The organism is Corynebacterium ciconiae DSM 44920 (genome assembly GCF_030440575.1).
GTDB classification, from domain to species: domain Bacteria; phylum Actinomycetota; class Actinomycetes; order Mycobacteriales; family Mycobacteriaceae; genus Corynebacterium; species Corynebacterium ciconiae.
On sequence record NZ_CP047189.1, the window covers coordinates 1,840,014 to 1,955,356 of the forward strand.

Below are 115,343 nucleotides of genomic sequence, written 5' to 3' on the forward strand. Positions count from 1 at the left end.
AGGTGCCCGAAGGCATAATCCACCCCGAGCGCGCAGGCGGCAGTGGCAATGCCCCGGCCGGTGTAGTCGCTATCTACCCAGTAGCCGATCCAGCATTCGCTGGCAGCGCCACGCTGAATATTGCCCAGGGTCACTTGCCCCATAAAGCACCCATCGAGCTCGATCACTAGGGGCACGATCTCGCCGTTGAGGCTGGCTTGGTCCAAAAGCCGGAAGGTATCTTTCCATGCCCGCACCGAATGGGCCTGCTCCCAAGTGCCGTCCACCGTGGGTTCGACCGGTTCGAGAAACTCGCGGTCTTTGATCCGCAGTGTCCGCCAGTCGGGGCCATCACTGAAATCCACCGGCCGCAGGCGCAGCCGATCCCCGTCGGGCAGCTCTACCGCGATGGTCGACCGCGGCTGGAGCTCGCTGGGAAGCATGTGCGAACGCATGCTGCGCCGTACGCGAGTGAACAAACCGAGCATAGTGACAAAGGTACAAGGTGGGTGTAGTCGGTGCGGGCAGCGCCAAGGGGTGGAGACTGGCTAGCGGCCTTGGGCGAGGAAGATCACGTCCACGATATCGCCGGGGCGAATCTCAGTAACATCCTCTGGAATGCGGATGATGGCGTTTGCTTCGCTGAGTCCTGCCAGCAGGTGGGCGGGTGCACCGCCAGCGCCGGCGAGGCCTTCCACCAGATAATCCTGGGTGTGGGCATCGCGCATCAGTCGGGCGCGCACGAAACCGCGGCGGCCTGGCCGCGAGTCCACGTGGTTGAGGGCACGGGCACGTACGAAGCGGCGCTGGGTGCTACTCTTACCGAGGCTGCGGCGAATCCACGGGCGCATGAAGGTTTCGAAAATAACCAGCGAGCTCACCGGATTCGAGGGAGTGAGGAACACTGGGATGCGCTCCTCCCCCAGTACCCCGAAACCTTGAACCGAGCCAGGGTGCATGGCCACGCGGGTGGTATCGATATCACCGAGTTCGCGCAGTACATCTTGAATGGTGCGCGAGCTTGCACCACCCACGGCACCGGAGATCACGATCGCCTCCGATCGCAGCATCTGGCCTTCGATGATCTCCCGCAATCGGCGCGGTTCACCAGCGGCGATACCCACTCGGTGCACCTCGGCACCGGCTTCTTTCACCGCGGCAGCGAGGGCATAAGAGTTGATGTCATAGACCTGCCCCAATCCTGGTTCGCGGTCGATGTCCACCAATTCGGCGCCGACGGAGATCACGGACACTCGCGGTCGCGGATACACCAGCACCTTCGATCGCCCCACCGCGGCCAAGAGACCAATCTGGGCGGGTGCGAGCGTGACCCCAGGGGCTACGGCCACGTCACCGGGCTGGATGTCTTGGCCCACCCCGCGCACAAATTCCCCCGATCGCACGGGTCTGGTGGCCACGACGCGCTTGGATCCCCGATCGGACCATTCGAGCGGCAAGACGGCGTCGGCAAGCGTGGGCAGCGGTGCACCGGTGTGCACGCGCACCGCCTGCTTCGGCTGCAGCCGCAACGGGCGCTGTGATCCTGCGGGCACCTCGCCCACCACGGGCATGGAAGTTTCCACCACGGGTTCCGGGCCGAGTTCCGGCTCATCCTCCGCGGCGCTGCGGGCGGGCCGGTTGGACAGTCCTCGCTCCCCACCCACGTCCACTGCACGCACCGCGTAGCCGTCGATGGCGGCCTGCGGAAAACCGGGCAGCGGCTTGGTGGCTTTGATCTCCTCTGCGCACATCATGCCGAGGGCTTCCGCGATGGCGATACGCACCGGCTCTGGGGTGGCCGCAAGCGTGGTTATTAGCTCGAGCTGTTTCTCAACGGATCTCACAAGCTCACTAACTCCTTCAACATCGCGTGTGCGGCCGGGGCGGGCGGACACACTCGGCCCGCTGTGTAAAGAATTATTCTAGCCGCGTCGCTTCTTAGATTCCCGCTCCGCCAGCATCTCCTTGATTGCGCGCTTCAAACCCGGCCCGTACTCGGGGTGATCCAGACCGAAGTCCACGCAGGCACGAATGAAGCCACCCGGGTTGCCGAGATCGTGGCGCTTGCCATCGTGGATCACGATGTGGACAGGGTGGCCCTCCTCGATGAGCAGCTCGATGGCGTCGGTGAGCTGCAATTCCCCACCCTTACCGGGGGTGATGCGGCGCAGCGCATCAAAGATGGAGCGATCGAGCAGGTAGCGGCCAGTGGCCACGAAGTTCGACGGGGCCTCATCCGCGTCGGGCTTTTCCACCATGCCCACCACCTTGCGCACGGTGTCCTCGCCGCATTCTTCCACATCGAAGACGCCATAGTTCGACACCTCATCGTGGGGCACCTCGAAGGCGCACAGCACCGAGCCGCCCTTCTCGGCGCGGAGGCGAGCCATCTCGTCCATCACGCCCATCGGCATCACGATGTCATCGGGCAGCATCACTGCCACCACGTCTTCATCATCATCAAGCACTGCCTCGGCCAAGCCCACCGCGTGGCCCAAGCCCAGTGGCTGGTCCTGTTTCACGGGGACGGCGTCGATAAGCTTCTCGGCGCGCTCAACCTTGCGCAACTGATCCAGCTTGCCGCGCTCGCGCAGCGTGTTCACCAATTCTGGATAGGCCTCGAAGTGGGCGAGCACATCGGACTTCTGCGGCGCAGTGATAATGGCCAATCGGGAAGCACCAAGCTGGGCTGCCTCCTCGGCGATCAATTCGATACCGGGAGTGTCCACCACCGGCAGCAATTCCTTCGGCACTCGTTTCGTGGCGGGCAGGAAGCGGGTACCTAAACCTGCGGCCGGCACAACCACCGTTTTAACAGAGTTTTTGTGATTCTCGATTGGCTCGGTCATAGCTGTTAAGCCTACCTACCTCCCACCCATTTCCGTGCTACGACTCTCGCTAAGCTGCCCGCTTCCCTATGCTCTAGGTCATGACAGCAGAGCCCCGTGCAGACGATGCAGTTGTGCACAAATCCCGTATTCGTCGCGAAATGACCTCCCGCCGTCAGGCGCTCAGCGCAAGCCAACGGGCCGAGGCCAATGACGCCATCGGTGCCCATGTGGCCAATCTCATGGCCTCTATCGGGGCCCGGCGCGCCGCCGCTTATGTTCCGCTCGCCAACGAACCTGGCGGCGAGGCACTGATCCCTCTTCTGGACTCCTGGCTCGACGAGCTCTACCTCCCGATCTCTGGCCCCCAGGGGCAGCTCGGCTGGGCGCAGTTCACCGGTTTCGACAACACCGAGCCCGGCCCTTACTCCATTCCCGAGCCGACCGGGCCGCGCACAGATAACAGCCTGCTGCAGCAGCTTGACCTCATCGTGGTGCCGGCGCTGGCCGCCACTCCGTGCGGGTTCCGTTTGGGCAAAGGCGGCGGCTACTACGATCGCGCTCTCGCCCAGCGCCAACCGGGGCGCCCACTCGCCGCTGTTGTGCTTTTCGACGACAACCTGGTAGACCACCTGCCCATCGAGGATCACGACGCCCCAGTGGACATCATCATCACCCCCTCGGCAGTGCGCAGCGTGGAATAAGCCTTCACCTCCTCAGCCGGCTGCTTAGACGGGCTGCCGCATGGGCGGGTCGCTGCTTGTGCAGGGAACCGCATGGGCCGTAGCGCCGTCTAAACAGGGTATGAGCCCCTCTGCAGACTCTCGCTTGCGATCTTTAAGACACGTCCTTCTCACGCCCAGCTATCACCGGGCACGCCTCGTGCGCTGGTGTATCGCCGGGCTGTGCCTGGTGATTGCGGCCATCTCCGCACTCTCGCCGCTGCGCACCAGCGATCCCACGGCCGTCATCCTCAGCCGTGATGTGGCTGCGGGTGCAGAGATCTCCGCCGCTGATCTGAGCGTGGTGAGGGTTCCTGAGCGGCTGCGCCCCACCGAGGCCTTCGGCAGCATCGATGACGCAGCTGGCCGCGTGGCGGCCTCGGCTCTGCGATCGGGAGAGATCCTGCATTCTGGGCGCGTGCTCGGACCGGAGCTGACCGCGCAGCTCGCCGGTGATGCACCCGCCATCCCCGAGGCCACGATGGTGCCGATCACAGTGGCCGATCCCGCGGTGTCGGGGCTTCTCCAGCATGGGGATGCCATCAGCATTCTCACCTGGGCGGACAATCGCGAGGAAGCAGTGACTATCGTCCCACACGCACGGGTGGCTTTAGCCCAGCACCCAGCAGACAGTGATGTGCAGCCCGGTACGATTTTGGTGGTGCTCCCCCAACCAGAGGCGCACACCGTGGCCGCAGCTGCGCTGCACGGCCCGCTCACCGTGGTCATCACCGGCGCCCGCGCAGGTGGGAACCACATCACGGGGCAAGGAGAACTCCACTAGCACCCCGTGCGAGAAGACGGATGAGAGCGATCACTTCTCAGTGCCGTGCACACTGAGTACCCAGCCTGCCCACTGTGCCTGCTCCCACGCATTAGCGCCTAGGAGATGGGATCTAAATCCGTCATAGCTGCCATCGAATATATGCCTTAGACTCATCGAATGGGCGCTTTTATGCTGACATTCATGCGCCTTCCCCATCACTCCACGCCAGCACCCGCCATAGCTATTCCCGATTACGCCCAGCCGTGGCGCGGAGGAAACGGGCACATCGGAGTATTGCTGATCCATGGCTTCACTGGCTCTCCGTGGCCGATGAAACCCTGGGCGCACTACCTGGCAGACGCAGGATATCGGGTGTCTGTTCCCCTTCTTCCCGGCCACGGAAGAACCTGGACACACCTGAACCACACCACGTGGCAGCAGTGGTACGCGCAAGCGGAAGAGGAGTTTCTTTGGCTCCGTTCCCGCTGCGACACCGTCTTTGTTGCCGGCTTGTCCATGGGCGGTGCCCTCGCTGTGCGGCTCGCCGAAACTTATGGTGAAGACGTTGCGGGACTCATGCTGGTCAACCCCGCACTAACAGCGCCGCGCCGGCGTGCTTTCACAATCCGGGCGGCAGCACTGGTGGCTCACTCCGCCCCAGCGCTAGGCGACGATATCCGCCTGCCAGGCCAGACCGACCACTCCTATCCGCGAACCCCACTGCATGCCGCAGTGTCCATGCTCGAGCTCTGGAAGATAGTTACCGCCGATCTGCCGCGAGTGCACCAGCCCCTCCTTATCTTTCACTCAGCCCACGACCGTGTCATCGACAACAGCTCACTGATACTGCTCACCGAACGCACACATAGCTGCCATTCGCGCACAGTGCAGCTGCCGCACTCCGGCCACGTAGCAACGCTCGATTATGATGCGCAGCGTATTCACACAGAGTCAGTCCGGTTCATCAAACAGCTCTGCTCCTAGCCACTCTCAGCCCACCGACACACTCTGCTCGCACCGCTGAAACGACCCTGCACCGGCGCGTTTACTGAAACCCTTGTACGCTCCTAGCCAGTCGTTATACCGGCTACTCCCCTTGTGCGAGGGCTCGATTCCACGAGGGTTTATCGAAGCGGCGTATGCCTTCGGGGGCGTGTCCTGCCACTGCCGCAGTGTGGCCGCCTACGCTTAAGTAGGATCTCCGGTTTTAACCAAATACCTATCGATTGAGGTAGGATGAGAGTTTCACCATCGCGGCATGATCGATCTCAAGGCCAGTTTCTTTCTACTACGGCCGGTCGATTCTCACTTTTCGCCGAGATTTTCTTCCCAGTGCCGCCACAGGCTCTAAGCAGCATCGCCCTCGGGCGCTCAGGCGGTTGCCTCGATCTTCACTTCAATTTTTAGGACACTTTTTATGCTCAAGGGTTTTCGCGACTTCATCGTGCGCGGCAATGTTATCGACCTAGCTGTAGCCGTGGTGATTGGCTCTGCCTTCACCGCAGTGGTCACCGCTTTTTCCAGTAACATCATCGAACCAGTACTGGCTTTGTTCGGTTCCACCGAGGTGGAAGGCCTAGCGTTCCAGCTTGCCGCCGACAAGCCCGGCTCAGTTGTGAACGTGGGCGCGCTTATCACCGCCGCACTGAACTTCGTCATCATGGCCGCAGTGGTCTACTTCCTCTTCGTGGCGCCGATGAACAAGTTCCGCGCCCTGCAGGCAGCCCGCAAGGGTGTGGAGGAGGACGAGGAAACCCCGGCCTCCGTCGAAGCAGAGCTGCTCAGCGAAATCCGGGACCTGCTCAAGGCCCAAGCCGCTGGCACCTCCACCGCACAGTCGCCTGAGATTAACGAGGCGCTGAGTTCGCTCGAGCAGTCGAACACTCAGCACAAGAGCTAAGGTGCTCTCAACCCGCCTGGCATAGCCGAGGTGTGGCCATACGTACGCCGCCGCAGCAACCACCATGATGGTGTGTGCTGCGGCGGCGTTAGTATGCGGTCTGTCAGTGGTGGGCAGGCACTAGGCGCCTAGTCGCCATAGTGTGGAGGGCGGTTATGCGTCCAATACTCGGCGCTGAGCTGCCCGTGGTCATCGATGGGGGCAACCTCTTCCACCGCGCCATCGCTGTCGAGATCCACGGTGCGATTGCGATCATCGCGGGGGTTGGTGGCGCCGGTAATGCGCCGATAGAAATCGAGCGAATCCACACTGCGATCAATATTGACAGCGTCGGAGGGGCGATGTGCCCGGCGGCGCCGGCGCGGACGAGGGGTGGGTTCGGCTGTCACTAGTCTTCCAAGCTCCAGCGCTGCAGCTGCTCGATCACGTGATCCACCAGCGGAAGAAGGGTGGCCATGCCATCGCGGATCGCCGCCCGCGAGGGGGCAATGTTGACCACCACGGTCGAGCCTGACACCCCGGCCACGCCGCGGGAGACACACGCATCCACCGCACCGCAAGCCAGCCCTGAAGAACGAAGGGCTTGGGTGACGCCGTTGAGTTTGAGATCCAGAACCGCCTCGGTGGCCTCCGGGGCTTTATCGCGCGGGCCCACCCCGGTGCCACCGATGGTGATGACGAGGTCGGCGCCGCCCACCACAGCCGTTTCGATAGCGGTGCGGATCTCGGATTCATCCGAGCGCACCGACACCACCGCGTCCACCGCGTAGTTGCCCTCTTCGAGCAGCTCGGTCACGAGACGATCGGTGTCTTTGCCGCTGGCAATCACGTGATCGGTCACCAGCACCACAAGTGCATGGTGCACGGTGTGCAGGCCGGCCTCCTCCTCCAGCTCGGAAGCCTGCAAAAATTCTGCCGATGGTTCCTCGATGTCGGCGAGGCGTTGCGCAGCCCGGTCAGCTGCGGAGTTGAAATTATCGTCAACCATGTCGACCTTTTCTGATCGCGGAATCTACGAGTGCTGGATATCAATCTACTCGTTCGGCAGCGTAACCTCGACCGTTCGCGGATTCTCGCCATTGTCGTCGACAATCTCCAAGGAGATCGTCGCACCAAACTCCTGCGAGCGCACCGCCGTGATCAGCGCATCGGCACTGTCGATGGAACGGTCATTGACCCGCGAAATGATATCGCCGGCCTTCACTCCAGCCTGCTCGGCGGGGCTGCCCGGCTCCACGGAGGCCACCACGGCACCATAGGGCGAGCCATTCGCAGCAACCCTTGCACCAATAATCGGCTGCTTCACCTCGCCGGTCTTGACCAGCTGATCGGCCAAACGACGGGCCTGGTTGGACGGGATAGCGAAGCCGACACCAATGGATCCCGCTGTGTCGCTTCCGCCCGCAGAAGTCGTTGCGATCACGGAGTTCATGCCCACTAGGTTGCCTTGCATATCCACCAAGGGCCCACCCGAGTTACCGGGGTTGATGGCCGCATCGGTTTGGATGGCGTCGATCAGCGATGACTCGTTGGCGCTATGGCCAGCCGCACGGATCGGGCGATTGAGCGCGGAGACAATACCGCTGGTCACCGTCGCCTCGAGGCCGAGCGGCGAGCCAACGGCCACCACGTTCTGCCCCACCTTGAGATCGTCCGAGTTACCAAAGGTCATTACAGTCAGGTCGTGGGCGTCGCGCAGCTTGATTACTGCAACATCGGTGTCGGAGTCGCCGGCCACAAAATCCGCCCGGTAGTGCTTGCCATCGTGCATCGTCACCACAATCGGTGATTTCTCGCTGCCGGCAACAACATGGTTGTTGGTCAGAATCAGGCCATCATCTGAAATCACGGAGCCGGAGCCTTCGGCCCGTTCGGTGGCGATGGAGACCACAGCCGGCAGCACCCGGCTGGCCACGTCTTCCACGCTGCCTTCCTCGGCATCGCCCGTGCGATCCACAGGCTGCTCGGCTAGGGCGTTCACGTGATCCGAGCGTGGGCTGCTCGCCGAACCGGAGTTAGCGACCACAAGGCCGGTGATACTTCCGGCGGCAACAGCGCCCACCAGCATCATCGCCATGGCGGTAACGAATCCGACTTGGCGTTTCGGCTTCTCATGCTGCGGGGCGTGCCCAGCCACGGAGCCCGCCTCGGCTGCACCGGGCTGCGGCTGCGGAGGTTGCTGCTGGTTGCCGGCCGCAGGATTATTCCACATCGCACCGGATGCCTGCTGCGGCTGCGGTTGCTGCGGACCGAGGTGGGGTTGCGGCTGCGGCTGCGATTGTGGTTGCTGCGGACCGGGCTGCGGCTGAGCAGGCTGCTGGCTGGGCCCAACGTTAGGGCCGAACTCCTGGGTGGGCTGGTTCTGCCAGCGGTCATAAGGATTAGCGCTGGGGGTGTGCCAGCCAGATTGAGCACCGCTCTGAGCGGCGCTGGAATCGCCGGTTGGCTGCCCGTTATTCTGGCCCCAGGAGGGGTTCTCGGAGGGGCGGTAGGTGTTGTTATCGTCGTTCATGAGTCCTCATTATTCACCACGATTGTTCAGAATGACTGGCGAGGAATATCGCACTCACTGGCAGTTTTCTGTCAATTTCCTTGGAGCCTAGGTTCCTAGTTCTCACGGTTACGTTCCCACAGCGCGCCAAAGATCTCCTCGCGGGATCCCTGCTGCGGAAATTCCTTCACAGGCTTCTCGCGCTTTTCGACGTCGCCCTCAGCCACCTCAACCTCTTCTTCTTCGGCCTCCGGATTGCTGGGCTCGCCCGGAAGTACCACGCGCATCAATGCGCCACCGTCGTCCGATTCTTCGGCCACAATGGTGCCGGCGTGGCGTTCGATCACCTGCTTCACGATCGCCAATCCCAGCCCAGAGCCTGGCATGGAGCGCGACTGCACGGAGCGGTAGAAGCGTTGGAATACCTTCTCGCGATCCTCCACCGGGATACCGGGGCCGGAATCGGCGAAGGTGAGCTCCACTAGCCCGTCACGTACCGGCGTCATGGCGATGCGCACCACCCCATCGGATGGCGACCACTTGGCCGCATTGTCCATGAGGTTCAAAGTGGCGCGCCCTAAGGCGAAGGGATCACCATAGAGGTACCAGTCGGTGGTCTGCATATCGAATTCCACATCGGGGCGGCGGCGTTCCACCCTGGCTAAGGATTCCTCCATCACCTCGGCAAGATCCACTAGCTCCACCACCTGCTGCGGGCCGTCCTCGCGGGCGAGATCCACGAGATCGCCGATGAGGGTAGACATCTCTTCGATCTGGGCCACCACGTCGCGCTCGAGGTCATTGCGATCCTCCTCGCTAATGGCGGCACCATTGCTGCGGGTAACCATCATCAGCAGCTCGATATTGGTCCGAAGGGAGGTCAACGGGGTCTTCAACTCGTGGCCGGCATCGGCCACGAGTTCTGCTTGGCGTACGCGCGAGGCCTGCAAGGCCGCGAGCATGTCATTGAAGGAACGGGTCAGCTGCGCCAGCTCATCATCACCGACCACCGGAATAGGCCGCAGATCATCAGTGCGGGTCACATAGTCCACCGCCTGCTGCAGCCTTCCTACGGGGCGAAGCCCCGTGCGGGCGATCACCATGCCGGTGGCAATCGCGATGAGTACGCCCACCCCGCCGATGGTTAAAAGCATCAGCCCGAGGCTGGTGATTATGCGGTGGGTGTTTTCCAGATCCTGGGCCAGAATCACCGTGGCGCCATAGTCATTGCGTACTGCCACCACGCGCTCATCGCCGTTATTGCGTCGACTCAACTGCTGGGTGCCATTGACCACCCGAATCTCGTCGAATAGCTGGATTTGATCGCCCACCCCTGAGTGTGAGCCGGGCGGAAAATAGGCCACCCGCATCGAGGGGTTGTAGTTTTTAAACCGCGCGATTTCCGCCTCAGGGTTGTAGATAAATACCGGATCGAGGCTTTTCGAAAGCAGCGTTTCCGCTTTACTTTCAAGCTCGCGATCCACCGAATTCGTCATCGCGGTAGAGACCGTCCAGTAGGCGGCGATGGTCATGATTCCTACAGCGACGGCCACCATGAAGGCCGCCACCATAGACAAACGCCACCGCAGCGGGGAGCGATTCCACCCGCCGAGGCGCCTATCCATTTCAGCATGAGTGCCCGAGTCGGCGATGTCACCGTCCTCGGGCACGCACGTCGACTGCCGCAAAATCACGGTGCAGTCTCACGCAGCACGTAGCCGACACCCCTCACCGTGTGGATCAGGCGCGGCTCGCCATCGGCCTCAGTCTTTCGACGCAGATAGCCGATATAGACTTCCAGCGCGTTGCCGGAGGTGGGGAAATCATAGCCCCACACCTCTTCGAAGATTGCGGAGCGGCTGAGCACATGCGTCGCACGCGACAGCAGCAGCTCCAGCAGCGCAAACTCGGTGCGGGTCAGGCTGATCTGGCGCTGGCCGCGGAAGACGTCACGGGTTTCGGGGTTGAGGCGCAGGTCGGAGTAGACCAAGTCTGCGGTGGTTTCCGGACCGATGGCCTCAGCTGCGGCACGACGCAGCAGCGAACGCACACGCGCCAGAAGTTCCTCCAGAGCGAAAGGCTTGGGCAGGTAGTCGTCAGCGCCGGCATCCAGCCCGGCTACGCGATCCGACACCCCGTCGCGGGCGGTGAGCACCAAGATGGGGCGATCATCGCCGCGGCTACGCAACGTGCGGCAGACCTCGAGGCCGTCGACGCGCGGCATCATCACATCCAAGATCAGCAAGTCCGGCTGCTCCTGCTCGGTGAGGTCCAGAGCATCTTGGCCGTCCTCACCCATGACTACGTCATAGCCATTGAAAGTCAGGGAGCGGCGCAGTGACTCGCGTACCGCTTGTTCGTCATCAACTACCAGAATTTTCATGAACTCTATTGTGCCCTATGTGGCCTCAAAGATACCCACTAAAGCGCCAAACTTATCCTCTTTACAGAAAGCTTTGTAGCCGCTGCCAGAAAACCCACAGCTTCGCTGTGACCTGCCTCGCGGGCAGGCTGAAAGATAGGGCTAAGACACCTAGGCCGAACGCCATCCAGCGCCGCCGATGCAGCGGATTCTACAACAAGAAAACCCACCGCCGATGCTGCCATGAGGCGGCTAATCGGCGGTGGATACAACAACACTCCCCTCGCTCCCGCCACATGCGGCGGGATCGAGAGGAGTGGAGTAACGCTTATGGTGTTATGCGCGCTTAGAACTGCTCGAGGTCCACCAAGCCGAGCTTGGCAGCCTTCACCAGACGCTTCGGAATGCGGTAGGTCTGACCGTCGATCTTGACTTCCTGGAGTGCCACGTTGTTGGCCTTCCACTGAGAGCGACGGGAATGAGTGTTGGCACGCGACATACGACGCTTCGGTACTGCCATGATGTATTCCCTCCTTTAGGCCTTCTTGTTGCGGCGAACTCGGTTGCCGTAACGACGTTGGAACTTTTCGACTCGACCAGCGGTGTCCATGACACGCTGTGCGCCGGTCCAGAACGGGTGCGACTCGCTGGTGACGTCGACGACGATGAGCGGGTACTCGTTGCCGTCCTCCCACTCGACGGTGCGGGAGCTACCGGCGGTGGAGCGGGTCAGGAACTTGTGGCCCGTACCAGCATCCTGGAAAACTACCCAGTGGTAGTCAGGGTGGATGTCCTTCTTCATATACTTTCGATTCCCTCAGGGTTGAACTTCAGGTCGGTCGCGCGCAACGTGGCGGCCACTCGAGGCCGCAGGTGGCACCTTCCGATCAGCTCGAAAAACGGTTACCACCCTTATGGCGCGCGTCGTGCCTGAGTTGGGTTTCTTTAGGTGTGCAGTTCTGCGCCTCAGCACCCATCCCCACAGCAAGCGGGGTGAGCACCTATAGAAGAGAGCGCGGCTTGGCTCATCACTGGCCCCGATGTCGCGCGCAGCAGACATGGGTGTGCGCGATGGCACTCGAAATATCCTACACACTGGCATTGTTCCTGCAAAACTCCCCCGAGCACCTCCTTTCCACCCCTGCCCCACTGCGGGCGGGGAAAATGTGGCTGCAGGTGGCGTCGACAAGCATCGAGCGGGGCTGTAAATATAGGAGCTAGCTGCACGCGGGACGTGCCACATCCACCACACCCACCACAGCTGTGGGTAGCACGCGGGCAAATGAGCAAGCGATTAGGGATTTCACGCGAAAACATGTATTGTTATCGCTTGCTGTTGTCGAAGTATTCGTTTACGCCCCGTCGACGTGGCTGCGAGCCGCGCCCCGATGCCTTTTTTATTTTTAAGGCTTTGTGCGAGCAGCGGCTCCAGGAGAGTCAGACGTGGGCGGCTAGGAGAAGGAAACCCATGTCGGCTATTTGCCAGGTAACGGGACGCAAGCCGAGTTTCGGCAAGTCCGTCTCGCACTCGCACCGACGCACTAACCGCCGTTGGAGCCCCAACGTGCAGCGTCGTCGTTTCTACGCCCCTTCTTTGGGTCGTAGCGTAACTCTGAACGTGTCCGCCAAGGGCCTTAAGGTCATCGACCGCGATGGAATCGACGCTGTTGTTGCTCGTCTCATCGCACGTGGGGAGAAGATCTAACTATGGCACGTAATGACATCCGTCCGATCATCAAGCTGAAGTCCACCGCGGGCACCGGCTACACCTACGTGACTCGGAAGAACAAGCGCAACAACCCCGATCGCATCACGCTGAAGAAGTACGATCCGATCGCCCGCAAGCACGTCGAATTCCGCGAGGAGCGATAATCTATGGCTAAGAAGTCTAAGATCGCCAAGAACGAGCAGCGCAAGGAAATCGTCGCCCGCTATGCGGAGCGCCGCGCTGAGCTCAAGGCCATCATCAAGAACCCGAACACCTCTGACGAGGACCGCATGGAGGCACAGTACGAGCTGAACCGTCAGCCCCGCGACGCCTCCCCGGTCCGCGTGCGTAACCGCGACGCCCACGATGGTCGTCCCCGCGGCTACCTCCGCAAGTTCGGCCTGTCCCGTGTCCGCGTTCGCGGCATGGCTCACCGCGGTGAGCTGCCGGGCGTCCGTAAGTCCAGCTGGTAATTAGGGAGTTTCAATGAAGCGTAATTTTAAGAAGGCGCGGATGGAACAGTCCCGCCGCCCCAAGAAGAACCCTCTGAAGGCTCTGGGTATCGAGAAGGTTGACTACAAGGAAGTTAACACTCTCCGTACCTTCATCTCTGACCGCGGCAAGATCCGTTCCCGCCGCGTCACCGGGCTCACCCCGCAGCAGCAGCGCCAGGTCGCTACTGCTGTGAAGAACGCCCGCGAGATGGCCCTCCTGCCGTTCACCAGCCGCTAAGTCGACTGGGACGCACTCTAATCGCTTACGCGATGACAGCGCACTGTTGCCGCTGGCATTCGTGACACGGCAAGAGTTCAAGCAGTACAAGGCGCATATCCCCCAGCTCGGGAGGTATGCGCCTTTCGCTTGCGCTTAAGCTTGGTAGTCTTTTGCTAACCACCCCAGATTTGCTCACCGTCCGCCTCGCGCAAGAAAGCCCACCTGTGCCCACTTCACTGCATCCCTCTCTCCGCCAACTGCTGGAGCAAGCACCCCAATGCCCGAGCCTCGCTATGGCTCGCGACATTCTCGAGGAATCACATATTCTGTTGCGTAATGCCATCTCCCACGAGGACAAGGTGGATGCTTGGTCGTTGACCCGCTGGTTTTCTGATGTGGTCCAGGCCGTGCTGCACTCCCCCGCCGTCTCTGATCTGTGCGGCGGCGCCACCATTGTGGTTACCGGCGCCTTCGGCCGCGGCCATGGCCTGCCCACCTCTGGCGTGCAGTGGCTCAGCGTGCTCCGCGAGGGGCGCAGCAGTGACGACGCCGCGCTGAAGCAATTCTGCGAATCGGCAGGGCTTACCGTGCACCCCACCCCAGACTGGTTCACTCCCGCCGATAAGCAGCAGTGGCGCCGCCGCATCCACCAGTCCGTGGAACAAGGCGATGGCGAAGCTATGGGGCTTTTTGCCGACGCCGGCACCTGGGTGGCCGCTGAGCTGGCTGCTGCCGTCTCTAGTGACGCGGAGCTCAGCACCCCGCTGCTCACCCACGCCGCTGAGGTGCGACCCCCCGCGATTGAGGTAATCGATGGTCTGCCTAAGCGGGACCGGGTGGTGGATATGCACGCCGAATTGGTGGTGCCGCTCGCTAAGCTCGCCCGCTGGGCCTCTATCCGCGCCGGAAATACCGTGACTGAAACCGATCGGCGTATCGCGGCCGGCGAGGTGGCGGGCGTGCTCAGCCACCACGAGGCGGCCTATGCCCGCGAGGCGTGGACGGCGGCGATCACCCTGCAATTGCACCGTTGGGCCGATCGCGCCGGGGGGCATGTGATGCGTTGGGATCTGCTACCGCAGCTGGATCGCTCCGCTTTTGGGGCGGCATCACGGTTGCTATCGGATGTCTTCGCGGCCGTGGAGGCTCGCTATAATCAGGCGAAAAGCGTCGAGGAGGGAAAATAATGGCCGGAGCAGTGGGACGCCCCCGCAAAAATAGCGATCGTCGGCGCGGCAAGAACGCCCGGGAGGAGATCCTCGACGCCGCCGCTGAGTTGTTCACCACCAAAGGTTTCGCCACCACCTCCACCCACGAGATTGCGGATGCGGTGGGGATGCGCCAGGCAAGCTTGTATTACCACTTCCCTTCGAAGTCGGACATCTTTCTCACCCTGCTGAAGTCCACGGTGGAGCCCTCGATGGTGGTGGCCGCCGAACTCGGGGCCTCCGATATCACCCCCGAGATGCGGCTGTGGGCCCAGGTGGCTGCCGAGACGCGGCACTTGCTCTCCACCCGCTGGAATGTGGGCAAGCTGTACCAGCTGCCGATGGCCGCCTCGGAAGAGTTCGCGGAGTTCCACCGCCAGCGCGGGGACCTCTCCCACATCTTCCGAGACTTGGCCGCAGAGATTGTGGGCCCCGATGATCCCCGCACCTTCCTGCCGCGGCATATCGCCCAGTCGGTGGTGGACATGCGACCCAATGACGGCACGATCCCCTTCCCTCTTGCGATCGACAGTCTGCCCGAGCCTACGGTGATACTGGCCGATGCGGCTCTCGCGGTGCTCAACGCCGAGCTCCCCGAGCGGCGGGAAGAAACCGCCCTCGAGCTGATCACTAAGGTACAGACCAGCTAGAAGGCGCTAGCCGCGGCGGCCGGCTTCCGCCCGTTCGAGCAGCCGGTGGGCGAGGGCGATCAGCGGGGTATCCACCATTTCTCCATCGAGCCGGAACGCTCCTGGGTGTTGCTGGCTTTCTGCGGCGATGCGCCGCGCCCACTCCAGTTGCTCCTCGCTGGGATTAAACGCCCGGCGCACGGTGTCTACTTGACTGGGGTGAATGCAGGGATAGGCGGCAAAGCCCATGCGCGCCGAATCGAGGGCCTCTAGATACAACCCGTCGAGATCGGTGAAGTCCTGATATACCGCATCGATGGCAAACTTTCCGGCAGCCGCGGCGTGGATCAGCGTCTGGGTGCGTAGGAACTCCACCGGCGCCCGGTAGCGGCCAGGCTGAGGCTCATCGGCCTGCTGGCGAGAGCTCGCCCCGTTGAGGGCGAGGGTGAAATCATCCGCTCCCCAATACAGGCCCACTACCCGCTCATCGCGGGCAATCTCGGCGATATGCGACACCGCCTGCGGATGCTCGATAATCGGCACAATATCGAGCCCCTCGAGCAGTGGGGTGTCCGGAAGCGGCTCGGTGAGTTTCGGGATGATCACCGAGCGGTACTCGGTCTCGGCGACGAGGCGTAGATCCTCCTCGTGGTGCTCATCGTGCGGGCCGACGACGCGGACAAAGGTGCGGGCGGGATCCAGTCGCGCTTCCCGGATGGTGGCATAGGCGGTGTCCCTGTCCACTGATCCTGCGCCATCCTCCAAATCTAGGATCACCATGTCCGCCCGGGCGGCGGCCTTGGGGATGATCTCTGGGCGATTGACGGGGGCAAATAGCAGCGCAGGCCCTGCAAGGTGGAAAGTGCTCATGCCAGATAAGTCTAGCCGTGACTGTCCACCCCGCAGGGCCTTAAAGCCGCACGCACCGCGCGGTGCGCGAGGATGTTAATGCGCGAAGTGGCGGGCACCGGAGAAGTACATCGTCACCCCAGCCTTGGTGGCGGCCTCGATCACTTCATCATCGCGAATGGAGCCACCGGGCTGCACCACGGCGCGCACCCCGGCCTTGGCCAGAACCTCGAAGCCATCGGCGAAGGGGAAGAACGCATCAGAGGCGGCAACTGCACCGCGGGCGCGCTCCTCATCGCCGGCCAGAGTATTGGCGCGCTCGACGGCGAGCTTGGCCGCATCCACGCGGTTGACCTGCCCCATACCGACACCCACGGTGGCCCCGCCCTGGGCGAGCAGGATGGCATTGGACTTGGTGGCGCGCACCGAGCGCCACGCAAACTCGAGATCCGCCAAGGTGTCCTGGTCCACTGCCTCGCCGGCGGCGAGGGTCCACCCGCTGGCGGTATCGCCCTCGGCGTGGAGGCGATCACGCTCTTGCACCAGCAGCCCGCCGGAGATCTCGCGGGTTTCATAGCGCTGCTGCTCAGGTGCCGGGCAGAGCAGAATGCGGATGTTCTTCTTCTGCTGCAGGACCTCTACGGCGCCGTCCTCATAGCCCGGCGCGATGATCGCCTCGGTGAAAATCCCAGAGACTGTCTCAGCCATCTCCTTCGACACCGGGCGGTTGGCGGCGATGATGCCTCCGAAGGCAGACATCGGATCGCAGGCGTGGGCCCGGCGATGCGCCTCAGCGATAGACTCCTCCGACACGGCGATGCCGCAGGGATTCGCGTGCTTGATGATGGCCACGCAGGGACGCTCGTGGTCCCAGGCGGCACGCCAGGCGGCGTCGCCATCGGTGTAGTTGTTGTAGCTCATCTGCTTGCCGTGCAGCTGGGTGGCCCGGGCCAGCCCGTCCTGCTCGGCGTCATTGAGATAAAGCGCCGCTGCCTGATGCGGGTTTTCGCCGTAGCGCAGGGTCTCCTGCAGCGAGTAGCTGGCACCGCGCCAGGCGGGGAATGCGTTCTCGGCACCATTGTGCTCCTGCAGCTGCTCGCCCATCCAGGTCGCCACGGCCACGTCGTAGGCGGCAGTGTGCCTAAAGGCCTCGGCGGCGAGCTCGGTGCGCTCGGCCCGGCTGAACCCGCCGTTGTTCAGTGCCTGGGAGATGGCGTCGTAATGCGCAGGCGAGGTCACAACCGCCACGGAGGGGTGGTTCTTGGCTGCCGCGCGCACCATCGAGGGGCCGCCGATGTCGATCTGCTCCACGCAGGCGTCGAAATCCGCCCCGGATGCCAAGGTCTCGCGGAAGGGGTACAGGTTCACCACAACCAGCTGGAAAGCCTCCACGCCCAGCTCCTCGAGCTGGCTGAGGTGGTCGTCCTTGCGGGTATCGGCGAGGATGCCTGCGTGCACCTTCGGGTGCAGAGTCTTCACTCGGCCCTCGAGGCACTCGGGGAATCCGGTGATGGCCTCCACGGGGGTCACGGGCACCCCGGCATCTTCGATGCGGGCAGCGGTGGAACCGGTGGAGACGATGTCCACGCCGGCCTCGTGCAGATCACGCGCGAGAGACTCCAACCCAGTCTTGTCGTACACGCTGATCAAAGCGCGCTTAATGGTCTTGCGATCCTCGCTCATATGAGCTCGTTCCTCACCTTTCGCAGTATGTCTTTCGCAAACAATGGTCTAAGAAGTTCAGCGGCGGCAACCACGGCCCAAGCAGTTAGCTTCGGGCGAACTGGCGCAGCACATCAACGATGGCCTGCCGCTCCACTACTTTGATGCGCTCATGCAGGCTGGCTTCGGTATCATCGGCGCGCACCTCAACGGCCCGCTGCTCGATGATCTCGCCAGTGTCCACGCCTTCGTCAACGTAATGAACCGTCGATCCGGTGACCTTCACCCCGTAGTTCAGCGCATCCCGCACGGCGTGCGCGCCCGGAAACGCGGGCAGCAGCGCGGGGTGGGTATTGATCACCCTGCGCGGGAATCGCTCCAAAAACTCCGGGCTGAGAATGCGCATAAAGCCCGCTGAAACAACAAAATCTGGCTGCAGGTCTGCTACGGCCTGCGCCAGATCTTGATTCCATGAAGTGCGTTCCGCACCGGGACGAAACGCCACGAGCTGTGCGGACACTCCCGCACTCTGGGCCCGTTCAAGGGCTTGGCAGTCACAATCCGCCACTAGCCCGCACACGCGATAGGACTCATCTTGGGCGTCCATGATCGCCTGCGCGAGAGTGCCGGAGCCCGACGCCAAAATGGCGATGCGCAACGGCCGCGGATTGCTGCTCGGGGTGGTGCTATGGGGTGAAGTCACGAACACATACTAACGCCAACCCGGTGCACTACCGCTTATCTCCCCCTTCCGATGGCGGTGTTTGCGGTTCACCTACCCCCGTTTGGTCGGTCTGCTCCGGCGGCTCATCCGCACTTTCTGCGCCATCGCTTATCGACGCCACCTCCCCGGCATCCTCTCCCTGCTCGGCAGCGGCGGAATCCTCCTCGGTGTCGCTGTCCTGCTCGGGATCTTCTGCCTCGGGCTCTGCCTCCTCGGTATCGATCGCCTCAGGTTCTGCTTCCACGGACTCTGGCTGCTCGGGCTGGTCCTCTAGTTCTGCCTGATCGGGCTCTGTGTCCTCGTCGTCGGCGTCCTCCGCGGTGGGCTCCCCAATGGCGGGGATGTGAGTCAGCTGCTCCTCGTATTCCTCGTTATGGTCCACATCATCGAAGCCGCCGACAAAGCCCTCTGGGTCGGCTTCGGTTGTCTCGGGCTCATCCTCGTAGCCCTCGGTCTCGCGGAATTCCTCCGGCACAGCGGCTGCGGCACGGTAAGCCAGCACCTTATCCAAGGCCACCATAGCGATACCGAGCACTCCCACCCAGGTAGCACTCAGGCCGGCAAAAAGCGGAACATGAACGCCCATCGAGCCGTACAGCCCCACCTCGCCGCTGAGCAACCACGCCAGTATCCCAGCGATCGCTGCCGACCAGAACGCAGCGAGGGCCACGCCCAGCCAGGGGCGCTCGGCTCGGGCTAGGATCCGCCAGCCGATCTCGAGGGCGATCACCACTGGCACAAGAAGAAGCACCCAGGCGTAGTTCCAGATCGAGGCGGGCCAGGCGGTCAGCAGTGGCAACGGCGGCATGGGCACGAGGGTGGCGTCGAAAAGGCTTACAAAGCCCTCGCCGAAGCGTGCCTCACTGCCGCTCAGTACGGCCATCGCCGCGACGATGCCGTTAACCAGGTAGAGCACGGAGACCCCCACCACGCCGATAAAGCCGGAGCTGCCCTCGAAGGCGCTGCGGATCTCTCCCAGCGCGGCGTGGTGCGCGGCAATGCTCACACCGACTGCCACGAGCCCGGCAGCTGCCATGGCCGTGTGGAAACGCACCGCAGCATCGAAACCGCTGAGCACCTCGGCGGGCACCCCGTATTTTTTGCACAACGCCCGCCACAGGTGCGGCCCCATGCCAAAGATCAGCGCGAGGAGATGGATCACCAGAACGCGACCCAGTAGGGACGGCAGCTGAAGGTGGAACTGTGCGTCTTTGAGCACTGCCCAATCCGCCACCGCCACCAGCAGCGGCACAATCAACGTTGCTGCCGCGAGATACGCGATATCAACAACACTGACCTTCTTATTCACGTTATGCCTTATTAATGCAGCCATTCCCGCGATCAGCACCACGGGCCCAAGCAGCGGCATCGCGGAGAAAGTCACGGCCCCAGCGCTGAGTGCTGCGGTGTGCGCACCTGCCCACACATAGGCGGTGGCGTGCAGCAGGTAGCCGAGCGGCTCGTTGCTAAAGAGGATCGTCGCAAACGCAACAACCAAACAGAGTGCGAGCACAATCACGTTGGCGATTACCGAGGCGCCACCGAAGCGGAGCACACGTGACTTCCATGTCACTGGGGCGGGCGCCTGATCGGCTGCGCGCTGCCGGCGCTCGGCGGTTGTGGCCGTGACCTTGACACGCCTCGATTGTCGCGTTTTCCTCGAGGAATGGCTCTGGGGCGACGTCGTTTTACTCACACGCCTACTCTGCCACGAATCACTCAACGATAGGTCAAGCGACACTAGGGTGACGCCCACCCCCTCACGGGTGATGAGGGCAGCCTCACAGCTGTAACGCTCGCACCCGTTGTCACGTATAGAAACATTTTTCACAACACTGATGATTGTGCTTGACCGATTCGTTATAAAAGGCTAGCGTTACTACCTGTTGATAACGGGATGGTTACATTTTTCGAAAGCTTCCAAGGATCTAACGGTTCCGTAACGTCTGGGTGCTCGCAGCATCTGTGAGCGCCCAGTAGGCGTGTAGAAGAACCAGATCCGTAAGTTTCTCGAAACTCCAGTTAGGCACAGAAAGAGGGCTCATGCAGACTCAGACTCGGGCACATGCCAAGCACCGCTCCACTGCGATGAGCGCGACCGCTAAGGGCCGCGTTGCTGCAGTGGCGTTTGCTACTGGCGCTGTTTCCGTTGCGGGAGCTGGCGGCGCTGCCGTCGCTGCCACCACCGCTGATTCTCAGCCTGAGTCCGCTAATTTCGAGCTGGCCGCTGATCCGGCCACCGCTCTGCCTGACGCTCAGCCGCAGATCCTCGCCATCGCCGAGTACAAGCCGGTAGAGGATCTGAGCAACCAGGTGCAGACCGCCCTGAAGTTCACCAAGGATCGTCTCGCCGCCGATGCCGCGGCCCGCGCTCCGAAGGCAGCCAAGCCCGCCGAAGGCGCTTTCACCTCCCCCTTCGGCCCCCGCTGGGGCACGATGCACAACGGCATCGATATTGCCAACGCCGTGGGCACCTCCATCGTCTCCGTGCTGGATGGCACCGTGATCGATGCCGGTCCGGCCTCCGGCTTCGGTAACTGGGTGCGCGTGCTGCACGACGATGGCACCATCACCGTCTACGGCCACATGGAGACCGTTGAGGTCGCCGTGGGTCAGAAGGTCACCGCCGGCCAGCGTATCGCCGGCATGGGCTCGCGTGGTTTCTCCACCGGCTCCCACCTGCACTTCGAAGTTCACCCGGGCGGCGGCGGACCCATCGATCCCGTGCCGTGGCTGTCCAACTTGGGCATCAACGTCTAAGCAGGCCCCACCCCGAGCGCATAAGCTCAGCCATATTCACAACCCGCAGCGTGTCACCACACCGCCGCGGGTTTTCTTGTATGCACCACTTCCCTGGAGAGTCTGCCCAGTGCGCCCTACACTGCAGAGAGCCAAGAAATAGAGGGCAGCAGGCAAGCTAGAGGCCCACTGCCCTTCAGAAGCCGCAGTAGCGGCCTAGAGCTTCTCCATGGGCACCCCGCCGAGCAGCATCAGGCGCACGGTGCCGCTAGAGCCGAAGTCAATAGTGGCGGTTGCCCGCACCCCCACTCCTTCCACGGCAACCACGGTGCCAAGGCCATACTTGTCGTGATTCACTCGGTCACCGGCGCTCAGAGACAGGTTCTTATTCAGGTGCCGCTTCGGGGTGGGAGTACTCGGGCGCGATTGAGACTGCTGCGGCGCGCCATACCTGGTGCTCGAAGCGCGGCCAGGCCCAGAGCTATAAGAGGCCCCATAGCCGGAATCCGACCATCCGCCGGATCCCATGCCCGAGCCCGCACCCCACGCCGATTGTGGCTGAGGCTCTTCTCTCTCCCAGTGGATCAACTCGGAGGGGATCTCGTTGAGAAAGCGCGAAGGCGGGTTATTCATTGGCTTGCCCCACGCCGAACGCACCATGGCGCGGGTGATAAACAGCTGCCGCCGCGCTCGGGTGATTCCCACATAGGCTAGGCGCCGCTCCTCGGCGAGCTCCGCCGGATCGCCGAGACTACGCATATGCGGGAATTGCCCATCCTCCCAACCGATAAGGAACACGGTGGGAAACTCCAGTCCCTTCGCGGTGTGGAGGGTCATGAGCGTGACCACACCCTCATCCTCATCGGGCAGCTGATCTGCATCGGCCACCAGGGACACCCGCTCGAGGAAGGCTTGGAGGCTGCCCGGCGCGGGCTCGCCTTGCTCTACCTCGAGGGATCCGCCATCCATTTCTGCATAGGCTTTCTGGTTCATCACCTCAGAGGTGAACTCGCGGGCCACAGAGACCAGCTCATTGAGGTTGTCCAGCCTGGTGGCATCCTGGGGATCGTTGGACTTTTCTAGTTGGTGCTTATAGCCCGTGGCGTCGAGAACATCGGAAATGATGTCTCCGATTGCCGGGATCTCGTCCTCGGCCGTGATTTCTGCCATGCGGGCGCGCAGCCCGTCCATCATCTCGTTATAGCGGGCGATAGCATTGCGGCCGCGCCCGCCGAGGAGATCTACTGTGCCCTCGCCGGCGTCGATAAGCGCCTGCGAAAAGGGAATCTGGTTATTGGACGCGTGAAGATCCACAAAAGCCACGGCCCGATCGCCGATGCCACGGCGCGGGGTATTGATGATGCGGCGAATGGAGACATCATCATCGGGGTTATCCAATACTCGCAGATAAGCCACAATATCGCGGATCTCTTTGCGCTCGTAGAAGCGAGTACCGCCCACCACTCGGTAGGTGATGCCGCAGCGCATGAACGCATCCTCCAGTGCGCGGGAGGAGTTATTGGTGCGATACATTACCGCCACCTCATCGGCGCTGTGGCCTTCATCGAGCAGCCGGTTGATTTCGGAGGCGATATAGGAGGCCTCGTCGTGCTCATTATCCGCCACATAGCCGGTGATCTTCGGCCCACTGCCCTCTGAGGTCCAGAGTTTTTTCTCGCGGCGGCCCTCATTCTGCGCGATCACCGCATTAGCTGCACTGAGAATGTTTTGGGTGGAGCGATAGTTTTGCTCCAGCACAACGGTACGGGCCTGGGGGAAGTCGCGCTCGAACTCCTCGATATTGCGAATGGTGGCGCCGCGGAACGCATAGATCGACTGATCGGCATCACCGACCACACACAGCTCGGAAGGATGCTCGGTGTCTGCCCCTACCAGCTGCGCCACCAACACGTACTGGGCGTGGTTCGTATCCTGATACTCGTCTACCAAGACGTGGCGGAAACGGGAACGATAGTGCTGCGCCACCTCGGGATGGTTACGCAAAATAGCCACCATCTCGAAAATGAGGTCATCGAAATCTACCGCGTTGGCCTGGCGCAGCCGGCGGTTGTATTCCCGATACACCGCGGAATGGGTTTCTTCATAAGGGTTGTGCGTGCGCTCTGCATCGGCTGCCGCTTGATCAGGGCGCACCAGCTCGTTTTTCCACTGCGAGATCGCATTAGCCACCTGCCTCGGCGGGAAACGCTTCGCGTCGAGCTGCATATCCTTCGCCACCAAGCCGATGAGCCGGCGAGAATCATCAGCATCATAAATAGTGAAATTGGAATTCAGCCCGGGTACCAGATGCGCATTCTGGCGCAGCATGCGCACGCAGGTGGAGTGGAAAGTAGACACCCACATTTGCTGCGCGGCTGGGCCCACCAGATCCAATACTCGCTCGCGCATCTCGGCGGCGGCCTTATTAGTAAAGGTAATAGCCAGCACCTGCCACGGAGCAACACCGCGCTCGGCCAACAAATAAGCGATGCGGCGGGTGAGCACGGCGGTCTTGCCAGAGCCCGCACCGGCCACAATCAACAGTGGCGATCCGCTGTGCAGCACTGCCTCACGCTGCTGCGGATTCAGCCCCTGAACAATCGCCTCCGACCGCGCCTGCGGCGCATCAGATGCGGCCCGCCCAGCGGCTGGGCTCATGGATGCCAGCCGGGCAGAGGGGGAAAAAGAAGAGGACTGAGAGCTACGCGGACTAAAGGGAGAATTCGACATAGTGTCTTCTAACCTACTCGTTGCCTCGGACACCGCTATGCGAACATCCCCACCGCCTCTAGCCGCCGAGTGTTTATGCCGCATTGTCCCAGCACATACCGGCTAGTGCTGGGCGCTGTGGCACAATACTGCTATGAGTTCTGCTGAAGATTTTGAAATCCGTATGCCCTCGGGCACTGATGATCCGCTCTCCGATGCCGAGATCCAGCAGTATCGCAAGGAAATCGACCGCCTCGACAAGGTCATTATCGAATCCATCCAGCGCCGCACCGCCATCTCCCAAGCCATCGGCAAGACACGGATGGGATCCGGCGGCACCCGGTTGGTGCACACCCGCGAAGTGGCCATCATCAACCAGTTCCGCGAGCAGCTCGGCGAAGAAGGACCCCAACTCGCCGGCATTCTGCTGCGCCTCGGCCGCGGCAAACTCTAGCGCGACGCACTCAAACGCGGCACACTCGAACTCGGCCAAATCAAAGGCGGCGGCGCAGGCGCTAAGCCCCGCTGGGATACAAGACGAAAGGCGGGCATCCACACCACCAGTGCGTGATGTGGATGCCCGCCCCTATTTAGCCCCTCAGCTCTGGCTCTACAGGCGCGCCTCCGGCAGTGCCATGAGCTTGGTTTCGAGATATTCATTGATTCCTTCGAAACCGCCTTCGCGGCCCACACCGGACTGCTTGACTCCGCCGAAGGGGGCGGAAGGATCAGAGATCGCGCCCTTGTTAATGGCCACCATGCCCACCTGCATTGCCTCGCCCGCGCCGAGGGCACGCTCGAGGTTCTCAGAGAAGACATAGCCGGCGAGTCCGAAGATGGTGTCGTTGCCAAAATCGATGGCGTCCTGATCCGAGCTCGCCTTGTAGATCGCCACCACAGGGCCGAAGATTTCCTCGGTGGCCATGCGCGCCGAACGCGGCACATCGGCCAGCACCGTGGGCGGGAAGTAGGAGCCCTTCTCTTGCAGCTCCTCCTCGAGCTCATAGACGCTGCCCCCGGCCAGTACACGCGCGCCTTGGGCGATGGCGTCATTGACCAGCTCCGAAACGGTCTCCACCTGATCGTCTCCAGACAGCGGGCCCACGGTCACACCCTCATCGGTGCCGCGTCCCACGGTGTAGGTGCCCATCAGCTCGGTTACGCGCTCGCAGAAGGCGTCGTAAAGCTTCTCGTGCACAATGAAACGGTTGGCGGCGATGCACACCTGGCCGGCACCGCGCATCTTCGCTACCTTCACGGCCTCGACGGCCTTGTCGAGGTCGGCGTCCTCCAAGACGATAAACGGCGCGTTGCCGCCCAGCTCGAGGCTGGTGCCCAGGGAGTGCTCAGCGGCGGTGGCGTGCAGCGATTGGCCCACCTCGGTCGAGCCAGTAAAGGTGAACTTGCGCAGGCGCGAATCCTCCAGCAGCGAGGACGCCGCAGAACCCGAGCCGGGGATAATGTTGACCACGCCATCCGGCAGGCCCGCCTCCTTGAGCACGCGGGCTAGATACAGCATGGTCAACGGCGTCTTCGAGGCCGGCTTGAGCACCATCGTGCACCCGGAGGCCAGCGCAGGCCCCATCTTGCGGGTGCCCATCGACAGCGGGAAATTCCACGGGGTGATCGCCAGTACCGGCCCCACGGGCTGTTGGGTAGTTACTACTCGCCCACCGCCGGCGGGAGTGATGCGGTAATCGCCGGTGATGCGCACCGCTTCCTCGGCGAACCAGCGGAAGAACTCGGCACCGTAGGTGACCTCGCCGCGCGAATCCGGCAGGGCACGCCCCAGCTCGGCGGACATGATGTAGGCCAGCTCTTCGCCCCGCTCGCTAAGCAACTCGAAGGCGCGGCGCAGAATCTCGGCGCGCTCGCGCGGGGCGGTAGCCGCCCACTCCTGCTGCACGGCGCAGGCAGCATCCAAGGCCTTGGTGGCATCTTCTGTGCCCGCCTTCGCCACGGTGGCCAACACGCTTCCATCGGAGGGGTTTTCTACCTCAAAGGTCTCGCCAGAGACGGCATCAACAAACTCGCCATTAATAAACAGCTGGGTGGGACAATCGGAGATGACTGCATCTAGATCAATACTCATAGGCACCACTATGCCCCCGCACCGATACAAGCGCCACCACCTTTCACGCCGGCCGGCTGTGTAAGAAGCATCCCACCCACAGCTCGCCGCAGACTGATTGCCAGTGAACGCGGCTGAACGAAGCGCCGCCCAAGCCGAGCAGGCCAGCGAGTAGCCAAGTGAATCCGCACGTGCCGGCAACCCCCGTTGAGAGGCGATCCCGCCTGCTCAGCCCAGCACAGCGCGGTGTTATCCTACGTCCTATGAGAGATGCACGCGACATGGACGCACCACGAGTGCTAGCCATCACAGCCTGCCCCACCGGAATCGCCCACACCTACATGGCCGCCGAGAATCTCGAGGCAGCCGCAAAGGACATGGGCATCGAGCTGCGTGTGGAAACACACGGCTCAGTCGGGGTCGAGGACACCTTCACCACCGAAGAGATCGCCGCCGCCGATGCGGTCCTCATCTCGGCAGACACCGTCATTGACAAGGGCCGCTTCGAAGGAAAGAAACTCCTCAGCACCTCTGTCGATGCCGCCATCAAAGATCCCGCCGGGGTACTCGAGCGCGCCCAGTCTGCCAGTGTCTTTACCGGTAGTGGCCAGCACGAGCACAGTGATAGCACCCCGAACAATGAACCGCTTCGACGCCAGCTGTATCAGGCACTGATGAACGGCGTATCGCACATGGTGCCCTTCGTGGTCACCGGTGGTCTGCTCATCGCGGTCTCGCTGTCGCTTGGCGGCGAGCCCACGCCCGAAGGTCTCGCCATCCCCGAGGATTCCTTCTGGTTCATGCTCAGCTCAATCGGCGCCCTCGCCTTCAGCCTGATGGTGCCGGTGCTCTCCGCCTATATTGCCTCCGGTATCGCTGGACGGCCCGGGTTGGCTCCAGGTTTTGTCACCGGCATGATCGCCGTCACCGGCTCGCTGTATAACTCCGACGCGGGTGCCGGATTCATCGGCGGCATCATCACCGGCTTCCTCTCCGGATATGTGGCCTTGGCGATCAAGAAGATCCCCGTGGGTAAATACTTGGCTGCCATCATGCCGGTGATCGTGATCCCGATCTTCACCACCCTGATCGTCGGCATGTTGTTCGTCTACGTTCTTGGCGGACCCATCTCGGCGCTCTTCGAGGCCCTCTCCCACTGGTTGTCTTCCCTTGATGGCGCCTCTGTCATTGTGCTCGGCGCCATCTTGGGTGCCATGATCGCCTTCGATATGGGCGGGCCCTTTAATAAAACAGCTTTCCTCTTCGGCGGTGGCATGATCGCCAGCGGTAACGCCGCCCCCATGGGGATGGTGGCTGCGGCGATCGCCGTGCCGCCTCTGGCCGTAGGTGTGGCCACTCTGATTCGCCGCAGCTGGTTCACCGGCACCGAACGCGACTCGGGTATTGCCGCGCTATTCATGGGCTTTTTCGGCATCACCGAAGGCGCGATCCCGCTGGCGGCGGCACGCCCCTTGCAGGTGATCCCCGCCAACGTGGCCGGTGGTGCTGTGGCCGGCGCCGTAGCCGGGTTGTTCAAGGTGGAAGACAACGTAATGCACGGTGGCCCGATCGTGGCCCTGCTCGGCGCGGTCGATAACACCCTCGGATTCTTCATCGCTCTTACCGCCGGCATCGCCGTCACCGCCGGGCTGTTGCTGGTGCTGGTGCGCATTTCTCGACGCCACCAGCCGGACACTTCCACCACCGGCGACGGCTCCCCTACTGCCGATGCACCCGCCACCCAGCCCGCCACGGTCGGCGCAGCCGCAACCACCGCAGCCGCAGCCACCGCAGCGCGCGCAGACGCCCCCAGTTCGGCTCCCGCAGCCGCACCGGCGCCCACCTCGCAGCGCCAGGACAATGACACCGCCGAGGCCGCTGAACTCATCACCACCGAGATGATTAGCCTTGATGATCTTTCCAGCGAAAGCACCCCGCGCGAGATCATTGGCGCCTTGGTGCATGCGGCCGCGGCCCAGGACCGAATCACCGATGAACAGCAGGTGGTTCAGGCGGCATTAGCCCGCGAGGCGCAGTCCACCACTGCTGTGGGACATCACGTGGCCATTCCCCACGCCCGCTGCACTGGTGTGGCTACAGCCAGCCTGGCGTTTGCCCGCCTGCCCGAGCCGGGTGTGGCATGGGATGAGGATCCGGACCACCGAAGCCGTCTCGTGTTTCTCATCGCCGCCCCGGATGATGCGGGCCAGCAACATCTGCGGATTTTGTCCAAGCTGGCGCGCGCCACGATGCGCGAGGATTTCCGCGCCCAGCTGCTTCACACCGACAGCTCAGAGGATGCAGTAGACATCATTCGCAGCGCCATGCAGTAGAGCACACGGTAGAGCACGCAGTAGCCCCATCACCGGCGGATTAACGAGGATCCCTCTCGCCCGCCGGTGATGCGTGTTTCAAGATGGCGTCGATAAGCCACCAGCCAACGATGGCCACCGGTATGCCGCAATTTCTGGGCACGTGTGCTTTAGACTCAGACTATGACTCACGCCACTCCGTCTGATGGTCAACCGCCACGGCTTCGCGCCAGTGACCACGATCGATCTCGCGTCCTCGACCACCTTGCCCAAGCCTATGCGGATGGGCGGCTGGACTATTCCGAGTTCGACGAGCGCTCCACACAAGCCTCAACCAGTCGTTTTATTGATGAGCTCGGCCCGCTCATCGCGGATTTAGGCGGCTACCACCAGCACGGCCTAGGCCCGCATCCTTCGCTCCAGCCGGCATCCAGCCCCGCTCACGAGGGTGCACCGGCCCGCCCGGCCGAGTCGGGAGATGCCGCACGGGCCGCGATGGACCGAGTGAATCAGCGCGTGATCGGCGGCACTGGGGCTGCACAGTCCTTTAGTTTGTGTGGCGCGAACTCCTTTTCCGGCGGGAGCACTCTCGCCTCCCAGCACGATACGGTGGTGGTGTTCAGCGGCAGCACCTTCGATCTGCGCTCTACCCCCTTGGTGTCTGCGCACACCACCATCACAGTAAATGTGATGTTCGGCGGCTGCGAGATCATCGTCCCCGAAGGCATGCGCGTGATTATGAACCCCACCACCGTGCTCGGGGACTGTTCGCTGAAGGTCAAGAATAAGGTCCAGATCAACCCTGCCACGCTTCCAGCCCATGCCCCCTCTGTGACCATCAACGGTTTCGTTCTCTGCGGCAGCTGCGAGGTAGTAGTCGCCCCAGATCGGCACTAGGCCAGGGCCCGCGGCGCGTCGAGCATCCCACGCCACACAGGCATTCAATGTCCGATTATGTGGGATTTTCACCACAGCCTCGCCGCGCCACCTGCACCCTTGCTCCCACCGGCGTTTCAGGGGCCAGCAGAACGGGCAGCGTCTCGCTAGCATTACACCTAGAGTGGCGAGCTCAGCTGCCGCGGCAAGCGGGCCCTACCCGCGCCGCACACTCACGCAGCGGCTCGCCCCACAATCGCAGAGATCCCATATATCAAGGAGCGTTAGAGAAAAAGTGTCGATGGATATCACCAAGACCGAAACGTGGAACACGCTGTCCGTTCACCGCAATGAGCTGAGCGAGACCAGCCTGCGCGAGCTATTCGCCCGCGACGATGAGCGCGTCTCGAAGCTCACCTTCTCTGCCGCCGACCTGCACGTGGATCTGTCTAAGAACCTCGTAGACGATGAGGCCCTGCAGCTGCTGGTGCAGCTGGCCCGCGAGGCCGGTCTGCCGGAGAAAATCGAGCAGATGTTTAGCGGCGCCCACATCAACAACACCGAGGACCGCGCCGTGCTGCATACCGCGCTGCGCATGCCGGTGGAGGATTCCCTCGAGGTCGACGGCCAGGATGTTGCCGCCGATGTGCACGAGGTGCTGGGGCGCATGCGCGACTTCGCTCAGGCCCTGCGTTCGGGATCGTGGCTAGGCCACACCGGTCACACCATTAAGACCGTGGTGAATATCGGTATCGGCGGATCCGACTTAGGCCCGGCGATGGCCACTAAGGCGCTGCGCACCTACGCGACCGCCGGCATCAACGCCCACTTTGTCTCCAATGTGGACCCCGCCGATATGAGCGCGGTTCTCGAGCAGGTGGATCCGGAATCCACGCTGTTCATTGTGGCTTCTAAGACCTTCACCACCCAGGAGACCCTGGCCAATGCCCATGCCGCGAAGCGCTGGCTGCTGGAGAAGTTCGATGGCGATGAGTCTGCGGTGGCCAAGCACTTCGTGGCGGTGTCCACCAATGCGGAGAAGGTGGCCGAGTTCGGCATCGATACCGATAACATGTTCGGGTTCTGGGACTGGGTCGGCGGCCGCTATTCGGTGGATTCCGCCATTGGCCTGTCGCTGATGGCTGTGATCGGCCCCATGGACTTCATGCGCTTCCTCGAGGGTTTCCACGCCATGGACACCCACTTCCGCACTACCCCGCTGGAGAGCAATGTTCCGGCACTCATGGGCCTGTTGGGCGTGTGGTACGCGGACTTCTTCGGCGCGGAAACCCACGCGGTGCTGCCCTACTCGGAGGATCTGTCCCGCTTCCCCGCCTATCTGCAGCAGCTGACCATGGAGTCCAATGGTAAGTCTGTGCGCCACGATGGCACCTCGGTGACCACCAATACCGGTGAGATCTACTGGGGCGAGCCGGGCACCAATGGCCAGCACGCCTTCTACCAGCTGATGCACCAGGGCACCCGCATGGTGCCGGCGGACTTCATCGGCTTCGCCCGCCCCAAGGAGGATCTGCCGACCGCCACCGGCGAGGGCTCGATGCACGATCTGCTCATGGGCAACTTCTTTGCCCAAACCAAGGTGCTGGCCTTCGGCAAGACCTACGAGGAGCTGCTCGAGGAGGGCGTGCCCACCGAGCTGGTCACCCACAAGCTCATGCCGGGCAATCGCCCCACCACCACCATCCTCGCCGAGGAGCTCACCCCCTTCGCGCTCGGCGCTCTCATCGCGCTGTACGAGCACATCGTGTTCACCCAGGGCGTGATTTGGGATATCAACTCCTTCGACCAGTGGGGTGTGGAGCTGGGCAAACAGCAGGCTAATGATCTGGCCCCGGCTGTCTCCGGCGAGCAGGAGCCCAACTCGGGCGATGCCTCCACGGATGCGCTGATCAGCTTCTACCGCTCGAAGCGTTAACGCCGCCCGCGCAGCATTGCGGCTGCGCCCTCTCCCGCCCACCGACTGCCACCTTCGGGCTGGCCGCGGTGGGCGTCGGTGCCTCTGCACCAACAGCACGCTGCAGAAATACCACCAGGTGGGAAGTTTTGTGTGCCCAACTTCTCACTAGGTGATGCTCTGGCGTAGTGTGGCTGCTGTGACTGCCACCACTGCACCCCAGCCGAACCGCCGTATCGCGTTGATCGCTGCGAGCGCGATTGTGTTGAGCGCACTCAACCTGCGCGCTCTTGTCACCGCCCTGCCCCCGCTGCTGCCGCGCATCGACGCCAGCCTGGGGCTCAGTGGCGTCATCCTCGGTGTCATCGGCATGGCCCCCACCGTGACGTTCGCTCTGGCCGCCTTGTCCAGCCCGTGGATGCTCCGCAGATTCACCTCGGCGCAAACGCTGTGCATGGCGATGCTCGCCACCGCCACCGGCCAACTGCTGCGCGTCCTAGGCCCGTCTACCCTGCTGTTGCTGGCCGGCACCTTCTTCGGGTTGTTTGCCATCGGCATCACCAATGCCGTCATTCCGGTGGCCTTGCGGGCCTTCTTCCCTCGCCGAGTGCCACAACTATCGATCGTCTACATGGTCTGCATGCAGATCGGCATGATGAGCGCCCCGCTGTTTTCTGAACCGCTGGCGGAGTCGCTCGATGGCCGCGGCGGAATCGCCGGCTGGCAGTTCGCGCTCGGGGTGTGGCTCATCCCCGCGCTGATCGCGGCCGCCGCGTGGTCGCCCCTTCTGGGTTTGGCGCGGAGCAAGGCGGCCGCCGAGGCCGCGAAGCGACGCAGCAGCTTGCCGGTGCACCGCACCTCGATCGGCCGAGGCCTGGTGGTGATGTTCGGCATGACGAGCTTTTCCACCTTCTCCTTCATGCTGTTTATCCCGCAGATGTACATCGATGGCGGCGCCAGCGTGCATTTCGCTGCGCTCATGCTTTCCTATTGGTCCGGGTTGGGGCTGCTGCTCTCGATCGTCGGGCCCTGGATTGCCGCGCGCCTGCGCGATCCTTTCCCCGTGGTGGCGCTGTGTCTGCTGTGTTTCATCGTGGGCAATGTGGGGATGGCCCTGCATCCAATGTCCGCGCCGTGGCTGTGGATCACTCTCTCAGGAGTAGGCCCGCTATCCTTCCCCACCGCGCTCACCCTGGTGAATCTGCGTGCCCGCACCACCGCCGGCGCCACCGCCCTATCCAGCTTTGGGCAAGGCGGCGGCTATACCATCGCCGCCGTGGGGCCGCTGCTATTCGGCACGCTTCACGACGCCACCTCGAGCTGGATCGTCCCCGTGGGCATGACGGTGATCGCGACGGTGCTGGTCGGTATCGGTACCTTCTTCGCTACCCGCAATACCGATGTTGAAACACAGCTGGGTGGCGTCGATTAGCCAGCGTGTGAAATCGGCTGGCAGGTTGGGCAGAACCAGATGACCCGCTCTAGCTCGCCTTCGTCCCCGCCGCGATCCACACCGCCGAGAAAGTCCTTCTCGATGCGGCTGCCACAGCGGCGGCAGGGGCGGGCGTAGCGGCCGAAGACATAGGCGGTCTCGCCGATGCGGTTGATGCCGGTGCTCACCCTCTTGGTCGCTAAACGATTGGCCCACATTAACCGTCGAGTAATCCGCACCACCTTGGCCACATCCACCTCTGATACCGGGGTGGCTGGATGCAGCCCGGCGAGAAAGCAGATCTCGGCGCGGTATTCGTTTCCCACCCCGGCGAGGTTGCGTTGATCCAGCAGTGCCGCGCCGATGGCGCGCTCCGGGCGGCGAGCAATGCGCTCGCACGCTTCCTGTTCATCCCAGTTCTCGCCCAACACGTCCGGCCCGAGATGCGCGATGGCCGCCGCGTAGTCGGCGCTGGGCAGCACCTTCACCATGCCAAGCTCAAAGCCCACCACCTCGATGGGGCGGGGATATTCAGGCGCGCCCTCCAGCTCCAGCACCACCCTGGCCTTCCACCCGGGTGTGGACCAGCGATCTCCTTTCAGCCCCACCCGCCAAGTGCCTTCCATTTTTAGGTGGGTCTGCAGGATCTGCTCCCCGAAATCCATGAAGAGGTACTTGCCATAGGGCCACACGCCCGCCACGGTGGAACCGCTGACATCCGTGGTGGCCCAGCGCGGCACCCGCAGGGAGCAGCCCAGCACTCGCCGACCAGTCATAAACTGCAGCCGGCGGCTGAGCTGAAATACAGAATCGCCCTCAGGCATTGTTGCTCCTCTCTCCCCTCGTGGTCTGCGTGGCAGTGTAGCAACAGTGCCGGATGCTGTTAGCGGCGCGGACCTCCAGCGCCGAAGGGGCCACGGCGGCTGGGAGAAGAAGGTGAGGAGGGGCGGCGAAACGCATTGCGCTCCACTGCCTCCACCGCATCGGCGAGATCCCTGCCGCGCCGCTTGCTCTCTTCGGCGCTGCCGCGGCTAAAGCCGATGCGCACCCCCTTGGGCGTGATGGTCAGCCCCGCGGCCCGCACGGCCGGCAGCAACGGCGAGTCCCATACGCTCGCGCCGTTGATCTTTTCCACCACCACCGGCTTCACCGAGGTGAGCTGGGTGGCGTGCAGCAAGGCGGCGTCGATATCGCTCAGCGCGGCCTCCACATCCTCAATGTCTTCGGGGATGCGCAGCGTCTTGCCGCCGCGGCTGAGATGGCCCAGCAGCTGCCCGCCGCGCAGCACCACCATCGCGCCCGCGGTGCGGCTAAAGCCGGTGCCCGGCCAGTCGAGCGCCGCGCCATAGGGGTTGGCGGGATCCGCCGCGGCCATGAGGTACAGGGCATCCTCGCGGGTGGCGCGCACCCGATCCACCACCGCAGAGGTGGAAAACTGGGCGCCGCCGAGGCCGTCGATGATGTAGCCGCGGGTGGCTTTGCCGGTTTCTTCAAAAGAGCGCAGCACCTTATAGGCCAGTGCGAAACCGCCGAGCACCTCCTCCGACTGGATCGAGCCGCGGGTGACCACCCCATAGCGATCAAGCCAGGCCTCGCCGTGGGCCACCGCGCGGGCAGTGGCCTCGGTGGCGGGATCAGCCGGCTCGATGGCGCGAATGAACCGGCCTGGTACATCCGTCGGTTGGGTGCTCGCCCCGGCGCGCTGGCTATTGACACTGTGAGCAAAGCTAGTGCGCCCCATGCGTAGCCGGGAGCGGTTGGGCCGGCGTGTCGCCCGGTGCGCGGTGGAGCCCTTGGAGGCGGTGCCGGCGAGCCGCGCCCGCAGGGGCGCGAAACCCTCAGGGCTGACTAGGGATTTCTCCATGAGAGACCAGAGGCTATCGCGCACCACCTCTGGGGTGCGTTCGGCTGCGGGCAACTCCACCCCCAGCTCGTCGGTGTAGTCCGCGAGATAGCTCAATAGCTCGGTGAAGAGGAAGGCGCCGCCGGAGTCGAGCGCTGTAAGCAGCGCGGTCTCGGTGGTGCTGAGGGTGTGCTCGGCGGGTTCTTCTATCAGCTGCGCGGCATAATCGGCGGGGATGAGGCTCACCCACGGGTCGCGGGCGCCTGCGAGGCCGCGGCACAGCACCAGCACCTCGCCGTTTTGGGTGAGTTCATCGAGGTCGGTGGGTGAATATCGGCTTACACGCAGCGGAAACGCCAGCGACTCCCAGGCGCTGGCGGGCAAGAATACCCCGGCCAGCTGCTCGCACACGGCAAACACCCCATCGGCACCGCGCAGCTTGGGATAGCCGCCGGTTTCGGCGATGCTGTGCCACTCGGGCAAGAAGGCGGCATAGGCGCGTTGGCTCACCGGTTCGATCTGGCTGTGGACCTTCGCCAACGTGCGGGTGCGCAGCTTCTTCAGCACCCCGCGATCCACATACTCCTGCTCCTCGACTCCAACTCGGTAGTGTCCTTCGACTGCCCCATTGCGGCTGGCTGCGGTGGCGGCCACACTGATGCCGATGCCGAAAGCACTGGCCAGCTCTGCGGCGGTAAAGGGGCCGCGGCTGCGGGCGAAGCGGCGCACCAGCTGATCCACGGCATCGTCGATGGTGGCTGGGTCCGCGCCCACCCCCGGTGGCACTGGCACCCCGAGCCCGTCGCGCAGCAACGCGGCATCGGTGGCCAGCGCGGCATGCGGGGTTCCTTGGATGCGCACCTCCATAACCTGCTGGGCTGAGGCTAGCTGCTCCCATGCGGCAGGAAAATCAGCGTGACGATCCAGCTGCGCTAAGGGGATCGGCCCGATTTCGCGGAGGATATCGATCAGTGCCTCAGGAGTGCGCGCCCGCCATCTATCGGCGGTGTGCTGCAGCTGGGCGTGTACCTCGGCGATGATGTCCTGATCCAACAGCTCCCGCAGTTCCACCTTGCCTAAGAGCTTGGCCAGCAGATCGGGATCCAGTGACAGCGCAGCGGCACGTTTTTCCGCCAGCGGGGTATCGCCTTCGTACATGAACGCGCCGGTGTAGTTGAACATCAGCGAGGAGGCGAAGGGGCTGGGCTGCTCCACGGTGATCTCGGCGATGCGCACGCGATGCTGCTCGATGTCCCCCATCAAGGCGGTGAGCGCCTCGAGGTCGTAGACATCCTGCAGACATTCGCGCACTGTCTCCAAAATGATGGGGAAAGACGGATATTTGCGCGCCACGTCCAGCAGCTGGGCGGCGCGCTGCCGCTGCTGCCACAATGGCGCCCGCTTGCCGGGGTTGCGCCGCGGCAGGAGCAGCCCGCGGGCGGCACACTCGCGGAAACGGGAGGCAAATAGTGCCGAGTTACCCACCTGCTCGGCCACGAGATCGCTGATCTCATCCTTATCGAAGCTAAACAACTCCGGCCCGGGCTCGGTGTCCATGGCTGGCAGGCGCAGCACGATGCCGTTATCGCCGGCCACGGCCTGGGCATCAATGCCGCTCTGCTCGGCGATGCGCGCCCCCACCGCCAGCGCCCACGCGGCATTCACGCCGCGGCCATAGGGTGAGTGCAACACCACCCGCCAATCGCCGAGCTCATCACTAAAGCGCTCCACCAAGAGGGTGCGCTCGTCCGGAACCATGCCCGTGGCCTGCTGTTGCTCGCGGATAAATGCTGTGAGATTGTCTTTGGCCCACTGATCTAAATCCGTGTTCTCGAGCACCTGCGGATCATCGGCCACACGTCGCAGAAACTCGCCGATCATCACCCCCAGCTCCGCTGGACGGCCCGGGCTATCGCCGCCCCAAAAAGGCAACCGTCCAGTATGCCCCGGGGCGGGAGTCACCAGCACCTGGTCCCTGGTGATCTCCTCGATCCGCCAACTCGATGCGCCGAGAGTAAACACATCCCCCACCCGGGATTCGTAGACCATCTCCTCGTCCAGCTCGCCCACACGCCGCGGCCCGGACTCACCACCGCCGGCCAAAAACACCCCGAACATGCCCCGATCGGGAATGGTGCCACCGCTGGTCACAGCCACCCGCTGGGCGCCGGGCCGGGCGGAGAGCATGCCGCTGACACGATCGAAGTTCACCCGTGGTTTGAGCTCGGCGAAATCGGTGGAGGGATACACCCCGCTGGCGAGATCAATCACCGAATCGAAGACCGAGCGATCGAGACTGCGATAGGGATAGGCTCGGCGGACTGTGTCGAACCAGTCGTCGACGTGAATATCCCCGCTCACCGTGGCGGCGATAGTCTGCTGCACCAGCACATCAAGGGGGTTGGTTGGCACGCTGAGGGCCTCGATAAACCCGGCGCGCATCTTCTCCACCACCACGGCGGAGTCCACCAGATCGCTGCGGTGTTTGGGATAGAAGGTGGCCCGCGATACCGCCCCCACGCGGTGCCCGGCGCGGCCCACACGCTGCAGGCCGGAGGCCACCGAGGGCGGGGATTCCACCTGGATCACCAGATCCACCGCGCCCATGTCGATGCCGAGTTCGAGGGAGGAGGTGGCCACGACGCAGCGCAGTTCACCGCTTTTCAGCGCCGCCTCGGTGTGGGCGCGTTCGTCTTTGCTCACCGAGCCGTGATGGGCGCGGGCGATGATCGCCTCGGCCTCACCGGCGATATCGGTGGATTTCATCAGCTGGGCGGGATCGCGCCGGCGCGCCGCGCTGAGCGCCTCGGGCTGGTGTTCGGCGGCGTAGAGCTCGTTGATGCGGGAGGTGAGCCGCTCCGCGCTGCGCCTGGAGTTCACAAACACCAAGGTGGACCTAGCCGCCATGACTTGCTCGTAGAGCTGCTGTTCGATGAAGGGCCAAATGCTGGCTTGCTGCGGCAGCGCCGATTCTATGGCGGCATCGTCAAAGCTCGGTAGCTCGGGGGTGTCCGTAGAGTCCTCGGCAGCGGCGGTGTGCGGGCTGGGATCGTCGACAAGCGGAGACGTAATCCCTAGGGGGTCATCAATGGTGGCCTCCCCGATGCTCGAGCCGCGCTCCGGTACGGGCAGATCCGACATATCGGGCACGGGCACCCGCACGCTGAGATCCCACTGCTTACTGGCCTGTGGTGCCACGATATCGACATCGCGGTCGCCGCCGAGAAAGCGCGCCACCGTCTCGATGGGACGCACCGTGGCCGACAGCCCAATGCGTTGTACCTCATGCTCAGTGATGCGCTCGAGCCGCTCCAGCGAAAGCGCCAGGTGGCTGCCGCGTTTAGTGCCGGCGAGCGCGTGGATCTCATCGATGATCACGGTGTCCACGTCGCTTAAGATCGACGCCGCCTTCGAGGTGAGCATGAGATAGAGGCTCTCTGGGGTGGTGATCAACACATCGGGGGCGTTGCGCACTTGGCGTGCCCGCTCTGCTTGTGGGGTATCGCCGGAGCGCACACCCACGCTCACCCCGTGCAGCCGCACCCCCTCGCGCGCGGCGGCTGTCTCAATCCCCTTCAAGGGCGCGCGCAGATTGTTCTGCACATCCACCCCCAGCGCCTTCAGCGGTGAGATATAGAGCACGCGCACGCCGTCCTCGCTCACCTCCACGCGCCCTGGCGCCTCCACCCCGCGCAAAGGCAGCGGCTGCTCATCGGGCTTAGGAGCGTGCTCTTCCCGGCTCACCAGCGTGTTCAGCGCCCACAAGAAGGCCGATAGCGTCTTGCCCGAGCCGGTAGGCGCCACCACGAGAGCGTTGTGTCCTGCGGAAATAGACTCCCACGCGGCGGCCTGCACCGCCGTGGGAGCGGCGAAGACATCGGCAAACCAGCGTGCCACCACGGGGTGGAATTTCTGCAGGATCTGAGCGGTCATGTAACCATCAAACCAAACCATTAAGCTAAGGGGCATGACTGCGCACATTGATGATGCCATTTTGACCCACCGCCTCGCCCAGGGAACCGGAGAGATCCTCAAGGGCGTCCGTAATGTTGGCGTCCTGCGAGGCCGCAACCTCGGCGACGCCGGCGATGAGCTTGCCCAAAACTGGATCGCGCGCGTGCTCGAGCAGCACCGCCCCGAGGATGGTTTCCTCTCCGAGGAGGCCGCCGATAACCCTGCGCGCCTCGGCAAGGATCGCGTGTGGATCATCGACCCGCTCGACGGCACCAAGGAATTCGCCACCGGGCGCCAAGACTGGGCGGTGCACATCGCGCTGGTAGAAAACGGCCGCCCCATCCACGCCGCCGTGGGCCTGCCCGATCTGGGCGTGGTGTTCGACTCCTCCGACGCCAAGGCCGTGATGGGCCCGCGCCCCTACAAGATTGTGTTGTCCAAGAACCGCCCGCCGAAGGTGGGCACCTTCATCGCCGAGAAGATGGGCTGCGAGATCACCCCCATGGGCTCGGCCGGGGCGAAGGCCATGTCTGTGCTCCTCGGCGATGCCGATGCCTACATCCACGCCGGCGGCCAGTACGAGTGGGACTCCGCCGCACCGGTGGGCGTGGCCCAGGCTGCTGGCCTACACTGCTCCCGCCTCGACGGCTCCGAGCCGACCTACAACAACCGTGACACCTACATGCCGGACATGGTGATCTGCCGCCCCGACATCAAGGATGAGATCCTGCAGCTTGCCGCGCAGTATCTCGAGGAAAACGGCTCCTACTAAACGCCCGTCTGCTTTCAGCGCGTTTTTCTGCCCCGCACCGCCTACAGGCCTGTGCGGGGCTTCGCCGTGGGAGCAGACGGCAAACACGCGTCTCCAGGGTGCTCTAAGTATGCTTGGCGTCTATGAGTATCGAGACGCCTTATGAAGATCTTCTCCGCACCATTCTCGAGCAGGGCACCGTCAAGGATGACCGTACCGGCACCGGAACCATCAGCCTGTTTGCCCAGCAGATGCGGTTTAATCTCGCGGAGTCTTTCCCGCTGATCACCACCAAAAAGGTGCACATGAAATCGATCATTGGTGAGCTGTTGTGGTTTTTGCGCGGCGATTCCAATGTGGGTTTCTTGCACGAGCACGGCGTGAGCATTTGGGACGAGTGGGCGGATGAAAATGGCGATCTCGGCCCGATCTACGGTGTGCAGTGGCGCAGCTGGCCCACACCCCACGGCGGGCACATTGATCAGATTGCCCAAGCCGTAGACACCTTGCGTACCAACCCGGATTCCCGCCGCACCATTGTGAGCGCTTGGAATGTCTCCGAATTAGAAGCCATGGCCCTTCCGCCCTGCCATTTGCTTTTCCAGCTCTATGTTGCAGATGGTCGGCTCTCCTGCCAGCTTTATCAGCGCAGCGCCGATATGTTCCTCGGTGTGCCCTTCAACATCGCTTCCTACTCCCTGCTCACCCACATGTTCGCGCAGCAGGCAGGCCTCGAAGTGGGCGAGTTTGTGTGGACCGGCGGCGATTGCCATATCTATTCCAACCACGTCGAGCAGGTTCGCACCCAGCTTGAGCGCGAGCCCCGCCCCTACCCGCAGCTTCAGCTGCGCAAGGCAGAGTCCATGTTTGACTACGACTTCTCCGATATCGAGATCATCGGCTACGACCCGCACCCAGCCATTCGTGGCCAGGTGGCGGTATAGCCGGCGCGGAAAGGAGTAGGTGGATGATCGGCGCTATCTGGGCGCAGTCCCTTGACGGGGTCATCGGCGACGGCCGCGATATGCCCTGGCATATTCCCGAGGATCTCGCCCATTTCAAAGAGATCACCTCTGGCCATCCTGTGCTCATGGGGCGCGCAACCTGGGAGTCCCTGCCGCCCGCGGTGCGCCCCCTGCCGGGCCGGCGCAACCTAGTGGTTTCCACCCGCGCGCCCGGACAGTGGTCCACTGGCGCCGAGGTGCTGCCCGATCTACACACCCTGCCCGAGTGCGACACCCTGTGGGTAATGGGCGGCGGCAGCATCTATCAGGCTGTGCTCGATCGCTGTGAGCGGGTTGAGATCACGCTTATCGACGCCACCCTCGCCCCCACACTCGGCGCTGCCGCGGTGTACGCCCCCGCGCTGCCCGAGGACTTCGAGTTGTGCTCGGACAGCGGCTGGCGTGACTCCTCTGGCGGCTGGCGCTACTGCTTCCGCAGCTATCAGCGGACTGCAGCCGCAATAGATGCCCCATGAGTGCGGGTGAACGCGCAGATGTGGCACAGTAGAGACTATGGCTAATGTAACTTTGTACACCACCTCGTGGTGCCCTTTTTGTCAGCGCCTGAAGAAGGCTTTGAACCGTACTAATACTCCCTTCGACGAGATCGACGTGGAGCAGGACTCCGAGGCTGCCGCCTGGGTGGAGTCTGTTAATGACGGCAACCGTGTCGTGCCCACCGTGAAGTACTCCGATGGTTCGACCGCCACCAACCCAGCTGCCTCCGAGGTGCGTGCCAAGCTCGAGGAGCTCGGCTAAACACCCCGTTTATACACCGCAAGGGCGGGGATCTCACCACATTCGACTGTGGGGATCCCCGCCCTTGTGTTGTGCTTATTGCTGGGGCGAGGGATTTTCCTCGCGCAGCAGGTAGATATCCATTATCCAGCCGTGCTCGGCGCGCAGCTGCTGTTTCAGCTCGGCGATCTCGGCACCGATCTCACTGACTCTACCGCGGCGCAGTACCTGCCAGTCCGTGGAGAGATAGGCGCCCCAATAGATCACGGTGTTTTCTGTGTAGTGTTCCATCCACCCTGCTCCCCCATCGAGCATCACCACGCAGTTCGCCCGATCATCAGCACTAGTGGCTGCCAGTCTGCGGGCGGTGGTGACATGAATGGCCTCACCGATCCGATTAAGCAGGATTCCGTGCGCTGCAGTGAGCGCCTGGATTGCCGTGATACCCGGATATATCGAGCGGCTGTGTGGCGTCTCCAACGAATCCAAGATACGCAGCGTGGAATCGTAAAGGGAAGGATCGCCCCACACGAGGAATGCGGCGGTGCCGCCTGCGGGTAGGTGCTCGCTTAAGGCGGCATCGATACGCTGCGCGCGGGCGCGGTGCCAGCGTTTGACTTCCTCGCGGTAGTTCTCGGGGTGGCGGTCGCGGGGCGGATCGGGGATGCTCACAAGCCGTACATGCGGGGCATGAGCCGCGATAATGCGCTCACGCACCGCCATCAGCTCGGCTTTGTCTTCTCCCTTATCAAGACTCAAGACGCAATCTGCGCTAGCCAGCGCGGCGATTGCGTCTTGGGTGATATGCCCGGGGCTTCCGGCGCCAATCCCGATCACACTAATGTGCATCTCGTTCATGGTGGCGGTAATGGTTTACTCGCCCTCTTCGTCGTGAGCGCCGAAGAGCTCCGCCATCTCCTGCGGATCGAGGCCGTGGTGCAGATCGGAGAACGCTGCGGAGAAAATCTGCTGCAGGTAGAGCTCACAAGCAGCAGCCAGCTGCTTAGAGTCAAACTTATTCAGCAGCATCAGACGCTTAGTGGAGCCATCCTCCAGAATCTGATCCACGGCGAGAACCGGAACTTCGTGGTCAATGACAGTGTGCACGCGGATATCGCGGCGCTGAACGTCAGTAAACGTTGGTCGTGCAGACATGGGGAACCTACCTATACAGTCACGAAAATCTGAATACCTACAACAGTAGGCGTTTGCTGCCACTTATGCGCGGCTTTAGTGCAATACACCCCCGCTGTGGGCCACGCCGGGCACGAAGTTACGTTCTTTCCACCCCCACACGCGCACACCTCAACCGTCCATCCACCGCTAAGCGCAGCCCCGATTCACATTTCATAGCGCCGTTGAGGTGCACAAATGCCCCGCCGCCCGTCTCTTGCAATCCCGCGGACCTTTGGCGGCAGTGGCTAGATCAATCACGCATTCTCACTGTGGATCACCCGCACCTTAGCTAGACTTGGGCCCCATATATCCAGTACACGCTGGATCATTGCCCGCCTCTACGAAGGGAGCTCGTGTGCGCCTGACACCCCGACCCACCACGAGAGCACTCACCACCGCCGTCCTCGGCACCACCGCTGTACTGCTTGCCGGCTGTGGCGGTTCGAATGATTCCGCCCCAGATGCAGCTGGCAGTACAGCCACCGTCACCGCCACAGAAACAGAGGTTGTGGACGCCGATACGTCTACATCCACCAAGCCGGCGAAGGACGAACCTCGCAGCGAGGAGGACTACCTGCGCTACACCCCAGTCGCGAGCACCAGCGAGCTGTTTGCCAAGAACGTGCGCGACGCCTTCGCCACCCAGTGGGTAGAGACCGGCAACACGGAAGTCAGTATTGAGGCAATGTCTCCCGTGACCATGGAGAGCTACACCCTAAAGTGCAGCGGCGATCACGTTGTGCGCTGCACCGGTGGTAACGACGCAGAGGTGATGTTGTATGACAGCACCGTGAAGCCGGGTGAGGATGGGGCCGCTGATTTTCCCCAACTGGGCGATGATGAGCCTCAGACCATCAGCGGCGTTGTCCACTATCTGGACGGCGATGAGTTCCTCGACACCTACGGTGAGATCTTCCCCTTTGGCACGCCAGTCACCTCGAAAGTGCTTTTCATCGAGCTCGATGAACCCAGCGTGGTTCGCGGCATGAACATCATGAACGGCACCCAAGTAATCCTCGACCAGACCTACCGAGTTGGCATCGGCAACAACGCCGAGGATGCTGCACGCACGAACTTGGCAGGCAAGGATGGCGAGCACGTCACCTTGAAGGTTTCTCCGAGCCAATGCTGGTGGCCCAACGATCCCGTGCCGCCAGGGTGGGCATTGCGCTGCGACGCCGACGTCTAGTCCGCCGACTCGGACCACTGCGTCGCTAGCGAGAGCGCCGCGCGAAGTTCGCGGAGGTTGCCTACCCGCACCACCGCCGGCCCAGTAGGGTCAGCCTCCCACGCGCGCATGTGGCCTCTTTTCCGGCTGAAAGTCTGCAGATGCCACACAAGGATGGACTGGCGGCTGAAGAACGACTGCCGCCACGATTCTTGATTCCCGTTACACACCGTGGTGCGGTGGCATGCTCGCCTCACGGTGCGCCGTAGTAGCTGAGCGAAGGTGCGGGCCCGAGAATAATCCAGGCACACCACAATCTCTGCCCTGTCTAGGGCATGCTCGCGCCAGGCGCCCCACGCGCTATCAAGCACCCAGCGATCTCCAGCAAGAAGACTGCGGGCGATTTCCTTTTGATCCTGCTCATCTCTGGTAGTCCACGGCGCATCGGCAGCGGGCACAAAACCGATTTCGCTATCGCCATCGATCAACGGCACGCCCCGCGCCTGAGCTAGCTGCCGCGCCGTGGTGGATTTTCCCGCACCGCTAACACCGAAGAAAAGGATGCGTTGCGCATGACGTATCTGCTCCTTTGTGGCCTGCACTCACTTCCTCCTCTCTATCTCTAATTCGGACAACGCTCCAGCCAACCGCAGAATCTACCTCATCGTTGTGGCAGGTTCTGCCCACCTCACCGCCCTCGGCGCTTAAGCGCTTGCGCTTGCGCAATTCGGAGGCATCCGTTTGTTGGGCTCCACTAAACTAGCCCAGTACCCCATGTCTTCCTATACGCTCCACCAAGAAGGCTCACCTTGCCCCCACTGAACGTTAAAACCATCGAAGAGCGCGTCAAGGCCCTCGCCGGCCAAGAGCTCAACGATGAGCTGCGGTAGAAAGGCAAGATCGCAGTCCTCGCTTGTGGTTACTAAGGCGGGGTCGGCGCGCTGAAAGCCATAGGCACACTCCATATGGGACTGGCTGAGTCCGAACTTCGACCGCTGGTGGACGCAAGGCGGGAAGCCAACCCGGACGTAGTTCAACTGCGATCTGACATCAACACCGCTGCGATCGAAACGACCTCTATCCGCCACCCCATCTAGGTCGAACCGCTGACCTCCACGATCGAATGCGAGATCAGGTTCATCGCCCTACCATCTGGGCGTCGGCTTGCCTATATGAAGCTACAGCTGGGCGAGAACGAGTTCGGAGGCACCAACATCCTCCACGAAGGCATCACCACCGGACATTAATGGGCCAGCTCGAGACCTACAGCGGGAAAATCACCGAGAACATCGTCCAGTCCGTCGCCCGCGACCTACTGACCTACGGTATGCACCGAGTCAGTGATGCTGAGCATCGGATCGTCATGAACGTCCATGACGAGATCGCCTTCGAAACCAACACCGCCACCTTCGAGGAGATCTGTGCACTCATGGCCACCGCCCTAGATTAGGCTCAGTGCGAGCCGTTGTCGGCAAATGAATATGCGTGTGACTCCTATTTGAAGGACTGAGCGTTGTTCGCAAGGATCTTGGACAGCTGTGCCGTCCGCTCGGTATCGGCCCTAGAGGCGGAAGCATGGTTAATCTTCGCAATGCGTGGTTCCTCACCAGCGAACAGGCTCCTCACCACCTGTTCAATGGGCCCGCTCCCACGCTTTTTGCCCGTCAGCCAGTCATAAGCGTGGCCGCCGAGGGCAACAAGGAGCGGGGCGGTGTCGTTGTTGCCTCGCATGCAGATTTCGAGTTCGACTTCCAGAAGCTCAGCACATCGCACTACATGGTCATGGGACGCCTTGTCTGCCTTGATCCGTTTCTGGAGCGCCGTTCCGTCGCGAGTGGGAACGAGTTTGAACACGTCCGTCATGTACGGAGCTGGAGTGAGCTCACCATGCTCGCGCGGGATTGTTTCGAGCGCAGCTGGCAGGGATCTCGATAGACGCAGGTCACCTGCGTGTTTAGCGGTGTGGAAGTTCCTCCAATCCTCGATGTCGCAAGCCACGTCACTGCCACCCCAGTTCACACCGAAAAGGACAAGGGCCGTTGTTAACGGTGCAAGTCCACTGAACTCCTTCTCGCTGCTCGCAGTAATCGGTGCAAGGTCATCACGGGTAGTTCCCCAGCGTGCCCATGAAGCTGCCTGCCCGAGTCGAAACTTCCGGCCCGCTATATCGGCGTCGGGGATTGAGGCGTCGCTGATATCGAGGGCCCGCAGTTCTTCATAGATCTCCCAGCTCACGCTCGTAGCCGACATACTTCACCTCATTGTCGTGAATTGCTGAAAAGCCTGACAACCTCGCGCCGATGCCAAGGTGATTGCTTCCAACCACTTTACCGACGGCGTCTCCGCACCATACTCATGACATGCATAAACGCGCGGGTCTGCTTAACACTTTCTGATTGCTCGGCAGTGGGGTGATAGCTCCGATTGTGCAGCACCATCCGGTGCGTTTGCCTACGTGGGGTTCTCGGAAAGGAGTGCCCTGCGATGGCACACACCACAGATCCCAGAGCCGAGCTGTTCCTCGAGCACGCTCGCACCGAGCCCGAGGCGGCACTGATCGCTACTCTCGGGATGATCGTCTACCACCCCAGATCGCCACGCTACGTGCAGTCAACCGAGCGCAGTCTGCGACTATCACCGCGCTCAACGACGTCGTCGCTGCCCAGGGAGGTGATGAAGCATGAACACACTCCTGTTGGATCCCGAACTTGATTTTTCACCCCGCAACACTGAGGGCTCCCCAGCCCCCACCGCATATGAGGCGCTGACGAGTCTGCAGCGCGCCCAGTACGGCTACCGCCCCTTGGTCTACGTCTATCCACCGTACTCCGATGGCATTGCGGCCAACGTGGAACTCGCCCGAGCCTTCTGTGCGCATGCGGTAACGCGTCGCAATATTCCGCTCGCTCCGCACCTGTACTACTCGCTATTCATGGATGACAACGACCCCGCAGACCGTAAGCTGGTGGTGTTCACGGGCCGGATCCTGCTCTCTAGGCCCGAAGCTACTTGGGTTTATACGGATCGTGCGGCGGTGGGGATGCGTGCCGAAATTAGCTGGGCACACCACCTCGACCTTCCTATCAAATACTTCGACGTCGACTTCGAAGAGTTCACCCCATGAACTCGATGACCATTGACACCGCGCAGGTGGCCGGTCAGCAGAACAACGCCCACTACCCGAACCACCACGTCGTCATCAACGCAGCCAACCTCGAAGCCGTCGCTCAGCTCGATCACGTCGTCGCTGAATACCAAGGCGGGCGGTGCTCCGACGCAGATTCGTGACCTCGAACTGTCTGGGCATGGACGTAGGCAATTACCACACGGTCGAGCCCGCCGACTGGATCACCCCATCGCCCCTTTTGCCTAGCCAGTGCCGGGGTGGCGTTCATGACCGCTACCAGCAAGAATCATCTGAGGGGGAAGGACGCAATCGGGGCTAGGCCGCGCTTCCACGCCTAGTCCCAATCGAAAGTATCTCGGAAGGGGCCACGTACGCAGGACTCAAGAAATGCCTCGCTAAGAGGCTCATGTCCTTTGACCCGAGGGCGGTGGACGCGGGCCGCTTGATCTACGGCCAAGACGCACCCGAGGTCATCATCCGCGACGTCGAGGTGGAGCTCGCGATTCCTGACCAGCTCGCCGCCCATGGCACGCCCCTGCACTCATTAACGAATGACGAAGTCTCCACCGCACTCGAGACGGCTACAGGCGAGGTGCTCGAAACCTTCTAGCCGCGTGGCGAACTGGCTAAGGCCTCGGGGAAGAAATACGCTGCAATGCAGCATGTGACAGGTCATGATGGGCGCGTGCTGGGCCCCTCCGGTTCCACAGGGCAGTGCACACAGGGCATTTCACTGACTTCCTCATCCAAGTCCAGAGCCAACCCGCAGTAGCGAGCGCGACAACGTGGTGTGGGCGTATGAAGCAACCCTGGTGACCCAGGCATTCCCCGAGCATCCGAACGGTGTTCCATCCCTCGTAGTCGGCATTAGCGACGATAAGCCTAGACACCGTATCTTCGAAAACACGATGGCGGCCATGGAGCACTTCATCGCCACCCCTGTAGTTCCGAAGGGATACTTCAAGGCAGACTGTGCGTATCAGCCCGACGCGCGCCCAGAGAAACGGCACAACCTTTGCGTGAGGCTGGTTACCGCATAATCTCCGACCAGAGTAAGACCTCCCGCAGCGTGCAGGGTGCGGAACTCATATACGGCACTTGGTTCCTCCCCAGCATGCCTGCAAAGTGAGAGAACACTTCTGTTGGTCACTACGAAGATTAGACGATCACACTGGCACAGCTCGAGGAGTACTTGGATAAGTGCCACGTGCTCACATCGCGCGAAAAGACCCGTCGTGCAGATGGAACGTTCGTGTTCCGCTCACCTGCACGTAACGACTACGCCACGCTGAAGGTATGCGGAATTAATGTCCCTGTGGGTGCGCGTAGCCGCAAGCTGCTCAAGATCCCCAAGAGGGATTTGTCAAAGGGTATTCAGGACACCCCTGTATTCAAGCAGAAGCAGCTCGCAATCCCCGTTGATGTCTTGTGACTAAGACTGCTGAACAAGGCCCTGTCTGGGGTACGCAAGACAGAGCTGATTGATTACCGTCGTGGCCGAAACACGATCGAGTCCCGCAACCACCTTCTTCAGAACAAGATCGCAGGACTCGATGACTATACCCCTCGCTTGATGTGTGGTTTCGCTAACGCCGCCCTAGCTGTAGCTATGGGTGTCGTTTGCGTAAAGGCGCGTCTCGTGAACGCTTCCGCGTGTTCCTTGAATCTACCGAAGGGGGCCACACAGCTTCGCCCGAAGTCTACTCGATGTGAGCGTTTCACCTCCCTTGAAACCCTTCACAAAATGTCTGGCGTCTCAGTTCCCGCCAAGACCGCCTGAGCGATAATCCCGCCTCTGAACACCGGCTCGGGCTATAGATCGTTCACCCCCTCAAAATCCGTCCCAAAACTGCAGCCTAGATCACGATCTCCCATCCTGGCTAGGCCTCAAATCAACACAATATCCCCGTTTCGTACTTGAAACGGGGATATTGTGTTTGCTGGACTAGCTTCGTAAATAATTGCAGGCCACTTGCGTAAATCCCTATGGCGCCCCAGAGAGGAATCGAACCTCCGACACCGGCTTTAGGAGAGCCGTGCTCTATCCACTGAGCTACTAGGGCTGGAACTGCCACACTCGCGCACGCTTGGCGGGGTGTGGCATGTGGTGATTAGGCTACCGCAGCCGCGCGGCGGCGGTGAAATTAGGGGTTGGGTGGTGTGAGGTGAGCGTCGATAAGCGATCCGAGTGCAGGACTAGTCGGTGTCGATGGTCACTTCTTCCTCGCCGACTGTGCTGGATTGGGGCTTGCGGGCGGCGGGTGCCGCCTGGCGGGCCTTCTCTTCCTGCTGCTTTTTGGATTCGAGGTATTCGCGGTGCTCATCCTCGGCGGCGGCTCGCTTGTTCTTGTGCTCCTTGGGCTCCTTCGGAGAGTCCTTCTCCGGCCAGTACTGGTGCACCAGGTGCGCGGCGAGGGGGAAGGCGAGCACCGTGATCGCCCCGGCACAGACCAGGATGGAAGCGAGTTCCTCGTCGATGAGATCGCGGTGGGCGGCCACCTCGGTCACGGCCACGATGATCGGCAGGCCCGTGGCGGCGTAGAGCCCCAGCTCCACCTTGTCGCGGGTGTCCTTCAGTCCGGACTCGGTGTCGGTGAACATCTCGGTGAGGATCACTGGGATGCCGCGGGCAACGAGGATCACGCCCACGAAGAGGAAGATAAGCCACCAGCGCCCGGCCACGGCCGAGATGTTGATGGCCATGCCGGAGGTAATAAAGAACACGGGGATGAAGAAGCCGTAGCCCATCACGTTGAGCCGGGCCTCCACGGTTTTGTGGAATTTCTCCGGCACGAGCGAACGCAGGATGATGCCGGCGGAAAACGCACCCAGCACCACGTCGAGTTCGAAGACCGCGGCGGCCGCCATGAGCATGGTCAGTAGCGCCATCACCGAGCGCATTACGGTCTGCGAGGTGTTGCCGGCGCTTTCGTGGATCAGCGAGCCCACCCGCGGCACCAGGGTTTTCACGGTGCGCGGAATGAAGGCGGTCACCAGCGCGATCGTCATGAAGATGATGAGGATGATCAGCGTCAGCCCCATCGAGCGGGCAGATAGCAGCAGCGACATCGCGAAGATCGGCGCCATCTCACCCACCGCGCCGTGCACGAACACCGTTTTGCCCACCTTGGAGGTATCCATGCCCACCGCTTTGAGGATCGGCAGCAGCGTGCCGAGCGCCGTGGAGGAGACCGCAATCGCGATCGTCACCGCCCACAGCGGGTTTTCCGGCCGGGCAATAAAGTAGACCACCACGAAAGCCACCGTGATGCTGATGAGCCACGTGCGCAGCGCCCACCGACCAGTGCGGCCCTTCATTGTCTTCGGATCGATCTCCCAGCCGGCAAGCAGGAAGAGCAACCCGAGCCCCAGCTCGCGGAGCATGCTCACCCCGCCGTCATCGACGGCGAACTCCAGCACCTCGGGTCCAATAATCACACCCAGCCCCAGCATGAACACCACGGCGGGAATGTGGTTCTTCGTCATAAACGCCAGGAACTGCGACGCCAGCGCGGCGAGCGTGATCCACATCGTCGACACAATGACAGTGGTCATGGGCTTAACTCCAAGATTCGTTCTTCAACGGTGATCTGCGGACGTGCTAATAACTATAAGGCTATAGGCTGCGATGTCCGAGGGTGAATGTCACAGGATATACAACGTGCACACTTTTTCGCTTATCGACGCCATCCCCTGCCTCTCCCCCCGCCTGAGACGGCTCCCACACCTGTGCGGCTCACTGCCGAACCAATCCAGCCAATTGCTTATCAACAAGCGCGGTGAGATCAGCGGCATCGCCGCTCACCGCTGCGGCGGCCACAAAGTCCTTGCCGAAACTCACCGAGGAGTGCAGGGTGCGGCTATTGGACCATCCCCACTTTGAGCCCTCCACCCCAGGCAGGGTGCTGGTGCCAAAGTTTTGCTTATAGCCATCGGCTGCCACCGGCTCAGCGGTGCGCATAGCGCGCAGCAGCGGCGAGTCGGGGTCTTCTTCCAATTTCTGGGCGATGAAGAAGCACACGTCATAGGTGGAGGTAACACTGTGGCCCCACTTGGAGTTCGCGCGGGTGGACTGCAGGTTGTAGCGGGTGGCGGTGGCATCAATGGCCTCTGGGTAGGCCTCATAGAGTGTCGCGGCAATGCTATCGCTGGAATCGCGCACCATCTTCAGTGCCTGCTGGCGCTGCTGCGCGGTGCCTTTATCGAGGACATAGTCCGCAATATAGAGCTTGATGAGGCTGAGCGCGGGGCGGGCGAAGCGCTCATTGGCGGTGCCGTGATGCTCGCCGTCAGAAAGCCGTACGAAGCTTAACTGCGAGCCGGCGGCGTGCGTGCCAAAGACATCGCTACCTCGCGGCAGCGGGGCCGGCTCCACCGGGTAGCGGTAGTGCGGCCCCTGCGGGGGCTGCTGCCGCGCGGTCGAGGTGGCCTGCGGGCTTGGCGGTGATGTCGGCTCAGGGCCGCTGGCGGCATGCACCGAAGGGAGCATAAAAACCGCGCCGACAAGAAAAAACGCCGGCGCGATCAACAAAGCACGAGACCACGATGCAGGTCGCGAGCCGCGGGAGGTCGACGACATGGGAGATATTCTAGAAACGGCCTGCACAAACCTACAAATACTGCTGATATGCCCGCAGCCCCGCACCGGGCACCTACGGGGTGCTCAGCACGGGGCTGCGAAGTGTACCTAAGAAGGCGGAGCCCATGGCGCCAGGTTTATCTCTGACGCCTTCAGGCGAGGGGATCTTAGTGATCCACCGGTGCTTCCACGCCCACACCGGTAAGGGAACGCACTTCCATTTCTGCCTGGAGGTCTTCCATGTTGTCCGGCTTGCCCACGTAGGTGCCGATGATGCCGGCAAGGAAGGCAGCGGGGATGGAGACAATACCCGGGCTGGTGAGCGGGAACCAGGACCAGTCGGCGTTCGGGAACATTGCGGTCGGAGCGCCAGAGACTGCCGGGGAGAAGAAGATCAGCACCAGCGCGGCAATCAGACCGGTGTAGATGGAGGCGCAGGCACCGACGGTGTTGAAGCGCTTCCAGTACAGCGAGTACAGGATGGTCGGCAGGTTAGCCGAGGCAGCCACCGCGAAGGCCAGGGAGACCAGGAAGGCCACGTTCTGGTTCATCGCGAGGATACCCAGGATGATCGCCACAGCACCGATAACCACCACGGTGATACGGGAGACGCGGACCTGCTCGGCCTCGGTGGACTCGCCGTTGCGGATGATGGAGTGGTAGATATCGTGCGCCACCGATGCGGAGGCGGTAATCGCCAGGCCGGCAACCACGGCCAGCACGGTAGCGAAGGCCACAGCGGCGATACCGGCCATGAAGAACGGGCCAGCCAGCTCGAGTGCCAAAAGCGGTGCGGCGGCGTTCGCGCCACCCGGGGCGTTGAGGATGCGGTCCGGGCCCACCAGTGCAGCGGCAGCGTAGCCAAGCACCAGAGTCATCAGGTAGAAGGAACCGATGAGGATGATGGCCCACGTCACGGACTTACGGGCTTCCTTCGCGGTGGGCACGGTGTAGAAGCGCATGAGCACGTGCGGCAGGCCAGCAGTACCCAGCACCAAAGCCAGACCCAGGGAGAGGAAGTCCAGCTTAGAGGTGGCGGTGCCACCGTACTTCAGGCCCGGCTCCAGGATTGCGGAAGCCTCATAGCCCTTTTCTGCCAGCACCTCGGATCCGGCGTGGGAGGTCACGGCCGCATCGAAGAGATCGGACATGCCGCCCTTGATCTTGATGAAGATGAGCAGCGTCATGATGCACACGCCGCCGACGAGCAGCACGGCCTTGATCATCTGCACATAGGTGGTGCCCTTCATACCGCCGATGAGCACGTAAGCGATCATGATCACGCCCACCACGGCCACCACCACTGCCTGAGCGGTGGAATCGTGAATGTCCAGCAGCACGGACACCAGCGAACCGGCGCCGGCCATCTGGGCGATCAGGTAGAACAGCGACACGAACATGGTGCCGAAGGCTGCGGCCAGGCGCACCGGGCGCTGCCGCAAACGGAAGGAGAGCACATCGGCCATGGTGAAGCGGCCGGTGTTACGCAGCGGCTCGGCCACGAGCAGCAGGGCGATCAGCCACGCCACGAAGAAGCCGATGGAATAGAGGAATCCGTCATAGCCGGACAGCGCGATCGCGCCGACAATACCCAGGAAGGAGGCGGCGGAGAGGTAGTCGCCGGCAATAGCCAAGCCGTTTTGGGTACCGGAGAAGCTGGCGCCACCGGTGTAGAAGTCACTGGCCTCCTTGGTGGTACGGCCGGCGCGGATCACCACAGTCATGGTGACAACGATGAAGATGCCGAAGATGGCGATGTTCAGCAGCGGGTTACCGGTGCTGGTTGCCTCAGCTGCGAGAATGGACTCGCTCGCTAGATGATTGATGGTCATTGCGTGTCGCCTCCTTTAGCCTTCCATGAGTTCGCGGATATGAGCGGACTTCGGTTCGATGTTCTTGTTCGCGTAGCGCACATAGATCCACGTGATCAAGAAGGTGGTGACGAACTGGAGGACACCAAGCACAATGCCCAGGTTCACGGAGCCGTAGACCTTCGTGGCCATCAGGCCCGGGTTGTAGGTGGCTAGCAGCACGAAGGCGATGTACCACACGAGGAAGGCCACGGTCATCGGGAAGGTGAAGGACCGGAAGGTGGAGCGGAGATCGCGGAACTCCTCGCTCTGCTGCATCTCACGGAACTCCTGTGCGGTGGGTTCGCGCCTAGTCGGCGGCTGATGAGCCTCCGGCGGTGGTGCGGTATTGGTCATGCTTCTTCCTATCTAGCGCCTAGCGCAAGCGGTGATAAAACTCAGTGCTTTTCTTTCAGCGCCCTCTCAGGTTGGAACGCCATAGCAAACAAGTTACCCAGCTCACATTGCAATGTGTGACCTAAGAGTCAGATTTCGCCCACAAAGCATTCGGCTACCACCCCCAAAACCAGATCACCTGCACCAAAGAAGGTCCTACCACCACCCCCGAACGGACAGAATGCGGGCGTTTGCTAATTTTGCAAATTCGCATTCTTGGCACTTCGCTAGCTTTTCACTCCCGCGAAGATGAGCTACCGCCCCCGCAACAATCTCAGCTGCGGGGGCGGTTTCTTCTGGTTTACCCAGCTTTCTAGCGCTTAGCCTGCCTACGCTTGGCTACCTGATTGGCCCGCCAGAGAAGCTCCACCACCACTGCCCCAGCAACGCCGACTGCTAGGGATTGCAGGAACATCGGCGAAAGGTGGGCGTCGAGAAGCAAAATCTTCGCACTCCACGGAACGGCAAACAGCACCACATAGGCCAACCCGGACACCCCGATGAGCAGACTTTTCCACCAATTCACCGGCCGCGATACCACCGCCAAGACCCACCACGCCATAATGAGCAAGCTGGCCAAAGCCGCAGAGGATTCGTGCTGATCCACACCCGTGCCATGAGGCGAAGAAGAGATCACGATCCACCACAGCGACACCCCTACCCCGATCACCACACCCGAGGGTATCGCCAGGTGCAACACACGGGACACAAACCCCGGACGGGCACGCTCGTGATTCGGCGCCAAGGAAAGAATGAAGGCAGGAATACCGATGGTGAACCATCCGATCATGGTCACGTGAATCGGCTGGAAAGGATAGACAATCCCGAAAATGCCGGTGACCAGCGCCAAGATAACGGAATACACCGTCTTAGTGAGGAAGAGATTGGCCACCCGCTCAATATTGCCGATCACCCGCCGCCCCTCGGCCACCACGTGTGGCAGCGTGGAGAAGCGATTATCCAGCAGCACCAGCTGCGCCACCGATCTCGCCGCCGGCGAACCAGAACCCATGGCAATGCCGATAGACGCCTCCTTCAGCGCCAACACATCATTAACACCATCGCCCGTCATGGCCACGGTGTGCCCGGACTCCTTCAGAGCCAGCACCATCTGCTTTTTCATCTCTGGGGTGACACGGCCAAAGACTCGGTCACGGGCCACCGCAGCCCGAAACTCCTCCGGATCCTGCGGAAGCTCCCGGGCATCCACCGCTTGGGTATCGATCCCCAAAGACCTAGCCACCGCGCCGACCGAGACGGCATTATCGCCGGAGATGATCTTGACCTCCACCTTCTCCTCGGCGAAATAATCTAGGGTCGCGCGGGCCTCGGGGCGGATCACCTGCTCGAGGATCACAAGCGCATGCGGCTGAAACTCCTCACCAGCCTTCATCCCTAGCAGCAGCACGCGCTCGCCGCGCTGCGAATGCTCATCGGCGGACTCCAAGCCTGGGGCCAGCACATCAGGGGCACCCAGGAGCCAACACTCGCCCGAGGCGAGCTGCACACCCGAGTACTTCTTCGTGGAGTCGAAAGCAATGTGCTCGCTTACCTGTAGCGGCTGCGGCGATTGTGCCGAAGACTCATGCTCTGGTTTCTGCATGTGCTCGGCGATGGCCTGCATCGTGTCATTCGGCCGCTTATCCGCCGTGGCCATGGCCAGCAAGATCGCCTCGTACTCGGCCTCGGGGCGGCGTCGAGAAGCCTCAGCCACCACATCCAAACCGGTGTAGCCCATGCGGTTTTCCGTGAGCGTTCCCGTCTTATCGGCACAGACCACATCCACCCGTGCCAAGCCTTCAATGGCGGGCAACTCATTGACCAACGCCTGGTGCTTGCCGAGGCGCACCACCCCCACCGCGAAAGCAATGGAAGTCATGAGCACCAAACCCTCAGGCACCATGGGCACCAACGCCGCCACCATCGCCAGCAAGGACTCACGCAGGGGATTGCCGGTGCGCACCAGCTGGGTATAGATAGCCAAAAGCCCCGTGGGGATCAACAGCCACGTGATGATCCGCAGGATCTTATCGATGCCGTTTTGCAGCTCGGAATCGGTGAGAGTGAAACGGCCGGCATCACGCACCAGCTTGGTGGCATAGGCCTGCTCACCAATGCCGGTGGCCTGAAACGTGCCGAAACCAGCAGCCACGAAGGAGCCGGAATACAGCGGATCCCCCACGGCCTTTTTCACCGGCTCGGACTCGCCGGTGAGCATGGACTCGTTGATCTCCAGCCCCTCGGAGCTGCGCACCACACCATCGACCACCAGCTGATCACCGGCACCAATATCAATGAGATCATCCAGCACGATATCGTCGCGGGGAATCTCAGCCGTGGCGCCATCGCGGACCACCTTCGGGTTCTCTTCCCCGAGGATTGTCAACTTATCCAGGGTGCGCTTAGCCCGCAGCTCTTGGATGATGCCGATGCTGGAGTTCGCAATAATCAGCAGACCGAAGGCGCCATTGATGAGCGAACCCGTCACCGCCACGATGGCGAAGAGCACCCCGAGGATCGCATTAATGCGAGTAAAGACATTGGAATAAATAATGTCTCGGGTGCGCCTGCCCGTGCGGCGAACAGTCACATTGACCTCGCCGCGCTCGCGGCGCTCGGCCACTTCAGCCGAGGACAGGCCCTCGGCGGGAGTTGTTGCCCGTGTGGTGTCTACCTCCATGAACTCCGTAGTCTACTCCCCTTCCGTGGCCTAACTTAGGTGGCCGCGGTGCGCGGAGGCGGTGCTGATGGGCGCGGCTGCTCGCGCGGTGCCTAGCTAAACTCGCGGGGATCCAGGCCCACGCGGCCGGCGCCGTCTGCCTGATCCATGGCGGTGATGCGATCGAGCTCTTCTTCCGTGAGCTCGAAAGAGAACACGTCGATGTTCTCGCGGATCCGCTCTGGAGTGCGCGACCGAGGAATCACAATGCGATCGTGTTGCAGGCTCCACCGCAGCGCCACCTGGGCGGGCGTTACCCCGTGTTCCTCAGCGATCTCGCCCAGCACCGGGTGGCCAAGGATCTCGCCTTGGCCCAGCGGCGACCAGCACTCGGTAACGATGCCGTGGTGGTGGTGATAGTCCACCAGCTGCTGTTGCGACAGGCCAGGGTGCAGCTCGATCTGGTTGATGGCGGGCGTAATGCCCGTATCGGCGATGATGCTATCGAGGGTCTCCTCGTAGAAATTGCACACGCCCACGGTTTGCACCCGCCCCAAGCCTTGGAGTTGGGCAATGGCCTCAAAGGTTGATTGATAGGTGCCCTTATCGGCGCAGGGCCAATGCACCATGTACATATCGAGATAGTCCAACCCGAGGCGAGTGAGACTCTGGTTGAAGGCCTCGCCTGTTTCCTCGAAGCCTTGCTGGTTATTCCAGACTTTCGACACCACAAAGATCTCGTCACGATCCACATCACCCGCGGCAATAGCCGCCCGCAGCGCCGCGCCTACCGCCTCCTCGTTTTTGTAGATCGCCGCACAGTCGAAGTGCCGGTAACCGGCGTCGATAGCGGTGCGGATCACTGTTTCGCAGTCGGCGGGATCAATCTTCCACAATCCCAAACCAAGCTGCGGGATGGGCGTGGAATCGTTCAGGGTGATGCTGGGAACAAAGCTAGACATATATCCCATTGTGCCCCCGCCCGGCGCGCGGGGCCACCACCACAGTCACACCCCGACCGCGATCGTGACCCAGACCAAGAGTTAGAGTGAGGCACCGATAACTATCTCTGCGCAACCCGCTGTGCAGAAGTGTGAAAGACAACCAGAAGAAAGAACACACGCTATGCACGAGAACACACTCCACATAGATGGATTGTCGAAGCGCTACGGCGATACCGTGGCGCTGGACTCAATGAGCTTCTCTGTCGCTCCTGGCGAAATCTACGGCTTTGTCGGATCTAATGGCGCCGGCAAAACCACCACGATGCGCATTGCCCTAGGCGTGCTCCAAGCCGACTCCGGCGAGGTGCGGGTGGGCTCACGCATTGTCGATGATGCCTTGCGCCGCAGCTTTGGTTACATGCCCGAGGAGCGCGGCTTGTATCCCAAGCAGAAGGTGGCCGAACAGCTGAACTACTTCGCACAGCTTCACGGGTTAGATGCAGCTACCGCCCGCCGCAATACCGCCGAGTTGCTCGAGCGTCTCGGGCTTAGCGATCGCGCCAAAGACAAACTCCAAGAGTTGTCTCTGGGTAATCAGCAACGGGTGCAGCTCGCCGCCGCGCTGGTGTTCGATCCGCAGGTACTCATTCTGGACGAGCCCTTCAGCGGCCTCGATCCGGTAGCAGTGGAGGTCATGGCGGAATCGCTGCGGGAGCGCGCCGAGCGCGGGATTCCCGTTGTGTTCTCCTCCCACCAGCTGGATCTGGTGCAGCGACTGTGTGACCGCGTGGGCATCGTCAAGTCTGGACGCATGGTAGCGGAGGGCAGCGTCGACGAGCTGCGCCGTTCCGGCCCGGTGCTCTACGAAATCACTACTCCAGCAACCAGCGATTGGTGGGAACCGCTGGAAGGTGTGGATCTAGTGGAACGCCACGGCGACACCGTGGTGCTGTCTATCGGCGACGCACCCGCCGAGGGATACGATGATCAGCCGCTGCTGAAAGCCGCACTCGCTGCCGGCCCCGTGCATCACTTCGGCCGTCGTCTCCCCTCCCTCACCGAGCTCTTCCAGGAGGTTGTCTCGCAATGAGTTCCTATTCTTCTTTGTCCACGATCCGGCTCGTCATGCGGCGAGAGGCCACGAAGCTATTGAAAGCAAAAAGCCTGTGGGTCACCCTTGGCTTGATGCTGGTGCTCTCGCTCGTCGGCGGTTTGGTGGGATACTTCACCTCCGATGATGATCAGGACAGCACCACCGAAACCCCCGTGGTGGCGGTGGTTGGCGAGGATCCCAGTATTCCCGATCGCGCCAGCGCAGAAGAGGCCTTGCGGACCGCGGCCGATGACCCAGACGCTGCGCGTCTTGATGCTGTGGTCGTGCCCTCTGATTCCGGTGCGGAGTTGCTCTACACCGGCGATGAGCCCGTTGGACTGCTGCAACAGCTCAACGATGTCCGGGCCGAGGAATTTCTCCGCTCCCAGGGCGTTGATCCGATGGATCTCGCCGCTACTCAGCTCACTGCCGTGCAGGTGAGTGGAACCGACTCGGGATTCTTCGGTGATCCCGATACCCTTGGTACCCGCGTGGTTGCACTCGCCGGAGTGTTCTTACTCGTGCTCATCATCTTGATGTTTGCGGCTATGATCGGCTCCGCCGTGATGGAGGAAAAGAGCTCTCGAGTCATCGAAATCATCGTGGCCACGATCCGCCCGCTGGACTTTTTGTGGGGCAAGGTCACAGGCATTGGGTTGGTGGCCTTCGGCATGGCCACGGTGCTGTTTTCTGCCGCTATCGGTGCAGCGTGGTTCTCCGGTATTGCAGACGATTTGTCCTTCGATGTCACGATCATTCCCGCGTTGATCGCCTTCTTCATCCTCGGCTTCATCTTCTTCGGCATGCTCTATGCAGCGGCAGGCTCACTGGTGTCGAGCATGGAGGATTACCAATCGGCCCAGCTTCCCGTGCTGATGCTTGCCCTGGCCATGACCTACACCCCGATTTTTGGCTTCGCCAAAATCGACAGCACATTCATGCAGGTGGCGGCATGGATTCCTCCGTTCTCGGTAGGTGTGGCCCCGCTGCAATACGCCGCTGGCTCATTTTCTTGGGTGCAGCTGCTCGGCAGCCTGCTCGTCCTCATCCTGACCACCCTCGCCGTCAGTTGGCTCACGGCCCGGATTTATCGCAATTCTGTGCTCAGCTCGGGCGCCGCGATCTCTTGGCTCAGTGCGTTGAAGAACCTGCGCTCGACCTAGCCATACCAAAGCGCTGGGCTCGCTCCTCTGAATTATCTAGCTCCGCCGGTTTTAGGTGCATCACCGCACCTAGGGCCGGCTTTGTTGGTGGATAGCCCCATCCGCGGCAGGGATCATGGCACGCAACACCTGAATAGTTTTTATGTAAGCTCGCTCACATCTGGCCTTCTCTGGCTGGGTACCGATGTCCCCGAGTACCGCATGATCGGAGCAACTCATGACACAGCCCGCATCCCCTACCCAGATCAATCCGGACGCCCACCCCGACGTGCGCGACTGGCTGGACAGGCTCGAGCGCCTCGCCCGCGAACCCCAGCCCGACACCGATGCCGTGTGCGAGGTCTTTGAACCCGGCGGCTATTGGCGCGATCTCACATCCATCACGTGGAATATCCATACCGCCGAGGGGGCGGACGCCATTGCTGAGATGCTCGCCGCCACCGACGCCACCATGGACAATCTCACCCTCACCGGCGTTGTTGAGGAAAGCCCAGAGGTCACGCGAGTCCACTTCAGCTGCGACACACCGCATATGCACACCACCTGTATCGCTCGTCTGCGTCACGGGCGGGCCTGGATGCTGCTCAGCAGCGCCCGGGAACTACGGGCGTTCCCCGAGCCGCGCGGCCGACGCCGCCCCTTGGGAGCAGAGCACACCGTGCGCAAGGGCGCCGAGAACTGGGCGGATCGACGCGCCGCCCGCCAAGCCGCGCTGGGGGTGAGCGAGCAACCCTATGTGCTCATCATCGGTGGCGGCCAGGGCGGCATCGCCTTAGCTGCTCGACTCAAGCGACAGGGTGTGCCCACCCTGGTGATCGACAAAGCTCAGCGCCCGGGCGATCAGTGGCGGGGCCGCTATCACTCGCTGTGTTTGCACGATCCCGTGTGGTACGACCACCTGCCCTATCTCCCCTTCCCCGATGACTGGCCGGTATTTACTCCCAAGGACAAGATGGGAGACTGGTTGGAGCACTATGTGGGCATCATGGATCTGGACTATTGGACCCACACCGAGTGCCTCAATGCAGAGTTCGACGAGGACACCCACACCTGGTCGGTGACAGTGCGGCGCGCGGTTGCCGGCAGCGACGGCTCCCGCGACCACAGCCAAGAGTTCGTGCTGCACCCCACTCAGCTGGTGCTGGCTACCGGCATGTCGGGTGTGCCCAACCGGCCGCATCTTCCAGGCCAAGAGAACTTCCGCGGCGAGATTCGCCACTCCTCTGAGCATCCCGGCGGCGCCGCTGATCGCGGCAAGAATGTGGTGGTGCTAGGTGCTAATAACTCCGCCCACGATATCGCTGCGGATCTCTATGCCAACGACGCTCACCCAGTGATGATCCAGCGCTCCTCCACCCACATCGTGCAGTCCGATACACTCATGCGCCACGTCTTCGGTCCGCTCTACTCCGAGGATGCTCTCGACGCGGGGATAAGCACCGATGATGCCGATCTGCTCTTCGCCTCGTGGCCCTACAAGGAACTGCCGGCTGTGCAGAAGGAGATCTTCGATACCATCCGCGAAGAAGACGCACAGTTCTACACCGATTTGGACAAGGCGGGCTTTGCGCTGGACTTCGGCGACGATGGCTCTGGGCTCTTCTTGAAGTATCTGCGCCGCGGCTCTGGCTATTACATCAATGTCGGCGCCAGTGAGCTCGTTATCGATGGCTCTATCCCCGTGCACTCGAATGTGAGCATCGCCGAGGTCCGCGCGGAGTCCGTGGTGCTCACCGACGGCACCGAGCTGCCCGCCGATGTGATCATTTTGGCCACCGGCTATGGCTCGATGAACGGCTGGGCAGAGATGCTCATCTCGCCTGAAGTGGCCGCCACCGTGGGACGGTGCTGGGGCTTGGGCTCCGATACCCGCAAGGATCCCGGCCCTTGGGAGGGAGAATTGCGCAATATGTGGAAGCCCACTCAGGTGCCGCAGCTGTGGTTCCACGGCGGCAATCTGCACCAGTCCCGGCACTATTCCCGGTATCTCGCACTGCAGCTCAAAGCCCGCTACGAGGGCATGGACACCCCGGTGTATGCCCTTGCTCCTGTGCACCACTCCTCCTGATCGCTCCCACACCCACACGTGGGTGTAACCCGGCAGGTCAGCGGCACAACTTTCTCCTATTTCCACCGCAAGGAGGGGTGCGCCCCGATATGCTCAGCCAGTATGGGACACACGAGCGCACAGCAGCTGATTGATGAAGTACTCGATCCCGATTCTTTCCAGAATTGGGGTAGCACACCGAACTATGGCGACATCGACGAGGCCTATCAGGCCTCGCTGGCACAAGCGCGTGAGAAGTCCGGGGTGGACGAGGCCGTGATCATCGGTGAAGGCACTGTCGCCGGCCACCGAGTGGCCTGCGTTCTCGGCGAGTTTCGTTTTCTCGGCGGCTCGATTGGCGCCGCCACCGCCCGCCGCATTATTGACGGCATTCACCGCGCCACCGCCGAAGAGCTGCCGCTGCTGATCTCCCCTTCCTCCGGCGGCACCCGCATGCAAGAAGGCACCCCGGCGTTTTCCCTCATGGTCTCGATCACCACGGCGGTGTATCGCCACAAGGACAAGCACCTGCCCTTTTTGGTGTATCTACGCAATCCCACCACGGGCGGGGTGATGGCCTCGTGGGGCTCAGCCGGAAACCTCACCTTCGCCGAACCCGGCGCGCTGCTCGGTTTCCTCGGCCCCCGCGTGGTGGAGCTGACCACGGGCAAGCCCATGCCACCTGGGGTGCAGACGGGGGAAAATTTGGCCACCCACGGCGTGATCGATGGGGTGATCAACCCAGCAGAGCTGCGTAACAGCGTGATCAAGCTGGTGACCACCCTGACCCCCGATCCACACCCGCAGGCCCCAGCACGTCCGAGCTATCTCATCACCGCCGAGCAGGGCTATGAGCCTGAGACCTCGGCATGGGATTCGATTGTGGCTACCCGCCGCAGCGGGCGCCCAGGCCTGCGGGATGTACTCGCGGCGCTGTCTGAGAGTTATATCGAGCTCAATGGCACCGGCGATGGCCGCCATTCCCCCGCGGTACAGGTGGGTATCGCCAGCCTTGGCGGCCGGCCCGTGGTGATCATGGGCCAGGATCGGCATGCCCAGCCTCCGCACGCTGTCAGCGAACTCGGGCCCGCGGCGCTGCGTTTTGCCCGCCGTGGCATCCAATTGGCGCACGAGCTTAATATTCCATTGATTTCTTTCATCGATACCCCTGGGGCGGAGCTATCCCGCGAGGCGGAAGAGGCCGGGATGGCCGGCTCGATCTCGCGGACGTTGAATGAGTTAGTGAGCGTGGACGTGCCCACGGTATCGGTGATCTTGGGGCAAGGCTGTGGCGGCGGGGCACTGGCGATGCTTCCCTCTGATGCGGTGATCAGCGCCGAGCATGGCTGGCTATCTCCCCTACCACCGGAGGGAGCCTCGGCAATCATTCACCGCGATGTGCACCACGCCGCAGAGATGATGGATGCACAGGACGTGAGCGCGGTGTGCCTGATGAATGCCGGCATTGTCTCCGGCATCGTTCCTGAAGGACCAGACGGCACCCTAGGCGATGCCGCCGATAATCCCGAGGAGTTTGTCGCCCGCATCCTCGAGAGTGTGGATTACACCTTGTGGAACCTCGAACACAACGTGAAGCTCGTGGGCCGCGAACACCGCTTCCAGGGCTATGAGCGTTTGGCGGAAATGCAGCCCTGATACAACAGCGCACACGCCGCGAAAAGCCTTTGCGCGTGCTGCTTTCGACAAGCAGGAGCGGGGCGTAGTTCGCGGCGTGTGCGCGTATCGGCGCCGTGGCGCCGAGGTGGTGTGTGTCTTAGCCGACCGAGAGAAGGTCAATGACAAACACCAGGGTGCGGCCGGAGAGCGGGTGGCCGCCACCGGCGGGGCCATAGGCGGCCTCCGGCGGGATGGTGAGCTGGCGACGTCCGCCCACCTTCATCCCGGGGATGCCCTCCTGCCAGCCGGCGATGAGGCCGGACAGCGGGAATTCGATAGCCTGGCCACGATCCCACGAGGAGTCGAACTCCTCACCGGTCTCGAAATCGACGCCCACGTAGTGAACCTCCACCAGGCCGCCCGGCTGAGCCTCATCGCCGTCGCCGACCACGAGGTCTTCGATCACGATGTCCTCAGGTGCAGGCCCCTGTTGAACGTCAATCTGTGGCTTGTCCATGAATTCACTCCTGTTAGATATGTATGTGCACTCGCGCCCGAGACGCACACCTGCCGCACCGTGGTGGTTGCAGACAGGGCGAGGAGCCAGAATCCGTTCCGCCGCCACCACGACACCGTGGCCGAGGCGTGATCCTGTGCTCGCTTGCCGCCTACCGTGAGCGCGTTCCGCTCTCAGTTGGTGGCGCCCCTCTCGGGCTGGGTTACCCGCATAGTGTACCTAAGAAAGAACTCAACCCCGAATAATTCCGCGCCGCGGATACCCGCTTTCGTGGCCTCAAGGCTTGAAAAAACAACCGCCACCCTGCATGACACAGGATGGCGGTGAGATGTGCCCGTTGGCACTATGATCTGTGGTTTTTAGCCACGCTCGGAGCGGGGAACGAACTCGCGCAGCGGCTGGCCGGTGTAGACCTGACGCGGGCGGTAAATCTTGGAACCCGGGTTCTCCACGAGCTCGCGGTACTGGGCGATCCAGCCGGGCAGACGGCCCATGGCGAACAGCACGGTGAAGAAGTCGGTCGGGAAGCCCATGGCGCGGTAGATCAGGCCGGTGTAGAAGTCCACGTTCGGGTAGAGCTTGCGGGAGATGAAGTAGTCGTCGTTGAGGGCGATCTGCTCCAGCTCCATGGCCAACTCGAGTGCCTCGTCGCCGCCGGTCTTCTCCAACACCTCGTGGGCGGTGTCCTTGATGATCGCGGCGCGCGGGTCGTAGTTCTTGTACACGCGGTGGCCGAAGCCCATCAGGCGCACGCCCTTTTCCTTGTTCTTCACGCGGTTCATGAAGTCGGTGGCGTCGCCGCCGTTGTTCTCCTTGATGTCATCGAGCATCTCGAGAACAGCCTGGTTAGCGCCGCCGTGCAGCGGGCCGGAGAGGGCGTTGATACCGGCGGCCACAGACACGAACATGTTGGACTGTGCGGAGGCCACCATGCGGACGGTGGAGGTGGAGCAGTTCTGCTCGTGATCAGCGTGCAGAATGAGCAGCTGATCCAGGGCCTTCACCATGAGCGGATCGATCTCGTAGGGCTCGGTGGGGAAGCCGAACATCATGCGCAAGAAGTTTGCGCGGGCGTTGAGGGAGTTATCCGGGTACATGTAGGGCTGGCCGTGGCGGGCGCGGTGCGCATAGGCCGCCAGCATCGGCACCTTCGCCATCAGGCGGACGGTGGCCTTGTCCAGGTGCTCCTCGTTAAGCGGGTCCAGCTCATCCTGGTAGTAGGTGGAGAGGATATTAAGGGAGGAGGCCAGCACCGCCATCGGGTGGGCGTTGCGGGGGAAGACGTTGAACTGCGCCTTGAAGTCCTCATCCAGCAGGGTGTGGTGACGAATATCGTCATTGAACTTGGCCAGCTGCTCCCGGGTGGGCAGCTCGCCGTGAATCAGCAGGTAGGACACCTCGTTGAAGGTGGCCTTCGCGGCCAGATCCTCGATGGCGTAACCGCGGTAGCGCAGAATACCCTCGGCACCATCGATGAAGGTGATGTCAGAAGCGGTGGAACCGGTAGACACATAGCCCGGGTCGTAGGTAACCAGGCCGGTCTCCTGCAGCATCTTGCCGAGGGCAACACCGTCATTACCTTCGGTGGCCTTGATGATGTCCATCTCGAATTCACCACCGGGGTAGTGAAGTACGGCCTTGTCCTTGTTATCTGTAGCCACAGTATCCCTTTCAATGAAGTTGACATATCGTGTCGGCCGCGATCGATCGTAGGTGGAGGCTCTTTCACGTCGATGTGTGGAAAGAGTGCCGTGCGGATTTCCGCTTGGGCGGACCATGGTGGCGATACCTGATATAAGAAGGCATCGTTCGCCCGAGCATGAGACCTTATCCACCTCGACGCGTGAGCTTTGCAACCCGCGGCCGACAGTGTTCCTGTACGTCACACTATACGTTTTTGACTGCATGCGTGCCGGCGCCCGCCCACCCCGTGCACACCCGCCCTACCTCCGCTTAGGGGGCAGGCACGGGAGATCGTGGGATGCTGACCCACACGATCACAGATCCGAGATGGACGCGCACGTCTCTCCGCCGCTCACGCCGCTTCACGGCCAAGCCCTTGACACTAAAGAGCACCAAAAGCACCGCTGAGAGGGCAGATTTCCGAGCCATGGGCACTGCGCATTCAGGCCCGTCTCACAGAGAATGTGTTCGCGTCACACATGTCCGATGCTGAGGATATTGCCGCTGATCAGCGGCCCTATCTAGCATCGACGGCAACAGTCTACCAGCCCCTGTGACGCGGACAACAAATCCCTCACAGCTCATGCTCAGCTGCTGCAAAGGTTGCCCTTTGCAGCACTGGGAAGATGCCCCTGCCAGGCCCACTCTCCTCGCCCCTATCGGCGCCCTTTTTACCCCTCACATACTCCCCCTGCCCTTACCCCCGCCCAGCGTGATCCGGTGGCCCCATCGAGCAACAGCCGGTGCCGCTGATGCCTGAGACTGGCGGCCGCATCAACCCCATGGTGCGGGTGTCTGCACACCACCCCCTTTTGTGAAAGCAGCGCCCACCACCGCGGGCGGTTGATTAGTCTAAACAGTCACAGCGCGCCAAGCGCTGCACTTGTATGGCTTCTTGTGCCTGAAAGATGCCCGTGTCCTCTGTTGTATAAGGATCCACATAGATATGTCTGAGGCTTGTCCTACTATCCCCGCTGAGATGATCCCCGCCGATGGCCGATTCGGCTGTGGCCCGTCCAAGGTGCGCCCGGAGCAGCTGCAGGCGATTGTCGACGGCGGCAGCAGTATCGTTGGCACCTCCCACCGCCAGCCTGGCGTGAAGGATGTGGTGGGTGATGTTCGCGCCGGCTTGGCCGAGCTGTTCTCCCTGCCCGAGGGCTATGAGATCGTGCTGTCTCTGGGCGGCGCCACCGCCTTTTGGGATGCCGCTACCTTTGGCCTGATTGAGCAGCGTTCTGGCCACTTCACCTGCGGCGAGTTCTCGGGCAAGTTCGCCACCGCCGCCGCCAAGGCGCCGTGGCTGGAGGCCCCCGAGGTCGTGGATGCCGAGCCGGGAAGCACCCCCGAGGTGCGCCCGCTGGACGGGGTGGATGTGCTGGCCTGGGCCCACAACGAGACGTCCACCGGCGCCATGATGCCGGTAACCCGGCCGGACACCGATGCGCTGATCGCGATCGACGCCACCTCCGGCGCCGGCGGCCTGCCGGTGGATATGGCCGAGGCCGATGTGTACTACTTCTCCCCGCAGAAGTGCTTCGCCTCCGATGGCGGATTGTGGTTGGCCGCCATGAGCCCCCGCGCGCTGGAGCGGATCGAAAAGATCAACGCCTCTGATCGCTTCATCCCAGCGTTTTTGAATCTGCAAACCGCGGTGACTAATTCGCGCAAAAACCAGACCTATAACACCCCGGCCGTGGCGAGCCTGCTGATGCTGCGCGATCAGGTGCAGTGGATGAACGAGCAGGGCGGTCTGGATGCCATGGTGGAGCGCACCACTGCCAACTCGCGAATCCTTTATGAATGGGCACTCGCCCGCCCCGAGGCCACCCCGTATGTGGCTGATGCGGAGAAGCGTTCGCTGGTGGTCGGCACCATCGACTTCGACGAGAGTGTGGATGCCGCCCAGCTGGCCCGAACCCTGCGCGCCAATAGCATCGTGGACGTCGAGCCCTACCGCAAGCTGGGGCGCAATCAGCTGCGCATCGGCATGTTCCCGGCCATTGACTCGGCCGATATACAGCTGCTCACCTCGGCCATCGATTATGTTCTCGATGCCCGCTGACGGTTCAACTAATCCCCTCTAGCAGCGGATAAAGCAGCTAAACACGCGCACGTGAGTGATCCACCACGTGCGCGTTTTCCATTAAGGTTAGACGTGTTAGTTTGTCCCGACCGATGCAGGGAGCGTGCATGCGCGAGCTAGAACTCAACGCAGCGGAGTCCACGAGGAACTCGCTCGTTTTTCACCTCGACGAGGAACAGGTGTTCTTGGCTGTCAGCGACGAGCTGCGCACGCAGCTTATCGACGCCCTCTCCGCGGACGCGCCCCCACCAGCCGCTCCCGCCCCCGCCCCGGTGGCGGAGCCTGCCGAGGAGTCGGCGTCGACAAGCGTTGATCCCCGCCTGACCACCCCGCTGCGCATGCGCCCGCGGGAAATCCAGGAGCGGGTGCGTGCCGGTGCTACTGTGGCGCAACTGGCCGAGGAAAATGATGTCACCGAATCCAGGATCGAGCCCTATGCCCATCCGGTGCTGCTGGAGCGGGCCCGGATCGCGGAGATGTCGAAGCAGGCGCATCCGGTGCGCGACGACGGGCCGGCAAAGCTGACCCTGTGGGAGGTGCTGGCTACCGCCTTCGCCGCGCGCGGTCATACCGTCAGCGACGCGGTGTGGGATGCCTACCGTGATCCCTCGGGGCAGTGGATCATCACGATCACATGGACGGTGGGCCGAAGCACAAACGTGGCCGAGTACTCCTATCTCAACCACCTGACTTCCTCGCCCACAGCGGTGGCTCGTAACCAGCTCGCCTCCGAGCTGATCAATCCGGGCTTCTCCCAGCAGTCGCGCTCGCTGAGCTCAGTAAGCGAGACCGAGGAGGAAGACGCGGATTTTGATGATCCGGCCGACTTCGCCGACGCCGAAGAACTGCGCGCCCCTGAGCGCCCCCGCGACGGCGAGGATGAGGACTTTTTGCAGCACCCACCCGAGGGTAAGGCGCCGAAGCGGCGCCGGCGCAAGGCGACCACGCCACATTGGGAAGACGTCCTCTTGGGCGTGCGCTCGAACACGAAACGACCAAGGAGCTAAGGCGCGATGGAGCGGCCCGCAGTAGTGACGTTTTTCTTCGTCAACATCGATAACCCGGCTGATGTCATCGCCACCGAGCCCCGCGCGAATCGCGGCTTCGGCCGCAAATACCTCGCCCAGTTGGACCCGCGCTGGCCTATCACCCCCATCGGGCAGTTTTCTCTCAACCGCTCCACGGGTGTCTCCGAGCACGAGTTTTATATCGCGGGCTTTCCCGGGCTATCGCTGGTGCAAACCTATATCCCCGATATTCGCAAGATCTCCGAGATCGATCCGGCGCTGCGTTCTTCGCTTCCCGCCCGCGATCTGTACGTGACCGCCTATAACCACGAGCGCGGCTACGGCGCTTTCGCCCACTGGCAGGGCGATACCCTGCTGCGGGCCTTCGCCGCCCGGCGCGACCGAGTGTATGAGGACGAGGGTATTCCGCAGCATTTCGAACTGCCCTTCTGGGCGGGTGAGCGCAGCGATAGCGTCGGCGGTATCGCCTTGCCTTTCGAGCCGATCGATCTCGTGACCGAAGCCACCAAACAGTGGGTGGGCATGTATGAGGGCGGGCCCGATGTCAACGTGGTGGGCTATGCCACCGATGGCCGGCCCGAGCCGAAGGTGGAATCCGCGCCGCCGAGTTCTCGCAGTATCGCTGATATTGTCTCCGCGGCTTCTTCCAAGCTGGGGCTGGGCGCCGTGGATCGCGATTATGATGACTACGCGCTTGATTCCACCCGCAGCGAGGAGCACTCCCCCAGCCACGAGGTGAGCGCGGTGGTGCGCACCGGCTGGTCGTGGATGCGTAAGGCCGGCTCAAAGGTGCGCGACGCCGCGAGCACGGTGAGTGAGCAGCTATCGGAGAAGCTGCGGCACACCGACCGTCCGCGCAGTTCCACCCCGGCACAGCTGCCGCGGCCGGGCTCGAACTCTCCTACTGCCCCGCGTTCTTCTCAGCGTCCGCCGCGGCGCGAGACGCCTGAGCAGGAGGATTCAACCCCAGATAGCCCGTTGATCGAGGACGAGTCTTAAGCAAGCGACCGCGCCCGCTCGTAGAGTGCCACCGCTGCGGCGGTGGCCACATTGAGGGAGTCGGTTCCTGCGGCCATGGGGATGCGGGCTCGAATATCGGTGGCGCGCATGGCGTGCTCGGTCAGCCCAGGCCCTTCGGCGCCAATGAGTAGCGCCACTTTCTCGTAGGGCTCGCCGTGTTCGTCTACCAGCGCGTCTTTAAGTAGCGCGGCCTTTGGGTTGGGGGTGAGCGAGACGATGTGGAACCCGGCCTCACGCACCTCGTCGAGGCTGCGTTGCCAGGTGGTGTATCCCCCTTCCAGATGCGCGAAGGGCAGGCGCAGCACATGGCCCATGGATACGCGCACTACTCGGCGGTAGAGCGGATCGGCGCAGCCGGCGCCGAAGAGCACCCCATCGACACCGAGGCCTGCGGCATTGCGGAAAAGGGAGCCGATATTTTCGTGATCTCCCACTCCCTCGGCAATCACGAGGGTTCGCGCCTGCTCGATCACACCCGAGACCTCTCTGGGCTCAGGGCGGTCGGCGGCGGCGAGGAGGCCCCGATGAAGATCAAACCCAGCCACATCGGCCAGGATCTCGCGGGTGGTGGAATACACGGGGATGCCGCGGCGCTCGATCTGCTCGCTCACTCCCGGCTGGGCGAGGAAGCGGGATAGCTTCGGCTCGAAGCCCACGATGGAACGCACCCTGCAGCGCGAGTGCAGCAACCTCTCGGTGACGAGGTTGCCTTCCGCGATCACCAGCCCCTTGCCGCCACGCCCATCGGGGCGACGATCGGAGGAGTTGAGATCACGGTAGTCAGCGAAGCGGGGATCGGAACTCGAATCTAGAACAATGGCCACGCCCACCTATCCTAGTGGGCTACACGCCAACGCCTTCCAGCAGCTCGCGCAGCCCAGGTATGGCCACGCTGAGACCGATGAGCACAAACACCGCCCCGGAGACCATATCGATCTGCGGGCTCAGGCCCAGCATGGCGCGGCTGACGCGGCGGGTGGAGAGCACGAAGGCGAGGGTGGTAAACCACAGCAGCGCCGAGAGGCTCACCGCGCCGATGTAGATCAAGTGCACCCCCAGGCTGGCGCCGACGGGCAGAAATTGGCTGAGCACCGCGGCCATAAAGAGCACGATTTTGGGATTGGAGAGATTGGTGGCCAGCCCTGTGAGATAGGCGCGGCGCACCTTCACTGGCGCCACTGCGGCCTCGGGGATGTGGGGTGAGTTCCTGCGTGCGCGCCACCCGGCGCGGGCAATGGAGGCACCCATGTACATGAGATAGCAGCCGCCGAGCAGCTGCAGCACGCCAAGCAGATCGGGAAAACGCTGCAGCACCTGTGCCATCCCCGCCACCGTCAGCGCCGTCCAGAAGGTGGCGCCGGTGACGATACCCAGCGCTGCGGCCAGCGCCTGGTGCCGGCTGCGGCCCGCAAGGCGCACGATGAGCACGGTGTCCGGCCCTGGCGAGACCATGCCGATGGTGTTCGCCACCAAAAAGGTCAGTAGGGGTCCAAGCATCACCGGCTAGTGTACAGCCGCGAGGATCGGGTCGATGGCGAAGTACACCACGAATAGCGCAGAGATCAGCCACAGCAACCAATGCACCTGCTTGGCTTTGCCAGCGGCCACGGCCATAGCGGTGTAGGCCACAAACCCCACGCCGATGCCATTGGCGATCGAGTAGGTAAAGGGCATGGCCACGATGGTGAGGAAGGCCGGCAGGGCCACGTGGAATTCGGTGAAATCGATCTCGCGGATTTGCCCCATCATCAGCGCGCCGACGATCACCAGCACCGGTGCGGCAGCCTCAATCGGCACCACCTCATAGAGCGGGGTGAGAAACATCGCGAGCAGGAACATGATGCCGGTGACCACGTTGGCCAGGCCAGTGCGGGCACCATCGGCGATGCCGGCGGCGGAATCGATGTAGACGGTGTTCGACGAGGAGGAGCAGCCGCCGCCCACCACGGCGCCCACACCCTCCACCACGAGGGCGCGCTTCATATCGGGCAGAGTGCCGTTTTCGTCGCTCAAGCCGGCTTGGCGACCCAGCGCCGTCATGGTGCCCATAGCGTCAAAGAAGTTCGCCAACACCAGGGTGAACACCAAAAGCGAGGCAGACAAGGCACCAATCTGAGCGAAGGCGCCGAAAAGATCCACCGCGCCCACTAGGGAGAGATCCGGGGTGGAACCGATGGATTCGGGCAGGGTGGGCACCGCCAGCGACCAACCGGTGGGGTTGGGCTCGCCGTCGACAAAGGAGGGCCCCGAGTTGGTGAAGGACTCCACGATCATCGCGATGATGGTGGTGGTGACAATACCGATGAACAGCCCGCCGCGGACATTGCGTGCCACCAGCACACCGCAGATGATCAGGCCGAGGACGAAGACGAAGGTGGGCCACGAGGCAATCGAGCCGTCGATGCCGAGAGTCACCGGCACGGTGGTGCCTGCGGCATCGGGGATGCGACGCACGAAGCCGGCGTCGACAAGCCCAATCATGGCGATGAACATGCCAATACCCACGCCCATCGCGGCCTTGAGCGAGTGGGGAATGGCGCGGAAGACCGCGACGCGGAAACCAGAGACAGCGAGGACAACGATGATGATGCCGTCAATCACCACCAAGCCCATGGCCTCGGGCCAGGTGAGACCTTCGGCGGAAACGAGGGTGACGGCCACCAAGGTGTTGATGCCCAGACCTGTGGCGATGCCGAAGGGGTAACGGGCGAAGACGCCGAAGGCGATGGACATCACACCGGCGGCGAGCGCCGTTACGGCAGCCACCTGCGGGATGCCGAGCGAATGCCCAGTGCGGTCTTCGATACCGCCCAAAATCAGCGGGTTCAACAGCACGATATAGGCCATGGCCAAGAAGGTGACCATGCCTGCGCGGATCTCGGTGCCCACGGTCGAACCGCGTTCAGTAATAGAGAAAAAGGAATCGAGCCTGCTCTTCGGCTCGCGGGCGGCGCGAGGCTTCTGCTCGGCGACCTCGGGATGTTGCGGGGCTGTCATGGCCTGCCTTTTCTTAAAAGAGTTGCGCTTTCCGTTGGCACGGCGCCGAGGCGCGGGCTGGTGTCCTCCTGGCGGCGGCCGGCGATCAGCGGCCCGAGAGCATCACTTTCAGCGCGGAGGGGAGCACGCGTGGCGACGTGGTGTCGTGCACAGCAGCGTCGAAGGCGGAAAGGATGCACGCCGCTCTTCGACAGCCGCGTTTATGTTACTCTCAGCTACCCGCGCGGGGAGAAATAGCCGCCCACGGCGCCTGCATCAACCAGCCCTCTCAGGGCTGCTCGCCGCGGCTCTCATGCTGGGCCCGCGGTGGGTTAAGCTACAGATACCGGTGAATATCACGCACCCGCCTCGTTCCCCCTAGTTACGCAAAGGAGCACGTCACCCGCGGTGTACAGGACTAGTTTTAGGCAAATCGATGGCCGCGTCCGCAATTTCGGGGAACACCTCAACCGCTTAGGTCTACACCTCAGTGAGAGCGATCGCGAGGGGATCCGCGCCCAACTCCGCGGCGCCGGGCAAGGCAGCTTCTTTCCCATCATCGAGGCCGAGCGCTCCTATTGGAACGTGCGCCTGCGCCCCGATGTGCCCACCGCAGAACGCATCTGTGTCGCCGCCCAGCTGCTGCGCGATCAGCGCCGCGCCCCCGCCAGCTATGGGGTGGATTACCCTTGGCTCAAGCACCACCTCGACCGGGTGATCCACGCCGGCGCCGACGAGGGCCTGCTCAGCGACGGCCACGGCCGGGTCCTCCAGGGCATCTTCTCCACCATCATCGTGATCACCGGCGCCACCGCGCACATCTCCACCCATCCCAGCTCCCACGCCTCGGTACTGCGCGAGCCAGTATTGGACTATCTCGTCTCCCTCGGCGTCGACGTGCACCCGCACGACAAAGGGCTACCGCCCTATCTTCTGGGCCGCGGCGAGGTGTGGTATGTGGACTCGCTGGCTGGGGTGCGCCAGGTGGAGCGCTGGATGGAATACGGCACCACTCGCCCGGCGCGCACACACAGCTCACCGCATATCGATGTCACCGCCGCCAATGCATGGCTGTGGGACCACGCCGACACGGTCTAGCGCCAGCAGCGTCTCAGCACCGTCTCGCACCGGCGCCGTTGAGCGCCATCTCTGCAGAGCCTTATAGCTCGATGGGGTTTTCATCGTCATACGGCACGGCCACGGGCGCGCCCAGCTGCTCTTTGGGCGGGGTGTCCGAGTGCGCGCCGCAGCCATAGCTGGTGTGTACCACGTGCCCATCGGCGGAGTATTCGTTGGCGCACACCCCAAAGTTGCGCCCTACCTCCTCGGGTAGTTGCAGGTAGAAGGCACAGCTGCCGCATTCGTGGCTGGCTTTTTGGGCAAATTCGCTGCTCGGCCCGAAGGAGCCACGCCCCCAGCGTCGCCGCGCCTTAGATAGGCCCACCGAGGAGATCTCTCGGTGGGTCTCGCCCTGATCGTCGGTGGTTTCCACCACTCGGGGATCGCCCTCCTCGAGCGGCAGCTGGGTTTCGGGGTCCAGATCCCCTGGCCGGATGCGCTCGGCATAGGGCACCCATTCGGGCGCGGTGAGGGCTGTGCGCCCGGCGATGAGCGAGACATCATTCACGGTCACATGCTCCGAGCCGGGAGCGGCGGTGACACTCACATGCCACTGCCAGCCCCGGTAGCCGGGCACCTCTGCGGCGAAGCGGTGAACGGCCAGGGTGTCGTCGATAAGCTGGGCACCGATGTGCTTGCCCACCGGGCCCTCATCCATCTCGGTGGCGGCACTGAGTGCCACGCTGCGGGCCTTCTTTGTCAACAACACGTGCGTGCCACCACGCGTTGTCGCGCTGGCGGGGCCGCTAGGGCTGGTGCTCGGAGCGCTGCCGGCGGCCACGCGGGGGCGGCGGGAACGACGGCGGCGGCGAGCGACGCTGCGGGCGGATGGGCGTGCGGATCGGGAAGGCTCTGACTGTGTCACGGTTACCATTATCCCCAACGTGGTGCAGAATACGAGGTATGAGGTTTGCTTCGCTCACATCCACCCTTGTTATCGCCTGCGTGGGGGCGTGTGCGCTTGGAGGATGCGCTACCGAACAGGATGCCGCTGACTCCCCCACTCCCACCGGCAGTGAAGTCAGCGCCACCACCTCCACCGCAACGGTTCCCACCTTGGTACCGAAGGTCGTGGATTCCCGCGAGATCGAACCCACCTTCGTCCAAGGTCTGCAGGTGGTGGGTGATTCCTTCCTGCTTTCGACCGGTTTGAGGGGCGAGTCCACCATCCAATACCGGCAGCGCGAGGACTACGCACCACGGCTATCCCTGCCACTCGATGATGAGCTTTTCGGCGAGGGCGCCACCCTATCCGACGGCTCCGTCTGGCAGCTGACGTGGAAGGCAGGCCAAGCGATCCAGCGCGATCCCGATACCCTCGCCGAACGGGCGCGCGCATCCTACGAGGGCCAAGGCTGGGGGCTCTGCGCCTTCGACGGCACCGGGCCGATGTTCCTCTCGGACGGCACCGCCACGATTCGCACCATGAGCAGCAGCGACTTCCAGCCCACCGGCTCCTTCACGGTGCGCGATACCGAGGGCCGCGAGATTCGCCGCCTCAACGAGCTGGAGTGCGCCGAATTCCGCGGAGAACCCGCCATCTACGCCAATATTTTCACCACCGACGAGATCGTGGTCTTTAGCCCCAACGACGGCACGCTCCTCGCGCTTATCGACGCCTCCTCGCTGGATTCCCACGCCCCCGCCGATCCCAATACCGTGCTCAATGGCATCGCCGCCGGAGACGACGGGCGTTTCTATCTCACCGGCAAGAATTGGCCGGTGCTCTACGAGGTGGAATTCAGCGAAAGCTAGAATCGGTGAGCATGGCTACCCGCAAACAACGTCGCGCCCAATTCCGTACCGTGCTGCTGCTCATCGTGGCGGTGATTGCCGTTCTCGGAGTGACGATGGTGGTAACGAAGGTGGTGTCTAACCGCCCCGATCCCGAGCCGGAGACGGTCACGCTCGACGCGCGAGTGAATGACACCTCGGTGGAGGTCTCGCCCTATGTGGTGGCCGAGGTCGGCGTTAAACCCGAAGAAGGCGAGGTGGCCTCCATCGATGTTGGCGCCGAGGACACGCTCTCGCTGGCTATCCCCGAGGTAGTGCACGATCACGATTGGGCACTGTTGACCATCTACGATGATCCCGCCTACAACGACGAGCAGTATTTCACTGCCAACGAGCGCACGGATGTAGAGATCCCCGGTTCAGTTGAGAACAAAGATAAGGACTCCACCGAAAAGCCACGCCTCGTGGTCGTGGAGGTGAAGTCCGTACTCATTGGCCACAATGACGACGGGGAGGAAACCCCCTACAACGTCACCTGGTCGATTCACACCCAGCCAGAATCCTAGGTGTCGAGCTCCTTGGCGATAGCGCGCAGGATTGCCGCGATCTGCCGGCCGGTCTTGCGCTCGGGATAGCGGCCGGCGGCAAGCCCTGGCTGCACCTCGGTTTCGAGCACCGTCATCGCATCAGAAATCATGGAGTTCAGCTGCTCGGCCGAGTAGGTGCGGCTCGGGCGGCGGCGAGTGCGCGGGCTATCGAGCACCGTCACGCGCAGGGCCTGCGGGCCACGTCGACCAGCGGCAAAGTCAAACTCGATGCGCTGGCCCTTATGCAGCTCCTCCACCCCAGCGGGCAGCACCTGTTTGCTCACATAGCAGTCTTCCTCGCCCGGGTTGGACACGAAGCCAAACCCACGCTCGGGGTCATACCACCTCACCTTGCCGATTGGCATGGCCTATCACCTCTTCTTTGCTCCGCACAGATAGCTTTGCACTCGTCCCAATCACCGCATCCCGCAATTCTTGGCAGGCCCAAGTGGGCCTGCACTCTTTGGTGTCGCGGTGATCGCCGAGTGCGCACAGACTAAAGAACAGTATTCTATTCTTCCCCGCCGCACTCGGCCACACCCGCCGGTGTGAAAGGCACTACGCGCCCGCCCGCTGCTGTGACGCCAGCAGTGGGCGTCTTTGGTACTGCGGGCGTGATCATCATGTGCATCTTGGCGCCACTCGAGCCCGATACCACCAGTAACATCTGCCCCACAATTCTCTATTTTCACCCCTCTAGCTGGCCAAAAGGGCGCATATATCAACCCCTAACACGCCCCTCGCGGACATGCTAGACCACTGTGTGCCATAGATCACACCAGCGGATTCGCCCACCCTGAACAGGGGATTCCTTCACGGCCGTCGCCTCTGCGTCACCAGAGCGTGACTAAATCGTTATAAACAGTTACGGTGCTTGTAGGCGCTCACCGAGGAGCATCCAGCAACCATCCTGTTGCCGCACCGTAGCTGAGAAAAATATCAGCCTCGAGGCGGCCACAGCACGAAGAGCACGATTCCCTCCCTGCACTCGTGCAACGTTGAACGATGGATCGCAGTAACTACCGCGCTCCTCGGGATACCAGCGCAGAACACAAAACCTACCTCCATACCTATATAACGTGTGTGCGGCAGGGGCATCGCCGCTAGGCGCGTGTCCACTCGCTACGCGAAGGCCGCACGGCCCAGCCAGCGACACTGGGGCGCACACACCGAAAGGACACAAGAGACTTATGGCTCGTCACGCACGCAAGACCGCGTCCACTACCGCAAAGATCGCCGCCGGCACCATGGTTGTTGGCGCCGCCACCGCTGCCATGGCCCCCACCGCCTCCGCAGCTCCGGATTCGGATTGGGACCGCCTCGCACAGTGCGAGTCTGGCGGTAACTGGCACATCAACACCGGCAACGGCTTCCACGGCGGCCTGCAGTTCCACCCCGCCACCTGGAACGCCCACGGTGGTCAGCAGTTCGCCCCCACCGCTGATCGCGCTTCTCGCGAGCAGCAGATCGTGGTGGCTGAGCGCGTGCTCGCTTCCCAGGGTTGGGGCGCATGGCCGGCCTGCTCCGCACGCCTGGGCCTGAACTCCGCCCCGAGCCAGCGCCCCGCTCCGGGCGCCGCCGCTCCCGCATCCACCGCCTCCACTGCCTCCCACGGCGATCCGGTAGAGGATGCCTTCCGCGCCGCCGATCAGGCTTATGGCCAGGCCAAGGGCGCTGCGCGCCAGGCCGGCATCCCCGTGCCCGGCCAGGTCGACCAGGCCTACAACGCTCTGGTGGGCCAGGCTCGCCAGGCAGTGAACACCGTGAACTCCCTGTACTAAGAATCACCTCGTAGCCAATCCCTCGCCTTCAACGGCGGGGCACGGGCTCTAGGACCACACAGGGTTTCGCAGCAAAGGGTCTCACCTCATCCCGCATAGGGATGGGTGGGGCCCTTTGTTCATGCCCGCTTCAGCGGACAGATGAGGCCTGCTGGGTGCCCCCGATCACCCCACGTGTGCCTGAGACACAGATGTGGCCAAGGTGATATAAAACGCAGCGTTCGATAAACTCACCTCAGTACACGCTCGACTCACACCCGCTGCCCGCCGAGTGGGATGGGCCCCTGCGCTCAGCGGTGTGAACCTAGGACGCAGTCTAGAGAACTAGAGGACAATCGTTGTGTTAAAACGATCAATCAGTATCACCATGGCCTTCGTCGGCCTCATCGTTGGCGCCGGCTTCGCATCGGGTCAAGAAATGCTGCAGTACTTCGTGGCATTCGGCCGCTGGGGTGTTCTCGGCGCCGTGATCGCCGGTGTGCTCATGGCCCTAACCGGCATGATCTGCCTGCAGCTGGGATCCTATTTCCAAGCCGATGAGCACCTTTCCGTGCTGGAGAAGGTGACCTTCCCGTGGATGTCGAAGATCCTCGACATCGCTGTCTCCATCACGCTGTTCTCCGTGGGCTTCGTGATGTTCGCCGGCGCCGGCTCGAACCTACAGCAGGAATTCGGGCTCGACGTGTGGGTGGGTGCTGTGATCATGGTGGTCATGGTGCTCGCCGCCGGAATGCTGGATGTGGGCAAGGTGTCCAATGTGATGGGTGCTGCCACCCCAGTGATCATCGTGTTTTTGGCCGGCGCCTGCATCTACGCCATGATGCACTCCGGTGAGACGCTGTCCACTCTCGAGCCGGTCGCCCACGATCTGCCCACCAGCCTGCCGAACTGGTTCATCTCCTCCATGAACTATGTGGGCTTCTGTCTCATGGTGGCTATCTCCATGGCGATCGTCATGGGTGGCGACAACGTGGATCCCCGTTCCTCCGCCATCGGTGGTCTAGCCGGCGGCACCATCTACGGCATCCTGCTCACCCTCTGCACCGTCGCCTTGTTCTCCTACATCATGGTGGTCAAAGACGAGGACATGCCGACTCTCGCCATCGTCCAGGAGATCAACCCCACCCTGGGCACCGCCATGGCGCTGGTCATCTACATCATGATCTTCAACACCGCGATCGGCATGTTCTACGCTTTGGCCAAGCGCTTCGCCAAGGGTGACCAGAGCAAATTCCGCAAGTGGCTGTTCATCCTCGTCGGCGTGGGCTTCGTGCTCTCCTTCATCGGCTTCCGCCAACTGGTGGCCTATGTTTACCCCTCGCTCGGCTACATCGGCGTGGCACTGATCGTGGTGCTCATCGTGGCGTGGTGGCGTGGCCGCAACATGATCAAGGGCGAAACCGAGCGCCGCATCCGTATTCGCGAATTGATGGCCATGCGATTCGATCCCAACCGCTCCTATTCCCGCGAGGAGGCCGCGGAGATGCGCCGTGAGATCGCCAGCTCCAACATCGAAGACGATGAACTGCTGGAGTCCATCACCGAAGAGGTCCGCGATGAACTCGATGACCCCTCAGAGCTCGACGAGGCCACAGCTTCTCAGTCCTCCTCTGCGGAGGAAGGCACCAAGTAAGCGTCGATAAGCGCCTGCGTTAACAGCAACACCCCGAGCTCCCCGCCATGTGCGGCGGGACTCGGGGTGTTGGCGTAGAAAGCACAAAAACACACCCCGCCGGCGCAAGGAACATAACCTGTGCGGCGGGGTGCGGGAGAAAGAGACGCTAGGGGCGATTGATGCGCGTGTAGGGGTGAACGTAGCCGGTCTCCTCGTAAGGAACGGGGAAGACAAAGTCATTACCCCACGGGCTATTTGCGCCGTCATATTCCGAGATGAGGTCAGTTACAGGGTGCTCACCGGGCGCTACGTCCGGCCAGCCCGGATCAACGTAGCCCTTCTTCTCTACATTAGCCATGACGCCATTCTTTCAAATAGACAATTACTGTGCCCATGATTGTACCCGACGCGGGTAGTAAAATACATCGATGAGCACCCATTCCTCGGTCCGGTCGGGGTAAGCCGCGGCTCAAGGCCGCACGCTGTGATGCGGATGCTGTCTCACCTGCGGGCGTCCTTTATGCTTGTTCTATGCCGCAGACATTTTCATTCACCGTCGATGGCCCTTATAACAAGGAACATAATGAAATGTTCCGCGATGCGCGCAGGCTCAAACTCTCCGCGCTGTTGTTCGGGCTGATCTTCTTCGGCCTAGCGATTGGCGTGGTGTTGCTCAGCAACCAGGCCGCGTGGTCGTTCTACGCGGCTATCGCCTTCGCGGTGATCGGTCTGATCAGCCTGATCCTCATCCCCGTGCTGGATAAGCAGGTGGGCACTGCCCAGGATCTCTATGACCGCTACGAGCTTGTGCCCGCCGTGATCGCCCAAGTCAACCCACGCGACATGGTGATTCTGGCGCTGGTCAACACCAGCGTCAATCCTGCCGCGAAACCGGTGTGGGCCCTCGCGGCGCGCACCGTCACCCGCCTGGAAGGCCACAACCGCACCGTGGGTGAACGCGTCCCCGCGGTCGCTGTTTCCGGCCGCCGCAGTGTGCGCGATCAAGACCACTGGGACGAGATCTCCCCCATGCCCATCGCCTGGGGCACACCCGATCCCGACGTGGTGCGCGATGCCATCGAGGCCATCGACACCAAGCGCTGGCGCCGGCTGCAGCAACATATCGGCAAGGTGGATGACGTGCTGGCAACCCCTTTCAATCTTTTAGAACTCTAGGAATACACAAACGTTTATGAACGACACCCCCACTTTCTCTCATGACCCAGGCATCGCCCGGATGGTTCCCTTTAATGAATCCATCTTCGACACCATGACGGCCGCGGCCGCCCGCTACGATGCGATCAACCTCGGCCAGGGCTACCCGGATCACTCCGGGCCCGAGTCCATGCTGCGGATCGCCTGCGAGCACATCACCGCGGGCGATAACCAATACGCCCCGCCGCGCGGTGTAGCCGAGCTGCGCGAGGCTATCGCTAAGGAACGCAACGAGCGCTACGGGATGGCTCTCACCGCCGATAACGTGTTGGTCACCGTCGGAGCCACCGAGGCCATTGCCGCCAGCGTCATGGGCTTGGTCGAGCCCGGCCAAGAGGTAATCGTGTTCGAGCCCTACTACGACGCCTACGCCGCCTCCATTGCGCTCGCCGACGCCACCCGCGTGGCCGTGCCCCTCTCCTTCGATTCCGAGACCGGCCACTGGGACATCGACGCCGAGGCACTCGCCGCAGCCGTCACCGACAAGACGGTGGCGATCATTGTGAATAACCCCCACAACCCGAGCGGTAGCGTCTTCAGCGCCTCTGGGCTCAGCGCCCTGGCTGAGATCAGCATCGCCAACGACTTGTGGGTGATCGCCGATGAGGTCTACGAGCACCTTATCTTCGACGGTCACCACACCCCCATCGCCACCCTGCCAGGAATGCGCGAACGCACCATCAGCATCTCCTCTGCAGCGAAAACCTTGTGCGTCACAGGCTGGAAGACAGGCTGGGCGATCGCCGAGCCGCCGTTGCTCAACGCCGTGGCACGCGCCAAGCAATACCTCAGCTTCGTGGGCACCACCCCGACCCAGCCTGCGATCGCCTACGCGCTCAACAATGAGCAGGACTGGATCGCCGACATGGTGCGCGGGCTCGAGGAACGCAAAGACCACCTGCGCGCTGTTCTCAGTGAGATCGGCTTTAAAGTCTACGACTCCCAAGGCACCTATTTCTTGCTTGTCGACGTCGCCTCGAAGGGCTTCAAGGACGGCATCGAGTTCTGTATGCGTCTGCCCGAGATCGCTGGGGTGGCTGCCATCCCAGTCGCTGCGTTCTGCGATGATCCCTCGCGCTGCGCTACTCTGGTGCGTTTTGCCTTCTCCAAGTCAGAGGAATCCCTTGACGAGGCTGCCCGTCGTCTACGTCAGGCTTTCGCCTAGAGCCGAAGCCTTCTTTTCCTTATAGCCCTTTTCATGCCTTCTCGGCGGTTGGCGCTAGCTCCCCCACCCCACAGGGTGGCGGGAGATCGCTACGCTGGGGAGGCATGAACCTTTCTGAGCTACGTAGTACCCAAGACATTTATGTTGAGGCCACCCCCAGTGAGCTGTTCGCGTTGGTCACATCGATTGAACGCACCGGCGAGTGGTCGCCGATCTGCCGCCACTGCTGGTGGGAAGATGAGAATGACAAGCACCAGAAGGGCGCATGGTTTAAGGGCCTCAACGAGACCCCCGATCGCACCTGGAAGACCCGCAGCCTTGTCACCGCCTATGAGCCCGACCGCCACTTCGAGTGGGCCGTCAACGGCGAAGTGGTCACGTGGGGCTTCATCCTCTCCCCTGAGGGCGAGGGCACTCGCCTCACCGAAACGTGGGAAGTGACCGACAAGGGTCTGGACTTCTTCAAGGACAAGTATGGCGAGGACTGGCAGGCACAGATCGCTGAGCGCCGCGATGCCGCACTAGAGGGTATTCCCGCCACTCTCGAAGCCATTAAGCGTATCGCCGAATCCTCCTAGGCATCTGCTCCTAGGACTCGTTGAGAGTCGCGAACAAAGACCGTCTCGAGCCGCTGTTTGCAGTGGCTTGAGACGGTATTTCTATGGCTGTGTCGGGGGCGTGGCCGTGGCCTGAATAGCCCGCAGGATTAGCACGGTCTATAGGTATTAAAAAAGAGAGAAGGCGCACCGGGTGGGGTGTGCCTTCTCTCTGTGTTGTGTAGTTTTAGGTCGGCGGTGACTTACTCTCCCACACCCTCCCGGGTGCAGTACCATCAGCGCTGTCGGGCTTAGCTTCCGGGTTCGGAATGGGACCGGGCGTGTCCCCGATGCTATAACCACCGACACATCTATAGGTGTGTTTGGGTGTGTTGTTTCAGATACTGTGTAGTGGACGCGTGCGGCTTATAGCGTTTGGTTTTTTGGTTTGTGGTGTGTTTTTTGTTGGTAGGTTAGTACCAGTCACCTCGAACACATTACTGTGCGTCCAGTTCTGGCCTATCAACCCCATAGTCTGTGGGGTACCTCAAAAGAAACCTGGTCTTGAAAGGGGCTTCCCGCTTAGATGCTTTCAGCGGTTATCCTGTCCGTACGTAGCTAACCAGCCGTGCTCCTGGTGGAACAACTGGCACACTAGAGGTACGTCCGTCCCGGTCCTCTCGTACTAAGGACAGCTTTTCTCAAGTTTCAACGCGCGCGGCGGATAGAGACCGAACTGTCTCACGACGTTCTAAACCCAGCTCGCGTGCCGCTTTAATGGGCGAACAGCCCAACCCTTGGGACCTACTCCAGCCCCAGGATGCGACGAGCCGACATCGAGGTGCCAAACCATCCCGTCGATATGGACTCTTGGGGAAGATCAGCCTGTTATCCCCGGGGTACCTTTTATCCGTTGAGCGACACCCAATCCACGATGAGGTGCCGGATCACTAGTCCCTACTTTCGTATCTGATCGACATGTCTGTCTCACAGTTAAGCTCCCTTGTGCACTTACACTCAACACCTGATTGCCAACCAGGCTGAGGGAACCTTTGGGCGCCTCCGTTACTTTTTGGGAGGCAACCGCCCCAGTTAAACTACCCACCAGGCACTGTCCCTAACCCAGATCATGGGCCAAGGTTGAGATATCCGAATCGGTCAGAGTGGTATTTCACCGTGCGACTCCACACCAACTAGCGTTAATGCTTCCACGTCTCCCACCTATGCTACACAAACCGACCCGAACACCAATACCAAGTTGTAGTGAAGGTCCCGGGGTCTTTTCGTCCTGCCGCGCGTAACGAGCATCTTTACTCGTAATGCAATTTCACCGGGCCTGTAGTTGAGACAGCAGGGAAGTCGTTACGCCATTCGTGCAGGTCGGAACTTACCCGACAAGGAATTTCGCTACCTTAGGATGGTTATAGTTACCACCGCCGTTTACTGGGGCTTAAATTCTCCGCTTCGACCCCGTAAGGGTCTAACAGGTCCTCTTAACCTTCCAGCACCGGGCAGGCGTCAGTCCGTATACATCAACTTCCACGTTTTCGCACAGACCTATGTTTTTAGTAAACAGTCGCTTCCCTCTAGACTCTGCGACCACCACCCCGCCACACAGTGACAGGGTAGGGTCCCCCTTCTCCCGAAGTTACGGGGGTATTTTGCCGAGTTCCTTAACTACAGTTCACCCGCTCGCCTTAGTATTCTCTACTCGATCACCTGTGTCGGTTTGGGGTACGGGCCGGTTATATACATCGCTAGAAGCTTTTCTCGACAGCGCAGGATCACCACCATCCCCACCAAGTGGGTACGTATCACGCCTCACCCTTAAAAGCGGCCCGGATTTACCTAGGCCACGGGCTGCGCGTTTACACCAACACAACCAACGGTTGGCGTGGCTACCACTCTGTGTCACTCCATCACTTGACTACGACAGATCAGGCCCCACGCATCCTCACACACCACACACCACAAGGCATGTGACATATGATTCAGGGTGGTTAGTATCACTGCATCATCATTGGTCGCATACAACCGGGTACGGGAATATCAACCCGTTTGCCATCGACTACGCCTGTCGGCCTCGCCTTAGGACCCGACTCACCCTGGGAAGACGAGCTTGACCCAGGAACCCTTGATCATCCGGCGGCAAGGATTCTCACCTTGCATTCGCTACTCATGCCTGCATTCTCACTCGCACACACTCCACCACTGCTTCCGCTATGGCTTCACCGTCGTGCACGACGCTCCCCTACCCAACAACACACACGGTGTTGCTGTCGTGGTTTCGGCGGTGTACTTCAGCCCCACTACATTGTCGGCGCAGAACCACTCGACCAGTGAGCTATTACGCACTCTTTCAAGGATGGCTGCTTCTAAGCCAACCTCCTGGCTGTCTTCGCGATCCCACATCCTTTTCCACTTAGTACACTCTTAGGGGCCTTAACCGACGATCTGGGCTGTTTCCCTCTCGACTACGAAGCTTATCCCCCGCAGTCTCACTGCCACGCTATAACATTCACGGTATTCGGAGTTTGGCTGATGTTGCTAAGATGATAGTCCCGCTCAACCAACCAGTAGCTCTACCCCCGCAAAGAAACACGCAACGCTGCACCTAAATGCATTTCGGGGAGAACCAGCTATCACGGAGTTTGATTAGCCTTTCACCCCTACCCACAACTCATCCCCTCAGTTTTCAACCTAAGTGGGTTCGCGCCTCCACAACCTCTTACAGCTGCTTCACACTGGCCATGGGTAGATCACTCCGCTTCGGGTCCAGGACACGCCACTAAACACACTAGTTAGTATTCGCTTTCGCTACGACTACCCCACAACACGGGTTAACCTCGCGACATGCCGCTGACTCGCAGGCTCATTCTTCAAAAGGCACGCCATCACACCACCACGGGTGCTCTGACGGATTGTAGACACACGGTTTCAGGTACTATTTCACTCCCCTCCCGGGGTACTTTTCACCATTCCCTCACGGTACTAAATACACTATCGGTCACGCCAAGTATTCAGGCTTACCGGGTGGTCCCGGCAGATTCACAGCAGATTCCACGAGCCCGCTGCTACTCGGGAACACGCACACAACCATCAGCACATGCGTTCGGCTACCGGACTCTCACCGTCTACGGTAGGTGATCCCACACCACTTCGCCTCACACACACCAACAATCGAGATGACACGGCAGTATCACCAACACACATGCCCCACAACCAGCCACACGCAACCCCTGCCGAGTATCACACGCATGACTTTTAGCCATCATCCGCTTTCGTTCGCCACTACTCACAGAATCACTCTTGTTTTCTTCTCCTACGGGTACTGAGATGTTTCACTTCCCCGCGTACACCCCCTATGCGGCTATACATTCACCACAAGGAAACACACACCACCACAGCAGCATGCGCTAGGTTTCCCCATTCGGACACCCTCGGATCAACGCTCGATTGACAACTCCCCGAGGACTATCGCGGCCTTCCACGTCCTTCATCGGCTTGACGATGCCCAGGCATCCACCGTGCGCCCTAAATAAAAAACAGACACACAAACAATCAAAAAACACTAAGAACAAACACAATAAAATTGCTCGCGTCCACTATACAGTTCTCAAACAACACACACACCACCAACCCCACCACCACAAAGCAGCAGAAGTCAGCCAGTGTGCCCAAACAAACAAGACAACCATGTTGCCTCAGACACCCAACAATGCACCAGCTTCACAAACGTTTCATCAACATGCTCGTCAACCACACATCCACGCAGCACACGCGCCATAAACAATCATGCGTGTTCCATACAGGAAATTTTTTTAAAAAAATACAAGCCGTGTCACAACAACCATGACACTTAAATAAGCTCCTTAGAAAGGAGGTGATCCAGCCGCACCTTCCGGTACGGCTACCTTGTTACGACTTCGTCCCAATCGCCAATCCCACCTTCGACCACTCCCCACCACAAAGGGCTTGGGCCATGGGCTTCGGGTGTTATCAACTTTCATGACGTGACGGGCGGTGTGTACAAGGCCCGGGAACGTATTCACCGCAGCATTGCTGATCTGCGATTACTAGCGACTCCGACTTCATGGGGTCGAGTTGCAGACCCCAATCCGAACTAAGACTGACTTTCAAGCGATCCGCTCACCCTCACAGGCTCGCATCGCGTTGTATCAACCATTGTAGCATGTGTGAAGCCCTGGACATAAGGGGCATGATGATTTGACGTCATCCCCACCTTCCTCCGAGTTAACCCCGGCAGTCTCTCATGAGTCCCCACCATCACGTGCTGGCAACATAAGACAAGGGTTGCGCTCGTTGCGGGACTTAACCCAACATCTCACGACACGAGCTGACGACAACCATGCACCACCTGTGAACAAGCCAAAAAGGAAAACACATCTCTGCGCCGATCCTGTCCATGTCAAGCCCAGGTAAGGTTCTTCGCGTTGCATCGAATTAATCCACATGCTCCGCCGCTTGTGCGGGCCCCCGTCAATTCCTTTGAGTTTTAGCCTTGCGGCCGTACTCCCCAGGCGGGGCGCTTAATGCGTTAGCTACGGCACAGAAACCATGAAAAGTCCCCACACCTAGCGCCCACCGTTTACAGCATGGACTACCAGGGTATCTAATCCTGTTCGCTACCCATGCTTTCGCTCCTCAGCGTCAGTAACTGCCCAGTAACCTGCCTTCGCCATCGGTGTTCCTCCTGATATCTGCGCATTTCACCGCTACACCAGGAATTCCAGTTACCCCTACAGCACTCAAGTAATGCCCGTATCGCCTGCACGCCCGAAGTTAAGCCCCGGGATTTCACAGACGACGCGACAAACCACCTACGAGCTCTTTACGCCCAGTAATTCCGGACAACGCTCGCACCCTACGTATTACCGCGGCTGCTGGCACGTAGTTAGCCGGTGCTTCTTCTATACCTACCGTCACCAAAAGGCTTCGTCGGTACCGAAAGGAGTTTACAACCCGAAGGCCTTCATCCCCCACGCGGCGTCGCTGCATCAGGCTTGCGCCCATTGTGCAATATTCCCCACTGCTGCCTCCCGTAGGAGTCTGGGCCGTGTCTCAGTCCCAATGTGGCCGATCACCCTCTCAGGCCGGCTACCCGTCGACGCCTTGGTAGGCCATTACCCCACCAACAAGCTGATAGGCCGCGAGCTCATCTTGAACCAAAAAAATCTTTCCACCACCGACACTAAACGATGGTCCTATCCGGTATTAGACCCAGTTTCCCAAGCTTATCCCAGAGTCCAAGGCAGATCACCCACGTGTTACTCACCCGTTCGCCACTCGAGTACCCCAGCAAGCTGGGGCCTTTCCGTTCGACTTGCATGTGTTAAGCACGCCGCCAGCGTTCGTCCTGAGCCAGGATCAAACTCTCCACAAAAAACCAAAAACAACCACCACAAAACGCGGCAGCCGAATCAGTAAAAAGCATACAAGCTTACATGAAAAGCCCAATACACTAGCAAAAAAACAAAAAACAAAAAAAGGGGCAGAATCCGACGAGGAAAACCCACCCCCAAAAAATCATCAACACACACTGCACAAAAAATACAGCACACGCATCAAATCACATGCGACCAAACAAACCCCAATCACAAGGGCACCTGATCCACACACAACCAACACGCACACCACACAAACATGCAGCACACATCAACAAAACAAAGCTGGCACACTATCGAGTTCTCAAACAACACACGCACACCATCCACCAACAACCAACAAGCCATCAGTAAACAGCAGCGAAACACGATCCTAAACCACAGCCCCAACCAAAGTCAAGACCCTAATCCATCTCGCGGCCGCCTCAGCGACGAGACATAAACCTACACACACCCACCCCAACCACACAAACCCCCAGCACACACCCCAAAAAACACCACACTTCAGACACCATGAATCGTTAACTGCATACGAGTGGGTCTTGGCGGGGCGTGATCGCCTTGGTGTCCACCTCCCACGATGAACAGGACGTGAACGTGCCCTGTGAGTTTCACCGTGGGGCCGTACTCACTCTTAGCGCTCGGACAGGGCCTGGGCTTCTTTGAGAATATTGCGGGTCATGAGCGGGAAGATGAAGAAGTGGAAGGGATACACGGCCCACCAATAGGCCCGACCCAGAAGTCCTTTGGGTTGATAGAGGGCAGTTTGGGTGTATTCGGTACGGTTTCCTTCCTCGTCCGTGACGTCGTCAAGCTCCAAAACCAGCCATGCCTTGCCGGAGATCTTCATTTCGGCACGCAGGACGAGTCGGTGCGGGCGATCGATCTCCTCTACTCGCCACCAGTCGACACGATCGTTGAGTTTCAGGTGGCGGGGGTCGCGCCGGCCGCCGAGCCCAGGCCCACCGACGAGCTTGTCCATGAGTCCGCGGATCTGCCAGAGGATAGGCGCAGAGTACCAGCCGGTGCTGCCGCCGATTCCCTCCAACACCGGCCAGACGTGTTCGATGTCCACAGGGGTGCGGCGCACGCGAACATCGCGGTAAACATCGGAACCCGCCCATTCTGGATCATTCGGCCGCGAGGCGGCTGGGTCGCCTTCCTCGGAGGCGGCGGGAACGGAAGATAGCTCCCAACTGCTATCCCACGAGGTTTCTACGCCGCCATCGGTGTCTTTTTCGATGGCCCTGCGCACAGCGGTGTCGTAATCGCTGAGGCCAGCCTTCGGATCGGGGATGATGTCGGCAATATCGTGCTCGGCGGTGACGGCGTCTTCCTGCATGGACTGGGCGAGCGGGATCGCCAGCCCCGTGGGCACTGGAGTGACCAAGCCGATCCACATGCCGGAGAGTTTGTCCATGGGCAATGGCAGTGGCACCCCGGTGATCCAGCGCTTGAGTCCACGCACGGCCGCATAGCGACGGAGCAGATCGGCGAACTCGTAAGTCTTTCCACAGCCAATGTCATATCCCCTATTGGCCGGTTCATCCAGATCCGCGGCACGCACGAGGTAGTAGAGGGTGTCTCGGATGGAGATCGGCTCGATCTTGTTCGTGATCCACGCCGGGGCAATCATCACGGGTAGGCGTTCTACCAGGTGGCGGATGATTTCGAAGGAGGCCGATCCGGAGCCAATGAGGGTGGCGGCGCGGTAAACAATCGCTGGGGTGGGTGAATCCAACAGAATTTGCGCCACCCGTTCACGGGAGCGCATGTGCTTGGAGAGCTCCTCCATGGGCACATCGTGCGGGTGCAGTCCCGAAAGATAGACGATCTGGCTTACCCCAGCGTCGCTAGCGGCGTTCGCCACCGCGGTGGCCACGGTCTTTTCGACTTCTTCGAAGTCTTGGTCATCGCCGCCCATGGAGTGCACGAGATAAAACAGCACGTCTACGTCCTCGCAGGCGGCACGCACACTGTCCTCGTCTTGCAAATCCACCTCGGCGGCTTCCACGCTGTCGTACCAGTCGAAGCGAGCCAAGCTGTCTTTGCTGCGGGAGGTGGCACGCACAGTAAAACCGGCAGCGAGAAGCTCCGGCACGAGACGGCCACCTACGTATCCGGTAGCCCCCGTTACCAGTACCCGCCTTCCGGAGTGTGTCGCGGAGTGGTTAATCACGGACGTCGGTTTGTAGCTCATGGGCGCCACCCTACCAAGCAGTGGGGACTATCGCCGCAGCTTCTCCAGCATTTCCGCACCCACTCCAAGGCGAGAGCGTAGACCTAGGGTGCCGGAGACAGCGCTGGCCGCCACCCTCGCGGTGAGCGCTTCGCACAAGACGCTAATCTCCCCCATCCACTGCGACCATACTGTGAGAGCCAGGCCACTCTTTGCTAGCGTTAGGCCCTAACTTAGGCAGGTCATGCCGTGTGCTCAGGTTTCTCACATGCTGGGCGGGCGGGATGGCGGCCTAGGTGGATAGCCCTTAAGTCCGCTACCCGCAGCGCGCGTCCTCACAATCCTTGGAGGGCGGACACTGTATGAAAGGTGCGCCAATGAGCGAGAACCTCGAGAAAAATGAACACACACAGTCGCGGAACCAGGGCGAAAACACGGCCACGGCCGTGACTTCGAACTCCTCGCGCAGCGAGTCTTCGTCTGCGCCTTCTAGCGACTCCGCCCGCGCTTCCTCCTCCGCGAAAGAATCGACGGGCGTGTTGGGAGCCATCGAGCGCGTGGGCAATGCGTTGCCGAATCCCTTCTGGCTCTTCGTGATCCTCTCGGGTGTGGTGATCCTGAGTTCGTGGATCGGCTCCCGTATCGGCATGTCCGCCACTGACCCCGGTTCCGGCGACACCATCAACGTGGTCAACCTGATGACCGCGGAGTACATGCAAAAGATGGTCACCGATGCGGTGGAGAATTTTGTTACCTTCGCACCCCTAGGCTTGATCTTGGTGTGCATGCTGGGCGTGGCCGTAGCCGAGTATTCGGGATTCATCTCCGCAGCGATTCGATCGGCCATCGCCAAGGTCCGCCATCCCGCGATGCTCACCTTCGCCGTCGCCTTGGCCGGCGTGACCGGTTCTATCGCCTCCGACGCCGTGTACGTGATCCTGATTCCGCTCGGCGCCGCCTCCTTTAACGCGGTGGGCCGTAACCCGATTGTCGGCGCCATGGTGGCCTTCGCGGCTTCTTCGGCAGGCTTTAACTCTTCACTCATCCTGAACATCACGGACGTGTTGCTGGCCGGTATCTCTACCCAAGCGGCGGCGTTTGTGGATCCGGACTATGTGGTTTCGCCGCTGGCTAACTACTTCTTCTCCATGGCTTCGGCCGTGGTGCTGTCGCTGATCATCACGGCCATCACGGAGCTGTTCATTACCAAGCACGTGCGCAAGACGATCGATGAGAAGCAGATCAACTACGCCCAAGCCAGCTTCAACACCCCCGATCACCTCGAGGATGAGGGCTCGGACGACGAGTTCGCCGTGCACTCTCGGGAGATGAAGGCCCTCAAGGCCTCCGGCTTGGCGGCGCTGCTGTTCTTGGCAGCGTGGTTTGCCTTGCTGTTCATCCCCGGATCGCCGATGCGGGGCGAGGGCGACGGCATCTTGAATTCGCCGCTGCTCACCGACATCGTGGTGTCGATCGCTCTGCTCTTTGCCGTTATCGGCATTGTCTACGGCAAGGTCGTGGGCACGATCACGAGCTCTCGTGATGTGCCGGACTTTATGGAAAAGGGACTGGACACGCTCACCGCCATGCTGGTGTTGTTCTTTGCCGTTTCCCAGTTCACCGCCTACTTCAAGTGGTCCAATATCGGCCAGTGGACCGCCATTAAGGGCGCGGAGTTTCTCACCAGCGCCGATCTGCCGCCGGTAGTGCTCTTTGGCGCGCTGGTGCTGATGGTGGCGCTGCTGAATATCTTCATCACTTCTGGTTCGGCCCAGTGGGCACTCATGGCACCGGTGGTGGTGCCGATGCTGATGTATGTCAATATCTCCCCCGAGGTCGCGCAGATGCTCTTCCGTGTGGGCGATTCTCCGACCAACATCATCACGCCCATGTCGCCCTACTTCGCTCTGGCGTTGTCCTTCCTGCAGAAGTACTACAAGCCTGCGGGCGTGGGCACGCTGATGAGCCTGGCTATCCCCTACTCCCTGGCGATGCTCGTGGGCTGGTTCCTCTTCTTCATCCTGTGGTACGCCCTCGGCATCCCGCTGGGACCAGGTGTGCCGGTGCGCTAAATAGCCGCGCCGTTCACGCTGAGCGCTCAACGCCCCTGTCATCATCGCAATGGCGGGGGCGTTGGTGATAAACCGCACAGACGATGAACAATTGTAAATTGCGCCATTGACTTTTGTTCGTGGCGGGGTTTAGCCTTGGGTTGTCACTCCGGCGCCGCCGTGTAGGAAGCAGCAGGTGGGCGTCGATAAGCGTTCTAACTCGAGGGAGTTCTCACCATGGCAGATATTGCTACCCCCCACATCAATCCGAAGGGCGCCCCCATTGCGGATACCGTGCTCATGCCCGGCGATCCGTTGCGCGCGAAGTTCATCGCCGAGACCTACTTGGAGGACGTGGTCTGCTTCAACGAGGTCCGCAACATGCTGGGCTTCACCGGCACCTACCAGGGGCACGAAGTGTCTGTGATGGGCTCCGGCATGGGCATTCCCTCCATATCGCTGTACTCCTGGGAGCTGTACAACACCTACAACGTAAAGAAGATCATCCGCATCGGCTCCTGCGGTTCGCTGCAAAAGGACCTCGGCCTCTACGAGGTCGTGGTGGCCCAGGGCGCCTGCACGGATTCGAACTTCATGTACCAGTACAACCTGCCCGGCACCTTTGCGCCGCTGTCCTCCTACCGTCTGCTCGAGGCACTGCAGGCTGAGGCCAAGAAGCAGGGCGTGACCACCCACGTGGGCAATGTGCTCTCCTCCGATGTCTTCTACAACGCCGACGAGACCGTGAATGAACGCTGGTCGCGCATGGGTGTGCTCGGCGTGGAAATGGAATCCGCCGGGCTCTTTGCGGTGGCCGCAGCCTCCGGCGCCGAGGCCTTGGGCCTGTTCACCGTGTCCGACAACATCGTGACCGGCGAGAAGACCAGCGCCGAGGAGCGCCAGACCGCCTTCACCACGATGATGGAGCTCGCACTGCCGCTGGCCGCCGTCTAAGACACCTCATCTCTGCGCGCTTGTCGACGCCCACCTCGCCCACCCCACCGCGGCGGCGAGGGGGTATCGATCTTGCCGCTCACCCTACCCGCCCCCTCACCCCTGGTGGAGACCATGTCATCCTCATCCACGTCGAGCTCCTCACAGAGCTCCGCCCGCACGGCCCCGGCACTCAACCCCAAAGCAGCCGTGCCGATTCTGCTCATCAGCTTCGTTTTCTGCCTGGTGATCGATAACGGCTTTAAGTTCATGACCCTGCCCATCGCGGAGGATCTCGGCATCTCCGTGAACACTGCCTCGCTGCAGGCTAGCTTGGCCGGCATTGTCATCGGCATCGGCGCGGTGGTCTACGCGGCCCTCGCAGATGTGATCAGCATTCGCAAATTGATGGTGGTGGGCATTGTGCTCATGGCCGTCGGCTCGCTGATCGGATTCTTCTTCCAAGGCGTCTGGCCGATGGTGCTCACCGGCCGCATCATCCAGACCTGTGGTTTGGCCGCCGCGGAAACCCTCTACGTCATCTACGTGACCAAGCACCTCTCGGAAAAGGATCAAAAAACCTATTTGGGCTTTTCCACCTCGGCCTTCCAGCTGGCCATGCTCTTCGGCACACTCACCAGTGGCTTCGTGGCCACCTACATTTCGTGGACCGCGATGTTCCTCATCGCGCTCGTCGCCCTGGTGGCCATCCCCGTGATCCTTAAAACCGTGCCCGAGGAAGCTTCCGCGGGCGGCCACATGGACATCTTCGGCCTGTTCTTGGTGGCCGTGGTGGCCACCGGGGTGATGCTGTACATGCAGGAGTTCCACCTGCGCTGGCTGCTACTCACCGTGGCGGGTATCGCCCTGTTTGTGTGGCACATCAGCACGCACAGCAACACCGTGGTGCGCCCCGAGTTCTTCCGCAATGGCCGCTACGTGTGGGCACTGGTGATCGTGCTCATCCTCTACTCCACCCAGCTGGGTTTGTCGGTCATCGTCATCCCAGGAGCAGTGGAGAACGTCCACGGCGGCGATCTTGCCCAAGCCTCCCTCGTGTTGGCACCCGGCTATGCCGCCGGCGCCGTAGTGGGTGCGCTGTCCGGCCAGGTGGCGAAGGTGCTTAATTCGCGCCAAGCCATCATTACCGCGATCAGCATGATCATCGCCTCGCTGGTGTTGACCGCACTGCTCATCAGCTCCAGCATGGTCGTGCTGTCTCTGGCCATGATCCTCTTCAGCGCCGGCTTCGCCGTGATGTACGCCCCGCTGGTGAACTCTGCCGTGCGCACCATTCCCGCCGCCAAGTCGGGTATCGCCATCGGCTTCTACAACCTCACCATCAACATCGCCATCCCTCTGGGCATCGCCTACTCGGCCAAGCTGGTGGAAATGGACGTGCGCTTCTTTGGCGACGGCCCCTCTGCCACCTACTCCTCCGTGCTGTGGCTGCTGGTACTGCTGTCTGTGGGCGCCCTGGCCATCTACATCCTCAGCGATCGCTCGATGAGCCGCGCCGAAGCACGTCGCAGCGCCTGCGTCGACGCATAACCACCCCCTCCTGCGCGCCGCCTCGGCCGCAGCGATCACGCACCGCCCCGCCGCGCTGGTGTCCCACCCTAGGGAACTCACTGCGGCGGGGCGGTCGCGTGCGTACTTGCCAGCGGCTGGGCAGCCGATTTGGGCCGGCTGGGCGAGTCTAGATGCCTAGACTTCCGATGTGGGGACGGGGGCTGCTCGCTGCTGTTACAAGGTGTAGATCAGGCCGAGCACCACCAACAGCACAGCAACGATGTAGCTGGCACTTCGCGCGACCTTCTCGGGATGTTCACGGGCATAGATCACCGCCGAGCCGAGCGTAGAGCGAGGTCTGCTACGCACCAGACCCACAACGATGGCTGACAAGGTCGGCAGGCTCAATGCGACGGAGGCGTAGAGCACCAACCCAAGATAGCGGTCTACCTCGGTGAGCCCCTCCGCCGAGAGCACTGCCAAGCCACCAAAGAACGGACCCGACGTGGCCGACTGAACCAGGCCAAGAATGAAACCGGTGAGCATCGTGAGCGGAGAGGGGCTGCGCAGGGGACGCAGGATGCGGTCGATCAGCTGCGAGTTTGAGCCACCGCGCACGGCCATAAGCCCGATCAACAGGCCCGCGAGAATGAGCAGCGCGCCGAACCAGGGGGAATCCACAAAATGCTTCACGGCATCGCCAATGCCATCAAAGACAAAAAGCGTGACCAGCGCTAAAGAAAACACCCCGAGCCAATCGCCAAGGATCAGCAGCGCAGCTACCCGCGGGTAGAGGCGATTGGTGGTGGGCAGGCTCACTCCGATAGCGGCAACCACACCGATCAGGAGCACGTTAATCGAATCAACGAAAGCGAAGGTCAAAGCTGAGAGCACGCGGCGGGCTCCTTCAAGAAATGGCGACCACAATAACAGTGACGGTGGCGCACCGTAGGCGTATCCATCGGCTCTCATGGTAGCCGTAGCGCACAGTGAGAAAGAATCACCACTTACCTGCCGGCTGCGCAACAGATCTGCACACCCGCGCCGAGGCTCCTAGGCTCGAAGGTGATATCTTTACCCACACTGTAAGGAGGACAGCTATGTCTACCAGCCCTATCGATGCCCCAGTTGTGGCGATCACCGGCGCCGGCGACGGAATCGGCCGCGCCATCGCCGCCAGGCTTGGCCGCGAGGGGTACGCCGTGGTTGTTTCTGACATTAACGATGAGGCGGGCGCTGCTACCGTCTCGGAGATCACCGATGCTGGCGGCACTGCCACCTTTGTGCACGTCGACGCAGGCTCCCCGGAAGACAATGACGCATTGGTGCGCGCAGCCCTCGACACGTATGGCCGCCTCGATGCGGCGGTGAATAACGCTGGGCTTGGTGCCCCGCCCGCACCACTAGGTGAGATCGACACCGACACCTTCAACCGAGCGATCGATGTGACCTTACGCGGCACCTTCTTCGGCATGCGTTCGCAATTGCAGCACTTCTCTAGCGCCGGGGCTGGGACGATCGTCAACATCATTTCTATCGGTGGGCTGCAGGCCAGCACCCATTTATCGCCCTATATTGCCGCCAAGCACGGGGTGGTTGGTCTGACTGAAACCGCTGCGTTGGACTACGCCGCCCAGGGCATTCGGATCAACGGCGTGGCTCCCGGCCCGATCGCCACCGCCGCCCTCGACACATTGCCGGACGAGGTCAAGCAAGAACAGAAGGCGCGGGTACCACTTGGTCGCTTTGGAGCTCCGTCCGATATTGCCGCTGCAGTAGCCTGGCTGCTCTCAGAAGAGTCCGCCTTCGTCACCGGCACCATTGTGCCGGTCGATGGCGGTGCTGTGCTCGCCTAGCGCACCTAGTCGCTTGGGCTCTGTTCGCTCAAGTTGCGCTCACTTGGCCCACCGGCGGCACTGAGAGATGTGGTGTTAAGGATGCGCTGTAGGCCCGCCCGGAGATCAGCTATGATCGCGTCCGCCTGCTCGACACTGGCTGGCGCGTTGAGATAGTCCAAGGTGAGACCGTTGACAAGGGCGGTGATCAACCGCGCTGTCTGCGGCACCTCACTCATCTCGATTCCGGCATCTGGCTCGGCTGCCGTGGCGCTGAGCCCATCACGGAGCTTTTGTTGGAACAGCTCGAGTTCGCGCCGATACACCTCAGCGATACTGTCTCGTGTCGACGCCGCCGCCCCCATCACCACCCAGAGGGCGGCGTCTTCTCGCTGCAGCTGCCCCACGGGGAGCAATTCCTTAAGTGCCCCCACGAGCTGCTCGAACGGCGTACTCGCACCCGACAGCGCCCGCACGCGCTCGTGCTGTCGGGCGCAGGACCTCTCCAATGCCGCGATGAGTAGGCGCTCCCGCGTACCCATGTAGTACTGAACCGTTCCCGGCGCGACTCCCGCGCGGGTGGCGACGGTGCGCACGCTCACCACATCAAATCCCTCGGAAACGATCACGCTGATGGCGGCGTCGGCGATGGCTAGCTGTTGTGCAGACATACTCTTCATTCTGACATGTTCTGAAGACTCATAACGCCCGCGTAGGCGCCGGCACCACTCACGTTATCCATTGGGCAGCCCGCGTGTCGTACGTTCGTGTAACATCAAGTCTCATACGTTCGTATAGTTTCTTGATTGATGGAGCGCATATGATCGACCTTCTCGCCCTCATCCCTCTTGCCCTCGTGGATAGCCTCAGCGCCGGAACCTTGGTGTTACCCATCGTTTTGCTCATTGTATGGCAGCGTCTCATCCCGAAGCCCTACATTGTCTATCTCGGAACTATAGGCACGGTCTATTTCCTCTTAGGCCTCGGTCTTTTCTGGGGAGCTGAGCAGCTAACTTCCATAGGCACCCGCCTGGCACAGTGGCCTGTCTCCTCATGGGTCTTGTTCGTGCTCGGTTGCTGCTTAGCGGCCTATGGAATCCTCAGCCCCAATCCACGCAAGCGAAGCGCGGAGGAGATTGTGGATTCCTTCGCCGCCAAGCAAAAAGGGATGTCCGCCGCCCCGTGGGCGATGGCGATGCTCGCATTGAGCGCCGCTGTGGTCGAGGTGGGCACCATGCTGCCCTACCTCACAGCTCTCGGCATTCTCCGCTCTTCGGAGATAGCAACCGCTGGGAGCGTGCTAGCACTTGCGGTGTACTGCCTCATCATGATTGCCCCTGCGGCACTCATCGGGCTCATTGCCCGCCGTTGGGGTCCACAGCTTAGAGCAAAGCTCATCCCCTACCTGCCGCGGTTGGAGTACGAGACCAAGGTGACTGTGCTGTGGATCGCGGCGATCGTGGGCATTACGCTCGCGGTTCGCAACTTTGGCGCCGTGATCCCCTAAACACCCTGCCGTTATTCGCTTCGCGATCCCCACCAGCCAGGACGCTCGTACCGAGGGAGGCTAGACAGTTGCTGGAATATCCTCTACCTCCGGCTCCTCCCTGCCCCGCCGCGCCATGTCTCTCTCACTTCGCGCGCGCCGCAGGAGTATCTGATCTACCACCAGCATGGCGACTAGGCTCGCCCCAAACAGCGGCAGGAACGTCCCCACCACTGCGAGAAATACCGCAATGCACATCCAGTCGCGGAGGCTGAGTTGCACCCGCGGTCCGGGAATTCCGGCTGGTGCACCAGGGGTGGGCCGCCGCTTCCACCACAGGACATAGCCGGTGATCACCAATCCGGCCATGGCTAGCGCCGCGAGACACAGAATGATCTGCAACGGCAGTCCGAACATGATGCCCATATGCAGGTAGATGCCCCACGAGGTCAGCCGAGAAAACAGCGGCAGCTGCGAGAAGGGCAACCGATCCACCACCGCGCCGCTTTCTCCGTCAATAGAGACTGCATCACTGCCCAGCCGATAAGGTACCCAGCGCTCGCTGGCCTGCCATGCTGTAGCTGTGTCCTCCCCTGGAAATAGTCGAACGGAGCCGGTGAGCCCCTCCTCCCGCGCGGCTGCCAGCACCCGATCTGATTGTTCGGCAATCTCCTCCGGCCCCACGGGCTTCGACGAACCACTGGAGGATGTAGCCAGATCCGTATAAATTGGTTCAGCCTTCCAGTTCAAGGCCTCCACTGTGGCGGACACGTTCTGACCAGCAACGTTAGACCACGTAATCCCTGTAGCCGAGAGCCCGATCATCGCCACCAGAAGCCATGCACCAGCGGCCCCATGCCAGTTCATCAGTCGCTTGCGACTTCCCCGAGTGGTTGCCGGCACGCCGCGCAGCGATGCCTTCAGGCTCTTAGTCCGCGCCCACCACAGATAGGCCCCGCCGAGCGCCACGAACCACATCCATGACGCTGCAAGCTCGGAATACAGCGCCCCCGAATCCCCCAAGTGTAGATCCTTGTGCAGCCCAGAGATCCAATAGCGCAGCGGTAACTCGCCCAACCCCGAGTAGGTGGGCTCATCCCCCACCACCTCGGCCGTGCCGGGGTCCACAAACACGCTGCGAAGACGCGACTCTCCCACTGTGTCATCACTCAGCAAGACTCGTGTTGTTTCTCCCGGTTCGCTGGACGGCCACACCTGCGCGATCGGCAGATCTGGGTGCTCCGCATGCGCGGCGCGAACCTGCTCTGCCAATGGCTGAGAAGAGTCGGACTCTGACACACGCATGATGTCTCGGTACACGACTGATTCCATCGTCGGCGCCACTGCATAGAGCGCTCCCGTTACCGCAGCCACGAGAAGAAAAGGCCCGATAAACATTCCGGCATAGAAATGGATACGCCGCACCAGCGCCGCCAGTCCACTGCGCGACTCTGTGCGCGTATCTCCATTCGCGGACATGCATTCTCCTTAACTATTCACAACAATGCTTGCCCCTAGTTGTCGGATATGTCGCGCTTTCAGTTCCCATTTCCCTCATTTTTGCTTTTCGACGCCATCTCGCATACTTGTTTCCCTTTGTAATTAACCGATAAACGCCATCTTTTTGTTGATGGGTTCATCTATATTTCTCTCAGGGACGCTTCGAATTCCTTTGGCGTTTCCGCACCGCGCACCTAACCCACCTACGCTGGCCTACCCCTACGTACGGGGCACAATTTTGGCCCTGCCCACCGATTTGGTTGAGTCAGTGTCTGTGACTGATAACCAGCGCCAAGCAGCGCCCCACCAGCCCCAAGCCCACTCGGATGAGGTTCCCGAAGGCCCACTTGCGGTCAACGAACCGGTGAGTAACCCGCACCCCTCCACGGTTCCGCCCAGGATGACCGCGCGGGAGTTCACCCTCAAGGTGCTGAATGGCATCTCTATCGCGGTGGTAGTGGCGCTCGTCCCCCAGGCACTCTTGGGAGCACTACTAAAGGCCTTGCTTCCCGTCTTCCCCCTCGGCGGGGAGATCATCACCGTCGTGAGTATGGCCACCTCGACTCTGCCGCTGCTTATTGGAGTGCTCGTGGCTATGCAGTTCACACTCACCCCCATCCAAACCGCCGCGGTCGGAATTGCCGCCATGTGCGGCTCGGGGGTTGCCACCGTGGACCCTGATGGCGGCTTCCACCTTCAAGGCACGGGATTGGTGATTAACACCGGCTTAACCGCAGCTCTAGCGGTCGGCCTGATCTATCTCATCGGTGACCGCCTGAAGAACTACACCATTTTGTTGCTCTCCACCTTGGTGACGGTAATCGCAGGCGGTATCGGCTGGATTGTCACCTATCCTCTGGTCAAAGTCTTCACCGAGTGGCTTGGGGGGCTTGTCAACGGAGCAACCGGACTCCAGCCCATCCTCATGGGCATTGTGCTTGCCATGATCTTCGCCGCGATGATTGTCTCCCCCGTCTCTACTGTGGGTTTGGCCACGGCGATCATGATGGACGGAGTGGCCGCTGGAACCGCGAACCTCGGTGTTGTTGCCGCCGGCTTTGGCCTCATGATTGCCGGATGGCGTGCCAATGGTGTCAGCACCGCTCTGCTTCACGTCCTCGGATCGCCGAAGGTACAGATGGCCAATGCCTTCAAACGCCCCGTGATGATGGTCCCCATCCTTGCCCAGGCCGCGGTGCTGGGGGCTATCGGCGGCGCGATCGGCATCGCCGGCACCCCTATTTCTGCAGGTTTTGGCATCTCTGGGCTCGTTGGTCCGCTCGCAGCCTACAACACCGGAAGTTCACTGATTACCGTCGTGTCGATCTTCTTCATCGCCCCAGTAGCCCTCTCGCTGGTGTTCACTGTCGTGTTCCACAAGCTCCTGCCCATCACCTCGGCTGAGGACTACGCGCTCGAGTTCGATTAAAACCAATACTCACCCCGAGTTACCCACTGTGCCCCAGTTATTAAGGCCACCGCTACGCCCTAAAAGCAGCCCAGCGTGAAAACACACTGGGCAGCACTCCTTCCTTCAATTCTGAAGGACCTTCTCCACTGTCGAAGGAACATGGCTGTAAGAGCACCACGAGTGGATTCTCGATCAGTGCCGGCTACACCCCAGCGATTCCTTCTATGCGGTACCTAGCATCGCCGGTCAGTACTGCTTGAGATTAGCCACCAGAGAATCAAATTCGTAGCGCAGATCCGTTCCAACATACTTAGTCGCAGTGACCCGTGGCCTGATCTCTTCCACGAGGGCTCGGGCCTCAGAGATGTCCTCTACCTGCAGGAGCATGGCGGCCTTCGATATCAACGTGAGCAACTCCATCTGCTCGTCACCCAGCGCGGCGAAGGCTTCTGCCGCCGAGGACGCGTAATCCATACCGGTGCGAATGCTGTGGCAGCTAAACCAAACGTGGCTGGCCTGCCGCAAGTACATAGCCTCCCGCCACTGGCGAGACCGGCCCCACCGCTCCCCCAACTCGGTGTTCATCACCAGTTCCCTTACCCGGTCAAGGGTTAGCTCCACCACTGCTCGCTCTTCATCGGAGGCGGGTCCCGGCTGCTTAGCGATGAGGCTCGCCAGGGCCTGCAGATCGTCACTGAGGTTGACCTGCTGATCAAAGTAGTCCTGCTCTGCTGCCTCGATAGTCTCGGTTGGCTCCGCGGACTCTTTCACGCTCGCCCACCTCATGTGCGCCTGCTCAAGCCGCGCCTCTTGGAAGCTCACAGCACGCTGAGCCAAAGCGATGGCCCGGCCATACTGCTGCGCGTTCTCGAAGTGCTGGATGGCAATCGCAGTGAGTTTTCGACGCTGCCGCGGCTCTTCGACGCTCTCGGCTACCTGCTCAAAGTAGTGGCCAGCATCCCCGCTATGCCCTAGATCCGCCGCAGCCCGAGCCACATCGAAGTTAGCGTTTAATAACACTTCCGGCAGAGGTTGACCGGTACTGAGCTCATCGAGACAGCCCTGCAACAAATCTGCGGCCTCCGCCGGGCGCTTGAGGTCCAAGAGAACTTCGGCCAACGAGCCTGCTGCCAACATGCGAAAGTGAGTTATGGCGCACGCCGCGGAAAGGTTCACGCAATCGCGCAACGGGGCGATGGCCTCCTGAAGATAGCCGGCTTGTTGAGCAGCACGCCCCATGAGCAGCCACGCACACAGCCGTGCGCCGATAGGCTCAGTCGTCTCCGCGTAGAGAGACTGGTGGCACAGTTGCGCGCATTCTTGGAATTGCCCCTGGTCCATGTGTTCCTGGGCCGGCTCCAGCAGCGTGTATGCAGGTTCGATGGAGGTGGGCTTGTCGCACCCCATTGCGGCAAGGCGCACCCGGTGCACCGTCAGCTGTTCCTCTGGGAGGCCGCGCAGCTCGGCTGCCTCGATGGCCAAACGGAGGCGGATGTAGCTCTCCTCTGGGCTGCCTTGACCGCCAGTTGCGCTGGCTGCCCCATCCTGCTGGTGAAACTCCGGCCACTGATCCGGGGACTCGGAGCGATCCATCATCCGCTGCTTAGCGCTAAGACCGTAAATAGCGTCCGCGTCCACACCGTAGGTGGCCTCCGCGGCAATCAGTTCATCCACCGAGGCCTCCCGCCACGGCCCGCGCACATCGACCGGCGTAAGTGGTTCCTCCTCCTGCTGTTCGTCCTGGGCGGCACTTACTCCGCCAATGCCAGTGGTACGGAGCGTGGACGGGCCGGAGGAGCTGTCGACAACCAGCTGCCCGCTCAAACCCGTGACGTCGGGGATCTCGCTCTCCGGTGAGAGCTGCGGCGGAAGTTCCGGGTTGAGCCACTCCTCCAAGCGGCGCATTTCCACCTCCGGGTGCGGGTGACCCGGGCGGGCAGCGAAACTCTGCGCCAAAGAGCGCGCCACATCCTCGCACCAGTGCCGCGCCTGGGAGATGGTGGGGTTATCCAGCCGAGGCGCATGAGCCCATTCCAGGCTGTCCCCCGGCAAGGTGCCGTGCAGCTGCTCCTGGGCTCGCTCCGGGGGAAGTGCACCCAGCAGGACGGCACCCGCGATGGCAAACAGTTGCAGGTCCCTAGGAGTCTCAAACTCGGTGAACCAGGGCAGATGGCGCCGGAAGATTGCCAGTCCCCGCTCCAAGCGGGATGGCCGCCCTACCTGGCCAGAAAGCGCCAGGTACAGCACTTGCTCCGGAAGGTACTGCGCATCGTACGGCGACTGCTGCCACTTGCGGTAGGTGCGCACGTGCGCCGCCCACGCCAGATCGTCCTTGCCTGCGTAGAGCCAAGGCACCATGAGCTCGTTGAACAAGGGATCCGCCACAAAGCGGTCCTCGTGCTCCTCGACCAGTGCAGCCTCGCCCATGTTCGTAGCCGTGGTCCACTGTTGCCGCTCACGGTAATAGGGCAGGAGAGTAATCATCTCCGACGCCAGTGAGGAGCAGAGATCTCCACGCGGCGTGGTCTCCCACTGCGTCAACGCTGCATCCGCCGCCTCCGCATTGCCCAGCGTCTCGTTGATATCCAGCTCAGCCAAGGAAACGGCGCGCAGGGTGTCACCAAGCTGCCGGTACAGCTCACGCATACGCTCTAAGAACTGCTCCAGCTGGCTGACCGACACAGTGGGAAGCAGGGTCATGGCAGTGATTGTGGTCGGGTAGAACTGCGCCCACAGCTGCACCTGCCCATTGGAGAAAGCCTCCGGATGCTCCCGGTAGGTTCTATCCAGCCACGCCACGGGGGCGATTGCCCGAGTGTAATCGCCGCCGGTTTGATAAGCCAGCGCCAGCGAGAGGTAGCAGTCCACTGCCGTCTGAAGATCCCCTCGTTCCTCCGCCAAGGAGGCAGCTTGCGCCCAGAGGTTGGACCTCGTTGTACCCCGTGGCGCGCTGCGGGCTCGGTCCATGAGCATCTCTAGGTCATCACGCTGGTCCTCCGGTTCGCGCGATGCTGCGGAGGCGTTGGGCGGCGGAGGTGTGGTGGACATCAGATGGTCTCCTTGATCGGGTAGAAGTAGCGGTCAGGGGCGAGGGGTCTGCTGCGGGATTGGGGCAAGCTACGGTGAAGAGCCGGCCAGGGACAGGGAGATCAAAGTGGTCAGGGCGCTGGAGCTCCAGGACCGGGCCTGGGTAGTCAGCGGGTGGTGCCCCGCCAGGAGCGCCTGCACATACAAGCCACGGATGGCACTACGGGTGAGCTGATGTCTATCGCTGACACCCGAGAGCTGGTTAATCACTGCGCAATCGGCGTTAAGCACCAGCTGTGCGCCGGGGCTGTGCGCGGCGCGGATGCGCGCCCGGCCGGCGCTGGCGACGATCTGCCCCATCAGGTCGTTGGCATTGTGCAGGCGCTCCTCAATCTGCCGACCGGCACCGCCCTCATCCGGCAGATACACCACCGGCACCGAGACCGGATGGAAGCGACGCACGAGCACGCTCACCCGTTGGGAGGCCAGCGCCTCCTCGGCCGCCGCAATCAGTGGGAGGAACGGGGCCTCCTCAGAGGCCCCTAGCGGGGACATGGCACCAATAATCTCCGCCGCATGAAGGCGGCGCACCGGAACGTGCGGAGAATCCAGCGCCACCTGTGCCAGCAGCTCCTCGTCAAAGGCGTCCCCTGCGTAGACCACCGTCAGACCATTGCCGCGGACGATGGGTAACACCGTGCGGTATTCCGCCTGGGTAGGCACAAAGAGAATCTGCCCGGCGCGATCCATCACCTGCTGAAGAGGCACCATGCCCTGCGAGGTGGGGAAAGGCACTGCGCGCACGACCATCGCCCGGGTGTGCGTATCCGTGACGGCCAGCGCCTTGAGCCCGTGGATGTGCAGGCTCACAAAATTCTCAAACAGCTCGGGGTTTTCATTGGCGAGCTTTTGCAGCCAGCTCTGGATCTGCTCCCCTAGTTGGATGCGGGTTGCGTCCAGCAGTTCATCGTCGAAAAGCTGCTCGCGGGAAGCTGTGGGTTTGAGTATCTCTGTATTGAGTACCACGCGAGCGAAATAGGCCCACTCTGGCAGGATATTCGTAATCCGGTGCCCTACAAGCATGCGGCGGATGTAGACGTCGTGGTACGTGGCCTGTCCGGGGACGGAACCGGTGCCCATGATGAAGGCCACGCCCTCGGTGCCCATGGCGGGCAGCTTCAGTGGTAGGCAGGCGAAGGGGGTGAAGCCGAAGTGCTCCGCGCACCACTGCCCCGCCTGGCGCACGGACATCTCCCACGGCGGGGTGGGGTCACTGATCACTTCGTGCTCCCCGCCGTCCCGCTCGATGGTGATGTGCACGGGCAAGTAGCGGCCATAATCGCGCAAGATAGCGGTGAGGACGGGGACCTCGCAGTATCGCTCCCCCCGGCCGCGGGTGAAGTATCACCGTGGTCCCCGGACCATGAAGTTCCGGCGGGATCTCTCCGGACGATGCCGTTTCCACGGTCCACGTCCCCCGCGAATCGCCCACCCATTTCACCACATCGGCTTCAGGCTCGCGGGCGGAGCGGGAGAACACCGTAATGGTGTCAGAGACCATGAAACAGCTGAGCAGGCCAATACCAAACTGCCCCAAGAACTCGCTGCGGTCAAAGCCCAACTCGTCCAGTTTCGAGGAAGCGCCGATGGTGGCCAGCAGCTCGCGAGCTTCCTGCAGCGTGAGCCCGATCCCCGAGTCGGTGACCCGCAGCCACCCTGGGCCTACGACGCAGCGGATACGCGCCGGGGCATCGGTCTCGATTTCTCTTCGGGCGGTGATCGCATCGAGCCCGTTTTGGAGAAGTTCTCGCGCGAAGACCCGCGGACCTGAGTAGAGGTTTCGGGAAAGCAGCTCCACCATGCCGCGCAGATCCACGCGAAAGCTCTGTTGCGAGCCCTCCCCCGGATTCCGGCGGCCAGGTGGATGGTTGGCGTCACTCATTCTCGATGGGCCCCTCCACGCCCTCCTGCTCTTGCCCTGGTGGTGTGTAACGCAAGCGGCTTATTGGGCGGCGTCCTCGATGCCCATGGCCTGCTTGTACTCGTCCAAAGCTTGGACGGAAAGGGTGGAATACGTTGACAGAAACAGGTCAAGCTGCTCGTCTGAGCAGCCCGCATCCCCCAGCACTAGCGCCGAGCCCATCTCTATCTCTACTCCCTTGTCGGGATTGAGCGTGGGGATGGCGGTCGGCGCGACGGCCACGCAGTTCCAGTGATTCGACCACGACAGCGCCGCGGCGTAACGCTCCGCCGGCGCCGGCTCCAGCAGCGCCGCTTGGAAGGACAACCGCTGATGATCGCAAGAAACCTTGACGAACACCCCGTCGAAACCGGTGATCACAGTCTCCTGCTCCTCGATGAGCTGGTGATCAAGCCCCTTGGACTCAAACCACTGGGACACCCTCTGGGCGGTCAACGGGGCGGTCTGAGGGGCAGAGCTTTCATTTTTGTTAAACCATGCCATTGTTAGTTCTCCTCCTGTACCGACACCACAGATGGCATCTCTTGCGAGAGCGTAGCTAGCGCTTCGCCGTAGGCCTGCATCGTGGAGTCGAAGAAGATCTGCAGCTGTTCATCAGTCATACCGGCGCCCAAGGGGAAAGCCGTGTCCATCGTCATCACCCCGGGTGCGTCCTGTGTTCCCACACCGCTCACGCAGACCCTAGGAACGAAGACGTTGCTGGTGTAGCTGGAGGCAAGCTGAACGGCTTTGGTCATCTGTTCATCGCCGTAAAGCCTCCCGGAGAGGTAGGCCAACAAGGTCAGGTAGTTCTCACTCACCTCGACGAAGCAGACGAATTCTTCGAAGCCGAAATACGGCTGTCCGCTCTCGGTAACCTCATAGTTTAGGTTGGCGTTCTCTAGGACTTGCTTCATTCTGTCGTAGGTGACAGGTGGTAAAGACATACACACTCCCTATGGTTGGTGGCGTAGAACACACACCCTACATGACAACGTCGACACTCTGCGTTGACGGCTATTCCACTCGAGAGACTTGCAGTCATGGTCTTTGAGAAATTCCCAAGCATGGAAGCTAGGAGCGAGATCAGGAGATGAACCAGATACACCGCCTTATCAAACGGTAGCTGCCATCGCGTTCGACATTTTCCTTTTGGAAATGACACAAACGAAATCGGCGACACTCTCGTTGCGCCATGAGCAACGACTCTGCAACTCCCCGCCGTCTCGAGGATGTGCCATTAATCGCGTATGCAGCGTATCCCTTGAAAGGCCCTGTGAGCAGCCGGCTTGACCAAGAAGCGCAACACGATAGTTTTAACGCCCCCCGAAGCGACAACCGCCAAAGCACCGGTTAGCGCGACAATAACAAAAGAATTCCTCTACGGGGCGCCAAACTAAGGACCACAAACATTATTCCAAAACAGACAGCATGAGCTTCTGCTACATTTGTGGACTTCGAGCGATGAAGCGGCATAAAACCAAAGAGCACGTCGGGCGCGATGAGCACAATGGATACCGCGAAGGCATGAGAGTGGGACTCGTGCCCACTAGAAGCAGCATCCGGCCCCTGCGCCGCGGTGGCAGGGCCCGAGAATTCTGGTTATGCGAGCACCAGACCATCGGCCTGTGCCACAGACGAACCGAGCACTGCACCCTTACTCACCGGCTCGACTATTCGACTGGCGGCCCAATGCGAAGACACCCTCGGCAGAACACAGGCTGAGCGGAACGCTGCCGACCTTCCCATCCCCACCGCTGCAACGCCCACTGGGCACATCCGACCACTATCCCCCACGAGTTTGGGACCACAATGCGCCTAGTTAGAGCGCGGCGGGCGATAAGCCTATCGAAGGTTGTAGTGGGATGAGAGTAGGTGCGGTTAGCTGTTGGATCGCGTCACTGGGGTTATTTTCTGTTTTTATTGCTACCCCCGAGGTGTGCGCGCCTGTGGGTGATGTGGTTATCTAATGCCGCGCGTTGCTGATGGTTTTGTTTTCCATCAACTAAACGCTGTTATGTCACAGTCTTCTCTGGAAAGGACGATGCTGATGAATACCTTCATCACCGCTGTTACTGCTATTGCAACGCTTGTAGGTGTGATTGTTCCTCTTGCTCAAAGCAGCGCGGAGAACAACGAGAACCCGGCTGTCGTTGAGCAGCAGCCTGCGGACAATGGTTCGAGCAGTTCTTCTTCTGCAGAAGACACCGCTGGCGCCGAGGACGCTGCCGCTTCTGAGGATGCGGATGCTGCTGCAACCGTTGATGAGGATGCTGCTGAAACCGAGTAGCTATAGCCTCTCAGAGAGCTAACTACACCGAGGCCCGGATAGTGCTGTACTTAGTCACTTTCCGGGCTTTCTTATGACCATTCTCGTGGGCACAGGCTGGTGAACCCCAGAAAATAGGTGGGAGCACATGCCCATGACCACCCCGCGTACGAGGCGGCTCGTTTTTCTTCCGTCTATGCTTCAATCAACCTCTGCACTAGGAGGCCTCAGCAGAATCATCGGGCGCCCCTCTCCGCCTGCTTAAGACGATCTCCAACCATCATTAACACCTTGTCAAATTTCCAGTCCATGCTCTTTCGATTGCGTACCGGAAGCGATGGAAGAAAAAAGGACAAGTTCGGGCGTAGACCTCGGAGAAACCCACTAGGCTCCGGCGACACAATAGCTGGGCCAGCACTGCGCCGGCATCCCAGTAGAAAAGCTCCACTACACCCTCACTCATCCGAGCACTCCACCGGCACCTTGGACCCAGAATCACGTGCCGTACTGTTCTCGGATACCTGATCCGAGCTGGAGTAATCAGCGGCAGAGGCCGCTTCCTCGGTGTTCTCTGGGGTGTGATCAACAGAATCGTTATCCATGACTCCTCCTGGGAGTAGAAAAATGGGCATAATAAAACCCCACACCAGCAGTTCCTTCAAGGACCGCCCAATGTGGGGCCAGTCGCCACGCTGGGAATCGAACCCAGCATCACCCAGCCAGGAAGCCAACACCACTACCCTTTGCAGGCAGCAGTTAACCAGTGCTAGGGGACGAGCTACGTCACTTTCAGTGGATCGACAGACAGCGACTGAGCCAGAGTGGGAAAATCGTAGTCTCCTTTGAAAAGCCGCAGGTTTTCCCGCACGGTGTAAGGGATGTAGTCGTCCATGCCGTAGTCCCTAGCGATTTGCATATAAACCTTCACGGCGAAGGTGTAGTCACCGTCATCTGCTTCCTCTTGAACCCAAGCCATTTTCTCTGGAGGAAGCTGAGGTCCCGTCGAAGTGATGTACTCGTACACACTCTTTTGATCGTCAAACTTGGGGTACTCCACGCTGGGCTCCTCTTCTGTCTCTTGATCTCGACCGGATAGGCGTAGTTGGCGACGGTAACGCTTGTCTACCACTCAAGACGTTGTTGTGTCTGTTGCTCCATTAATTCGCTTCTTGACCTCCGTGCAATCCCTCTTTGGTGATTCTAGCTTCCACCTCTTCTCTGGAACTTGATTCACCTTCCACTGGACAACACTGGCTTCCGCTTGGGTTTCGAGCACATCACGGACCGCGTCCACGATCTTCTGGTTCGACCACGAATCGGGATACCCGGGCCTAGCGACCTTCGATACGGCTTGTTTTCTTGGGTGCGTCGTCGAGTTCATGGACACCAAGAGCAAAATACTGTTCCACCACCTGCTCGCGTCTTTTCCCAAGGGGCTCATCGGCGTTCCACCCCCAGAGCACATACCCAGGCTTGTGATGAAGAGTCGGCAGCGGAAGCTTTCACTACCGCGTCCAGCCCCTGAGCACTGCGGTGCAGCCCCGTGATCTCGCCCTCTCCGAAAATCTTAGGTTTTCACCCTCGGACTCGGAGTGAACTGCAGGTGACATGCTGAAACACCATGTTCGACAATCAAGTTAGTTTTCCACTGTGTCTGACGTTCTTGATTTGAGCGAGGCATCGACGCAAGCGCCCTAACCTCCATGGCCACATACCGGCGATGGTCGTGAGACCTCAAAGCCTTAGTCACACCAGCCGTATCCGCGCTGTAGACCGCAGGCCGCGGAGCTGCCACGAAGCAAAAAACCGTGTGGTGCTAGCTTCCTCCCCCAGCAAACTTCATCTCAACAGCAATGCTGCTTTGAGTCCTCTCTCGATCCGGATGCTTCAACACTGCCGCTGACGACGGATGGGTATGTGAACATCTGCCGCAGTGGATCTTAACCTCGTGGCAGATTCCAGCCCAGAAGAACCAATGGAAGGCTGCGACGACTATGGGTCTGGGACTTGACGCGCTAAAAGACATTACAGCCGAAAAGGGCATCCGGTTCGTGCGTCACATCGGCGGGACTAAAGGGTTCTGGCTACCCGAATACAACGCCATCAGCCTCCGCCGCGACCTCAACGACATCAATGCACGCTGCACGTTCACTCACGAACTTGACCACGCCGCACGAGGACACCCCCTGTGCGACGGCCCGTTTCCTTCAGCCATAGACGTAGCTGGGTGCTCCAGCTTGCAGACTCGTGCACACTTGCACGAACCTTCATCCATCGCGGGTCGAGGCCTGTAGCTGGGATGCGCCTAAGGGTTTGGCTGTAGCGACCCTCAACTATCCTAGCTAGTATCAAGGCAACGACCAGCCGGCTACCGAGGTCTTCTCGACTGGCGGCGAACTGCGGTGTCAGGTTTTTCCCAAACCGCGATTCTCAGCGGTTGGTTCTACTGATAGGCCAGCAGCTCAGTTATGTTCAGGGCCGCCGATATTCACGAGGCATGAACACTCTCCCACAGGGCATTATGGGTGCACCGTGGAGTGACTCGCAATACTTCAGCTAGCAGCCTCAAAAAGGGAAAACCCCTGCTCCCGAATGGGAACAGGGGTATTAATCCGTGGAGCTGCCGGGAATCGAACCCGGGTCCTTCGTCATTTCACCAGGGCTTCTCCGTGCGCAGTTCGTGCGCTGATCTCTACTCGGCTCTCCGGCTTGGACGAACACATCCGGACGATGAGCCCAGTTGGCGGTAAGTGTCCCCTCTGGCCCCGTCAACGCAGCCAGTGGGCAAGTTCCCTTGAGTCGATGCCGGGAACTAGGGCGGGAACTACCCTAGGCCGACAGACACGCGTCGCTGATTAGGCAGCGAGGGCGTAGTCACGCTGAGAGGTCTTCTCTGCGTTTATTTTAGGTACTACGACGCTTAAATCGGTGGTCGATAGCCTGCACCGGCACGCTTCCCCTGGATCAGGGTACGAAGTCGAAACCAAAAATCAGCCCCTCGTTCGCACTGCGAGGCGGTCGGGTTGTGCATTGATCCGCTCACAGGAAACCTCATCCTACACCCTGGTGACGGCACTGGCAATGCCTCATCTGGGCTAGGAAGGTTTAGTCAGGCGTTGATGCCCTTGATTCGCCGGCCCAGCTCGCGGGTGATCTCACGTTCCTCGGTGCGCTTCTTGATGTCTTGGCGCTTGTCATAGGCCTGCTTTCCTTCTGCCAAGCCGAGCTCCAGTTTTAAGCGCCCCTCTTTGAAATACAGCTTCAGGGGGATGAGGGTGCGCTTGCCATCGCGGACTTTACCTTCAAGCGAATCGATCTCACGGCGGTGCAGGAGCAGTTTGCGGTTGCGCCGCGGGGAGTGGTTGGTCCACGACCCCATGGAGTATTCGGGGATATTGAGGTGCTGGAGCCACACCTCGCCGTTGTCGATGGTGGCGAAGGAGTCAGCGAGGGAGACTTTCCCTTCCCTAATGGACTTCACTTCAGTCCCAACTAGGGCTACCCCGCACTCATAGGAATCGAGGATGGTGAAGTCGTGCCGCGCTCGCCTGTTGGTGGCCACCACCGCATCTTTCCCGGCGCGTTGCTGCTTCTTCTTCTTTTTGCTCATAACAGCACTCAGTCTAGCGCGCACCTACTTAGCGCTGCGTCTACTGCCCTCAGGATGGCACGGCGGGCGTTTAGTGATACACAGCTATTCGATAGTGCGGGCCGTCCATGCAGGTTACTGGGGTGTGAAAAATTTCGGTGAGAATCTCCTCGGTCATGATTTCTTCAGGCGGGCCAAAATAGCGCACCTCTCCGTTCTGTACAGCGCAGATGTTATCGGCATAAGCCGAAGCGAAATTGATGTCGTGCAGCACCACGATGATCGTGCGGCCTAGCTCGCGGGCAGCGGCGCTGAGGTGCTTCATCATAGAGACCGAATGGGCGATATCGAGGTTATTTAACGGCTCATCCAGCAGCACATATTCGGTGTCTTGGGCCAACACCATGGCCACGTAGGCGCGTTGGCGCTGCCCGCCCGAGAGCTCATCGAGGTAGCGATCCTCGAGCTCAGTGAGCTGGAAGAACTCGAGGTAGCGCTCAATAATTCGCTCGTCCTCCACACTGAGGCGCCCCTTGCTGTAGGGAAAACGTCCGAAGCCTACGAGTTGGCGCACGGTGAGCCGAGTGATGAAGTGATTGTCTTGGCGCAGGATCGACAGCACACGGGCGAGATCCTCCGAGCGGGTGCTAGCGACATCATAGCCAGCTACCGTGATCGTGCCGCTATCCATCCCGAGAAGCCGGCCGATCATGGTGAGGAGCGTGGATTTACCCGCACCATTGGGCCCGACTAGTGCGGTGATGCCGCCGGCTGGGATCTCTAGGTCCACCGGCCCGATCTCAGTGTCCGAACCATAGGTTTTGCAGACAGAGCTCAGACGAATCATAGGGTGCCTTTCTTCAAGATCACGGTGAGAAATACCAGCCCGCCAACGAGTTCGATGATGATGGACACCACGCCCTGGGCGTAGAAGATGTGGTTCATCACGAAGTAAGCGCCTGCAAGAACTACGAAGCCGAGCACAGCAGCCATGGGCAGGATGAGGCGATGGTCGTAGGTGTCCGCAGCTTGATAGGCCAAGGTGGCAACGAGGAAGCCGAGGAAGGTCATGGGGCCAATGAGGGCGGTGGATACCGCCATGAGGCAAGCCACGCAGGTGAGCACCACGATGGTGTGCCGCCGGTAGTTCACCCCGAGATTCGCGGTGGCTTCCTTGCCCAGGCTGAGGACATTGAGCGTTCGGGTTTTCATGAGCAACACACTGGCTGCTACTGCCATCACCGGCACCGCGATGGGTAGATAGGATGCATCGGCGTTATTGACGGAGCCGAACATTCGGGCTGTGAGTAGATCAAACTCGCTAGGGCTGAGCATACGACGCATGAAAGTCGACAGGGAGGCCAACCCTCCGCCAATGATGATGCCGATGAGCAACATCAGCTGCATGTCTCCCCGGTGACCATCGAGTAACCAGCCGTAGAGAAGAAGCGCAAGCACCACCATCACCACCACTTGCACGCCAAACTGCAAGGGGCCGGTAAAAGCAAGCAAACCAGAGACACCGAAGAAATACACCAGGCTGGTGTGAATAGTGACGTAGAGGGCTTCGAAACCCATGATGGAGGGGGTGACAATGCGGTTGTGTGCCACCGTCTGAAAGGCCACTGTGGCAAGCCCGTGGCAGGTGGCTACTATCGCCATCACCGCCACGGAGAAGGACCGTCGCTCGGCAATGAGCCAAAAGCCGCGACTGCCGAATTCCATCGGGTTATCCCACCAGATCAAAAGCAGTGCCAGTGCTGCGGCGAGCATGCTGAGCGCCACCATGAGCACCCAATATCGCCGGGCAGATTGGGCTGAGCCGAAGGCTGGTGTGCGGCGACGAGGCGCGGGATGATCCTGCGGGTGTGAGGGTTGGGATGGCTGCGAGGAGGCGTCGATAAGCGAAAAAGAAGCCATCTAGATTCTGCCCTTTCGGTGTGAGAGAAGCAGGCCGATGAACACAACTGCGCCCACAATGCCGAGCACCACTGAAATTGGGATTTCGAAGGGCATGATGATGAGCCGGCCGATGAGATCGCATACAGTCACAATGCCCACGCCCAGAAGACATACCCATGGCAGATTCGAACGGAGATCATCGCCGCGGATCATTGAGACTACGTTGGGCACAATGAGTCCAACGAAGGGAAGGTTGCCAACAACGACAGTGACCACCCCCGTGGCGAGCGCAATAAGAATGGTGCCGATTAACAGTACGCGCTGGTAATTCACTCCAATGGTGGTGGCCAGCTCCTCGCCGAGACCTGCGGCAGTGAGGCGATCAGCGAGGATCCACACGGCCACGACAATCACAGCGACCAGCCACAGCACCTCGTATTGACCCCGCAGCACCGAGGTGAAACTCCCAGCGAACCAGATGCCAAGCTGTTGCAACATGTCGGTTTGAAGTGCAACAAAAGTGGAGATCGAACTGATCACCGCACCCAGCATGATGCCGACGATGGGCACGATGAGCGAGCTGCGCAGGCTCACTCGGCGCAAGAAGAGAAAAAACACTACGGTGCCGATGAAAGCGAAGATCACCGCCGAAATCATGCGCACCATCAGCGACGGGCTGGGAAATACGATCATCGCGCACAGCAAACCCAGCCCCGCCCATTCCGTCGTGCCCGTGGTCGTGGGCTCCACAAAGCGGTTCTGGGTGAGTAGCTGCATCACCAGACCCGATAGCGCCATCGCTGCCCCTGCCAGAACGAGTGCAATCGTGCGCGGAATACGGGTGATCGCCAGCATCTCTGAGGTGTTATGCACACCAGTGAGAACCGAAACCACCAATAGGCCCGCCACGACCGTGATACCTATGATCAATTTCCATTCCCACATCGAGGAACGGGTACGCCGCCTCGCAGTCTGCGGGTGCGGGCCGTGGCTGGGCTGAGAGGTGGGCTCATCGGCATCCGTGGAGGTCGGGAGAGTCATGGCGGCGGCAACTCCTTAAGGTACGCGGAACACCGTTCACGCGCGCGCCATTAGGTACACGCACAGCGCGCACGAGGTAACGAACGGCTCACACCCGCACCGCTGCAAAAGCGACAGTGCGGGTGTGAGGGGAATGCTATTTCTTCAGTGCCGAGAATTTCTCGGCAAGAGTGGAGAAGAAATCGGTGTAGGTTTGGATGCCTTCGTTGGTGTAGGTGTCATTGTCCATCACCACGATGGCGTCATTCTTGATGGCTGCGACATCCTTCAGCGCCTCGGAGTTAGTGAGAACCTCGAGGGCCGGGGTGTACTCCGGGTCATCGGCCTTGATCGCGGCGTCGCGGTCCATCACGAGCAAGATATCGGGGTTGGCCGCAGCGATCGCCTCCACCGAGATGTCATCGCCCTGATGATCGTCCGAGACGTTTTCCACCTCGAGGGCCGGGGTGAGATCCAAAAGATCAAAAACCGGGCCCAAGGTACGACCGACGCTCGGTGCCACATAACCGATCTCACCGCCGGAAACGATCACGGCCATCACACTGAGATCAGGGTCGTAGGCATCTTTTGCAGCCGCGATAGAGGCGTCGAAGTTCTCGTTGAGCTTCTTCGCATCATCCTCACGCTGGAAAATCTTGCCCAGGTCCGTGATTTGATGCTTGAGCTCCTCGTCCAGCTTCTCCCCCTCCTCGATCTCGTAGTCCAGCACCGTGGCATCGGGCACAAGCTTGGTGATCTCCTCGTAATGGCTGCGGAAACGCTGACCATTGAGCACGAGATCCGGTTCTGCGGCCACGATGGCCTCAAGATCAGGTTCACGGTGGTTGCCCAAGTTCACGATCGAATCATCATCGCGGTAGCTGATGGTGGTGGGGATGATCTTCTGCGGAGCTGCCACAAGCGGCACCTCCCAGTCCTGCAGAGTCTCGAAGATCCGGTTGTCCGTGGCCACTACCCGCTGGAGATCTACCGGCACTTCGTGCTCACCGTATTGATCGGTGACACTGACGGTGCTCACCCCCTCGGCGGTGGCGGAGCTTTCCGCCGCGGAGGAAGAGGAGGAAGAACCGCTCCCCTCCCCTGTGGCACAGCCGGCGAAGGTCAGCGCGGCAATGGCGCTGAGGGCAGCGAAGCGAATCTGCTTCTTCATGAGGTCAGTCGTCCTTTCATCAAGGGCGGCCGGTGGCACGCGGTAGCTAACCACGGCTGGGGCAACACCCAGTCGGTGCGGGCGAGTCTCACCCGACGTGACAGCGAAATGTCGAAGCCCTGCCGCCCATCGACACACGCCCATCGGCAAACACGCTTCGACCTAAGGCAAGGGTAACGTAAACCCCACCCCAATCCTAGGGTTTGCTTAGCGTTTGCTCAGTAAGCTATGCCTTAGCTGCCAAAACAACCTCTCACCTAGTGCGTGTGCGCTACCCCCACACGGGTAGGAGTCGGCCTCGCCCCCCTCTCGCCCCCAAGGATCCCTCC

At 61.4% G+C, this 115,343-nt stretch carries 100 protein-coding genes, 1 tRNA gene, 3 rRNA genes and 1 other RNA gene (1 of these 105 only partly in view); 47 read left to right on the forward strand and 58 right to left on the reverse strand.

The window, feature by feature from the left end; all coding sequences use genetic code 11:
* The 3 genes from CCICO_RS08050 to CCICO_RS08060 all read right to left on the reverse strand — a co-directional run.
* A protein-coding gene (locus CCICO_RS08050; protein WP_301354504.1) for a GNAT family N-acetyltransferase crosses the window boundary here: on the reverse strand, positions 1-422 show its 5' portion. 232 nt of this gene lie to the left of the window's left edge; the window shows 422 of its 654 coding nt (coding positions 1-422); it begins with the start codon at positions 420-422; the stop codon falls past the left edge of the window.
* Positions 423-527: 105 nt separating this feature from the next.
* A complete protein-coding gene (gene glp, locus CCICO_RS08055) occupies positions 528-1,823 on the reverse strand; it encodes a molybdotransferase-like divisome protein Glp (RefSeq protein WP_018019276.1) in 1,296 nt (431 codons plus the stop codon).
* A 78-nt stretch (positions 1,824-1,901) separates the two neighbouring features.
* Positions 1,902-2,828 carry a UTP--glucose-1-phosphate uridylyltransferase gene (locus tag CCICO_RS08060; protein ID WP_018019277.1) on the reverse strand — a complete coding sequence of 309 codons (927 nt, stop codon included), beginning with the start codon at positions 2,826-2,828 and terminating at the stop codon, positions 1,902-1,904.
* Positions 2,829-2,908: 80 nt separating this feature from the next.
* Here CCICO_RS08060 and CCICO_RS08065 point away from each other — a divergent pair, with 80 nt between their 5' ends.
* From CCICO_RS08065 to mscL, 4 genes are all read left to right on the forward strand, one after another.
* Positions 2,909-3,511, forward strand: a complete 603-nt coding sequence (locus CCICO_RS08065; protein WP_018019278.1) for a 5-formyltetrahydrofolate cyclo-ligase — start codon at positions 2,909-2,911, stop codon at positions 3,509-3,511.
* Positions 3,512-3,635: 124 nt separating this feature from the next.
* A complete protein-coding gene (locus tag CCICO_RS08070) occupies positions 3,636-4,313 on the forward strand; it encodes an SAF domain-containing protein (RefSeq protein WP_301354505.1) in 678 nt (225 codons plus the stop codon).
* A gap of 183 nt (positions 4,314-4,496) precedes the next feature.
* The gene (locus tag CCICO_RS08075) at positions 4,497-5,279 is read left to right on the forward strand and encodes an alpha/beta hydrolase (RefSeq protein ID WP_051067242.1); all 783 of its coding nucleotides are present in this window, start codon (positions 4,497-4,499) and stop codon (positions 5,277-5,279) included.
* A gap of 433 nt (positions 5,280-5,712) precedes the next feature.
* Positions 5,713-6,195 (forward strand): large conductance mechanosensitive channel protein MscL, encoded by a 483-nt coding sequence (gene mscL, locus CCICO_RS08080; RefSeq protein ID WP_018019281.1) that lies wholly within the window; start codon positions 5,713-5,715, stop codon positions 6,193-6,195.
* A gap of 128 nt (positions 6,196-6,323) precedes the next feature.
* Here the strand turns inward: mscL and CCICO_RS08085 are convergent, their stop codons facing one another.
* The 7 genes from CCICO_RS08085 to CCICO_RS08115 form a co-directional block, all read right to left on the reverse strand.
* Positions 6,324-6,584: a hypothetical protein gene (locus CCICO_RS08085; protein WP_018019282.1), complete on the reverse strand. Its 261-nt coding sequence runs from the start codon at positions 6,582-6,584 to the stop codon at positions 6,324-6,326.
* On the reverse strand, positions 6,584-7,183 hold the full coding sequence (locus CCICO_RS08090; RefSeq protein WP_018019283.1) for a MogA/MoaB family molybdenum cofactor biosynthesis protein: 600 nt from the start codon (positions 7,181-7,183) through the stop codon (positions 6,584-6,586). Before CCICO_RS08090 ends, CCICO_RS08085 begins: the two co-directional genes overlap by 1 nt.
* A 45-nt stretch (positions 7,184-7,228) precedes the next feature.
* A complete protein-coding gene (locus tag CCICO_RS08095; protein ID WP_018019284.1) occupies positions 7,229-8,707 on the reverse strand; it encodes a S1C family serine protease in 1,479 nt (492 codons plus the stop codon).
* 95 nt (positions 8,708-8,802) lie between these two features.
* Positions 8,803-10,380, reverse strand: a complete 1,578-nt coding sequence (locus CCICO_RS08100) for a HAMP domain-containing sensor histidine kinase (RefSeq protein WP_051067238.1) — start codon at positions 10,378-10,380, stop codon at positions 8,803-8,805.
* Positions 10,377-11,069, reverse strand: coding sequence for a response regulator transcription factor (locus CCICO_RS08105; RefSeq protein WP_018019286.1), 693 nt, complete (start codon positions 11,067-11,069; stop codon positions 10,377-10,379). Before CCICO_RS08105 ends, CCICO_RS08100 begins: the two co-directional genes overlap by 4 nt.
* Positions 11,070-11,394: 325 nt before the next feature.
* Entirely contained in the window at positions 11,395-11,568 is a 174-nt protein-coding gene (rpmF, locus tag CCICO_RS08110) for a 50S ribosomal protein L32 (protein WP_026161375.1), read from the reverse strand.
* A gap of 15 nt (positions 11,569-11,583) precedes the next feature.
* Entirely contained in the window at positions 11,584-11,850 is a 267-nt protein-coding gene (locus tag CCICO_RS08115) for a type B 50S ribosomal protein L31 (RefSeq protein WP_018019288.1), read from the reverse strand.
* A 666-nt stretch (positions 11,851-12,516) separates the two neighbouring features.
* Between CCICO_RS08115 and rpmB the strand changes: the two genes are divergently transcribed.
* From rpmB to CCICO_RS08145, 6 genes are all read left to right on the forward strand, one after another.
* The gene (gene rpmB, locus CCICO_RS08120; RefSeq protein ID WP_040357474.1) at positions 12,517-12,753 is read left to right on the forward strand and encodes a 50S ribosomal protein L28; all 237 of its coding nucleotides are present in this window, start codon (positions 12,517-12,519) and stop codon (positions 12,751-12,753) included.
* 2 nt (positions 12,754-12,755) lie between these two features.
* Positions 12,756-12,920: a 50S ribosomal protein L33 gene (gene rpmG / locus CCICO_RS08125; protein ID WP_018019289.1), complete on the forward strand. Its 165-nt coding sequence runs from the start codon at positions 12,756-12,758 to the stop codon at positions 12,918-12,920.
* A 3-nt stretch (positions 12,921-12,923) separates the two neighbouring features.
* The gene (rpsN, locus tag CCICO_RS08130; protein ID WP_018019290.1) at positions 12,924-13,229 is read left to right on the forward strand and encodes a 30S ribosomal protein S14; all 306 of its coding nucleotides are present in this window, start codon (positions 12,924-12,926) and stop codon (positions 13,227-13,229) included.
* A 13-nt stretch (positions 13,230-13,242) separates the two neighbouring features.
* A complete protein-coding gene (gene rpsR, locus CCICO_RS08135; RefSeq protein WP_026161376.1) occupies positions 13,243-13,488 on the forward strand; it encodes a 30S ribosomal protein S18 in 246 nt (81 codons plus the stop codon).
* A gap of 206 nt (positions 13,489-13,694) precedes the next feature.
* Positions 13,695-14,657, forward strand: coding sequence for a putative nucleotidyltransferase substrate binding domain-containing protein (locus CCICO_RS08140; RefSeq protein WP_018019292.1), 963 nt, complete (start codon positions 13,695-13,697; stop codon positions 14,655-14,657).
* A complete protein-coding gene (locus CCICO_RS08145; protein ID WP_018019293.1) occupies positions 14,657-15,328 on the forward strand; it encodes a TetR/AcrR family transcriptional regulator in 672 nt (223 codons plus the stop codon). The genes CCICO_RS08140 and CCICO_RS08145 overlap by 1 nt, the downstream gene beginning before the upstream one ends.
* 6 nt (positions 15,329-15,334) lie before the next feature.
* On the opposite strand, the gene CCICO_RS08150 is transcribed toward CCICO_RS08145, so the two are convergent.
* The 4 genes from CCICO_RS08150 to CCICO_RS08165 form a co-directional block, all read right to left on the reverse strand.
* Entirely contained in the window at positions 15,335-16,177 is an 843-nt protein-coding gene (locus CCICO_RS08150) for an HpcH/HpaI aldolase/citrate lyase family protein (RefSeq protein WP_018019294.1), read from the reverse strand.
* Positions 16,178-16,252: 75 nt separating this feature from the next.
* Complete coding sequence (gene purH, locus CCICO_RS08155) at positions 16,253-17,839, reverse strand: bifunctional phosphoribosylaminoimidazolecarboxamide formyltransferase/IMP cyclohydrolase (RefSeq protein WP_018019295.1); 1,587 nt, start codon at positions 17,837-17,839, stop codon at positions 16,253-16,255.
* An 85-nt stretch (positions 17,840-17,924) separates the two neighbouring features.
* Positions 17,925-18,521 carry a phosphoribosylglycinamide formyltransferase gene (purN, locus tag CCICO_RS08160; RefSeq protein ID WP_026161378.1) on the reverse strand — a complete coding sequence of 199 codons (597 nt, stop codon included), beginning with the start codon at positions 18,519-18,521 and terminating at the stop codon, positions 17,925-17,927.
* Positions 18,522-18,549: 28 nt separating this feature from the next.
* Positions 18,550-20,115 (reverse strand): cell division protein PerM, encoded by a 1,566-nt coding sequence (locus tag CCICO_RS08165; protein WP_156809826.1) that lies wholly within the window; start codon positions 20,113-20,115, stop codon positions 18,550-18,552.
* A 470-nt stretch (positions 20,116-20,585) separates the two neighbouring features.
* On the opposite strand from CCICO_RS08165, the gene CCICO_RS08170 reads away from it, so the two are divergent.
* A complete protein-coding gene (locus CCICO_RS08170; RefSeq protein ID WP_018019298.1) occupies positions 20,586-21,302 on the forward strand; it encodes a M23 family metallopeptidase in 717 nt (238 codons plus the stop codon).
* 195 nt (positions 21,303-21,497) lie between these two features.
* Here CCICO_RS08170 and CCICO_RS08175 read toward each other — a convergent pair whose 3' ends face one another.
* On the reverse strand, positions 21,498-24,011 hold the full coding sequence (locus tag CCICO_RS08175; protein ID WP_018019299.1) for an ATP-dependent helicase: 2,514 nt from the start codon (positions 24,009-24,011) through the stop codon (positions 21,498-21,500).
* A gap of 133 nt (positions 24,012-24,144) precedes the next feature.
* Here CCICO_RS08175 and CCICO_RS08180 point away from each other — a divergent pair, with 133 nt between their 5' ends.
* A complete protein-coding gene (locus CCICO_RS08180) occupies positions 24,145-24,444 on the forward strand; it encodes a chorismate mutase (protein WP_018019300.1) in 300 nt (99 codons plus the stop codon).
* Positions 24,445-24,600: 156 nt separating this feature from the next.
* Here CCICO_RS08180 and CCICO_RS08185 read toward each other — a convergent pair whose 3' ends face one another.
* Entirely contained in the window at positions 24,601-26,082 is a 1,482-nt protein-coding gene (locus CCICO_RS08185; protein WP_018019301.1) for an NAD-dependent succinate-semialdehyde dehydrogenase, read from the reverse strand.
* A gap of 260 nt (positions 26,083-26,342) precedes the next feature.
* Here CCICO_RS08185 and CCICO_RS08190 point away from each other — a divergent pair, with 260 nt between their 5' ends.
* The 4 genes from CCICO_RS08190 to CCICO_RS08205 all read left to right on the forward strand — a co-directional run bounded on the left by CCICO_RS08190 (position 26,343) and on the right by CCICO_RS08205 (position 32,596).
* Positions 26,343-28,394 (forward strand): fructose-specific PTS transporter subunit EIIC, encoded by a 2,052-nt coding sequence (locus CCICO_RS08190; RefSeq protein ID WP_018019302.1) that lies wholly within the window; start codon positions 26,343-26,345, stop codon positions 28,392-28,394.
* A gap of 162 nt (positions 28,395-28,556) precedes the next feature.
* Positions 28,557-29,270: a DUF1707 SHOCT-like domain-containing protein gene (locus CCICO_RS08195; protein WP_018019303.1), complete on the forward strand. Its 714-nt coding sequence runs from the start codon at positions 28,557-28,559 to the stop codon at positions 29,268-29,270.
* A gap of 274 nt (positions 29,271-29,544) precedes the next feature.
* A complete protein-coding gene (gene pgi, locus CCICO_RS08200) occupies positions 29,545-31,185 on the forward strand; it encodes a glucose-6-phosphate isomerase (RefSeq protein WP_026161381.1) in 1,641 nt (546 codons plus the stop codon).
* A gap of 178 nt (positions 31,186-31,363) precedes the next feature.
* Positions 31,364-32,596: an MFS transporter gene (locus CCICO_RS08205; RefSeq protein ID WP_167540143.1), complete on the forward strand. Its 1,233-nt coding sequence runs from the start codon at positions 31,364-31,366 to the stop codon at positions 32,594-32,596.
* Here CCICO_RS08205 and CCICO_RS08210 read toward each other — a convergent pair.
* Both CCICO_RS08210 and CCICO_RS08215 read right to left on the reverse strand, forming a co-directional pair.
* Entirely contained in the window at positions 32,593-33,420 is an 828-nt protein-coding gene (locus CCICO_RS08210; protein WP_018019306.1) for a DNA-formamidopyrimidine glycosylase family protein, read from the reverse strand. The two genes, CCICO_RS08205 and CCICO_RS08210, sit on opposite strands and share 4 nt — an antisense overlap.
* A 59-nt stretch (positions 33,421-33,479) precedes the next feature.
* Complete coding sequence (locus tag CCICO_RS08215) at positions 33,480-38,372, reverse strand: DEAD/DEAH box helicase (RefSeq protein ID WP_018019307.1); 4,893 nt, start codon at positions 38,370-38,372, stop codon at positions 33,480-33,482.
* Positions 38,373-38,406: 34 nt separating this feature from the next.
* On the opposite strand from CCICO_RS08215, the gene CCICO_RS08220 reads away from it, so the two are divergent.
* The 4 genes from CCICO_RS08220 (at position 38,407) to CCICO_RS08235 (ending at position 40,907) form a co-directional block, all read left to right on the forward strand.
* A complete protein-coding gene (locus CCICO_RS08220) occupies positions 38,407-39,165 on the forward strand; it encodes a 3'(2'),5'-bisphosphate nucleotidase CysQ (protein ID WP_018019308.1) in 759 nt (252 codons plus the stop codon).
* Between the two features lie 122 nt (positions 39,166-39,287).
* Complete coding sequence (locus tag CCICO_RS08225; protein ID WP_018019309.1) at positions 39,288-40,088, forward strand: thymidylate synthase; 801 nt, start codon at positions 39,288-39,290, stop codon at positions 40,086-40,088.
* A 23-nt stretch (positions 40,089-40,111) separates the two neighbouring features.
* Complete coding sequence (locus CCICO_RS08230; RefSeq protein WP_018019310.1) at positions 40,112-40,624, forward strand: dihydrofolate reductase; 513 nt, start codon at positions 40,112-40,114, stop codon at positions 40,622-40,624.
* 37 nt (positions 40,625-40,661) lie between these two features.
* Complete coding sequence (locus CCICO_RS08235) at positions 40,662-40,907, forward strand: mycoredoxin (RefSeq protein ID WP_026161383.1); 246 nt, start codon at positions 40,662-40,664, stop codon at positions 40,905-40,907.
* Between the two features lie 75 nt (positions 40,908-40,982).
* Here CCICO_RS08235 and cobF read toward each other — a convergent pair whose 3' ends face one another.
* Together cobF and CCICO_RS08245 are read right to left on the reverse strand one after the other, a co-directional pair.
* Positions 40,983-41,744: a precorrin-6A synthase (deacetylating) gene (cobF, locus tag CCICO_RS08240; RefSeq protein ID WP_018019312.1), complete on the reverse strand. Its 762-nt coding sequence runs from the start codon at positions 41,742-41,744 to the stop codon at positions 40,983-40,985.
* Positions 41,745-41,759: 15 nt separating this feature from the next.
* The gene (locus CCICO_RS08245) at positions 41,760-42,041 is read right to left on the reverse strand and encodes a cg0963 family protein (protein WP_018019313.1); all 282 of its coding nucleotides are present in this window, start codon (positions 42,039-42,041) and stop codon (positions 41,760-41,762) included.
* 376 nt (positions 42,042-42,417) lie between these two features.
* On the opposite strand from CCICO_RS08245, the gene CCICO_RS08250 reads away from it, so the two are divergent.
* Entirely contained in the window at positions 42,418-43,251 is an 834-nt protein-coding gene (locus CCICO_RS08250) for a hypothetical protein (protein ID WP_018019314.1), read from the forward strand.
* On the opposite strand, the gene CCICO_RS08255 is transcribed toward CCICO_RS08250, so the two are convergent.
* Positions 43,248-43,832 carry an AAA family ATPase gene (locus CCICO_RS08255; RefSeq protein WP_018019315.1) on the reverse strand — a complete coding sequence of 195 codons (585 nt, stop codon included), beginning with the start codon at positions 43,830-43,832 and terminating at the stop codon, positions 43,248-43,250. The genes CCICO_RS08250 and CCICO_RS08255 overlap by 4 nt on opposite strands.
* A gap of 180 nt (positions 43,833-44,012) precedes the next feature.
* On the reverse strand, positions 44,013-44,195 hold the full coding sequence (locus CCICO_RS08260; protein WP_083878274.1) for a hypothetical protein: 183 nt from the start codon (positions 44,193-44,195) through the stop codon (positions 44,013-44,015).
* Between the two features lie 281 nt (positions 44,196-44,476).
* On the opposite strand from CCICO_RS08260, the gene CCICO_RS08265 reads away from it, so the two are divergent.
* Positions 44,477-44,680 carry a hypothetical protein gene (locus CCICO_RS08265; RefSeq protein WP_018019318.1) on the forward strand — a complete coding sequence of 68 codons (204 nt, stop codon included), beginning with the start codon at positions 44,477-44,479 and terminating at the stop codon, positions 44,678-44,680.
* A gap of 44 nt (positions 44,681-44,724) precedes the next feature.
* Here CCICO_RS08265 and CCICO_RS08270 read toward each other — a convergent pair whose 3' ends face one another.
* Positions 44,725-45,480, reverse strand: coding sequence for a uracil-DNA glycosylase family protein (locus CCICO_RS08270; protein WP_018019319.1), 756 nt, complete (start codon positions 45,478-45,480; stop codon positions 44,725-44,727).
* Between the two features lie 430 nt (positions 45,481-45,910).
* On the opposite strand from CCICO_RS08270, the gene CCICO_RS08275 reads away from it, so the two are divergent.
* The 3 genes from CCICO_RS08275 to CCICO_RS08285 all read left to right on the forward strand — a co-directional run bounded on the left by CCICO_RS08275 (position 45,911) and on the right by CCICO_RS08285 (position 46,967).
* Entirely contained in the window at positions 45,911-46,354 is a 444-nt protein-coding gene (locus CCICO_RS08275) for a DUF7768 domain-containing protein (protein WP_018019320.1), read from the forward strand.
* The gene (locus CCICO_RS08280; protein WP_018019321.1) at positions 46,351-46,518 is read left to right on the forward strand and encodes a hypothetical protein; all 168 of its coding nucleotides are present in this window, start codon (positions 46,351-46,353) and stop codon (positions 46,516-46,518) included. Before CCICO_RS08275 ends, CCICO_RS08280 begins: the two co-directional genes overlap by 4 nt.
* Positions 46,519-46,763: 245 nt before the next feature.
* The gene (locus tag CCICO_RS08285) at positions 46,764-46,967 is read left to right on the forward strand and encodes a hypothetical protein (RefSeq protein WP_018019322.1); all 204 of its coding nucleotides are present in this window, start codon (positions 46,764-46,766) and stop codon (positions 46,965-46,967) included.
* A gap of 1,377 nt (positions 46,968-48,344) precedes the next feature.
* Here CCICO_RS08285 and CCICO_RS08290 read toward each other — a convergent pair.
* From CCICO_RS08290 to CCICO_RS08320, 7 genes are all read right to left on the reverse strand, one after another.
* Positions 48,345-48,420: transfer RNA gene (locus CCICO_RS08290), tRNA-Arg, on the reverse strand.
* A gap of 133 nt (positions 48,421-48,553) precedes the next feature.
* Positions 48,554-49,912: a cation:proton antiporter gene (locus CCICO_RS08295; RefSeq protein ID WP_018019325.1), complete on the reverse strand. Its 1,359-nt coding sequence runs from the start codon at positions 49,910-49,912 to the stop codon at positions 48,554-48,556.
* Between the two features lie 181 nt (positions 49,913-50,093).
* Complete coding sequence (locus CCICO_RS08300; protein ID WP_018019326.1) at positions 50,094-50,936, reverse strand: hypothetical protein; 843 nt, start codon at positions 50,934-50,936, stop codon at positions 50,094-50,096.
* 167 nt (positions 50,937-51,103) lie between these two features.
* Positions 51,104-52,768: a monocarboxylic acid transporter gene (locus tag CCICO_RS08305; RefSeq protein WP_018019327.1), complete on the reverse strand. Its 1,665-nt coding sequence runs from the start codon at positions 52,766-52,768 to the stop codon at positions 51,104-51,106.
* Between the two features lie 15 nt (positions 52,769-52,783).
* Positions 52,784-53,143, reverse strand: coding sequence for a DUF485 domain-containing protein (locus tag CCICO_RS08310; RefSeq protein ID WP_018019328.1), 360 nt, complete (start codon positions 53,141-53,143; stop codon positions 52,784-52,786).
* 352 nt (positions 53,144-53,495) lie between these two features.
* Positions 53,496-55,862, reverse strand: coding sequence for an HAD-IC family P-type ATPase (locus CCICO_RS08315; protein WP_018019329.1), 2,367 nt, complete (start codon positions 55,860-55,862; stop codon positions 53,496-53,498).
* Between the two features lie 92 nt (positions 55,863-55,954).
* Entirely contained in the window at positions 55,955-56,803 is an 849-nt protein-coding gene (locus CCICO_RS08320; RefSeq protein WP_018019330.1) for an aldo/keto reductase, read from the reverse strand.
* A gap of 163 nt (positions 56,804-56,966) precedes the next feature.
* Here CCICO_RS08320 and CCICO_RS08325 point away from each other — a divergent pair, with 163 nt between their 5' ends.
* The 4 genes from CCICO_RS08325 (at position 56,967) to CCICO_RS08340 (ending at position 62,744) form a co-directional block, all read left to right on the forward strand.
* Entirely contained in the window at positions 56,967-57,875 is a 909-nt protein-coding gene (locus CCICO_RS08325) for an ABC transporter ATP-binding protein (RefSeq protein ID WP_018019331.1), read from the forward strand.
* Positions 57,872-59,041: an ABC transporter permease gene (locus CCICO_RS08330; RefSeq protein WP_018019332.1), complete on the forward strand. Its 1,170-nt coding sequence runs from the start codon at positions 57,872-57,874 to the stop codon at positions 59,039-59,041. The genes CCICO_RS08325 and CCICO_RS08330 overlap by 4 nt, the downstream gene beginning before the upstream one ends.
* A 217-nt stretch (positions 59,042-59,258) precedes the next feature.
* Positions 59,259-61,109, forward strand: coding sequence for a flavin-containing monooxygenase (locus CCICO_RS08335; RefSeq protein WP_018019333.1), 1,851 nt, complete (start codon positions 59,259-59,261; stop codon positions 61,107-61,109).
* 102 nt (positions 61,110-61,211) lie between these two features.
* The gene (locus tag CCICO_RS08340; protein ID WP_018019334.1) at positions 61,212-62,744 is read left to right on the forward strand and encodes a carboxyl transferase domain-containing protein; all 1,533 of its coding nucleotides are present in this window, start codon (positions 61,212-61,214) and stop codon (positions 62,742-62,744) included.
* Positions 62,745-62,862: 118 nt separating this feature from the next.
* Here CCICO_RS08340 and fkpA read toward each other — a convergent pair whose 3' ends face one another.
* Both fkpA and CCICO_RS08350 read right to left on the reverse strand, forming a co-directional pair.
* On the reverse strand, positions 62,863-63,222 hold the full coding sequence (gene fkpA, locus CCICO_RS08345) for an FKBP-type peptidyl-prolyl cis-trans isomerase FkpA (RefSeq protein WP_018019335.1): 360 nt from the start codon (positions 63,220-63,222) through the stop codon (positions 62,863-62,865).
* Between the two features lie 359 nt (positions 63,223-63,581).
* Positions 63,582-64,883 (reverse strand): citrate synthase, encoded by a 1,302-nt coding sequence (locus tag CCICO_RS08350; protein WP_018019336.1) that lies wholly within the window; start codon positions 64,881-64,883, stop codon positions 63,582-63,584.
* Between the two features lie 968 nt (positions 64,884-65,851).
* On the opposite strand from CCICO_RS08350, the gene serC reads away from it, so the two are divergent.
* The 3 genes from serC (at position 65,852) to CCICO_RS08365 (ending at position 69,015) form a co-directional block, all read left to right on the forward strand.
* The gene (serC, locus tag CCICO_RS08355) at positions 65,852-66,967 is read left to right on the forward strand and encodes a phosphoserine transaminase (protein ID WP_018019337.1); all 1,116 of its coding nucleotides are present in this window, start codon (positions 65,852-65,854) and stop codon (positions 66,965-66,967) included.
* Positions 66,968-67,095: 128 nt separating this feature from the next.
* Positions 67,096-67,995 (forward strand): septation protein SepH, encoded by a 900-nt coding sequence (sepH, locus tag CCICO_RS08360; protein WP_018019338.1) that lies wholly within the window; start codon positions 67,096-67,098, stop codon positions 67,993-67,995.
* A 24-nt stretch (positions 67,996-68,019) separates the two neighbouring features.
* A complete protein-coding gene (locus CCICO_RS08365; RefSeq protein WP_244263979.1) occupies positions 68,020-69,015 on the forward strand; it encodes a DUF6928 family protein in 996 nt (331 codons plus the stop codon).
* Here the strand turns inward: CCICO_RS08365 and CCICO_RS08370 are convergent.
* From CCICO_RS08370 to CCICO_RS08380, 3 genes are read right to left on the reverse strand one after another with little or no spacing between them, the layout of a single operon-like run.
* Positions 69,012-69,866, reverse strand: coding sequence for a TrmH family RNA methyltransferase (locus CCICO_RS08370; protein ID WP_018019340.1), 855 nt, complete (start codon positions 69,864-69,866; stop codon positions 69,012-69,014). The two genes, CCICO_RS08365 and CCICO_RS08370, sit on opposite strands and share 4 nt — an antisense overlap.
* Positions 69,867-69,879: 13 nt before the next feature.
* Positions 69,880-70,533: a LysE family translocator gene (locus CCICO_RS08375; protein WP_018019341.1), complete on the reverse strand. Its 654-nt coding sequence runs from the start codon at positions 70,531-70,533 to the stop codon at positions 69,880-69,882.
* A gap of 6 nt (positions 70,534-70,539) precedes the next feature.
* Positions 70,540-72,033 carry an NCS2 family permease gene (locus CCICO_RS08380; RefSeq protein ID WP_018019342.1) on the reverse strand — a complete coding sequence of 498 codons (1,494 nt, stop codon included), beginning with the start codon at positions 72,031-72,033 and terminating at the stop codon, positions 70,540-70,542.
* Between the two features lie 387 nt (positions 72,034-72,420).
* Between CCICO_RS08380 and CCICO_RS08385 the strand changes: the two genes are divergently transcribed.
* Positions 72,421-73,110, forward strand: coding sequence for an aminotransferase class IV (locus CCICO_RS08385; protein ID WP_018019343.1), 690 nt, complete (start codon positions 72,421-72,423; stop codon positions 73,108-73,110).
* A 61-nt stretch (positions 73,111-73,171) separates the two neighbouring features.
* On the opposite strand, the gene CCICO_RS08390 is transcribed toward CCICO_RS08385, so the two are convergent.
* Positions 73,172-73,996: a DUF3027 domain-containing protein gene (locus CCICO_RS08390; RefSeq protein ID WP_301354524.1), complete on the reverse strand. Its 825-nt coding sequence runs from the start codon at positions 73,994-73,996 to the stop codon at positions 73,172-73,174.
* 38 nt (positions 73,997-74,034) lie between these two features.
* Between CCICO_RS08390 and CCICO_RS08395 the strand changes: the two genes are divergently transcribed.
* Together CCICO_RS08395 and CCICO_RS08400 are read left to right on the forward strand one after the other, a co-directional pair.
* On the forward strand, positions 74,035-74,886 hold the full coding sequence (locus tag CCICO_RS08395; protein WP_018019345.1) for a glutaminyl-peptide cyclotransferase: 852 nt from the start codon (positions 74,035-74,037) through the stop codon (positions 74,884-74,886).
* 11 nt (positions 74,887-74,897) lie between these two features.
* A complete protein-coding gene (locus tag CCICO_RS08400) occupies positions 74,898-75,431 on the forward strand; it encodes a DUF2771 domain-containing protein (protein ID WP_018019346.1) in 534 nt (177 codons plus the stop codon).
* Here the strand turns inward: CCICO_RS08400 and CCICO_RS08405 are convergent.
* Positions 75,428-75,817 (reverse strand): cold-shock protein, encoded by a 390-nt coding sequence (locus CCICO_RS08405; protein WP_018019347.1) that lies wholly within the window; start codon positions 75,815-75,817, stop codon positions 75,428-75,430. The two genes, CCICO_RS08400 and CCICO_RS08405, sit on opposite strands and share 4 nt — an antisense overlap.
* Positions 75,818-76,642: 825 nt before the next feature.
* On the opposite strand from CCICO_RS08405, the gene CCICO_RS08410 reads away from it, so the two are divergent.
* Both CCICO_RS08410 and CCICO_RS08415 read left to right on the forward strand, forming a co-directional pair.
* Positions 76,643-77,233, forward strand: coding sequence for a resuscitation-promoting factor Rpf1 domain-containing protein (locus CCICO_RS08410; protein ID WP_018019348.1), 591 nt, complete (start codon positions 76,643-76,645; stop codon positions 77,231-77,233).
* Positions 77,234-77,573: 340 nt separating this feature from the next.
* The gene (locus CCICO_RS08415; RefSeq protein ID WP_244263981.1) at positions 77,574-78,866 is read left to right on the forward strand and encodes a YkvI family membrane protein; all 1,293 of its coding nucleotides are present in this window, start codon (positions 77,574-77,576) and stop codon (positions 78,864-78,866) included.
* A gap of 148 nt (positions 78,867-79,014) precedes the next feature.
* Here the strand turns inward: CCICO_RS08415 and CCICO_RS08420 are convergent, their stop codons facing one another.
* Complete coding sequence (locus tag CCICO_RS08420) at positions 79,015-79,206, reverse strand: hypothetical protein (RefSeq protein ID WP_018019350.1); 192 nt, start codon at positions 79,204-79,206, stop codon at positions 79,015-79,017.
* A 173-nt stretch (positions 79,207-79,379) separates the two neighbouring features.
* Here CCICO_RS08420 and CCICO_RS08425 point away from each other — a divergent pair, with 173 nt between their 5' ends.
* From CCICO_RS08425 to CCICO_RS08435, 3 genes are all read left to right on the forward strand, one after another.
* On the forward strand, positions 79,380-80,024 hold the full coding sequence (locus CCICO_RS08425; RefSeq protein ID WP_026161389.1) for a DUF3239 domain-containing protein: 645 nt from the start codon (positions 79,380-79,382) through the stop codon (positions 80,022-80,024).
* 16 nt (positions 80,025-80,040) lie between these two features.
* Positions 80,041-81,228 carry an aminotransferase class I/II-fold pyridoxal phosphate-dependent enzyme gene (locus CCICO_RS08430; protein ID WP_018019352.1) on the forward strand — a complete coding sequence of 396 codons (1,188 nt, stop codon included), beginning with the start codon at positions 80,041-80,043 and terminating at the stop codon, positions 81,226-81,228.
* 104 nt (positions 81,229-81,332) lie between these two features.
* On the forward strand, positions 81,333-81,806 hold the full coding sequence (locus CCICO_RS08435; protein ID WP_018019353.1) for an SRPBCC family protein: 474 nt from the start codon (positions 81,333-81,335) through the stop codon (positions 81,804-81,806).
* A 208-nt stretch (positions 81,807-82,014) separates the two neighbouring features.
* Here CCICO_RS08435 and rrf read toward each other — a convergent pair.
* From rrf to CCICO_RS08455, 4 genes are all read right to left on the reverse strand, one after another.
* Positions 82,015-82,131, reverse strand: a 5S ribosomal RNA gene (gene rrf / locus CCICO_RS08440).
* A gap of 86 nt (positions 82,132-82,217) precedes the next feature.
* Positions 82,218-85,313, reverse strand: a 23S ribosomal RNA gene (locus tag CCICO_RS08445).
* Positions 85,314-85,640: 327 nt separating this feature from the next.
* Positions 85,641-87,168, reverse strand: a 16S ribosomal RNA gene (locus tag CCICO_RS08450).
* The 16S, 23S and 5S rRNA genes sit together here, the layout of an rRNA operon.
* 635 nt (positions 87,169-87,803) lie before the next feature.
* The gene (locus CCICO_RS08455) at positions 87,804-89,369 is read right to left on the reverse strand and encodes an SDR family oxidoreductase (protein ID WP_026161534.1); all 1,566 of its coding nucleotides are present in this window, start codon (positions 89,367-89,369) and stop codon (positions 87,804-87,806) included.
* Between the two features lie 356 nt (positions 89,370-89,725).
* Here CCICO_RS08455 and CCICO_RS08460 point away from each other — a divergent pair, with 356 nt between their 5' ends.
* The 3 genes from CCICO_RS08460 to CCICO_RS08470 all read left to right on the forward strand — a co-directional run bounded on the left by CCICO_RS08460 (position 89,726) and on the right by CCICO_RS08470 (position 93,883).
* Positions 89,726-91,420, forward strand: coding sequence for an AbgT family transporter (locus tag CCICO_RS08460; protein ID WP_018020207.1), 1,695 nt, complete (start codon positions 89,726-89,728; stop codon positions 91,418-91,420).
* Between the two features lie 216 nt (positions 91,421-91,636).
* Positions 91,637-92,353: a purine-nucleoside phosphorylase gene (deoD, locus tag CCICO_RS08465; RefSeq protein WP_018020206.1), complete on the forward strand. Its 717-nt coding sequence runs from the start codon at positions 91,637-91,639 to the stop codon at positions 92,351-92,353.
* Positions 92,354-92,467: 114 nt separating this feature from the next.
* Complete coding sequence (locus CCICO_RS08470; RefSeq protein ID WP_018020205.1) at positions 92,468-93,883, forward strand: MFS transporter; 1,416 nt, start codon at positions 92,468-92,470, stop codon at positions 93,881-93,883.
* Positions 93,884-94,078: 195 nt separating this feature from the next.
* On the opposite strand, the gene CCICO_RS08475 is transcribed toward CCICO_RS08470, so the two are convergent.
* On the reverse strand, positions 94,079-94,738 hold the full coding sequence (locus CCICO_RS08475) for a hypothetical protein (RefSeq protein ID WP_018020204.1): 660 nt from the start codon (positions 94,736-94,738) through the stop codon (positions 94,079-94,081).
* A gap of 206 nt (positions 94,739-94,944) precedes the next feature.
* Here CCICO_RS08475 and CCICO_RS08480 point away from each other — a divergent pair, with 206 nt between their 5' ends.
* Positions 94,945-95,700 carry an SDR family NAD(P)-dependent oxidoreductase gene (locus CCICO_RS08480; protein WP_018020203.1) on the forward strand — a complete coding sequence of 252 codons (756 nt, stop codon included), beginning with the start codon at positions 94,945-94,947 and terminating at the stop codon, positions 95,698-95,700.
* 5 nt (positions 95,701-95,705) lie between these two features.
* Here CCICO_RS08480 and CCICO_RS08485 read toward each other — a convergent pair whose 3' ends face one another.
* Entirely contained in the window at positions 95,706-96,350 is a 645-nt protein-coding gene (locus CCICO_RS08485; RefSeq protein WP_018020202.1) for a TetR/AcrR family transcriptional regulator, read from the reverse strand.
* Between the two features lie 149 nt (positions 96,351-96,499).
* On the opposite strand from CCICO_RS08485, the gene CCICO_RS08490 reads away from it, so the two are divergent.
* Complete coding sequence (locus CCICO_RS08490) at positions 96,500-97,186, forward strand: GAP family protein (protein ID WP_018020201.1); 687 nt, start codon at positions 96,500-96,502, stop codon at positions 97,184-97,186.
* Positions 97,187-97,246: 60 nt separating this feature from the next.
* Here the strand turns inward: CCICO_RS08490 and CCICO_RS08495 are convergent, their stop codons facing one another.
* On the reverse strand, positions 97,247-98,644 hold the full coding sequence (locus CCICO_RS08495) for a PepSY-associated TM helix domain-containing protein (protein WP_018020200.1): 1,398 nt from the start codon (positions 98,642-98,644) through the stop codon (positions 97,247-97,249).
* 421 nt (positions 98,645-99,065) lie between these two features.
* Here CCICO_RS08495 and CCICO_RS08500 point away from each other — a divergent pair, with 421 nt between their 5' ends.
* Positions 99,066-100,094, forward strand: coding sequence for a PTS sugar transporter subunit IIC (locus tag CCICO_RS08500; protein WP_018020199.1), 1,029 nt, complete (start codon positions 99,066-99,068; stop codon positions 100,092-100,094).
* Between the two features lie 228 nt (positions 100,095-100,322).
* Here CCICO_RS08500 and CCICO_RS08505 read toward each other — a convergent pair whose 3' ends face one another.
* The 5 genes from CCICO_RS08505 to CCICO_RS08525 all read right to left on the reverse strand — a co-directional run bounded on the left by CCICO_RS08505 (position 100,323) and on the right by CCICO_RS08525 (position 106,010).
* Positions 100,323-103,124 (reverse strand): tetratricopeptide repeat protein, encoded by a 2,802-nt coding sequence (locus tag CCICO_RS08505; protein ID WP_018020198.1) that lies wholly within the window; start codon positions 103,122-103,124, stop codon positions 100,323-100,325.
* A gap of 69 nt (positions 103,125-103,193) precedes the next feature.
* The gene (locus CCICO_RS08510) at positions 103,194-104,423 is read right to left on the reverse strand and encodes an HSP90 family protein (RefSeq protein WP_156809885.1); all 1,230 of its coding nucleotides are present in this window, start codon (positions 104,421-104,423) and stop codon (positions 103,194-103,196) included.
* Complete coding sequence (locus tag CCICO_RS08515) at positions 104,374-105,045, reverse strand: ATP-binding protein (protein ID WP_083878327.1); 672 nt, start codon at positions 105,043-105,045, stop codon at positions 104,374-104,376. Before CCICO_RS08515 ends, CCICO_RS08510 begins: the two co-directional genes overlap by 50 nt.
* A 60-nt stretch (positions 105,046-105,105) precedes the next feature.
* Complete coding sequence (locus CCICO_RS08520; protein WP_018020195.1) at positions 105,106-105,567, reverse strand: YbjN domain-containing protein; 462 nt, start codon at positions 105,565-105,567, stop codon at positions 105,106-105,108.
* Between the two features lie 2 nt (positions 105,568-105,569).
* Positions 105,570-106,010 carry a type III secretion system chaperone family protein gene (locus CCICO_RS08525; RefSeq protein ID WP_018020194.1) on the reverse strand — a complete coding sequence of 147 codons (441 nt, stop codon included), beginning with the start codon at positions 106,008-106,010 and terminating at the stop codon, positions 105,570-105,572.
* A gap of 1,070 nt (positions 106,011-107,080) precedes the next feature.
* Between CCICO_RS08525 and CCICO_RS08530 the strand changes: the two genes are divergently transcribed.
* Positions 107,081-107,353 (forward strand): hypothetical protein, encoded by a 273-nt coding sequence (locus CCICO_RS08530; RefSeq protein WP_156809884.1) that lies wholly within the window; start codon positions 107,081-107,083, stop codon positions 107,351-107,353.
* 434 nt (positions 107,354-107,787) lie between these two features.
* On the opposite strand, the gene CCICO_RS08535 is transcribed toward CCICO_RS08530, so the two are convergent.
* The 8 genes from CCICO_RS08535 to CCICO_RS08570 all read right to left on the reverse strand — a co-directional run bounded on the left by CCICO_RS08535 (position 107,788) and on the right by CCICO_RS08570 (position 115,014).
* The gene (locus CCICO_RS08535; protein WP_156809883.1) at positions 107,788-107,934 is read right to left on the reverse strand and encodes a hypothetical protein; all 147 of its coding nucleotides are present in this window, start codon (positions 107,932-107,934) and stop codon (positions 107,788-107,790) included.
* A 176-nt stretch (positions 107,935-108,110) separates the two neighbouring features.
* Positions 108,111-108,389 carry a hypothetical protein gene (locus tag CCICO_RS08540; RefSeq protein WP_040357823.1) on the reverse strand — a complete coding sequence of 93 codons (279 nt, stop codon included), beginning with the start codon at positions 108,387-108,389 and terminating at the stop codon, positions 108,111-108,113.
* A 1,555-nt stretch (positions 108,390-109,944) separates the two neighbouring features.
* Positions 109,945-110,330, reverse strand: a transfer-messenger RNA (tmRNA) gene (gene ssrA / locus CCICO_RS08545).
* A 111-nt stretch (positions 110,331-110,441) separates the two neighbouring features.
* Positions 110,442-110,942 (reverse strand): SsrA-binding protein SmpB, encoded by a 501-nt coding sequence (smpB, locus tag CCICO_RS08550; protein ID WP_018020188.1) that lies wholly within the window; start codon positions 110,940-110,942, stop codon positions 110,442-110,444.
* 70 nt (positions 110,943-111,012) lie between these two features.
* Entirely contained in the window at positions 111,013-111,768 is a 756-nt protein-coding gene (locus tag CCICO_RS08555) for an iron ABC transporter ATP-binding protein (RefSeq protein ID WP_018020187.1), read from the reverse strand.
* A complete protein-coding gene (locus tag CCICO_RS08560; protein WP_018020186.1) occupies positions 111,765-112,841 on the reverse strand; it encodes an iron chelate uptake ABC transporter family permease subunit in 1,077 nt (358 codons plus the stop codon). Before CCICO_RS08560 ends, CCICO_RS08555 begins: the two co-directional genes overlap by 4 nt.
* The gene (locus tag CCICO_RS08565; RefSeq protein ID WP_018020185.1) at positions 112,842-113,864 is read right to left on the reverse strand and encodes an ABC transporter permease; all 1,023 of its coding nucleotides are present in this window, start codon (positions 113,862-113,864) and stop codon (positions 112,842-112,844) included.
* Between the two features lie 136 nt (positions 113,865-114,000).
* Positions 114,001-115,014 carry a siderophore ABC transporter substrate-binding protein gene (locus tag CCICO_RS08570; RefSeq protein ID WP_018020184.1) on the reverse strand — a complete coding sequence of 338 codons (1,014 nt, stop codon included), beginning with the start codon at positions 115,012-115,014 and terminating at the stop codon, positions 114,001-114,003.
* Between the last annotated feature and the right edge of the window lie 329 nt (positions 115,015-115,343).

Bases quoted from the DNA above. Each gene is read 5' to 3' on its own strand.
- CCICO_RS08310 (WP_018019328.1), bottom strand. From the start codon at position 53,143: ATGACCAATACCGCACCACCGCCGGAGGCTCATCAGCCGCCGACTAGG.
- CCICO_RS08315 (WP_018019329.1), bottom strand. From the start codon at position 55,862: ATGGAGGTAGACACCACACGGGCAACAACTCCCGCCGAGGGCCTGTCC.
- CCICO_RS08495 (WP_018020200.1), bottom strand. From the start codon at position 98,644: ATGTCCGCGAATGGAGATACGCGCACAGAGTCGCGCAGTGGACTGGCG.
- CCICO_RS08280 (WP_018019321.1), top strand. From the start codon at position 46,351: ATGAACTCGATGACCATTGACACCGCGCAGGTGGCCGGTCAGCAGAAC.
- CCICO_RS08075 (WP_051067242.1), top strand. From the start codon at position 4,497: ATGCGCCTTCCCCATCACTCCACGCCAGCACCCGCCATAGCTATTCCC.
- CCICO_RS08220 (WP_018019308.1), top strand. From the start codon at position 38,407: ATGACTGCGCACATTGATGATGCCATTTTGACCCACCGCCTCGCCCAG.
- CCICO_RS08285 (WP_018019322.1), top strand. From the start codon at position 46,764: ATGTCCTTTGACCCGAGGGCGGTGGACGCGGGCCGCTTGATCTACGGC.
- CCICO_RS08270 (WP_018019319.1), bottom strand. From the start codon at position 45,480: ATGTCGGCTACGAGCGTGAGCTGGGAGATCTATGAAGAACTGCGGGCC.
- CCICO_RS08375 (WP_018019341.1), bottom strand. From the start codon at position 70,533: ATGCTTGGACCCCTACTGACCTTTTTGGTGGCGAACACCATCGGCATG.
- CCICO_RS08235 (WP_026161383.1), top strand. From the start codon at position 40,662: ATGGCTAATGTAACTTTGTACACCACCTCGTGGTGCCCTTTTTGTCAG.
- CCICO_RS08470 (WP_018020205.1), top strand. From the start codon at position 92,468: ATGTCATCCTCATCCACGTCGAGCTCCTCACAGAGCTCCGCCCGCACG.
- CCICO_RS08340 (WP_018019334.1), top strand. From the start codon at position 61,212: ATGGGACACACGAGCGCACAGCAGCTGATTGATGAAGTACTCGATCCC.
- CCICO_RS08425 (WP_026161389.1), top strand. From the start codon at position 79,380: ATGCCGCAGACATTTTCATTCACCGTCGATGGCCCTTATAACAAGGAA.
- rpsR (WP_026161376.1), top strand. From the start codon at position 13,243: ATGAAGCGTAATTTTAAGAAGGCGCGGATGGAACAGTCCCGCCGCCCC.
- sepH (WP_018019338.1), top strand. From the start codon at position 67,096: ATGCGCGAGCTAGAACTCAACGCAGCGGAGTCCACGAGGAACTCGCTC.
- purH (WP_018019295.1), bottom strand. From the start codon at position 17,839: ATGAGCGAGGATCGCAAGACCATTAAGCGCGCTTTGATCAGCGTGTAC.
- deoD (WP_018020206.1), top strand. From the start codon at position 91,637: ATGGCAGATATTGCTACCCCCCACATCAATCCGAAGGGCGCCCCCATT.
- CCICO_RS08395 (WP_018019345.1), top strand. From the start codon at position 74,035: ATGAGGTTTGCTTCGCTCACATCCACCCTTGTTATCGCCTGCGTGGGG.
- CCICO_RS08460 (WP_018020207.1), top strand. From the start codon at position 89,726: ATGAGCGAGAACCTCGAGAAAAATGAACACACACAGTCGCGGAACCAG.
- CCICO_RS08520 (WP_018020195.1), bottom strand. From the start codon at position 105,567: ATGGCATGGTTTAACAAAAATGAAAGCTCTGCCCCTCAGACCGCCCCG.
- CCICO_RS08095 (WP_018019284.1), bottom strand. From the start codon at position 8,707: ATGAACGACGATAACAACACCTACCGCCCCTCCGAGAACCCCTCCTGG.
- CCICO_RS08530 (WP_156809884.1), top strand. From the start codon at position 107,081: ATGTCACAGTCTTCTCTGGAAAGGACGATGCTGATGAATACCTTCATC.
- CCICO_RS08175 (WP_018019299.1), bottom strand. From the start codon at position 24,011: ATGTCGAATTCTCCCTTTAGTCCGCGTAGCTCTCAGTCCTCTTCTTTT.
- CCICO_RS08325 (WP_018019331.1), top strand. From the start codon at position 56,967: ATGCACGAGAACACACTCCACATAGATGGATTGTCGAAGCGCTACGGC.
- CCICO_RS08145 (WP_018019293.1), top strand. From the start codon at position 14,657: ATGGCCGGAGCAGTGGGACGCCCCCGCAAAAATAGCGATCGTCGGCGC.
- rpmB (WP_040357474.1), top strand. From the start codon at position 12,517: ATGTCGGCTATTTGCCAGGTAACGGGACGCAAGCCGAGTTTCGGCAAG.
- CCICO_RS08455 (WP_026161534.1), bottom strand. From the start codon at position 89,369: ATGAGCTACAAACCGACGTCCGTGATTAACCACTCCGCGACACACTCC.
- CCICO_RS08525 (WP_018020194.1), bottom strand. From the start codon at position 106,010: ATGTCTTTACCACCTGTCACCTACGACAGAATGAAGCAAGTCCTAGAG.
- CCICO_RS08405 (WP_018019347.1), bottom strand. From the start codon at position 75,817: ATGCCAATCGGCAAGGTGAGGTGGTATGACCCCGAGCGTGGGTTTGGC.
- cobF (WP_018019312.1), bottom strand. From the start codon at position 41,744: ATGAACGAGATGCACATTAGTGTGATCGGGATTGGCGCCGGAAGCCCC.
- CCICO_RS08180 (WP_018019300.1), top strand. From the start codon at position 24,145: ATGAGTTCTGCTGAAGATTTTGAAATCCGTATGCCCTCGGGCACTGAT.
- CCICO_RS08215 (WP_018019307.1), bottom strand. From the start codon at position 38,372: ATGACCGCTCAGATCCTGCAGAAATTCCACCCCGTGGTGGCACGCTGG.
- CCICO_RS08305 (WP_018019327.1), bottom strand. From the start codon at position 52,768: ATGACCATCAATCATCTAGCGAGCGAGTCCATTCTCGCAGCTGAGGCA.
- smpB (WP_018020188.1), bottom strand. From the start codon at position 110,942: ATGAGCAAAAAGAAGAAGAAGCAGCAACGCGCCGGGAAAGATGCGGTG.
- CCICO_RS08300 (WP_018019326.1), bottom strand. From the start codon at position 50,936: ATGTCGTCGACCTCCCGCGGCTCGCGACCTGCATCGTGGTCTCGTGCT.
- CCICO_RS08410 (WP_018019348.1), top strand. From the start codon at position 76,643: ATGGCTCGTCACGCACGCAAGACCGCGTCCACTACCGCAAAGATCGCC.
- CCICO_RS08105 (WP_018019286.1), bottom strand. From the start codon at position 11,069: ATGAAAATTCTGGTAGTTGATGACGAACAAGCGGTACGCGAGTCACTG.
- CCICO_RS08195 (WP_018019303.1), top strand. From the start codon at position 28,557: ATGACTCACGCCACTCCGTCTGATGGTCAACCGCCACGGCTTCGCGCC.
- CCICO_RS08210 (WP_018019306.1), bottom strand. From the start codon at position 33,420: ATGCCTGAGGGCGATTCTGTATTTCAGCTCAGCCGCCGGCTGCAGTTT.
- CCICO_RS08115 (WP_018019288.1), bottom strand. From the start codon at position 11,850: ATGAAGAAGGACATCCACCCTGACTACCACTGGGTAGTTTTCCAGGAT.
- CCICO_RS08570 (WP_018020184.1), bottom strand. From the start codon at position 115,014: ATGAAGAAGCAGATTCGCTTCGCTGCCCTCAGCGCCATTGCCGCGCTG.
- serC (WP_018019337.1), top strand. From the start codon at position 65,852: ATGTCTGAGGCTTGTCCTACTATCCCCGCTGAGATGATCCCCGCCGAT.
- CCICO_RS08190 (WP_018019302.1), top strand. From the start codon at position 26,343: ATGGACGCACCACGAGTGCTAGCCATCACAGCCTGCCCCACCGGAATC.
- CCICO_RS08380 (WP_018019342.1), bottom strand. From the start codon at position 72,033: ATGACAGCCCCGCAACATCCCGAGGTCGCCGAGCAGAAGCCTCGCGCC.
- CCICO_RS08295 (WP_018019325.1), bottom strand. From the start codon at position 49,912: ATGACCACTGTCATTGTGTCGACGATGTGGATCACGCTCGCCGCGCTG.
- CCICO_RS08185 (WP_018019301.1), bottom strand. From the start codon at position 26,082: ATGAGTATTGATCTAGATGCAGTCATCTCCGATTGTCCCACCCAGCTG.
- CCICO_RS08150 (WP_018019294.1), bottom strand. From the start codon at position 16,177: ATGAGCACTTTCCACCTTGCAGGGCCTGCGCTGCTATTTGCCCCCGTC.
- CCICO_RS08320 (WP_018019330.1), bottom strand. From the start codon at position 56,803: ATGTCTAGCTTTGTTCCCAGCATCACCCTGAACGATTCCACGCCCATC.
- CCICO_RS08420 (WP_018019350.1), bottom strand. From the start codon at position 79,206: ATGGCTAATGTAGAGAAGAAGGGCTACGTTGATCCGGGCTGGCCGGAC.
- CCICO_RS08265 (WP_018019318.1), top strand. From the start codon at position 44,477: ATGGGCCAGCTCGAGACCTACAGCGGGAAAATCACCGAGAACATCGTC.
- CCICO_RS08060 (WP_018019277.1), bottom strand. From the start codon at position 2,828: ATGACCGAGCCAATCGAGAATCACAAAAACTCTGTTAAAACGGTGGTT.
- CCICO_RS08245 (WP_018019313.1), bottom strand. From the start codon at position 42,041: ATGTCTGCACGACCAACGTTTACTGACGTTCAGCGCCGCGATATCCGC.
- CCICO_RS08400 (WP_018019346.1), top strand. From the start codon at position 74,898: ATGGCTACCCGCAAACAACGTCGCGCCCAATTCCGTACCGTGCTGCTG.
- CCICO_RS08260 (WP_083878274.1), bottom strand. From the start codon at position 44,195: ATGGAGTGTGCCTATGGCTTTCAGCGCGCCGACCCCGCCTTAGTAACC.
- CCICO_RS08225 (WP_018019309.1), top strand. From the start codon at position 39,288: ATGAGTATCGAGACGCCTTATGAAGATCTTCTCCGCACCATTCTCGAG.
- rpmG (WP_018019289.1), top strand. From the start codon at position 12,756: ATGGCACGTAATGACATCCGTCCGATCATCAAGCTGAAGTCCACCGCG.
- CCICO_RS08335 (WP_018019333.1), top strand. From the start codon at position 59,259: ATGACACAGCCCGCATCCCCTACCCAGATCAATCCGGACGCCCACCCC.
- fkpA (WP_018019335.1), bottom strand. From the start codon at position 63,222: ATGGACAAGCCACAGATTGACGTTCAACAGGGGCCTGCACCTGAGGAC.
- mscL (WP_018019281.1), top strand. From the start codon at position 5,713: ATGCTCAAGGGTTTTCGCGACTTCATCGTGCGCGGCAATGTTATCGAC.
- CCICO_RS08090 (WP_018019283.1), bottom strand. From the start codon at position 7,183: ATGGTTGACGATAATTTCAACTCCGCAGCTGACCGGGCTGCGCAACGC.
- CCICO_RS08170 (WP_018019298.1), top strand. From the start codon at position 20,586: ATGCAGACTCAGACTCGGGCACATGCCAAGCACCGCTCCACTGCGATG.
- CCICO_RS08480 (WP_018020203.1), top strand. From the start codon at position 94,945: ATGTCTACCAGCCCTATCGATGCCCCAGTTGTGGCGATCACCGGCGCC.
- CCICO_RS08435 (WP_018019353.1), top strand. From the start codon at position 81,333: ATGAACCTTTCTGAGCTACGTAGTACCCAAGACATTTATGTTGAGGCC.
- CCICO_RS08535 (WP_156809883.1), bottom strand. From the start codon at position 107,934: ATGGATAACGATTCTGTTGATCACACCCCAGAGAACACCGAGGAAGCG.
- CCICO_RS08330 (WP_018019332.1), top strand. From the start codon at position 57,872: ATGAGTTCCTATTCTTCTTTGTCCACGATCCGGCTCGTCATGCGGCGA.
- CCICO_RS08230 (WP_018019310.1), top strand. From the start codon at position 40,112: ATGATCGGCGCTATCTGGGCGCAGTCCCTTGACGGGGTCATCGGCGAC.
- CCICO_RS08275 (WP_018019320.1), top strand. From the start codon at position 45,911: ATGAACACACTCCTGTTGGATCCCGAACTTGATTTTTCACCCCGCAAC.
- CCICO_RS08505 (WP_018020198.1), bottom strand. From the start codon at position 103,124: ATGTCCACCACACCTCCGCCGCCCAACGCCTCCGCAGCATCGCGCGAA.
- CCICO_RS08565 (WP_018020185.1), bottom strand. From the start codon at position 113,864: ATGACTCTCCCGACCTCCACGGATGCCGATGAGCCCACCTCTCAGCCC.
- CCICO_RS08430 (WP_018019352.1), top strand. From the start codon at position 80,041: ATGAACGACACCCCCACTTTCTCTCATGACCCAGGCATCGCCCGGATG.
- rpsN (WP_018019290.1), top strand. From the start codon at position 12,924: ATGGCTAAGAAGTCTAAGATCGCCAAGAACGAGCAGCGCAAGGAAATC.
- CCICO_RS08560 (WP_018020186.1), bottom strand. From the start codon at position 112,841: ATGGCTTCTTTTTCGCTTATCGACGCCTCCTCGCAGCCATCCCAACCC.
- CCICO_RS08490 (WP_018020201.1), top strand. From the start codon at position 96,500: ATGATCGACCTTCTCGCCCTCATCCCTCTTGCCCTCGTGGATAGCCTC.
- CCICO_RS08485 (WP_018020202.1), bottom strand. From the start codon at position 96,350: ATGTCTGCACAACAGCTAGCCATCGCCGACGCCGCCATCAGCGTGATC.
- CCICO_RS08555 (WP_018020187.1), bottom strand. From the start codon at position 111,768: ATGATTCGTCTGAGCTCTGTCTGCAAAACCTATGGTTCGGACACTGAG.
- CCICO_RS08500 (WP_018020199.1), top strand. From the start codon at position 99,066: ATGACCGCGCGGGAGTTCACCCTCAAGGTGCTGAATGGCATCTCTATC.
- CCICO_RS08515 (WP_083878327.1), bottom strand. From the start codon at position 105,045: ATGAGTGACGCCAACCATCCACCTGGCCGCCGGAATCCGGGGGAGGGC.
- CCICO_RS08065 (WP_018019278.1), top strand. From the start codon at position 2,909: ATGACAGCAGAGCCCCGTGCAGACGATGCAGTTGTGCACAAATCCCGT.
- rpmF (WP_026161375.1), bottom strand. From the start codon at position 11,568: ATGGCAGTACCGAAGCGTCGTATGTCGCGTGCCAACACTCATTCCCGT.